The 112046-nt window shown below is 64.8% G+C and carries 105 protein-coding genes, 1 tRNA gene and 1 pseudogene (2 of these 107 cut by a window edge); 41 read left to right on the plus strand and 66 right to left on the minus strand.

Annotated features, from left to right (window positions below; genetic code table 11):
• A protein-coding gene (locus FJW05_RS05815) for a sulfate transporter family protein (RefSeq protein WP_140629070.1) crosses the window boundary here: on the plus strand, nucleotides 1-168 show its 3' end. It extends 528 nt beyond the left edge of the window; only the last 168 of its 696 coding nucleotides appear in the window; its start codon lies off the left edge, out of view; its stop codon occupies nucleotides 166-168.
• 2 nt (nucleotides 169-170) lie between these two features.
• Here the strand turns inward: FJW05_RS05815 and FJW05_RS05820 are convergent, their stop codons facing one another.
• The 4 genes from FJW05_RS05820 to FJW05_RS05835 all read right to left on the minus strand — a co-directional run bounded on the left by FJW05_RS05820 (nucleotide 171) and on the right by FJW05_RS05835 (nucleotide 3215).
• Nucleotides 171-977 carry an oxaloacetate decarboxylase gene (locus FJW05_RS05820; protein WP_140629089.1) on the minus strand — a complete coding sequence of 269 codons (807 nt, stop codon included), beginning with the start codon at nucleotides 975-977 and terminating at the stop codon, nucleotides 171-173.
• Nucleotides 978-1270: 293 nt separating this feature from the next.
• On the minus strand, nucleotides 1271-1930 hold the full coding sequence (locus tag FJW05_RS05825) for an HAD family phosphatase (RefSeq protein WP_140629092.1): 660 nt from the start codon (nucleotides 1928-1930) through the stop codon (nucleotides 1271-1273).
• A complete protein-coding gene (dut, locus tag FJW05_RS05830; RefSeq protein WP_140629095.1) occupies nucleotides 1931-2416 on the minus strand; it encodes a dUTP diphosphatase in 486 nt (161 codons plus the stop codon).
• Between the two features lie 328 nt (nucleotides 2417-2744).
• On the minus strand, nucleotides 2745-3215 hold the full coding sequence (locus FJW05_RS05835) for an Lrp/AsnC family transcriptional regulator (RefSeq protein ID WP_140629098.1): 471 nt from the start codon (nucleotides 3213-3215) through the stop codon (nucleotides 2745-2747).
• 115 nt (nucleotides 3216-3330) lie between these two features.
• Here FJW05_RS05835 and FJW05_RS05840 point away from each other — a divergent pair, with 115 nt between their 5' ends.
• Both FJW05_RS05840 and FJW05_RS05845 read left to right on the plus strand, forming a co-directional pair.
• A complete protein-coding gene (locus FJW05_RS05840; protein WP_140629101.1) occupies nucleotides 3331-3585 on the plus strand; it encodes a DUF6356 family protein in 255 nt (84 codons plus the stop codon).
• Nucleotides 3586-3601: 16 nt separating this feature from the next.
• A complete protein-coding gene (locus FJW05_RS05845) occupies nucleotides 3602-4402 on the plus strand; it encodes a class II glutamine amidotransferase (RefSeq protein WP_140629104.1) in 801 nt (266 codons plus the stop codon).
• Nucleotides 4403-4451: 49 nt separating this feature from the next.
• Here the strand turns inward: FJW05_RS05845 and FJW05_RS05850 are convergent, their stop codons facing one another.
• On the minus strand, nucleotides 4452-5531 hold the full coding sequence (locus FJW05_RS05850) for an FAD-binding oxidoreductase (protein ID WP_140629106.1): 1080 nt from the start codon (nucleotides 5529-5531) through the stop codon (nucleotides 4452-4454).
• A 100-nt stretch (nucleotides 5532-5631) separates the two neighbouring features.
• Here FJW05_RS05850 and FJW05_RS05855 point away from each other — a divergent pair, with 100 nt between their 5' ends.
• The 3 genes from FJW05_RS05855 to FJW05_RS05865 all read left to right on the plus strand — a co-directional run bounded on the left by FJW05_RS05855 (nucleotide 5632) and on the right by FJW05_RS05865 (nucleotide 8826).
• Complete coding sequence (locus FJW05_RS05855) at nucleotides 5632-6225, plus strand: TetR/AcrR family transcriptional regulator (protein WP_140629109.1); 594 nt, start codon at nucleotides 5632-5634, stop codon at nucleotides 6223-6225.
• Nucleotides 6225-7145, plus strand: coding sequence for a haloalkane dehalogenase (locus FJW05_RS05860; protein WP_140629112.1), 921 nt, complete (start codon nucleotides 6225-6227; stop codon nucleotides 7143-7145). Before FJW05_RS05855 ends, FJW05_RS05860 begins: the two co-directional genes overlap by 1 nt.
• A gap of 88 nt (nucleotides 7146-7233) precedes the next feature.
• The gene (locus FJW05_RS05865) at nucleotides 7234-8826 is read left to right on the plus strand and encodes a peptide chain release factor 3 (protein ID WP_140629115.1); all 1593 of its coding nucleotides are present in this window, start codon (nucleotides 7234-7236) and stop codon (nucleotides 8824-8826) included.
• A gap of 168 nt (nucleotides 8827-8994) precedes the next feature.
• On the opposite strand, the gene FJW05_RS05870 is transcribed toward FJW05_RS05865, so the two are convergent.
• The 4 genes from FJW05_RS05870 to FJW05_RS05880 form a co-directional block, all read right to left on the minus strand.
• Nucleotides 8995-9465: a VOC family protein gene (locus tag FJW05_RS05870; protein WP_140629117.1), complete on the minus strand. Its 471-nt coding sequence runs from the start codon at nucleotides 9463-9465 to the stop codon at nucleotides 8995-8997.
• A 32-nt stretch (nucleotides 9466-9497) separates the two neighbouring features.
• Nucleotides 9498-9827, minus strand: coding sequence for an SRPBCC domain-containing protein (locus tag FJW05_RS27640; protein WP_246673253.1), 330 nt, complete (start codon nucleotides 9825-9827; stop codon nucleotides 9498-9500).
• A complete protein-coding gene (locus FJW05_RS27960; RefSeq protein WP_348639806.1) occupies nucleotides 9721-10029 on the minus strand; it encodes an SRPBCC domain-containing protein in 309 nt (102 codons plus the stop codon). The genes FJW05_RS27640 and FJW05_RS27960 overlap by 107 nt, the downstream gene beginning before the upstream one ends.
• 114 nt (nucleotides 10030-10143) lie before the next feature.
• A complete protein-coding gene (locus tag FJW05_RS05880) occupies nucleotides 10144-10488 on the minus strand; it encodes a metalloregulator ArsR/SmtB family transcription factor (RefSeq protein WP_181164857.1) in 345 nt (114 codons plus the stop codon).
• Nucleotides 10489-10671: 183 nt separating this feature from the next.
• Here FJW05_RS05880 and ilvD point away from each other — a divergent pair, with 183 nt between their 5' ends.
• Nucleotides 10672-12516, plus strand: a complete 1845-nt coding sequence (gene ilvD / locus FJW05_RS05885) for a dihydroxy-acid dehydratase (protein ID WP_140629123.1) — start codon at nucleotides 10672-10674, stop codon at nucleotides 12514-12516.
• 205 nt (nucleotides 12517-12721) lie between these two features.
• Here the strand turns inward: ilvD and FJW05_RS05890 are convergent, their stop codons facing one another.
• Entirely contained in the window at nucleotides 12722-14476 is a 1755-nt protein-coding gene (locus tag FJW05_RS05890; RefSeq protein ID WP_140629125.1) for an ABC transporter ATP-binding protein, read from the minus strand.
• A gap of 174 nt (nucleotides 14477-14650) precedes the next feature.
• Here FJW05_RS05890 and FJW05_RS05895 point away from each other — a divergent pair, with 174 nt between their 5' ends.
• A complete protein-coding gene (locus FJW05_RS05895) occupies nucleotides 14651-15931 on the plus strand; it encodes an amidohydrolase family protein (RefSeq protein WP_140629129.1) in 1281 nt (426 codons plus the stop codon).
• A gap of 370 nt (nucleotides 15932-16301) precedes the next feature.
• Entirely contained in the window at nucleotides 16302-17222 is a 921-nt protein-coding gene (locus FJW05_RS05900; RefSeq protein WP_140629131.1) for a DMT family transporter, read from the plus strand.
• Nucleotides 17223-17298: 76 nt separating this feature from the next.
• On the opposite strand, the gene FJW05_RS05905 is transcribed toward FJW05_RS05900, so the two are convergent.
• The gene (locus tag FJW05_RS05905; protein ID WP_140629135.1) at nucleotides 17299-18201 is read right to left on the minus strand and encodes a phosphotransferase family protein; all 903 of its coding nucleotides are present in this window, start codon (nucleotides 18199-18201) and stop codon (nucleotides 17299-17301) included.
• 96 nt (nucleotides 18202-18297) lie between these two features.
• Between FJW05_RS05905 and FJW05_RS05910 the strand changes: the two genes are divergently transcribed.
• Nucleotides 18298-18930: a class I SAM-dependent methyltransferase gene (locus FJW05_RS05910; protein WP_140629137.1), complete on the plus strand. Its 633-nt coding sequence runs from the start codon at nucleotides 18298-18300 to the stop codon at nucleotides 18928-18930.
• 4 nt (nucleotides 18931-18934) lie between these two features.
• Here FJW05_RS05910 and FJW05_RS05915 read toward each other — a convergent pair whose 3' ends face one another.
• Both FJW05_RS05915 and FJW05_RS05920 read right to left on the minus strand, forming a co-directional pair.
• Nucleotides 18935-21388, minus strand: coding sequence for an FAD-dependent oxidoreductase (locus FJW05_RS05915; RefSeq protein ID WP_140629140.1), 2454 nt, complete (start codon nucleotides 21386-21388; stop codon nucleotides 18935-18937).
• On the minus strand, nucleotides 21385-22269 hold the full coding sequence (locus FJW05_RS05920; protein WP_140629142.1) for a phosphotransferase family protein: 885 nt from the start codon (nucleotides 22267-22269) through the stop codon (nucleotides 21385-21387). Before FJW05_RS05920 ends, FJW05_RS05915 begins: the two co-directional genes overlap by 4 nt.
• 388 nt (nucleotides 22270-22657) lie before the next feature.
• On the opposite strand from FJW05_RS05920, the gene FJW05_RS05925 reads away from it, so the two are divergent.
• Nucleotides 22658-23422, plus strand: coding sequence for a DeoR/GlpR family DNA-binding transcription regulator (locus FJW05_RS05925; RefSeq protein ID WP_140629145.1), 765 nt, complete (start codon nucleotides 22658-22660; stop codon nucleotides 23420-23422).
• Nucleotides 23423-23443: 21 nt separating this feature from the next.
• Here the strand turns inward: FJW05_RS05925 and FJW05_RS05930 are convergent, their stop codons facing one another.
• The 4 genes from FJW05_RS05930 to FJW05_RS05945 all read right to left on the minus strand — a co-directional run bounded on the left by FJW05_RS05930 (nucleotide 23444) and on the right by FJW05_RS05945 (nucleotide 26873).
• Nucleotides 23444-24340, minus strand: coding sequence for an NAD(P)/FAD-dependent oxidoreductase (locus tag FJW05_RS05930; RefSeq protein WP_140629148.1), 897 nt, complete (start codon nucleotides 24338-24340; stop codon nucleotides 23444-23446).
• Nucleotides 24330-24779 (minus strand): Rrf2 family transcriptional regulator, encoded by a 450-nt coding sequence (locus FJW05_RS05935; protein ID WP_140629150.1) that lies wholly within the window; start codon nucleotides 24777-24779, stop codon nucleotides 24330-24332. Before FJW05_RS05935 ends, FJW05_RS05930 begins: the two co-directional genes overlap by 11 nt.
• A 70-nt stretch (nucleotides 24780-24849) precedes the next feature.
• Complete coding sequence (locus FJW05_RS05940; protein ID WP_140629153.1) at nucleotides 24850-26202, minus strand: HAMP domain-containing sensor histidine kinase; 1353 nt, start codon at nucleotides 26200-26202, stop codon at nucleotides 24850-24852.
• Nucleotides 26199-26873: a response regulator transcription factor gene (locus FJW05_RS05945; protein WP_140629157.1), complete on the minus strand. Its 675-nt coding sequence runs from the start codon at nucleotides 26871-26873 to the stop codon at nucleotides 26199-26201. The genes FJW05_RS05940 and FJW05_RS05945 overlap by 4 nt, the downstream gene beginning before the upstream one ends.
• Nucleotides 26874-27071: 198 nt before the next feature.
• Here FJW05_RS05945 and FJW05_RS05950 point away from each other — a divergent pair, with 198 nt between their 5' ends.
• The 8 genes from FJW05_RS05950 (at nucleotide 27072) to FJW05_RS05990 (ending at nucleotide 34857) form a co-directional block, all read left to right on the plus strand.
• Entirely contained in the window at nucleotides 27072-27671 is a 600-nt protein-coding gene (locus FJW05_RS05950) for a methyltransferase domain-containing protein (RefSeq protein WP_140546015.1), read from the plus strand.
• Nucleotides 27668-27883: a hypothetical protein gene (locus FJW05_RS05955; RefSeq protein WP_246673231.1), complete on the plus strand. Its 216-nt coding sequence runs from the start codon at nucleotides 27668-27670 to the stop codon at nucleotides 27881-27883. Before FJW05_RS05950 ends, FJW05_RS05955 begins: the two co-directional genes overlap by 4 nt.
• A 7-nt stretch (nucleotides 27884-27890) precedes the next feature.
• Nucleotides 27891-28802, plus strand: a complete 912-nt coding sequence (locus FJW05_RS05960) for a LysR substrate-binding domain-containing protein (protein ID WP_140629159.1) — start codon at nucleotides 27891-27893, stop codon at nucleotides 28800-28802.
• A 208-nt stretch (nucleotides 28803-29010) separates the two neighbouring features.
• The gene (locus FJW05_RS05965; protein ID WP_140629162.1) at nucleotides 29011-30165 is read left to right on the plus strand and encodes an ABC transporter substrate-binding protein; all 1155 of its coding nucleotides are present in this window, start codon (nucleotides 29011-29013) and stop codon (nucleotides 30163-30165) included.
• 179 nt (nucleotides 30166-30344) lie between these two features.
• Nucleotides 30345-31343 carry an ABC transporter ATP-binding protein gene (locus tag FJW05_RS05970; RefSeq protein WP_140629165.1) on the plus strand — a complete coding sequence of 333 codons (999 nt, stop codon included), beginning with the start codon at nucleotides 30345-30347 and terminating at the stop codon, nucleotides 31341-31343.
• A 271-nt stretch (nucleotides 31344-31614) separates the two neighbouring features.
• Nucleotides 31615-32520 (plus strand): ABC transporter permease, encoded by a 906-nt coding sequence (locus FJW05_RS05980; protein WP_181164872.1) that lies wholly within the window; start codon nucleotides 31615-31617, stop codon nucleotides 32518-32520.
• Nucleotides 32510-33325 carry an ABC transporter permease gene (locus tag FJW05_RS05985; RefSeq protein WP_140629170.1) on the plus strand — a complete coding sequence of 272 codons (816 nt, stop codon included), beginning with the start codon at nucleotides 32510-32512 and terminating at the stop codon, nucleotides 33323-33325. The genes FJW05_RS05980 and FJW05_RS05985 overlap by 11 nt, the downstream gene beginning before the upstream one ends.
• Nucleotides 33326-33429: 104 nt before the next feature.
• Nucleotides 33430-34857 carry a gamma-aminobutyraldehyde dehydrogenase gene (locus tag FJW05_RS05990; protein WP_140629172.1) on the plus strand — a complete coding sequence of 476 codons (1428 nt, stop codon included), beginning with the start codon at nucleotides 33430-33432 and terminating at the stop codon, nucleotides 34855-34857.
• Between the two features lie 184 nt (nucleotides 34858-35041).
• On the opposite strand, the gene FJW05_RS05995 is transcribed toward FJW05_RS05990, so the two are convergent.
• The 11 genes from FJW05_RS05995 to FJW05_RS06050 all read right to left on the minus strand — a co-directional run bounded on the left by FJW05_RS05995 (nucleotide 35042) and on the right by FJW05_RS06050 (nucleotide 47156).
• On the minus strand, nucleotides 35042-36448 hold the full coding sequence (locus FJW05_RS05995; RefSeq protein ID WP_140629175.1) for an FAD-binding oxidoreductase: 1407 nt from the start codon (nucleotides 36446-36448) through the stop codon (nucleotides 35042-35044).
• Between the two features lie 335 nt (nucleotides 36449-36783).
• Nucleotides 36784-37098, minus strand: coding sequence for a hypothetical protein (locus FJW05_RS06000; RefSeq protein ID WP_140629177.1), 315 nt, complete (start codon nucleotides 37096-37098; stop codon nucleotides 36784-36786).
• 41 nt (nucleotides 37099-37139) lie between these two features.
• Nucleotides 37140-37502 (minus strand): nuclear transport factor 2 family protein, encoded by a 363-nt coding sequence (locus FJW05_RS06005; protein WP_140543087.1) that lies wholly within the window; start codon nucleotides 37500-37502, stop codon nucleotides 37140-37142.
• 80 nt (nucleotides 37503-37582) lie between these two features.
• Complete coding sequence (locus FJW05_RS06010; RefSeq protein WP_140543088.1) at nucleotides 37583-38056, minus strand: carboxymuconolactone decarboxylase family protein; 474 nt, start codon at nucleotides 38054-38056, stop codon at nucleotides 37583-37585.
• 109 nt (nucleotides 38057-38165) lie between these two features.
• The gene (locus tag FJW05_RS06015) at nucleotides 38166-39719 is read right to left on the minus strand and encodes an alpha/beta fold hydrolase (RefSeq protein ID WP_140629180.1); all 1554 of its coding nucleotides are present in this window, start codon (nucleotides 39717-39719) and stop codon (nucleotides 38166-38168) included.
• 112 nt (nucleotides 39720-39831) lie between these two features.
• Nucleotides 39832-40143: a formate dehydrogenase subunit delta gene (locus FJW05_RS06020; protein ID WP_140629183.1), complete on the minus strand. Its 312-nt coding sequence runs from the start codon at nucleotides 40141-40143 to the stop codon at nucleotides 39832-39834.
• Nucleotides 40133-40963, minus strand: coding sequence for a formate dehydrogenase accessory sulfurtransferase FdhD (fdhD, locus tag FJW05_RS06025; RefSeq protein WP_140629185.1), 831 nt, complete (start codon nucleotides 40961-40963; stop codon nucleotides 40133-40135). Before fdhD ends, FJW05_RS06020 begins: the two co-directional genes overlap by 11 nt.
• Before the next feature lie 144 nt (nucleotides 40964-41107).
• Entirely contained in the window at nucleotides 41108-44020 is a 2913-nt protein-coding gene (fdhF, locus tag FJW05_RS06035) for a formate dehydrogenase subunit alpha (protein WP_140629187.1), read from the minus strand.
• Nucleotides 44021-44030: 10 nt separating this feature from the next.
• Nucleotides 44031-45587: an NADH-quinone oxidoreductase subunit NuoF gene (locus tag FJW05_RS06040; protein ID WP_140629190.1), complete on the minus strand. Its 1557-nt coding sequence runs from the start codon at nucleotides 45585-45587 to the stop codon at nucleotides 44031-44033.
• On the minus strand, nucleotides 45584-46063 hold the full coding sequence (locus FJW05_RS06045; RefSeq protein WP_140543094.1) for a formate dehydrogenase subunit gamma: 480 nt from the start codon (nucleotides 46061-46063) through the stop codon (nucleotides 45584-45586). Before FJW05_RS06045 ends, FJW05_RS06040 begins: the two co-directional genes overlap by 4 nt.
• Nucleotides 46064-46256: 193 nt before the next feature.
• Nucleotides 46257-47156 carry a LysR family transcriptional regulator gene (locus FJW05_RS06050; RefSeq protein WP_140543095.1) on the minus strand — a complete coding sequence of 300 codons (900 nt, stop codon included), beginning with the start codon at nucleotides 47154-47156 and terminating at the stop codon, nucleotides 46257-46259.
• Between the two features lie 150 nt (nucleotides 47157-47306).
• On the opposite strand from FJW05_RS06050, the pseudogene FJW05_RS06055 reads away from it, so the two are divergent.
• Nucleotides 47307-47453, plus strand: a pseudogene (locus FJW05_RS06055) (nuclease PIN); the annotation flags it as partial.
• Between the two features lie 59 nt (nucleotides 47454-47512).
• Here the strand turns inward: FJW05_RS06055 and FJW05_RS06060 are convergent.
• Nucleotides 47513-47890: a VOC family protein gene (locus FJW05_RS06060; protein WP_140629193.1), complete on the minus strand. Its 378-nt coding sequence runs from the start codon at nucleotides 47888-47890 to the stop codon at nucleotides 47513-47515.
• A 210-nt stretch (nucleotides 47891-48100) separates the two neighbouring features.
• Here FJW05_RS06060 and FJW05_RS06065 point away from each other — a divergent pair, with 210 nt between their 5' ends.
• Entirely contained in the window at nucleotides 48101-49276 is a 1176-nt protein-coding gene (locus FJW05_RS06065; RefSeq protein ID WP_140629195.1) for an Mrp/NBP35 family ATP-binding protein, read from the plus strand.
• 19 nt (nucleotides 49277-49295) lie between these two features.
• On the opposite strand, the gene FJW05_RS06070 is transcribed toward FJW05_RS06065, so the two are convergent.
• Complete coding sequence (locus FJW05_RS06070) at nucleotides 49296-49745, minus strand: carbon monoxide dehydrogenase subunit G (RefSeq protein WP_140629198.1); 450 nt, start codon at nucleotides 49743-49745, stop codon at nucleotides 49296-49298.
• Between the two features lie 150 nt (nucleotides 49746-49895).
• On the opposite strand from FJW05_RS06070, the gene FJW05_RS06075 reads away from it, so the two are divergent.
• Both FJW05_RS06075 and FJW05_RS06080 read left to right on the plus strand, forming a co-directional pair.
• A complete protein-coding gene (locus tag FJW05_RS06075) occupies nucleotides 49896-51701 on the plus strand; it encodes an IlvD/Edd family dehydratase (RefSeq protein ID WP_140629200.1) in 1806 nt (601 codons plus the stop codon).
• A 130-nt stretch (nucleotides 51702-51831) separates the two neighbouring features.
• The gene (locus FJW05_RS06080) at nucleotides 51832-52230 is read left to right on the plus strand and encodes a hypothetical protein (RefSeq protein ID WP_140629203.1); all 399 of its coding nucleotides are present in this window, start codon (nucleotides 51832-51834) and stop codon (nucleotides 52228-52230) included.
• 142 nt (nucleotides 52231-52372) lie between these two features.
• Here the strand turns inward: FJW05_RS06080 and FJW05_RS06085 are convergent, their stop codons facing one another.
• Both FJW05_RS06085 and FJW05_RS06090 read right to left on the minus strand, forming a co-directional pair.
• Nucleotides 52373-53962, minus strand: a complete 1590-nt coding sequence (locus FJW05_RS06085) for a trimethylamine methyltransferase family protein (RefSeq protein WP_140543101.1) — start codon at nucleotides 53960-53962, stop codon at nucleotides 52373-52375.
• 224 nt (nucleotides 53963-54186) lie between these two features.
• Nucleotides 54187-55680, minus strand: coding sequence for a PLP-dependent aminotransferase family protein (locus tag FJW05_RS06090; RefSeq protein WP_140629206.1), 1494 nt, complete (start codon nucleotides 55678-55680; stop codon nucleotides 54187-54189).
• 447 nt (nucleotides 55681-56127) lie between these two features.
• Here FJW05_RS06090 and pgi point away from each other — a divergent pair, with 447 nt between their 5' ends.
• Together pgi and FJW05_RS06100 are read left to right on the plus strand one after the other, a co-directional pair.
• A complete protein-coding gene (gene pgi / locus FJW05_RS06095; RefSeq protein WP_140629208.1) occupies nucleotides 56128-57771 on the plus strand; it encodes a glucose-6-phosphate isomerase in 1644 nt (547 codons plus the stop codon).
• Between the two features lie 6 nt (nucleotides 57772-57777).
• Nucleotides 57778-58503, plus strand: coding sequence for an HAD family hydrolase (locus FJW05_RS06100; protein ID WP_140543104.1), 726 nt, complete (start codon nucleotides 57778-57780; stop codon nucleotides 58501-58503).
• Here FJW05_RS06100 and FJW05_RS06105 read toward each other — a convergent pair.
• Together FJW05_RS06105 and FJW05_RS06110 are read right to left on the minus strand one after the other, a co-directional pair.
• Nucleotides 58500-59210, minus strand: coding sequence for a 50S ribosomal protein L11 methyltransferase (locus FJW05_RS06105; protein WP_246673233.1), 711 nt, complete (start codon nucleotides 59208-59210; stop codon nucleotides 58500-58502). The genes FJW05_RS06100 and FJW05_RS06105 overlap by 4 nt on opposite strands.
• Nucleotides 59207-61177, minus strand: coding sequence for a long-chain fatty acid--CoA ligase (locus FJW05_RS06110; RefSeq protein ID WP_140629211.1), 1971 nt, complete (start codon nucleotides 61175-61177; stop codon nucleotides 59207-59209). The genes FJW05_RS06105 and FJW05_RS06110 overlap by 4 nt, the downstream gene beginning before the upstream one ends.
• A 459-nt stretch (nucleotides 61178-61636) precedes the next feature.
• On the opposite strand from FJW05_RS06110, the gene FJW05_RS06115 reads away from it, so the two are divergent.
• From FJW05_RS06115 to FJW05_RS06135, 5 genes are read left to right on the plus strand one after another with little or no spacing between them, the layout of a single operon-like run.
• Entirely contained in the window at nucleotides 61637-63235 is a 1599-nt protein-coding gene (locus FJW05_RS06115) for an ABC transporter substrate-binding protein (RefSeq protein WP_140629213.1), read from the plus strand.
• Nucleotides 63236-63286: 51 nt separating this feature from the next.
• Nucleotides 63287-64294, plus strand: a complete 1008-nt coding sequence (locus tag FJW05_RS06120; protein ID WP_140629740.1) for an ABC transporter permease subunit — start codon at nucleotides 63287-63289, stop codon at nucleotides 64292-64294.
• Entirely contained in the window at nucleotides 64295-65203 is a 909-nt protein-coding gene (locus tag FJW05_RS06125) for an ABC transporter permease subunit (RefSeq protein WP_140629215.1), read from the plus strand. It begins immediately after the preceding gene.
• Nucleotides 65203-66054, plus strand: coding sequence for an ABC transporter ATP-binding protein (locus FJW05_RS06130; RefSeq protein WP_140629238.1), 852 nt, complete (start codon nucleotides 65203-65205; stop codon nucleotides 66052-66054). Before FJW05_RS06125 ends, FJW05_RS06130 begins: the two co-directional genes overlap by 1 nt.
• Nucleotides 66051-66881 (plus strand): dipeptide ABC transporter ATP-binding protein, encoded by an 831-nt coding sequence (locus FJW05_RS06135; protein ID WP_140629241.1) that lies wholly within the window; start codon nucleotides 66051-66053, stop codon nucleotides 66879-66881. The genes FJW05_RS06130 and FJW05_RS06135 overlap by 4 nt, the downstream gene beginning before the upstream one ends.
• A 224-nt stretch (nucleotides 66882-67105) precedes the next feature.
• Here the strand turns inward: FJW05_RS06135 and FJW05_RS06140 are convergent, their stop codons facing one another.
• The 5 genes from FJW05_RS06140 to FJW05_RS06160 form a co-directional block, all read right to left on the minus strand.
• Entirely contained in the window at nucleotides 67106-68389 is a 1284-nt protein-coding gene (locus FJW05_RS06140; RefSeq protein ID WP_140629244.1) for a cysteine desulfurase-like protein, read from the minus strand.
• Nucleotides 68390-68429: 40 nt separating this feature from the next.
• On the minus strand, nucleotides 68430-69104 hold the full coding sequence (locus tag FJW05_RS06145) for an amino acid ABC transporter permease (RefSeq protein ID WP_140629246.1): 675 nt from the start codon (nucleotides 69102-69104) through the stop codon (nucleotides 68430-68432).
• A 215-nt stretch (nucleotides 69105-69319) separates the two neighbouring features.
• On the minus strand, nucleotides 69320-70117 hold the full coding sequence (locus tag FJW05_RS06150) for an ABC transporter substrate-binding protein (protein ID WP_140629249.1): 798 nt from the start codon (nucleotides 70115-70117) through the stop codon (nucleotides 69320-69322).
• A 73-nt stretch (nucleotides 70118-70190) separates the two neighbouring features.
• Nucleotides 70191-71390, minus strand: a complete 1200-nt coding sequence (locus FJW05_RS06155) for a pyridoxal phosphate-dependent aminotransferase (RefSeq protein ID WP_140629252.1) — start codon at nucleotides 71388-71390, stop codon at nucleotides 70191-70193.
• 141 nt (nucleotides 71391-71531) lie between these two features.
• Nucleotides 71532-72305: an HpcH/HpaI aldolase/citrate lyase family protein gene (locus FJW05_RS06160; protein WP_140629254.1), complete on the minus strand. Its 774-nt coding sequence runs from the start codon at nucleotides 72303-72305 to the stop codon at nucleotides 71532-71534.
• 119 nt (nucleotides 72306-72424) lie between these two features.
• On the opposite strand from FJW05_RS06160, the gene FJW05_RS06165 reads away from it, so the two are divergent.
• Nucleotides 72425-73516 (plus strand): LLM class flavin-dependent oxidoreductase, encoded by a 1092-nt coding sequence (locus tag FJW05_RS06165; protein ID WP_140629257.1) that lies wholly within the window; start codon nucleotides 72425-72427, stop codon nucleotides 73514-73516.
• Between the two features lie 236 nt (nucleotides 73517-73752).
• Here FJW05_RS06165 and FJW05_RS06170 read toward each other — a convergent pair whose 3' ends face one another.
• From FJW05_RS06170 to FJW05_RS06230, 12 genes are all read right to left on the minus strand, one after another.
• A complete protein-coding gene (locus FJW05_RS06170) occupies nucleotides 73753-74148 on the minus strand; it encodes a RidA family protein (RefSeq protein ID WP_140629259.1) in 396 nt (131 codons plus the stop codon).
• A 29-nt stretch (nucleotides 74149-74177) separates the two neighbouring features.
• Nucleotides 74178-75326 carry an acyl-CoA dehydrogenase family protein gene (locus FJW05_RS06175; RefSeq protein WP_140629743.1) on the minus strand — a complete coding sequence of 383 codons (1149 nt, stop codon included), beginning with the start codon at nucleotides 75324-75326 and terminating at the stop codon, nucleotides 74178-74180.
• Nucleotides 75327-75557: 231 nt separating this feature from the next.
• Nucleotides 75558-76370 carry an enoyl-CoA hydratase family protein gene (locus FJW05_RS06185; RefSeq protein ID WP_140629262.1) on the minus strand — a complete coding sequence of 271 codons (813 nt, stop codon included), beginning with the start codon at nucleotides 76368-76370 and terminating at the stop codon, nucleotides 75558-75560.
• Nucleotides 76367-76831 carry a MarR family transcriptional regulator gene (locus tag FJW05_RS06190; protein ID WP_140629264.1) on the minus strand — a complete coding sequence of 155 codons (465 nt, stop codon included), beginning with the start codon at nucleotides 76829-76831 and terminating at the stop codon, nucleotides 76367-76369. The genes FJW05_RS06185 and FJW05_RS06190 overlap by 4 nt, the downstream gene beginning before the upstream one ends.
• Nucleotides 76825-77598, minus strand: a complete 774-nt coding sequence (locus FJW05_RS06195) for an SDR family NAD(P)-dependent oxidoreductase (RefSeq protein WP_140629267.1) — start codon at nucleotides 77596-77598, stop codon at nucleotides 76825-76827. The genes FJW05_RS06190 and FJW05_RS06195 overlap by 7 nt, the downstream gene beginning before the upstream one ends.
• A complete protein-coding gene (locus FJW05_RS06200; protein ID WP_140629269.1) occupies nucleotides 77595-79889 on the minus strand; it encodes a bifunctional salicylyl-CoA 5-hydroxylase/oxidoreductase in 2295 nt (764 codons plus the stop codon). Before FJW05_RS06200 ends, FJW05_RS06195 begins: the two co-directional genes overlap by 4 nt.
• A 204-nt stretch (nucleotides 79890-80093) precedes the next feature.
• The gene (locus tag FJW05_RS06205; RefSeq protein ID WP_140629272.1) at nucleotides 80094-80918 is read right to left on the minus strand and encodes an ATP-binding cassette domain-containing protein; all 825 of its coding nucleotides are present in this window, start codon (nucleotides 80916-80918) and stop codon (nucleotides 80094-80096) included.
• Nucleotides 80911-81789, minus strand: a complete 879-nt coding sequence (locus FJW05_RS06210) for an ABC transporter ATP-binding protein (RefSeq protein ID WP_140629274.1) — start codon at nucleotides 81787-81789, stop codon at nucleotides 80911-80913. Before FJW05_RS06210 ends, FJW05_RS06205 begins: the two co-directional genes overlap by 8 nt.
• Nucleotides 81786-82634: an ABC transporter permease gene (locus FJW05_RS06215; RefSeq protein WP_140629276.1), complete on the minus strand. Its 849-nt coding sequence runs from the start codon at nucleotides 82632-82634 to the stop codon at nucleotides 81786-81788. The genes FJW05_RS06210 and FJW05_RS06215 overlap by 4 nt, the downstream gene beginning before the upstream one ends.
• Nucleotides 82627-83634, minus strand: coding sequence for an ABC transporter permease (locus FJW05_RS06220; protein ID WP_140629279.1), 1008 nt, complete (start codon nucleotides 83632-83634; stop codon nucleotides 82627-82629). Before FJW05_RS06220 ends, FJW05_RS06215 begins: the two co-directional genes overlap by 8 nt.
• Nucleotides 83635-83819: 185 nt before the next feature.
• A complete protein-coding gene (locus FJW05_RS06225; protein WP_140629282.1) occupies nucleotides 83820-85346 on the minus strand; it encodes an ABC transporter substrate-binding protein in 1527 nt (508 codons plus the stop codon).
• A gap of 112 nt (nucleotides 85347-85458) precedes the next feature.
• On the minus strand, nucleotides 85459-87033 hold the full coding sequence (locus FJW05_RS06230) for an NAD(P)/FAD-dependent oxidoreductase (protein WP_140629285.1): 1575 nt from the start codon (nucleotides 87031-87033) through the stop codon (nucleotides 85459-85461).
• A 120-nt stretch (nucleotides 87034-87153) separates the two neighbouring features.
• Here FJW05_RS06230 and FJW05_RS06235 point away from each other — a divergent pair, with 120 nt between their 5' ends.
• The 5 genes from FJW05_RS06235 to FJW05_RS06260 all read left to right on the plus strand — a co-directional run bounded on the left by FJW05_RS06235 (nucleotide 87154) and on the right by FJW05_RS06260 (nucleotide 94062).
• A complete protein-coding gene (locus tag FJW05_RS06235; RefSeq protein ID WP_140629288.1) occupies nucleotides 87154-87945 on the plus strand; it encodes a cyclase family protein in 792 nt (263 codons plus the stop codon).
• A 300-nt stretch (nucleotides 87946-88245) separates the two neighbouring features.
• Nucleotides 88246-89817, plus strand: a complete 1572-nt coding sequence (locus FJW05_RS06245) for an NAD(P)/FAD-dependent oxidoreductase (protein WP_140629291.1) — start codon at nucleotides 88246-88248, stop codon at nucleotides 89815-89817.
• A complete protein-coding gene (locus FJW05_RS06250; RefSeq protein ID WP_140546994.1) occupies nucleotides 89817-90299 on the plus strand; it encodes a MarR family transcriptional regulator in 483 nt (160 codons plus the stop codon). Before FJW05_RS06245 ends, FJW05_RS06250 begins: the two co-directional genes overlap by 1 nt.
• A gap of 45 nt (nucleotides 90300-90344) precedes the next feature.
• Entirely contained in the window at nucleotides 90345-92498 is a 2154-nt protein-coding gene (locus tag FJW05_RS06255; protein ID WP_140629295.1) for an indolepyruvate ferredoxin oxidoreductase subunit alpha, read from the plus strand.
• Nucleotides 92491-94062 (plus strand): indolepyruvate oxidoreductase subunit beta family protein, encoded by a 1572-nt coding sequence (locus FJW05_RS06260; RefSeq protein ID WP_140629297.1) that lies wholly within the window; start codon nucleotides 92491-92493, stop codon nucleotides 94060-94062. The genes FJW05_RS06255 and FJW05_RS06260 overlap by 8 nt, the downstream gene beginning before the upstream one ends.
• A 24-nt stretch (nucleotides 94063-94086) precedes the next feature.
• Here FJW05_RS06260 and FJW05_RS06265 read toward each other — a convergent pair whose 3' ends face one another.
• Nucleotides 94087-94533: a pyridoxamine 5'-phosphate oxidase family protein gene (locus tag FJW05_RS06265; protein ID WP_140629747.1), complete on the minus strand. Its 447-nt coding sequence runs from the start codon at nucleotides 94531-94533 to the stop codon at nucleotides 94087-94089.
• A gap of 266 nt (nucleotides 94534-94799) precedes the next feature.
• On the opposite strand from FJW05_RS06265, the gene FJW05_RS06270 reads away from it, so the two are divergent.
• Entirely contained in the window at nucleotides 94800-95063 is a 264-nt protein-coding gene (locus FJW05_RS06270) for a hypothetical protein (RefSeq protein ID WP_140629299.1), read from the plus strand.
• Nucleotides 95064-95415: 352 nt separating this feature from the next.
• Here the strand turns inward: FJW05_RS06270 and FJW05_RS06275 are convergent, their stop codons facing one another.
• The 9 genes from FJW05_RS06275 to FJW05_RS06315 all read right to left on the minus strand — a co-directional run bounded on the left by FJW05_RS06275 (nucleotide 95416) and on the right by FJW05_RS06315 (nucleotide 101818).
• A complete protein-coding gene (locus FJW05_RS06275) occupies nucleotides 95416-96654 on the minus strand; it encodes a DUF1501 domain-containing protein (protein ID WP_140629302.1) in 1239 nt (412 codons plus the stop codon).
• Nucleotides 96655-96688: 34 nt separating this feature from the next.
• A complete protein-coding gene (locus FJW05_RS06280; protein WP_246673234.1) occupies nucleotides 96689-98146 on the minus strand; it encodes a DUF1800 family protein in 1458 nt (485 codons plus the stop codon).
• Between the two features lie 97 nt (nucleotides 98147-98243).
• Nucleotides 98244-98531: a hypothetical protein gene (locus tag FJW05_RS06285; RefSeq protein WP_140629306.1), complete on the minus strand. Its 288-nt coding sequence runs from the start codon at nucleotides 98529-98531 to the stop codon at nucleotides 98244-98246.
• Between the two features lie 107 nt (nucleotides 98532-98638).
• Nucleotides 98639-99079, minus strand: a complete 441-nt coding sequence (locus FJW05_RS06290; protein ID WP_140629309.1) for a periplasmic heavy metal sensor — start codon at nucleotides 99077-99079, stop codon at nucleotides 98639-98641.
• On the minus strand, nucleotides 99076-99525 hold the full coding sequence (locus tag FJW05_RS06295; RefSeq protein WP_140629312.1) for a hypothetical protein: 450 nt from the start codon (nucleotides 99523-99525) through the stop codon (nucleotides 99076-99078). The genes FJW05_RS06290 and FJW05_RS06295 overlap by 4 nt, the downstream gene beginning before the upstream one ends.
• Before the next feature lie 74 nt (nucleotides 99526-99599).
• Nucleotides 99600-100142, minus strand: a complete 543-nt coding sequence (locus FJW05_RS06300) for an RNA polymerase sigma factor (protein ID WP_140629750.1) — start codon at nucleotides 100140-100142, stop codon at nucleotides 99600-99602.
• Nucleotides 100143-100187: 45 nt separating this feature from the next.
• Nucleotides 100188-100625: an acid-shock protein gene (locus FJW05_RS06305; protein ID WP_140629315.1), complete on the minus strand. Its 438-nt coding sequence runs from the start codon at nucleotides 100623-100625 to the stop codon at nucleotides 100188-100190.
• A 156-nt stretch (nucleotides 100626-100781) separates the two neighbouring features.
• A complete protein-coding gene (locus FJW05_RS06310; RefSeq protein WP_095766010.1) occupies nucleotides 100782-100970 on the minus strand; it encodes a DUF2158 domain-containing protein in 189 nt (62 codons plus the stop codon).
• 772 nt (nucleotides 100971-101742) lie between these two features.
• Nucleotides 101743-101818, minus strand: a tRNA-Thr gene (locus tag FJW05_RS06315).
• Between the two features lie 336 nt (nucleotides 101819-102154).
• On the opposite strand from FJW05_RS06315, the gene FJW05_RS06320 reads away from it, so the two are divergent.
• Nucleotides 102155-103351 carry a hypothetical protein gene (locus FJW05_RS06320; RefSeq protein ID WP_140629317.1) on the plus strand — a complete coding sequence of 399 codons (1197 nt, stop codon included), beginning with the start codon at nucleotides 102155-102157 and terminating at the stop codon, nucleotides 103349-103351.
• Between the two features lie 438 nt (nucleotides 103352-103789).
• Here the strand turns inward: FJW05_RS06320 and FJW05_RS06325 are convergent, their stop codons facing one another.
• A complete protein-coding gene (locus FJW05_RS06325) occupies nucleotides 103790-105391 on the minus strand; it encodes a cisplatin damage response ATP-dependent DNA ligase (RefSeq protein ID WP_140629753.1) in 1602 nt (533 codons plus the stop codon).
• A 238-nt stretch (nucleotides 105392-105629) separates the two neighbouring features.
• Complete coding sequence (locus FJW05_RS06335) at nucleotides 105630-106640, minus strand: ligase-associated DNA damage response exonuclease (protein ID WP_140629756.1); 1011 nt, start codon at nucleotides 106638-106640, stop codon at nucleotides 105630-105632.
• A 110-nt stretch (nucleotides 106641-106750) separates the two neighbouring features.
• On the opposite strand from FJW05_RS06335, the gene FJW05_RS06340 reads away from it, so the two are divergent.
• From FJW05_RS06340 to FJW05_RS06350, 3 genes are all read left to right on the plus strand, one after another.
• Nucleotides 106751-107695 carry a methyltransferase domain-containing protein gene (locus tag FJW05_RS06340; RefSeq protein ID WP_140629319.1) on the plus strand — a complete coding sequence of 315 codons (945 nt, stop codon included), beginning with the start codon at nucleotides 106751-106753 and terminating at the stop codon, nucleotides 107693-107695.
• 135 nt (nucleotides 107696-107830) lie between these two features.
• Nucleotides 107831-108205, plus strand: a complete 375-nt coding sequence (locus FJW05_RS06345) for a hypothetical protein (RefSeq protein ID WP_140629322.1) — start codon at nucleotides 107831-107833, stop codon at nucleotides 108203-108205.
• Between the two features lie 68 nt (nucleotides 108206-108273).
• Complete coding sequence (locus FJW05_RS06350; protein ID WP_140629324.1) at nucleotides 108274-108804, plus strand: AAA family ATPase; 531 nt, start codon at nucleotides 108274-108276, stop codon at nucleotides 108802-108804.
• Here FJW05_RS06350 and FJW05_RS06355 read toward each other — a convergent pair.
• The 3 genes in view from FJW05_RS06355 to FJW05_RS06365 are tightly spaced (at most 40 nt apart) and all read right to left on the minus strand, a layout consistent with a single transcriptional unit that may run on beyond the window.
• Nucleotides 108801-109742 (minus strand): glyoxylate/hydroxypyruvate reductase A, encoded by a 942-nt coding sequence (locus tag FJW05_RS06355; protein ID WP_140629326.1) that lies wholly within the window; start codon nucleotides 109740-109742, stop codon nucleotides 108801-108803. The genes FJW05_RS06350 and FJW05_RS06355 overlap by 4 nt on opposite strands.
• 40 nt (nucleotides 109743-109782) lie before the next feature.
• Nucleotides 109783-111411, minus strand: coding sequence for an ABC transporter ATP-binding protein (locus FJW05_RS06360; RefSeq protein WP_140629329.1), 1629 nt, complete (start codon nucleotides 111409-111411; stop codon nucleotides 109783-109785).
• Nucleotides 111408-112046 carry the 3' portion of an ABC transporter permease gene (locus FJW05_RS06365; protein WP_140629331.1) on the minus strand. The gene runs 501 nt beyond the window's last position, so the window shows 639 of its 1140 coding nt (coding positions 502-1140); the start codon falls outside the window, past its right edge — the gene reads right to left on this strand; its stop codon occupies nucleotides 111408-111410. Before FJW05_RS06365 ends, FJW05_RS06360 begins: the two co-directional genes overlap by 4 nt.

Consider the following 112046-nt stretch of genomic DNA (forward strand, 5'->3'; position numbering starts at 1 on the left):
CCCGAGGCCAAGGCGTTGCGCCGCAAATATGCCGGCACGGTGTTCCTGGCCGGACTGGTCATCGCCATGTTCCTTGCCGTGCCGCTGCTCAACCTTCTGACGCCGCTTTTTGCCGCCGCCATGATGGTGCATCTGCACAAGGCGGTTGCGGCGCGGGAGCCGGTTTAGCCTTATTCAGTCGCCCCACTACGGAACAACGCCTGCAGCTTACCGAACGGCATCGCCGCCCGGGCGAAGCCGAAGGTGCCGTCCTGCTGGATTTCGCGCGCCGCCGTCTCCAGCATGCCATAGGCGAAATTAGTCAGCCACGGTCCGAGCGAGATGCGCTTGGCTCCGGCCATAGCAAGGTCGGCGATGGTGAAGCCGGGTCGGGCCATCACATTGACCGGCCGGGTTAGCGACGAGCAGATCGTGCGCACCATTTCGACGTCGCCGATGCCCGGCGCATAAAGCACGTCGGCGCCGGCTTTCTCGAAGGCCTGCAGCCGCTTGATCGTGTCGTCGAGGTCGGTCTTGCCCCACAGGAAATTCTCGGCCCGCGCTGTGAAGACGAAATCGTGCTTGAGCGCCCGGGCTGCCTCGACAGCGGCAGCGACGCGCTCGGTCGCCAGCGAGAAATCGTAGATCGGATTACCGGGGTCGCCGGTGTGGTCCTCGATCGAGCAGCCGGCAAGACCGGCGGCTTCGGCCGCGAAGATGGTTTCGGCCGCCTGTTCTGGGCTGTCGCCCTTGCCGCGCTCCAGATCGGCCGAAACCGGCAGCTCTGTCGCCGCAGTCACCTCTCGGCAATGATGGATCATGGCGTCGAAGGTCACGGCGCCATCCGGCAGGCCGCGCGAGAAGGCGAAGCCGGCGCTGGTCGTCGCCAGCGCCTTGAAGCCGAAGGAAGAAAGAAGCTTTGTCGTGCCTATGTCCCAGGGATTGGGCATGACGAAGGTTGAGGCGTGCAGATCGCGAAATATCTTGCCCTTGTCCATGGCAGGTCCTCAATCATGAGTGGAGTGGTGCGGGGAATTTATCGCGGCCGCTTGAACCGGGCAAACGAATGCTTCCGGCTCAGAAACGTTTGACGTTTTCTGCTGACAATTTCTCGAAGGCGTAGGAACTCCTTGCGTAATGCGATCTGGCTTTATTCCAGCGATAGGTGACGGAAATGTCGTACGAGGCGGCCTTGGGCACCGGCTCCTCAACGGCATAGAGTGGAAAATCATGGGGCCTCTCGGATGCGCTCACGCTAGCACGGCGCGTTGCGGTGCGCAGCCGGGTGCGATCAGCGGATCGGCACGAGCCCAGCAAGTTCGCGCATGTCGTCGAACAATATGCCGCCGGCCGCCGCCAGGCCGTCGCGATCGGAGAGCGGATCGGCGTAATAGGAGAACACCCGTATGCCTGCGGCTATGCCGGCTTGGGTGCCGGCGACGCTGTCCTCGATCACGATGCAGTCGGCCGGCGCGAAGCCCATCGTCGTTGCCGCATGCAGAAAGAGATCCGGGAACGGCTTGCCTCGGCTGACCATGGTGGATGAGAACATCGCATGCTCGAACAGCGGCAACAGCCCGGTCTGGCCCAGCGTGATGTGCATCTTCGCGACCCGCGCCGAGGAAGCGACGCAATAGGCGATGCCCGCGGCCCGCACCTTATCGATGAAGTCGCGCACATAGGGGATTGCTTCGACCCCGTGCGAAAAAAGGTCCGGCAGGCCGGCATTCCAGCGCTCGACGAAGTCGGCGCCGAGCCGCACCTCGGTTGTCTCTTCGATCTCCTTCTGCACCGAGGCCATGCTGCGGCCGGAGAAGTTCTTGCGACAATATTCGAATGTGGTCGTAAACCCGGCGATGGTCAGCCATTCGGCGAGGCGCCTGTTGGCAAGGTTCTCGGTGTCGACCAAGACACCGTCGCAGTCGAAGATAACCAGCTTAGGGATTGCCATTCAAGCGGTGCCGGTCGACCCGAAGCCGCCTGCGCCGCGCGCCGTGCCGCCGGCCAGCCCTCTTTCCTCGACCGCAACCTGGGTCACGGCCGCGAAAACGATCTGGGCAATGCGCATGCCGCGCGTCACCGAGAAATCCTCGTCGCCGAGATTGACCAGCAGCACCTTCACCTCGCCGCGATAGTCGCTGTCGACGGTGCCGGGCGTGTTGAGGACGGTGAGCCCATGCTTGAAGGCAAGGCCCGAACGTGGCCGCACCTGGCCCTCCATGCCTTCGGGGATTTCCAGGACGAGCCCGGTTGGCACCAGGGCACGCTTTCCCGGCAGGATGAGCAGCGGCCGGTCTTCCGGCACCGCGGCGCGCAAATCCATGCCAGCGGCGCCCGCGCTTTCATAGGCCGGCAGCGGCAGGCCATCGCCATGCGGAAGCCTGACGAAACCGACGGTGGGGCCGATGACGGAGGAAGAATGGACAGCCGTGCGCATGAAATCGATCCTATCGGCGCGTGCGGCGATTCGGTCAACTCGCCCGCCATACTATCAACGGCTTTCTTTCTGGCGTGACTATGACCTCGCCGTCTACTTTGGCGATTGGCGAAAACACTCATCGCTTCGTCATCCACGGGCGGAGCAAGGAGCGAAGGGACGCGGAGAACCCGAGGATCCATTCCGTGACTTCAACGTGTTGCAACCGTGCAGAATTCTTCCCCGCTGCGCTCTAGGGTCGAGGTAACGGAATGGATCCTCGGGTCTCCGCGTCCGCTTCGCTCCCGCTCCGCCCGTGGATGACGAAGTCGCGGGGGCCTCGGTCAATCTAGCGCAGTTCCACTGGCACGACGGTCGTCTCCTTGATCTCCTCCATGACGAAGGAGGCCGAGACGTCCGACAGCGCCACCTTGGCGATCAGCCGCTGGTAGAGCCGGTCATAGGCCTTCACGTCAGCGACGCGGGCCCTCAGCACATAGTCGAGGTCGCCCGACATGCGGTAGACGCCGGTGATCTCGGCAAAGCCGGTGACCGCTGCGCGGAATTTCCGCAACCAGTCCGGGTCATGGTTGGAGGTGCGGACCAGGATAAAGACGGACAGCCCAAGCCCGAGCTTGTCGGCGTCGACCAGCGCGACGCGACCGGTGATGACGCCATCTTCCTCCAGGCGCTTGACACGCCGCCAACAGGCATTGCGCGAAAGCGCCACCCGCTCCGACAGTTGATCGACCGACAGCGTGCCGTCGCGTTGCAGCTCGGCCAGCAATCTTCGATCGATTTCATCAATTTCCACAGACATGTTGGGATGAATGTCCCATGAATAGGACGAAAGCAAGGACAATTTGGGACCGGTGAACCAAACCCATGTGGCAGGATACTCAGCATCGGGGCTCATCCCGGCAGGAGGGATCACCATGACGACACGGCTTGCGGCGCTCTTCACCTCTCACCCGGAGAAGGTCGGCGAGACCTATTTCGGCCATATGGCCTTCGCCGCCTGGTTCTGTTCGCGCCTGTCGATGGCCGCGGGCGCCGCGCTCGTTCACGCTTTCTTGCCATTTCTGTTCGAAACTACGGCGAGCCGAATCGTTCGCGAGCTCTATGAGCGCACGCACAACAGAGGTTCGCATGCGGTGAAGGAGCCCAAGGCTCTCCTGGACCGCGCCTGACAGATGGTGGAAAGCGATGTGCCGGTGGGCGGCCTATCTTGGTGAAGCGGTCTTCCTCGAAGACATCATCACCGCGCCCTGCCATTCGCTGATCGCCCAGAGCCACTGCGCCCAGGAAGCCAAGTCGCCGACAAATGGCGACGGTTTTGGCCTCGCCTGGTATGGCGACCGGCCTGAGCCCGGCCTCTATCGCGATATCCTGCCGGCCTGGTCCGACCCCAATCTGAAGAGCCTCTGCCGGCAGATCAAGTCGGGCCTGTTCCTCGCCCATGTGCGCGCTTCGACCGGCGGCGCCACCAGCCGCATGAACTGCCATCCCTTCGTCTCCGGCCGCTGGTCGTTCATGCATAACGGCCAGATCGGCGGTTTCGAAAAGATCCGCCGCGCGCTGGAGAACTCGCTCTCCGACGCGGTCTTCGACCAGCGCGAGGGCACCACCGATTCCGAGCTCTTTTTCCTCTTGATGATCGACCAGGGACTGGCGACCGACCCGCAGGGCGCGGTCTCGCGGGCAACCGGTCGCGTCATCGAAGCCTCCCGCCGGGCCGGCATCGAACCTGCGTTGAAACTGACCGCGGCCTTCTCCGATGGCGAGGCGCTCTATGCCGTGCGCTACGCCACCGACGGCCATGCGCCGACGCTCTATACCGGCGCCTTCGCGAAGCGCGCCGGCCATTGCATCGTCTCGGAACCCTTCGACCGCGACGGCGGCGAGTGGCAGGCGATACCTCCGGCGAGCTTCGTCACCATGACGAGGGAAGGCACCGGCATCCGTCCGTTCGCGCCGGCGGCGGCCCCGCTGGCGCTGGCGGGCTGAACCGCAATTTCGATCAAGCCTCGCCATCCTCTTTCCGCCGGCCGCCGGGTTACTGATCGAACCGCGACAGGGCGTAGGGCTCGATCAATGCATGGCGCTCACCGTTGAGGATTTCGCCGGCCGCAAACAGGCCGACGGCCGGCGCCAGCGTGATGCCGGAATGGGTGACGGCGACATAAAGGCCGCCGACGCCTTCCGCGCGGCTGACGATCGGGAAACCGTCGACCGGCGTTGGACGGTAGCCGATCGTGTGGAAGTCGATTTCCAGCCCGTTGGCGTCGCGCAGCATCGCTTTCGTCGCGGCGAACAGCGCGTGTGCGGCGGCCTCCGGATTCTCACCCGGATCGCCGCCACCGAAATCTGAGCCGGCGATGATACGGCCGTCGGCGGTTTGGCGCATATGCAGTCTGTCAGCCAGCACCAGCCCGTTGAGCAGCTTTGGGTGCGGTCGCGAATGCACGATCAGGCCGGGCGGGGTCTCGATCGGCAGCTTGATGCCTGCCGTCGCGGCGATCGCCGGTGCGCCGGCGCCCGACGCTATCACCACCTCGTCGGCGGCGATGATCTCGCCCGAAGCGACCACGCCCGTGACCTTGCCGTTGACCAGCGCCAGCCTGTCGACGGTTCCCGTGACGAGCCGTGCCCCGCGCCGTTCGGCATCCGCCAGCAGCGCCTTCGTGGTCGCCACAGGCTCGGCCACGCCTTCCTGCGCGACATAAAGTGCAAATTCGGGAAGCTCCGCCAAATTGGGTTCGATGCGCGCCGCCTGTTCGCGCCCGACCCGCTCGATGCCATAGCCCCATGACGAGTGTTCGGCCGCATAGGCCTCGAGCCTGTCCGGCGGCAGGTCGAAGCACAGGCCGCCGCACCAGGCGACCGGCAGGCCGGGCACGTCCTTCGCCAGCCTTTTCCATTCGGCTATGGCGCGGATACGCAGCCGGAAATAGGTTTCCGGATTGCCCCAGCTGGCATTGATCCAGGCGAAGGAATTGGACGTGGCGACACCGCCGGCGCGGCTTTCCGAAACCACCGCCACCCGCGCGCCGGCTTTCGTCAGATGCCAGGCGATCGAAGCGCCGATGATGCCGGCGCCGATGACGATGACTTCTTTCGTCACGCTGCTCTCCATCGCGGTTCTCTGTGATGTCCTTCAACTGCCATTTGCGCAGGCATTTGCCAATGCAAACTTGAGTGCTTGACTTCAATACGTACGTACGTATTATATCGTCATGGCTAGACAATCACTCCGCGAAAACCTTCTCGAAGCCGGCTTCCAGACCATCTGGAATGCGGGCTACACCGCAGCCGGCGTGCGCGACATCGTCGCGGCGGCCGGCGCCAGGCCGGGTTCCTTCACCAACCATTTCGCCTCGAAGGAAGACTTCGCCGGCGAGGTGCTGGAACGCTACTTCGCCTATGTCAGCGGTTTGGTGGAAAAAGCGCTGGCGCGGGACGGTACGCCGCCCATCGGCAGGCTGCGCCGCTATCTCGACGTCATCACCTCGAAGCTCGAGGCGCATGACTGGGCGCGCGGCTGCATGATCGGCAATCTCAGCCTGGAAACGGCTGTTCACAGCGAACCGCTGCGGCTCAGGCTGGTCGACATTTTCGAGCGCTGGCGCCGGCCGTTCGCGGCCTGCATCGCGGAGGGTCAGGCGGCGGGCGAAATATCCAAGACATTCGATGCCGAGGACCTTGCCGATTTCCTGCTGTCCTCCTGGCAGGGCGCCATGCTGCGCATGAAGGTCGAGCGCAGCCCGGAACCGCTCGAGCGGTTCAAGAACATCATCTTCAGCACTGTATTTGGGAAGGAGAAAGCGTGATGAACACAACGACCGACGGACAGCAGGCCACCTTGTGGCGTTCACAGGTGGCGGTGCTGGATTCTACCATGTCCTATCTGGAGGCCGGATCGGCTGGCCCGACCGTGCTGTTCCTGCACGGCAACCCGACGTCTTCCTACATATGGCGCAACATCATCCCGCATGTCGCGCCGTTCGGCCGCTGCATCGCGCCCGATCTGATCGGCTATGGCCAATCGGGCAAGCCGGATATCGACTATCGCTTCTTCGATCAGGTTCGTTATCTCGACGCCTTTATCGACGCACTCGATCTCCAGGACTTGGTGATCGTCGCTCAGGACTGGGGCACCGCGCTGGCGTTCCATTTCGCGGCGCGACGGCCGCGGCGGGTTCTGGGCCTGGCTTTCATGGAATTCATCCGGCCCTTCGAGCGCTGGGAGGATTTCCACCAGCGCCCGCAGGCGCGCGAGCTCTTCAAGGCGTTGCGCACGCCGGGCGCCGGCGGGAAGCTGGTATTGGAGGACAATGTCTTCGTCGAAAAAATCCTGCCCGCCTCGGTCCTGCGGCCGATGAGCGAGGAGGAAATGGCCGCTTACCGCGCGCCGTTCCCGACGCCGCTGTCGCGCAAGCCGGCGCTGCGCTTGCCGAGGGAGCTGCCGATCGAAGGCCTGCCGGCCGATGTCGCCGCAATCAGCGCGCACGACCATCGGGCGCTGCGGCTCTCCTCCTATCCGAAACTGCTGTTCGCCGGCGATCCAGGCGCTCTGATTTCAGCGCAGGCGGCAAAGGAATTCGCGGCGCGGCTGAAGAACTGTCGCTTCATCGATCTGGGGCCGGGCGCCCATTATCTGCAGGAAGACCATCCCGACACGATCGGCAAGGCCATTGCCGGATGGCTGCCGCAGATCGCCCGGGCCGAAAGCGCGGCCGAACCGGCCTGACGCGGAGCGGCGGGCGCCCGCCGCATGTCGACAGGCCGGCGCCACGCTGGTAGAAGCGCCGCCTGTCACACGGAACGCCTTAAAAGAAATGCCCGAAACAATACCCGAAGAGGTTGCGCGCCGCCGCACCTTCGCGATCATCGCGCACCCCGACGCCGGCAAGACCACGCTCACCGAAAAGCTGCTGCTGTTCGGCGGCGCCATCCAGCTCGCCGGCGAGGTCAAGGCCAAGAAGGACCGCATCCAGACGCGGTCCGACTGGATGAAGATCGAGCGCGAGCGCGGCATCTCGGTCGTCACCTCGGTGATGACCTTCGAATATGACGACAATGTCTTCAACCTGCTCGACACGCCCGGCCACGAGGATTTCGCCGACGACACTTATCGCACGCTGTCGGCGGTGGATTCGGCGGTCATGGTCATCGACGCCGCCAAGGGCATCGAGCCGCGCACGCTGAAATTGTTCGAGGTCTGCCGGCTGCGCGACATTCCGATCATCACCTTCGTCAACAAGATGGACCGCGAGAGCCGCGATCCATTCGAGATCCTCGACGAGATCGAGCAGAAGCTGGCGCTGGACACCGCGCCCGTCACCTGGCCGATCGGCCGCGGCAGGACCTTTTCCGGCACCTACCATCTGGCGCTGAACGCGGTGCGCAAGGGCGACGCGGAAAAGGAGCGCACGCCGGTCAACGGGCCCGATTCCAACCGCGTCGCCGGCCTTTTGCCCGAAAACGAACGCGAGGCCTTCATCGAGGAACTGGAACTCGCGCGGGAGGCTTGTCGTCCGCTCGACGTGGAGGCCTTTCGCGAAGGCCACCTGACGCCGGTCTATTTCGGCTCGGCGTTGCGCAATTACGGCGTGCGCGACCTGATCGAGGCGCTCGGCGCCTACGGCCCGCCGCCGCGCGCCCAGGAAGCCGACGAGCGAACGGTCGAGGCAACGGAGGCGAAGATGACCTCCTTCGTCTTCAAGATCCAGGCCAACATGGATCCGAACCACCGCGACCGCATCGCCTTCGTGCGTGTCTGCTCGGGCAAGCTTGAGCGCGGCATGAAGGCCAAGCTGGTACGCACCGGCAAGCCGATGAGCCTGTCGGCGCCGCAGTTCTTCTTCGCCCGCACCCGCGTCACCGCCGACGAGGCCTTCGCCGGCGACGTCGTCGGCATCCCCAACCACGGCACGCTGCGCATCGGCGACACGCTGACCGAAGGCGAGGAGATACTGTTCCGCGGCGTGCCGAATTTCGCGCCCGAAATCCTGCGCCGCGTGCGTCTCGGCGACGCCATGAAGGCTAAGAAGCTGAAGGAAGCGCTGCACCAGATGGCCGAGGAAGGCGTCGTTCAGCTGTTCTCGCCCGAGGACGGCTCGCCGGCCATCGTCGGCGTCGTCGGCGCGCTGCAGCTCGACGTTCTGAAGGAACGGCTGAACATCGAATACACGCTGCCGGTTGATTTCGAGATGTCGCGTTTCTCGATCTGCCGCTGGATCTCGGCCGACGACAAGGCGGAAGTCCAGCGTTTCATCGAGGCGCATCGCGGCGACATCGCCCGCGACCTCGACAATGATCCGGTCTTCCTCGCCCAGCACGCTTTCTCGCTGAACTACGAAGCCGAGCGCTGGAAAGCGATCCGCTTCGCCGCGGTCAAGGATTACCAGGTCCGCGACAAGGCGGCGTAGCGCTGTTTTCCCTTCCCCCCTTGTGGGGGAAGGTGGCCTCGCGAAGCGAGGTCGGATGAGGGTTGTTCCAGGGAACGCAGACGCCTCACTCCGCTGGAACACCCCTCATCCGTCTCGGCGCTTGCGCGCCGATCCACCTTCTCCCACAAGGGGAGAAGGAAAAAGTGATCACCCCTTCGCCGCTTCCTCAAGCCTGTCGATTTCGATCTTGCCCATCTGCATCATCGCGTCCATGACGCGGCCAGCCTTGGCCCGGTCTGGATCCTGAAGCAGCCGCGGCAACTGCTTCGGCACCACCTGCCAGGAAACACCGAACTTGTCCTTCAGCCAGCCGCAAGGGCCGGGCTGGCCGCCGCCTTCGGTCAGCCTGGTCCAGAAATGATCGACCTCAGCTTGCGTCTTGCAGTCGATCGACAGCGAGATCGCTTCGGTGAAGTTGTACTGCGGCCCGCCGTTCAGCGCCTGGAAAACTACCCCGTCGAGCTCGAACGAGGCGACCAGCACCTGGCCTTGCTGAGGATGCCCCTCGGGCCAGCGCGTCACACTCAGCACCTTCGAATTCTCGAAGATGGAGATGTAGTGGTTCATCGCCTGTTCGGCCTGGGTGTCGAACCACAGGAAGGTGGTGATCTTCTGCATCGTCTTTTCCTTTGCGCTTTTCATATGAAAGGTCAGGCGGCGCCCTTGGCGGCGGTGTCGTGAAGGGAACCGAGATAGGCATCGAGCTGTGCGTAACTGCCGGCCATGCCTGACGTCATGCCGGTGCCGAGCGCGCCGTCGCGCGCGGCTTGCGACACGTAGAGGATCGTTTGCGTCAGCAGCGTCTTGCCCTCGGCCTCGGTGAAGGCCACGGTTCCAAGCGTCTCACCGCCGGTCCAGTCCTCGTCGAAAAGCTCACTGGCCACGATCAGGCTCGGCCGGATGATCTCGCGATAGGTGGCGCTCATGCCCATCGGCTGGCCGTCGCGATGCCGCCACACATAGCGCGCCGACCCGCCCACCCCTGAGGTCGACCTCGCAAGTCTCCAGCCGCCAGCCATCCGGGCCATGCAGCCAGCCCTTGAGCAGTTCCGGGACGGTCCAGCAATCGAACACCATCGGACGCGGCGCGTCGAAGACGCGGGTTATGCGGACCTCGCGATCGCTGGGGGTTGTAACGGTCAGCGTCGCGACGGTGGAGCGTGGCAATCTCGTGGTGCTCATGGAATGTCCTCTCTGTGTTCGCTTGTCCCAAGGACGTCCGGCCGCGCGCTGGTCCGACACGACTGCTATTTTTCTGATTGGGCCGTGCCATAGGTCGGGTACGTGCGGCTTCGGCTATTGTTCCGCCTCGCCGGGGCTCTTGCTGGCCTGCAGCGCACCCAGCAACGCATCGAGCCGCTGGAAATTACCTTCCCAAATCTTGCGATAACGCTCCAACCACTCCGTGGCTTCGGCCAGTGGCTTCACTTCGAGCCGGCATGGCCTGCGCTGGGCGTCACGGCTGCGCGAGATCAGGCCTGCGCTCTCAAGCACTTTGAGATGCTTCGAGATCGACGGCTGGCTCATGGCGAAGGGCTCGGCAAGCTCCATCACCGAGGCCTCTCCATCGATGAGCCGGGCCAGAATGGCGCGCCGCGTCGGGTCGGAAAGTGCTGCAAACGTAGCGTCGAGTTGATTCACGTTGGATAGCCAATCAGTTATATTCCTAAGTGGCTATATACAAATCGACGTCGATGGTCAACCAGCTTTCTGGCGCAGTGCAAAATGGTGGTCATGCCGGGCCGTGATCGCTATAACCGCTGCCGACTAAATTCGAGCGCCGCCCGCCGCGCATCGGTGTGGCCAGCCAGCAAGGACAATCGAATGCCCGCCTATCGTTCCCGCACCACCACCCATGGCCGCAACATGGCCGGCGCTCGCGGCCTCTGGCGCGCCACCGGCATGAAGGATTCGGATTTCGGCAAGCCGATCATCGCGGTGGTGAATTCCTTCACCCAGTTCGTGCCGGGCCATGTCCATCTGAAGGATCTCGGCCAGCTCGTTGCGCGCGAGATCGAGAAGGCCGGGGGCGTCGCCAAGGAATTCAACACCATCGCGGTCGACGACGGCATCGCGATGGGTCACGACGGCATGCTCTATTCGCTGCCGTCGCGCGAGCTGATCGCGGATTCCGTCGAATACATGGTCAACGCGCATTGCGCCGACGCCATGGTCTGCATCTCCAACTGCGACAAGATCACCCCCGGCATGCTGATGGCTTCGCTGCGCCTCAATATCCCGACCGTCTTCGTCTCGGGCGGCCCGATGGAGGCCGGCAAGGTGGTGCTGGCCGGCAAGGCGCAGGCGCTCGATCTGGTCGACGCCATGGTCGCGGCCGCCGACGACAAGATCTCCGACGAGGACGTTAAGGTCATCGAGCGCTCGGCCTGCCCGACCTGCGGCTCCTGCTCCGGCATGTTCACCGCCAATTCGATGAACTGCCTGACCGAGGCGCTGGGTCTGTCGCTGCCGGGCAACGGCTCCACGTTGGCCACCCATGCCGACCGCAAGCGCCTGTTCGTCGAGGCCGGCCATCTCGTCGTCGATCTCGCCCAGCGCTATTACGAGCAGGACGACGAAACGGCACTGCCGCGCAGCATCGCCTCCAAGGGCGCCTTCGAGAACGCGATGGCGCTCGACATCGCCATGGGCGGCTCGACCAACACGGTGCTGCACATCCTTGCCGCAGCCCATGAGGGCGAGGTCGGCTTCACCATGGAGGACATCGATCGTCTGTCGCGCCGGGTGCCGGTGCTCTGCAAGGTGGCGCCGGCCAAGTCCGATGTCCACATGGAAGACGTCCACCGCGCCGGCGGCATCATGGCCATTCTCGGCCAGCTCGACCAGGCCGGCCTGATCAATCGCGACCTGCCGACCGTGCATACGGCGACCCTCGGCGAGGCCCTCGACCACTGGGATATTTCGCGCACCTCTGCCGAAAACGTCCGCGACTTCTTCCTCGCCGCTCCCGGCGGCGTGCCGACCCAGGTCGCTTTCAGCCAGGACCGCCGCTGGGACGAGCTCGACACCAACCGCGAGACGGGCGTCATCCGCTCGGCAAAGACGCCTTTCTCGAAGGATGGCGGTCTTGCCGTGCTGAAGGGCAATCTGGCGCTCGACGGCTGCATCGTGAAGACGGCGGGCGTCGATGAATCCATCCTGAAATTCACCGGTCCGGCTCGCGTCTTCGAAAGCCAGGATGCCTCCGTCAAGGCGATCCTCGGCAATGAGATCAAGTCCGGTGACATCGTCGTCATCCGCTACGAGGGACCGCGCGGCGGCCCCGGCATGCAGGAAATGCTCTACCCGACCAGCTACCTGAAGTCGAAGGGCCTCGGCAAAGCCTGCGCGCTGATCACCGACGGCCGCTTCTCCGGCGGCACGTCGGGCCTGTCCATCGGCCATGTTTCGCCGGAAGCCGCCGAAGGCGGCGCGATCGGCCTGGTCCAGGAAGGCGACACGATCGAGATCGACATCCCCAATCGCAAGATCAATCTCGCCGTCAGCGAGGCCGAGCTCGATGCTCGCCGCAGGGCGATGGCGGCGAAGGGCGCCGACGCCTGGAAACCGGCCGAGAAGCGCAAGCGCAAGGTGACGACGGCATTGCGTGCCTATGCGGCTTTCGCCACCAGCGCCGACAAGGGCGCGGTCAGGAAAGTGCCGGAGTAAGGAGCGCTTCCCCTTCTCCCCTTGTGGGAGAAGGTGGATCGGCGCGCAGCGCCGAGACGGATGAGGGGTGCTCCAGCGGAGTGAGACGTCGAAGATTGAAGGAATCCGCGCGCTTAATTCTGCTGCGTCGCGATCCTTCCAACACCCCTCATCCGTCGCCTTCGGCGACACCTTCTCCCGCAAGGGGAGAAGGAGAGGCGCTGCGTCACGGCATCAGCTGATATTCATAAAGCTTCTGGTAGAGCCCGCCCTGCTTGAGCAGCGTCTTGTGCGGGCCGCTTTCCACCACCTTGCCCTTTTCCAGCACCACGATCGTGTCGGCCTGGTGCACGGTCGACAGCCGGTGCGCGATCACGATCGTCGTGCGCCCGACGGTAAGCTGCTGCAGGGCGTCGCGGAACAGCGCTTCCGATTCGGCATCGAGCGCGCTGGTCGCCTCGTCGAGCAACAGGATCTCGGCGTTGCGCAGCATGGCGCGCGCGATCGAAATGCGCTGGCGCTGGCCCCCGGACAATAGCGAGCCGTTCTCGCCGACCTCCGTGTCGTAACCCTTGGTCATGGCGCTGATGAAGTCGTGCGCGTTGGCGGCCTTGGCGGCGGCGATCACCTCTTCGTTGGTCGCGTCCTCGCGGCCGAGGCGGATGTTGTGCATGACCGTGCCGGCAAACAGGAACGTGTCCTGGCTGACATAGGCGATCTTGCGCCTGAGCGAATCGAGCGTCGCGAACGAGATGTCCTGGCCGTCGAACATCACCTTGCCGGTCTGCGGATCATACATGCGCATGATCAAGTTCAGGATCGTCGACTTGCCGCTGCCCGACGGTCCGACCAGCGCCGTCATCTTGCCGGCGTCAAGCGTCAGGTTGAATCCTTCGAACACCGGCGGGCTTTCCGGATAGGCGAAGCCGACATTGTCGAAGCGGATTTCCCCCGGACCGGGTTGCAGCGGCGTTGCGCCGGGTTTCTCGGCCAGCGTCAGCGGCCGGTCGGCGAGCTGGAACATCATGCGCACGCCGACAATGCCCGTCTCCAGCGAGATGCGGACGCGGGCCAGGCGCTTTGCCGGCTCATAGGCCAGCAGCAGCGCGGCGATGAAGGCCATGATGTTGCCTGGCATCTGGCCGCCCTGCAGCACCAGCAGGCCGCTGACCAGCACGGCGCCGGCAATCGCCAGCCCGGCCAGCGTTTCCATCACCGGGCTGGTGGCGGCTTCCAGCGTGGCGATGTTGTTCGCACGGGTTTCGACGTCCGACACCGCCTTGTGCATGCGCCTGCGCATCGCGGCTTCGAGATTGAAGGATTTGACGACCCGCACGCCGATCGCCGTTTCCTGCATCACATGCACGATCTGGCCGAGCGAGATGAATTCCATCGCCGCGATCTTGCGGACGCGTCTCAGGATGCGGTTGACGCCATAGATCGCCACCGGTCCGACGACGAAGCAGATCAGCGACAGCGCCGGCTGCTGCCAGACCATGACCATCACCAGCACAACCAACGTCACCAGGTCCCGCACATAGGACGTGACGACGAGGTCGAGCACGCTGCGCGCCGCCTGCGCGTTGTTGGTCATGCGGGTGATCAGGTCGGAAGACGAGGTCGAATGGTAGAATTCGATGCCTTGCGCCAGGATACGGTCGTAGATCTTGCGCTGCCGGTCGGCAATGATGGCATTGCCGACGCGGCTCATGAAATAGGTCTGGACGAAAGTCGCGATGCCCTTGAGAACAAAGATCGCCGCCACACCCCCGGCAATCAGGTTGACGCGGTCTATCCGCTTATAGACCACGAACTCGTTGGTGATTTCGCGCAGGATCCAGGCGCTTGCCCCCGTCATGAGGGCGACCACCAGCATCGACAATATGGCCGCGCCATAGCCGAACTTATGGTCATGGAAGGATTCTCTTACCAGCCTCGCGATGAGGCGTTGGTTTTCCGTCGAGCGGAAGAAGCGAAACAACGGCCGATCCTATGGCTGGCTGCGAGAAATTCGGATTCGCCACAATGGCGCGTGGCGGCTTATAGAGCGAGTTGAGACCGGATGGAACCTTTCGCCATCGAGGGAAAGAAAAGGCTGCGGCAGGCTGTCTTTTCGGTCACGATGTTGCCGATTCCTGGAAAAGGGTGACGACAGATGGATTTCGACTTGATCATGCGCGGCGGCACGCTGCCGGATGGCAGGATTGCCGATATCGGCATTGCCGGCGAGACCATCGTCGCGATCGAACCAAAGCTCGAGGGTTCGGCGCCGGCCGAAATCGACGCGAGCGGCAATCTCGTCTCGCCGCCCTTCGTCGACCCGCATTTCCATATGGATGCAACGCTGTCCTACGGCATTCCGCGCATCAATGCGTCAGGCACGCTGCTCGAAGGCATCGCGCTATGGGGCGAGCTGAAGCCGCTGCTGACGCATGAGGCCGTGCGCGAGCGCGCGCTCGCCTATTGCGACTGGGCCGTGTCGATGGGCTTGCTCGCCATCCGCAGCCATGTCGATGTCTGCGACGACCGGCTGCTCGCGGTGGAAGCCCTGCTCGATGTCAAGAAAACCGTCGCGCCCTATATCGACCTGCAACTGGTCGCCTTTCCGCAGGATGGCCTCTACCGCTCGCCCAATGCTCGTGAAAACACCATCCGCGCGCTCGACATGGGCGTCGACATCGTCGGCGGCATCCCGCATTTCGAGCGCACCATGGCCGAGGGCGCCCGCTCGGTGACGGAGCTTTGCGAGATCGCGGCCAAACGCGGCCTGATGGTCGACATGCATTGCGACGAGACCGACGATCCGCTGTCGCGCCATATCGAGCAACTGGCCTATGAAACGCAGCGCCTTGGATTGCAGGGCAGGGTGGCCGGGTCGCACCTCACATCGATGCATTCGATGGACAATTATTACGTCTCGAAGCTTTTGCCGCTCATCGCCGAGGCCGGTGTATCGGCAATCCCCAATCCGCTGATCAACATCATGTTGCAGGGGCGCCACGACACCTTCCCGAAGCGGCGCGGCCTGACCCGGGTCAAGGAGATGCAGGCGCTCGGCATCAGCGTCGGCTGGGGCCAGGATTGCGTGCTCGATCCCTGGTATTCGCTGGGCACCGCCGACATGCTCGACGTCGCCTTCATGGGCCTGCATGTCGCGCAGATGTCGAGCCCTGCCGACATGGCGCGCTGCTTCGACATGGTGACCAACGTCAACGCCGCCATCATGGGGCTCGATCATCTGGGCCTGGCGGTCGGCAAGCGGGCGAGCCTCGTCGTGCTCGATGCCGGCAATGCGATCGAGGCCGTTCGCCTGCGTCCCGAGCGCCTCTGCGTCATCGCCAGGGGCAAGGTGGTGGCCGAACGCACTAGCCAGGAGACACGGCTGTCGATCGCGGGACGGCCGGCGCAAGTGAACCGGCGGCATAAAACAGCGTAGGTTCTCTGCCTCCCGGGTTGACCACTCGCATTGGCGGCGCTTTCGCCGGAGCTTCGTCATCCACGGGCGGAGCGGGAGCGAAGCGGACGCGCAGACCCGAGGATCCATGCCGTGGCCTCGCGCGAAGGGCGGAGGCGGCGCAGGACAAAGGTCGTTCTGCATCGCTGCGACGCCTAGAGGTAACGGCATGGATTCTATGGTCTGCGCCGCGTCGCTTCGCTCCTTGCTTCGCCATAGAATGACGAAGTCACGAGCGTTCATGCCAATCGCGAACCGTTCATGATACTTTGCGCTTCGGTCAACCTCGATTCCCGGCGCTGGTCTTACGAATTTCCCTCGTCAAACCCCTGGCTTGCGGCTAGGGAGCGGCATGGCCTCCCTCGCCCGCAATTTCACGATCAGGAACGTGTTGCTCGCCGGCATCCTGTTGATGCTGGCCGGCGACTTCATGTTCGCGCTGAACGACGCGATGGGCAAATGGCTGGTCGCTTCCTTCTCAGTCGGACAGGTGGTGCTGATCCGCTCGATCGGCGCCTTCTTCGTGCTCGGCCCGATGATAGCCAACCAGGGCACGACCAGGCTGTTTCACATGGACCGGCCGGTTTTGCAGTTCCTGCGTGTCGTGGCCACCACCGCCGATACCGGGCTTTTCTACGCCGCGGTCGTCTATCTGCCGCTGGCCGACGTGATGAGCTTCTACATGGCCGGGCCGATCTACGTCGCGGCGCTGTCGCACTTGCTGCTCGGCGAAAAGGTCGGCTGGCGGCGCTGGCTGGCGATCCTGGTCGGCTTCTGCGGCGTGCTGATCATCCTCAAGCCGTCCTCGGCGGCCTTCTCGCTGTCGTCGGCCTTCGCGCTGGTCGGCAGCATCGCCTTCGGCTTCGCCATCATCCTCGGCCGCCTCCTGCGCGGCACCAGCGACACGACTTTGGTCACCTGGCAGACGATCGGCACACTGATTGTCGGCGGCCTGCTCACCATCGGCGCTTGGCGCACGCCCTCGGCGCTCGATTTCGGCGCTATGCTTCTGCTCGGCGTCGTCTCTTGCGCCGCGCATCTGATGATCACCAGGGCATTGAAGCTGGCGCCGGCCTCGACGCTGGCGCCGCTGCACTACAGCCTGCTCCTGTGGGCGGTGGTCTTCGGACTGGTCTTCTTCGGCGACGTGCCCAGCCCGCGCATCCTCGTCGGCGCGGCCATCGTCGTGCTTGCCGGCATGTTCATCTTCCATCGCCAGAAGGTGGTGGAGACCGGGGTGCCGCCGGAGAACGTGCCGAAGGGCGTGAATTAATGCATGTCGCGCAAAAGTGTGCAGCGGTTTTGCGAAACGACATGCATGAAAACAAATGCTTTAAGGCTTGGCTTTCCTAACCCCCGCGCACGGCGGCGAGGTGCCGCGAAAATTCAGCGGTCTCCATCAGCGCATTGCAGCGGGCGAAGCGACCGTCGGCATAGGCGCGGAAATCGTCGGCCGGATTGTCGTTGGCGAGCTGGATCAGTCCCCAGAGCGTCCAGAGCAGGTCGCACATCGCTTTGTAGATGACGATACGTCCGCGCGCCGCCGGCCTCGCCTCGCCGCCGAAATAGGCGCGCATCAGTTCCTCGTCCTGGTCCGCATCGAACCTGCCCTCGACCGAGAGGTCGCCGAGGTCCCACAGCGGATCGTTCATGCCGGAATATTCCCAGTCGACGATCCACATCCGCTCGCCCGTATCGAGGAAATTCTCGCACAGCGGGTCGCAATGGCAGGCGGCGAGCGCGATGGGGTGCGCGGCAAGCGCCGCGCGCACCGCGCCTGCCTCGCGCACCACGTCGTGATAGCCGGCGGGCAGCGCCACGTCCTTCGTCGACAAGACCTTGAGATAGTCGTCGATCATCGCGAACAATTCGAAGCGGAAGGGAAACACCGCGCCCGATGAATGCAGCTTGCGGAAGGCTTGGCCCGCTCGCGCGGGGCTGCCCGACCGCGCCTTGAATTTCTCCGGCGACATCGTCTCGGCGCCGGCGATGAAGCGCGTCGCCATCAGGCCGGACGCCGGATCGGCATAAAGCACTTCGGGACTGACGCCGGCCTTGGCCGCCTCGCGCGCCGCCACCGCCTCGTTGGCGCGGTTGATATATTCTTGCGTGCCCTTGCCGGGAATGCGCAGACACGCTTCGCCGGCCCGGTAAACCTTGTTGGTCAGGCCGCCCAAACGCTCCAGCGGTCCGTCATAGCCTGCCAGCGCCGGAATGGCGGCCAACGCGGCGCGCGCCTCGTCCATCGTCACCCCCTTCACCATCCCACGATATTTTATAGCGGAACGGTTCCACAGTTTTTGCCGCTTGGCTACCATTGCGGGTACGAATCGGCGGCGGGAGCAGAAATGGCGGACGGCAAGCACAGCGGCTCGCTAAACGCGGCCTACGCCGCGAAGCGGCCTGAGGAAGTGGCGGCGATCTATGACAGCTGGTCCGAGACCTATGATGCCGACATGTCGGCCGCCGGCTATCGCCACCCGACGATCTGCCTGGCGCTGCTTGCCAGGCACCTGCCGCGCGGCGCCGAACCCTTGCTCGATGCCGGCGCCGGCACTGGCCTGATCGGCGAATGGCTGGCCATCACCGGCTATCCGAAGGTCGAGGCGCTCGACATCTCGCAAGGCATGCTGGACAAGGCCGGCGCCAAGGGCGTCTACAGTGCGCTGCATCGCCTGGCGATGGGCGACGCTTTGCCCTTCGCCGACGGCGTCTATGCCGGCATTGTTTCGGCGGGCGTCTTCACCTCGGGCCATGTCGGGGTCGAGGGACTGGACGAGTTGATCCGCATCTGCCGTCCAGGCGGGATCATCGTGCTGACCGTCAAGAACACGCTGTGGCAATCAGGCTTCGCCGAGCGCATTGCCGGACTTGAGGCTCAGGGCAGGTTGAAGCGCGTCGAGGAAACGGCGCCTTACGCCTCGATGCCGGGCGAGTCCGATACCGTGCCAAGCAGGGGACTTGTGCTGCGCGTCAGCTGACCATTCAGGCCTTTATCCTTGCCCCGGCCGGATCGTACATCGCCTCGAGATGGATTTTTGCCGGCGTGCGTTCCATCGCCACGACAAGCTCATAGTCGCCTGAGGCGAGGAACCCATCGCTGACGCCGTCGGCATTGCGCACATAGCCGTAGCCGATATTCTTTCCCACCGTGTAGCCGTAGCCGCCGCTGGTGAGATAGCCGACCGGCTCGCCATTGCGCAGGATCGTCTCGCGTCCGACCAGCACGATCCCCGGGTCGTCCACCGTGAAGCCGGCAAAGCTTTTCGTCGGCGGCTTGCCGGCCGTCTTCTCCAGCGCCCGGCGTCCGACGAAGTCGGTATTCTTGCGAAGCTTCACGGCCCAGCCGAGACCCGCTTCCAGCGGCGTGTCGTTCGGCGTGATGTCGGAACCCCAGGCGCGATAGCCCTTCTCCAGTCGCAGCGATTCCAGCGCCCGGTAGCCGACCGGGCGAATGCCATGCGCCTTGCCCGCCGCCATCAGCGCATCGAAAATCTCGCCGGTGGCGGCGATCGGCACATGCAGCTCCCAGCCCAGTTCCCCGACATAAGTGACGCGCAGCGCCTTCACGCTATGGCCGGCGATTGCGATCTCGCGGGCATGGCCGAAGGGGAAGGCGGCGTTCGAGACATCGGCGTCCGTCACCGCCGACAGCACGTTGCGGGCGCGTGGCCCCATCAGCGACAGCGTGCCGAAATCCTCCGTGACGTCGGTCAGCCTGGCGTCGAGGCCGGAGCCGATATGGTCGGCGATCCAGGACAGGTCATGCGTGCGGAAGCCGGTGCCGGTGACGATGTAGAAGCGGTCCTCGCCGAGCCGCGACACGGTGAGGTCGGCCTCGATGCCGCCGCGCGTGTTGAGAAGCTGCGTGTAGGTCAACCGTCCGACCGGCTTGTCGACGTCGTTGGCGCAGATCCAGTCGAGCGCCTTCAGCGCGTCAGTGCCGGTCAGCTCATATTTGGCGAAGGACGACTGGTCGAAGATGCCGACCTTCTCGCGCACGTGAAGGTGCTCGTCGCCGACCGGGCCGAACCAGTTCTGGCGGCCCATCGAATAGACGTCCTCGGCGATCGCGCCATCCGGCGCGAACCAGTTCGGCCGTTCCCAGCCAAGCTTGGAGCCGAACACGGCGCGATGCATCTTCAGCCGCTCATAGAGCGGCGAGACGATGCCCGGCCGTCCGGACAGATATTCCTCGTGCGGGAAGCCGATCGTGTAATGCTTGCCATAGGCTTCCAGCGTGCGGTCGCGGACCCAGTCGCGATCGCGGTGCAGGCCGGAGAAGCGACGGATGTCGACCACCCAGAGATCGAGCGGCGCCTCGCCGTCGGCCACCCATTGCGCCAGCACCCAGCCGGCGCCGCCGCCAGACGCGATGCCGAAGGCGTTGAAGCCGGCGCCGACGAACATGTTGGCGCATTCGGGCGCTGCGCCGAGGATGAAGTTGCCGTCCGGCGTGAAACTCTCCGACCCGTTGATCATCTGCTTGACGCCGGCGGTTTGCAGCGCCGGAACACGCGCGATCGCCTGGGTCATGTGCTGCTCGAAATGATCGTAGTCGTCGTCGAAGAGACGGAACTCCCAGTCGTTCGGGACATCGCCGCCGGGAAGTCCGGTCGCCCAGGCCTGCGGGTTGGGCTCATAGCCGCCCATCACCAGCCCGCCGACCTCTTCCTTGAAATAGGTGCGGCGGTCGGGGTCGCGGATTGTCGGCGCGTCGGTCGCCAGGCCCGCGATCTTCTCGGTGATGATGTACTGGTGCTTGACCGGCTGCAGCGGCACGTTGATGCCGGCCATCGCGCCGACCTGCCGCGCCCATTGTCCAGCGCAGTTCACCACCTTGTCGCAGGCGATCTCGCCTTGTGAAGTCTTCACCGCCGTGATGCGGCCGTCCTTCATCGTGAAGCCGGTGACGCGCACGCCCTCGAACAGTTTCGCGCCATGCATGCGCGCGCCCTTGGCGAGCGACTGGGCGATGTCTGAGGGGCTTGCCTGCCCGTCGCTCGGCAGCCAGGAAGCGCCGACAAGGTCGCCTGTTTCCATCAGCGGCCACATGCGCTTCACTTCCGCCGGCGACAGCAACTGCATATCCATGCCGAAGCTTTTGGCCGTCGTCGCCAGCCGCTTGAACTCGGTCCAGCGGTCGGCGTTCGTCGCCAGCCGCAGGCAGCCGGTCATCTTCCAGCCGGTCGCCAGGCCCGTCTCGGCCTCCAGCCCCTTGTAGAGCTCGACCGAATATTTGAGCACGCGCGTGATCGAGGCCGAGGAGCGCAGCTGCCCGACCAGGCCGGCGGCGTGCCAGGTCGAGCCCGAGGTCAGCCTGCCCTGCTCGAGCAGCACCACGTCCGCCCCATGGTCGCGCGCCAGGTGGTAGGCAGTGGAACAGCCGATGATGCCGCCGCCGATGACGACGATTTCGGCATGGCTGGGCAAGATCATGATCTGGTTCCGTATTTCGTCCGGTAGTTGTCCAGTGCCGCGTCGAGCCGGACGAGGTTTTCCTCGCTATAGGCGACGTAGTCGATGCCGGGCGCGTCGAGATAAAGCTCGGACACCATGCTCCACATCGCTTCGCGCAGCAGCGAGGCGCATTGCATGGCGGCATGCGAGCGGCGGATTTCGCCGTCCGGTTCCTTCATGAAATAGGCGGTCATGAAGGCGAAGGATTCGTCATCGCTCAGGCCGGCGTTGGAGGCGGCGCCGGCGAGGTCGAACATTGCCGTGTTGAAGCCGGCATATTCGAAATCGATCAGCCACAGCCGCTTGCCGTCATCGAGGATGTTGGCCGGCAAAAGATCGTTGTGGCCGAAGACGATCGGCAGCAGTTTTTGCGCCCGCTCGAGCTCGTCCGCCAGGGCCAGATAACGTGGCAGCTCGCTCTTCTTGCGGCTGCCGCCCTCGTCCAGCGTGCGTGCATAGTCGCGGATGACGTGGAACACCCAGAACATGAAGCCGGCGCCGGAGACATGTTTGGGCATCTCGCGGTGAAAGCCGCGCAGCAGCGCCGCCACGCGGCCGAGATTGGCCCGCACATCCTCTCCCAGGAAGGTCTTGGCGCCGAGAAATTCCGTCACCAGGATGCCGGGCTCGGCATAATGCACGGCCGGCGCGAAGCCCGCCGCATGAGCCGCCCGCGCGGTCATCACCTCACGCTCGCGAAAGACATGGTGGAACGGGAAGTCCTGGCCGAAGCGCACGACATGCCGCCCGGCAGCGTCCGTCACGACAAAATTGGCGTTGCTGAGGCCGCCCGGCAGCGGCTCGATCTCGATGCCGCCGTTCCAGCACGGCAAGGCGCGGATGCGGTCTTCGGCGCTCACGGCTTCGCTCCGGCCCCAACCGGTCCCGCGGAAAACAAGGCTGGGAGAACATGAAAAAGCCTCGTCGGTGCGAGACGCCAGGATCGGTATCCCGCACCGCACCGACAAGCCCCTTGGCCAGGCATGATATCCCGGCATCCGCCCCCGCGGATTCGATAAAAGCTCGCGCCTGGCTGGTTCCAGGCGATCTGGTCACTAGGTTGCGGCTCTGCCATCACCCTCCCGCGGCAGTTCCGAGCCTGTCACAAGGTCAATGTCACGCCAGCGTGGCAGCGCTGTCAATCCAAAAGCTGCGACCTTTTTTGGGTGTTTTGCCCGAAAGTATAAGCAATTTCTTTCAAAGCGCTGCCAAAGCCTTAAATTCGGTCAGAATTCCCGGACACACCCGATGATCCATTCGAAACGGCACGGCGAAATCCTGCGGCTCCTCAGCGAGGAGGGCACGATCACCATAGCCAGCCTCGCCGAGCGGCTTGGCGTTTCGCTGGAAACAGTGCGGCGCGATATCAAGCCGCTCGCCGATGACGGGTCGGTGCTGAAGATGCACGGCGCCGTGGGTCTTGCCTCGATGCTGGGCGAGGCGCCGTTCGAACGGCGCATGCGCGAGAATGCCGAAGCCAAGCGCCTGATCGCCAGGATGGTCGCGGCCACGATCCGCGATGGCGAGGCGATCATGCTCGATACCGGCACGACCACGTCCTTCCTCGCGCGCGAGCTGCTCGGCCATCGCCGGCTGACGGTGGTCACCAATTCCTCCGACATTGCCCGCACGCTGGCGACTGTGAACGGCAACAAGGTCTACATGGCGGGCGGCGAGCTGCGCAGCGATTCAGGCGCGGCTTTCGGCATTTCGGCGATCGAGTTCGTCAGCCGCTTTTCGGTCGATCATGCGGTGATCTCGATCGGAGCCGTCGATGCGGCCGCCGGCCTGACCGACTACGATCTGGACGAGGCGGAGTTCGCCCGCATGGTGCTCTCGCGCGGCCAGCGCTCGCTGGTCGTCACCGACCATTCCAAGTTCGGCCGCCAGGGACTTGTCCGGGTTTGCGGCTTCGACGGCTTTTCCGAGCTCGCCACCGACCAGCCGCCGCCACGCGATATAGCCGCCGCGCTGAGCCAGGCCGGCGCCCGGCTCAGTATCGCCGCGGCCTGACGGCGCCCAAGGAATAAGAGGCTAGCCGAACACCAGCGACTGGTGCGCCGCAACCCCGGCCATCGCGCCGCCCGACACCGCGAAGGCGATGTTGTGCATCAGGCGCGCGGCGTCTCCTGCCGCGAAGACGCCAGGCACCGATGTCTGCTGCTTGTCGTCCACGACGATCGCCTTGCCGAGCGGGCCTTCGTTGAAGGCGCAGCCCAGCTGCTCGGCGAGCGGGCTTGCCATCACGTTGCGCGGCGCGGTGAACAGCGCCCGCACGCTCGCGCTGCGATTGCCGTCGAGCCTGACGACCAGGCCGCCGGACCCGTCGTTCTGCACTTCGCTCACCTTGCCCGGCTCGAACCGGATGTTGCGCTTCTCCAACGCCCGCGCCTGGTCAGCGTCCGGTTCGAACAAACCGTCGGCGAACAGCGTGACGTCGCCCCAGTCGGAGATCAGCTCGGCCTGGTGCAGCGACATCGGTCCGGTCGCCAGCACGCCGAGCGGCCCGCCGGCCACCTCGTAGCCATAGCAATAAGGACAATGCAGCACCGTCTTGCCCCACTGCGCGGCCAGTCCGGGAACGTCCGGCAGGATGTCCCGGACACCGGTGGCGAGCACCAGCCGCGTCGCGCCGAAACCCTCGCCATCGTCTATCCGGACCTCGAAGCCGCTGCCGGCAATGGCGGCCCGCTCGGCGCGGCCGTCGATCACGCTGACGGCAGGATAGGCAAGCAGCTGTCGCCTGGCCTCGTCGAGAATGTCCGCCGGCGCCCGTCCGTCCTGGCCGAAGAAGCCGTGCGAATGTTCGGCGAAGCGGTTCCGCGGCTGCCCGGCATCGATCACCAGCACCTTGCGCCGCCCGCGCGCCGCATACATGGCGGCGGACAGGCCGGCAAAGCTGCCGCCGACGACGATCACATCATACTGCATGGCTGGATACTCCAATGAGGTCATAACGGCGGCGGAAATCGGCCGTCAGGTCGGCCAGCGTGATATTGCTGAGCCGCTCAGTGAGCAGCCTTTCCGCCTCCAGGCGAAAATCGTCGAGCACGGCGATCACCGCCTGCTCGACGAGGCATCCGGGACTTTCCGGTTCGGTGCTGAACGGCAACAGCGTCTCGCCGAGCGCGCCGCTGATCTCGGCCAGCGAGATCTTGTCCGGCGCGCGGCCGAGCTGCCAGCCGCCGCCATGGCCGCGCGACGAGGTGACGATGCCGGCCTCGCGCAGCCCGGCGATGGTGCGTCGCACCACCACCGGATTGGTGTGGATGAAGCCGGCAAGCTCTTCGGAGGTCAGCGCACGGTCGGGGGCCTCGGCCATATGGACCAGGATATGCAGGGTCGAGGACAGGCGGCTGTTGCGTTTCATGTAACTTAGCTAGTTACGAATCGCCCCAATGTCAAACTCGGCTGGACTGCCGCCAACGCACGGTTGTGCGTCAGGTCGGAAAGATCATCCGAAAACAGACGCCGCCCTGCTTGCCGTCGAGCACCTCGACTTTGCCGCCATGCAGCTGCATCAGGTCGCGAACAAGGTTGAGGCCGAGGCCGGCGCCATGGTCCTGCGGATGCAGGCGATAGAAGGGCTCGAAGATCCGCTCTCGTTCGGATGCCGGCACGCCGTCGCCTTCGTCCAGCACATCGATCATCGCGGGCAGGCTTACGCTGATGGTGATCCGGCCGGCCTTGCCGCCATGGTCGATCGCGTTCTGGACGAGATTGGTCACGGCGCGTTCGATGGCCGTGCGGTCTCCGCGCGCGATGAGCTTTTCCTTTGCCGGCTCGAACGACATCTCGTAGCCGGCGGCAAAAGCCATCGGCGCCAGGTCGATCACGACGTTGCGGGCAAGAAGGACCAGGTCAACCGGCCCGAAATGCTCGGCCTGGCGATCGAGCCGCTGCAGGTCGAGCAACTGGTCGGCCAGCGTCGACAGCCGCGCGGCATCCTGCAACAGCCTGGCGCGCTCCGGTGTTGCCGGCAGCGCGGCGAGCCGGGTGTTGAGAATGGCGACCGGCGTTCTGAGCTCATGCGCGGCATCGGTCAGGAAACGCTTGTGCTGTGCATAACCGGCATCGAGCCGCGACAAGGCGGCATTGACCGCATCGACCAGCGGCGTGACCTCCTTCGGCACCCCATCCAGCGGCAACTGCGCGCCGCGCTTGTCGATCTCGATCTGCTCCGCCGCGCGCGCCGCGTTGCCGAGGCCGGAAAGCGCACCGCGCACCACCCAGGGTGTCGCAAACAGCGTGGCGAGCGCCATCAGCCCGGCCAGCGGCAATATTCCCCACAGGAAAAGATTTGGCGCCTGTCCGAGCACCCGAAACAAAGCAAGCTTCCCCTTGGTGCCGCTCATGATCTGGACCTTGCCGGCCGCCGTGTCCGACCACCGGATCTTTCCGCCCGGCGGCGATGCTTCGCCGACGGCGGGGTCGATGCGGGCATCGCTGATATTATCCAGCAGGCCGACAAAAGGCTGGAATTTCGCCGGCACGGTTCCTTCCTGAAGCCGATGTCCTTGCTGGTCGCGGATGATGAACCAGAGGTCCGGGACATCCGAACGCAGCCTGGTCAGATCGGAATTTTCCTTCAGCGCCAACGCCCCGTCGGCGTCGCGCGTCACCGCATCCGCCAGCACATCCATCGTGCCGTCCTCGTAATCGTGCGATATGATCCCGGTGGCGAGCATTGCGCCGATAATGCCGGCGATGATCAGCGTCAGCATCACGCATTGCAGGACGGCAATGCGCAGCACCAGGCTCCATTTCAGCGAACGCGGCCGGCGCAAGCTCATGTGATCTCGCGCAGCAGGTAGCCGACGCCGCGAATGCCGTTGATGACGACCCCGCCATCGGCTTCGCTGAGCTTGCGGCGCAGCCGCGAGACATGGGTATCGAGCGCGTTGGATTGGATCTCGTCGTCCAGCCCGAACACGGCTTCCATCAGGGCCTCGCGCTGCACCATGCGCCCCGTTCGCCGCATTAGCGCTTCCAGCACCAACAGTTCGCGGCGCGGCAAGGCGAGCGGTTCGCCGCGGATCGAGGCTTCGCGGTGGCCGACGTCGAGCGAAACATGGCCGGCGCGGATGGTCTGGGCCTCGATCGCCGCCGGACGTCTCAGCAATGCTCGAAGCCTCGCCAGCAATTCCTCGAAGGCGAAAGGCTTGGCCAGATAGTCGTCGGCGCCCATGTCGAGCCCGTCGACCTTGTCGGCGGTGTCGCCTCTGGCCGTCAGCATCAGCACCGGCGTCGTGTTCCTTGCTGCGCGAAGCTTCGGCACCAGCGTCAGCCCGTCGCCGTCCGGCAACTGCCGGTCGAGCAGGATCGCGTCATAGCCGTCTACCGCCACGAACCCTTCCGCTTCCAGCAGCGAGCCGGCATGGTCGACCACCATGTCATGCCGCCTCAGCGCGGCCCGCAATGCCGAAACCATTTCCGGCTCATCCTCGACCAGCAGGATACGCATTCAACATCCCTTGCAATCCCTCGCCGGCCGATTATCGCGCCAAGATTGCGCAAACATGGCGCCGGATATCGCCTTCGGCGCGAGCCTTTCTTTCGTGCCACCACCCGATGCGCAATGTCCATGCAATCCGCGACCCGCAAACAGCGCCTCGTCGAATGCCGGGCAGCCCGAATCGCCCGCGCTAGCAATGAGGTCAACATGCCTGCAAGCGATGCTCTATCCTTCCTGATGGCCTGGACGCTGGCGCCGTTCCGGGTGGGTTCGGTCACGCCCTCGAGCCCGAGCCTGGCGGCGCTGATGACGCGCGAGATCGGTCCCGAGACCGGTCCGGTGCTGGAGCTCGGGCCGGGAACCGGTCCTTTCACCCGCGCCCTGCTGCAGCGCGGCATCCGCGAAAGCGATCTAACGCTGGTCGAGTCCGACCCGGATTTCGCCTCGCTGCTCGCGCGCCGCTTCCCGGCGGCGCGTATCGTCGAGATGGATGCGGTCGGCCTGCGCCATCTGCCGCTGTTCGATGGCCCGGTCGTCGGCGCGGCAGTCAGCGGACTGCCCTTTCGCCTGATATCGCCGCGCAAGTCATCCGCGATCCTGGAAGGCGTCTTTGCCAGTCTTCGGCCGGGCGCAGCGCTCTACCAGTTCACTTATGGCCGCCGGTGTCCTTTCGACCAGACGGTGCTCGACAGGCTCGACCTCGAGGCGGTCCGTATCGGCGGCACCTTTCGCAACTTTCCGCCGGCGTCGGTCTATCGTGTCTCCAGGATCAAGAGCCTCGGCACCTACGACTGGCGCTTCGCATGACCGATCTCCTGTCGGCGGCACTCGGGCTTGGCCTGATCGGCGCCGCCTGTCTCGCTTTCACCGAAAAGATCCTGCCTGTGCCGCCGTCGCACGTGCTGCTGCTCTTTCTCGGCATGACCAGGGCGTCTGACTTGGCGGCACTCGGCGTCCTGCTGGCGGTGACGACCTTGGCTTCGACGCCCGCTTCCTTTCCCGTGCGCGCCGGTGTTTAGTCCGGCCATGGCTTTCACCATCCGCCAATTGCAGTTCTTCGTCGCCGTCGCCGAGCAGGGCACCGTCTCGGGCGCCGCGCAGAACCTGTCGATTTCCCAGTCCTCTGTCACCGAGGCGATCAAGGAGCTGGAGAGCGATCTCGGCGTCGAGCTCTTCGAGCGCCATCCGCGCGGCCTCAACATCACCCACAAGGGTCACCAGTTCCTGCGCCACGCGACCAAGATCCTGGCCGACGTTTCCGATGCGCGCCGCTCTTTCTCCAGCGAGCAGGCCGCCGCCGGCGGCCGTCTGCAGCTCGGCGTCACCTCGCTGGTCGCCGGCTATGTGCTGTCCGACCTGCTCGCCCGCTACCGGCGCGCCTATCCCGGCGTCGAGGTCTCGGCAATCGAGGACAATGGCGATTATCTCGAGCACCTTCTGGTCGGCGGCAAGCTCGACATCGCCGTCATGGTGACGTCCAACCTGCGCGACCGCACGGCGCTGCAGTCCGAAATCCTGGAAGTTTCGGCCTACCGACTGTGGATTCCGCTCAGCCACAGGCTCGCCAGCGCCGACATCATCGGGGTCAATGACATCGTCTCCGAGCCGCTGATCATGCTCACCGTCGACGAGATCGAGGAGAACACCGGCAAGCTGCTGTCGGCGATCGGCGCCAGGCCGCATGTCGCCTTCCGCACCCGCTCGGTCGAGGCGGTGCGCAGCCTGGTCGCCACCGGCGCCGGCGTGGCGCTGCTGCCCGACCTCGTCTACAGGCCCTGGTCGCTGGAAGGCGATCGCATCGAATCGCGCGACGTTTCCGGCTCGCTGCCGGTGGTCCAGGTCGGCACGGTCTGGCGTCGCGGCTCCGCCCTGCCGCAGGCCGCGCGCGATTTCATCGGCCTCGCGCAGTCGCAGCGCATGGTGCGCCAGCGGCCGTGATCAAGGGCAGTTCCAGGAAAAGCGCGAAACGCTTGGGTTCGGCGACTTCGCCGTAGCCTTCTGTCCGGAATCGCGTCAAAGATATCGGTAAAACCGATATCGGCTTTCTGATAAATGGATTTGCGAAACCGGATTTTTCACCGCACCTTCGCTCAGGGAACAAAGCTGCGCCCCGAGAGCGCCGCCCCCTAGCAATGGGAGATCGATGATGAATGCATTCCTGAAGTCGTGCACGGCGCTGACCGTCGCGCTGACTTTTTCCGCTCAGGCCATGGCCCAGGTCAAGGAACTCGGCAAGGGCGAGGGCGAGGTCAACATCGTTGCCTGGCCCGGCTATATCGAGCGCGGCGAGACCGACAAGAATTACGATTGGGTGACGGCTTTCGAGAAGGAAAGCGGTTGCAAGGTCAACGTCAAGACCGCCAACACCTCGGACGAGATGGTCTCGCTGATGAACGAAGGCGGCTTCGACCTGGTCACCGCATCGGGCGATGCTTCACTGCGCCTGGTTGCCGGCAAGCGTGTGCAGCCGATCAACACTGATCTCATCCCAAGCTGGAAGACCGTCGACGACCGGCTGAAGGACGCGCCCTGGTTCACCGTCGACAAGGTGCATTACGGCGTTCCCTACCAGTGGGGTCCGAACATCCTGATGTACAACACCGAAGTCTTCAAGGAAGCGCCCAAGAGCTGGAACGTCGTCTTTGAGGAAATGAAGCTGCCCGACGGCAAGTCGAACAAGGGCCGCGTCCAGGCCTATGACGGCCCGATCCATATCGCCGACGCCGCCAACTATTTGATGTTCCACAAGCCGGAGCTCGGCATCAAGGACCCCTACGAGCTCAATGAGGACCAGTACAAGGCGGCGCTCGAGCTCTTGCGCACGCAGCGCACGCTGGTCGGCCGCTATTGGCACGATGCCGCGATCCAGGTCGATGACTTCCAGAACGAGGGTGTGGTCGCTTCCGGCTCCTGGCCCTATCAGGTCAACACGCTGGTCGCCGCCAAGAAGCCGGTCGCCTCGACCGTGCCGGAAGAGGGCGTCACCGGCTGGGCCGACACCACCATGATGGAAGCCGACGCCGCCCATCCGAACTGCGCCTATATGTGGCTCGAGCATTCCTTGTCGCCGAAGGTCCAGGGCGACGTTTCGGCCTGGTTCGGCTCGCTGCCCGTCGTGCCCGCCGCCTGCAAGGGCAACGAGCTTTTGACCGACGAGGGTTGCAAGACCAACGGCTACGACAATTTCGACAAGATCAAGTTCTGGAAGACGCCGGTGTCGAAATGCGCCAGCCAGAACGACCAGTGCGTGCCTTATTACCGCTGGGTGTCGGATTATATCGGCGTCATCGGCGGCCGGTGAGTTCCCTTACGCTCCTCCTTGTGGGGAGGGTCGACGCGTAGCATCGGGGTGGGGGGCAGCATGGACGTTGGCGCCAACCACCCCCACCCGCGGCTTTGCCGCGACCTCCCCCTCGAGGGGGAGGTAGGGTGTCGTGCGAACTCACCTTCGTTTAACCGGCAACTGAACTGACTGGGCCCATGACCTCTGCCGTTTCCTTCAAACAAGTCTCGCGCCATTTCGGCAGCGTGCGCGCCGTCGACGCTGTCGATCTCGACATCGTGGCCGGCGAGTTCTTCGCCATGCTCGGGCCGTCCGGGTCCGGCAAGACGACCTGCCTGCGTCTCATCGCCGGCTTCGAGCAGCCGACGGCAGGCTCGATCTCCATCTTCGGTGAGCGCGCCGAAGGCGTTCCGCCCTATCGCCGCAACGTCAACACCGTCTTCCAGGACTACGCGCTGTTTCCGCATTTGAACGTGCTCGACAACGTCGCCTACGGCCTGATGGTCAAGGGTGTCGGCAAGGCCGAGCGGCTCAAGGCGGCCGAGGAAGCGCTCTCGCTGGTGCGCCTGCCGGGCTACGGCGCGCGCCGCCCCGGCCAGCTCTCCGGCGGCCAGCGCCAGCGCGTGGCGCTCGCCCGCGCTCTGGTCAACCAGCCCAAGGTGCTTTTGCTCGACGAGCCGCTCGGCGCGCTCGACCTCAAGCTGCGCGAGAACATGCAGGAGGAACTGAAGTCGCTGCAGAAAGTGCTCGGCATCACCTTCGTCTTCGTCACCCACGACCAGGGCGAGGCGCTGTCCATGGCCGATCGCGTCGCCGTCTTCAACGACGGCAAGATCATGCAGGTCGGCACGCCGGAGGATATCTACCAGCGGCCGAACACGCGCTTCGTCGCAGATTTCGTCGGCTCGTCCAATGTGCTGCCGCCGGATTTCGTCCAGCGCTATTCCGGCCAGCACCGCTGGGGCAGCCTGCGCCCGGAGTCCATCCGCGTTTCAAGCGCGGCAAGCGGCGACGGTGTCGCCGCCCGCCTGGTCGGGACCAATTATCTCGGCGCGACGACCAGGCTGGCGCTCGATGCCGATGGGCTGAGGCTGCATGCGGTGCTGCCGGCGGGAATGGCGCTGCCGGCCGAGGGCGAGGCGGTGATGCTGACCTTCAACCGCGACAGCCTGCATCTGATGGACGAGCCGGCATGATGAAGGTTTGCGCGAGGCCCCCCTCTCTGTCCTGCCGGACATCTCCCCCTCAAGGGGGGGAATTGGCTGTCCTGTCGGGTTTCGCCAATCTCCAACGTGGCAGGATGGGCGAGGCCGAGAAACTGCTGATCTCCTCCCCTGAGGGGGAGATGTCCGGCAGGACAGAGAGGGGGGCGAAGGATCGCGACCTCGGTTCGTGCACGGTGGCGCCATGACCGTCGCCGCGCTCAATTCCAACCCCACCCCCGCCATCCTGCCCGGCAGCGGCGGCATGCGTGGCGCGCTCTCCGACCTCTTCTGGCGCCGGCCAAAGCTGCTCCTCCTCCTGATGCTCGCCCCGCCGCTTCTGTGGCTGGGCATCGTCTATATCGGCTCGCTCTTTGCCCTGCTGGCACAGAGCTTCTTCTCGATCGACGAGTTTTCCGGCCTCATCAACCGCGAGTTCACGCTGAAGACCTATGGCGACCTGTTGCAGGCCGCCAATCTCGACATCATCCTGCGCACGGTGACGATGGCGGCGCTGGTCACGCTTGCTTCGGCTATCATTGCTTTCCCCATTGCCTATTACGCGGCGCGCTATGCGCGCGGCCGCTGGAAGGCGCTGTTCTATCTCGGCGTCATGCTGCCGCTGTGGTCGAGCTACCTGGTCAAGATCTACGCCTGGAAGCTGATCCTCGCCAAGGAAGGCATCCTCACCTGGCTGCTCGCCAAGCTGAACCTTCTGTGGCTGCTCGACGCGTGGCTGGCGCTGCCGATCGTCGGCGGCAACTCGCTGTCGGTCTCCTTCACCGGCACCTTCATCGTCTTCGTCTATGTCTGGCTGCCCTTCATGATCCTCCCCGTTCAGGCCGCGCTCGAGCGCGTGCCCGGCAATCTCGTCGAGGCCTCTTCCGATCTCGGCGCCTCACCCGGCCAGACCTTCCGCAATGTGCTGTTCCCGCTGGCGCTGCCCGGCATCGTCGCCGGGTCGATCTTCACCTTCTCGCTGACGCTCGGCGACTACATCATCCCGCAGATCATCGGCACCTCGCGGCTGTTCATCGGCCAAGCCGTCTATTCGCAGCAGGGCACCGCCGGCAACATCCCTTTGGCCGCCGCCTTCACCGTGGTGCCCATCGTCATCATGGGCTTCTATCTCTGGGGGGCCAAGCGCATGGGGGCTTTCGATGCGCTCTGACCGTGGCCAATCCGCTCCGCTCGGCCTGAAGATCGCCGCCGCCTGCGGCCTGCTCTTCCTGCATTTGCCGATCCTGCTGATCTTCGTCTATGCCTTCACGACGGAGGAAAAGAGTTTCGTCTGGCCCCCGCCGGGGCTCACCACGCAATGGTTCGCCGTCACCTGGAACCGGCCCGACGTATGGGAGGCACTGTCGCTGTCGGTCCGCGTCGCCGCCATATCGACGGCGATCGCGCTGGTGCTCGGCACGCTCTGCGCCGCGGCCGTCTCGCAGACGCGCTTCTTCGGCCGCGAGGCCATCTCTCTGCTTGTCATCCTCCCGATCGCGCTGCCCGGCATCATCACCGGCATCGCCCTGCGCTCAGCTTTCGCGCTCGCCGATATCCCGTTCTCGTTCTGGACGATCGTGCTCGGCCACGCCACCTTCTGCGTGGTCGTCGTCTACAACAACGCCGTCGCCCGCTTCCGCCGCACCTCGGGCTCGATGATCGAGGCTTCGATGGATCTCGGCGCCGACGGTTTTCAGACCTTCCGGCATGTCGTGCTGCCGAACATCGCAACCGCATTGCTCGCCGGCGGCATGCTCGCCTTCGCGCTGTCCTTCGACGAGGTCATCGTCACCACCTTCACCGCCGGCCAGCAGCAGACCGTGCCGATCTGGATGCTGGAGGAGCTGATCCGTCCGCGCCAGCGCCCGGTCACCAATGTCGTGGCCATGGTCGTGGTGTTGGTGACGCTGCTGCCGATCCTCTTTGCCTATTACCTGACCCGCGACGGCGATCAGATTGCGGGCAGTGGAAAATGAAAAACAGCGAATAGGGAGTAGCGAATAGCGAATAGGGAAATCGATGGCCCAACCCTACTCGCTATTCGCTACTCCCTATTCGCTCCTGTTAAGGGAGAAATCCAATGGACACCCAAATGCTGATCGGCTCGAAATTCGAGAAGGGCACCGAGGCCGAGGAGCCGATCCTCAATCCGAAGACCGGGGCGACCATCCTCAACCTGCCGGAGGCGAGTCCGGCGCAGATCGAGGCTGCCGTTAGTGCCGCCGAACAGGCGTTCGTCACTTGGTCGCGCACCACGCCGGCGCAGCGCTCTGGCTACCTGCTCAAGATCGCCGACCACATCGAAGCCGAAGCGAAGGAGTTCGCCGCTCTCGAGGCGCTGAACTGCGGCAAGCCGATCAATGCCGTGCTCAATGACGAGATTCCGGCGATCGTCGACTGCTACCGCTTCTTCGCCGGCGCGGTGCGCTCGATGCCGGGCCAGGTGGCCGGCGAGTATATTCCGGGCCACACCTCAATGGTGCGGCGCGACCCGATCGGCATCGTCGCTTCCATCGCGCCCTGGAATTATCCACTGATGATGATGGCCTGGAAGCTGGCCCCGGCGATCGGCGGCGGCAACACGGTGGTCTTCAAGCCGTCGGAGCAGACGCCGCTGACGGCGCTGAAGCTGGCGAAGATCCTCGCCGAGGTGCTGCCGGAGGGCGTCGTCAATGTGGTGCTCGGCCGCGGCGACAGCGTCGGCAACACGCTGATCAACCACCCCAAGGTCAACATGATCTCCATCACCGGCGACGTCGCCACCGGCAAGAAAGTGCTGCAGGCGGCCGCCAAGTCGGTCAAGCGCACGCATCTGGAGCTCGGCGGCAAGGCGCCCGTCATCGTCTTCGACGACGCCGACCTCGGCGCCGTGGTCAACGGTCTGCGCGCCTTCGGCTACTACAATGCCGGTCAGGACTGCACCGCCGCCTGCCGCATCTATGCCGGCAAGAAGATCTACGACAAGCTCGTCGCCGACCTCTCCTCGGCCGTCTCGACCATCAAGTACAACCAGCCGGACGATACCGACAATGAGATCGGGCCGCTGATCTCGCGCCGCCAGCGCGACCGTGTGTCGAGCTTCGTCGAGCGCGCTTCGGAACTGAAGCACATCGAGATCACCACCGGCGGCAAGCCGGGCGAAGGCTCCGGCTTCTATTACCAGCCGACGGTCGTCGCCGGCGCGCTCCAGGAGGACGAGATCGTGCGCCGCGAGGTGTTCGGTCCGGTCGTTTCGGTCACCCGCTTCACGGATGTCGATGAGGCGGTGAGCTGGGCGAACGACAGCGACTACGGCCTTGCCTCGTCGGTATGGACCAAGGACGTCTCGCGCGCCATGGCGACCGCTGCCCGCCTGCAATATGGCTGCACCTGGATCAACACCCACTTCATGCTGACCAACGAGATGCCGCATGGTGGCTTGAAGCAGTCCGGCTACGGCAAGGACATGTCGCTCTACGCGCTGGAGGATTACACCGCCGTCCGCCACGTCATGGTGGCGCACGGGTAGTGCAGCTTTCTCTTTTCCCCCTGTGGGAGAAGGTGGATCGGCGCGCAGCGCCGAGACGGACAAGGGGTGTTCCAGCTTGGCGCCGAGTCACCCCTCACCCGGATTGCCGGCCGGATTGCGAAGAGCAATTCGGAGGCAATCCGACCTCGGCGACGGTCCCTGTGCCGGCAGAGGCAGCGTAAAACTAAGCAGCCGTCCTGCCCATCTCCGATGTCGCGGGCTTGATGTTCTGGTTGACCCGGAAGACGTTGAGGGGGTCATAGGTGCGCTTCACCTGGCTCAGCCGCTCGTAGTTTGCGCCATAGCTCGCCCGCACGCGTGCTTCACCTTCGTCGTCCATCATGAAATTCACGTATCCGCCTTCGCCGTTGTGGGGATGGATGCTCGCCCAGTAATTCTTGGCCCATTTGGTGAGGTCGGCGGCCTTGCCTGGATCGGGATCGATGCCGGCGATGACCATCGACCAGGTTGCGTCGCGCGCGTTCCATGCCGTCTCGTTCTTGCCGATGCGGCGAACGGCGCCGTCGATCGGATAAAGATGCATGAGCGACAATTCGCTCGGCGCCTCGGCGGCCTGCGCGATATGGGTCGCGATGGCTTCGTCGGGAAGCGACTTGACGAAATCGCCCTTCCAATACCATTGCAGGCCTTTCGGAAGCAGCGGGTCGAACAATGCCTGCAAGGCCGGGAACGGCATCACGCCCATCCAGTTGAAGATCGGCGGCGGCAGAGTGTCGAGCAGTGGCGCCATGGCCTTGCGGCCATCCTCCTCGGTGCCGTTGTAGCAGGAGATGATGGCGCAGGCGCGCTTGCCCCAAAATTCGCGCGGGAAGGGATCGGCGGAGGGAACGGTTTTCAGGCCGACAAAAGCGCCAAGATCTTCCGGCGCCTCCGACAGGTAGTCGCGATAGGTCTGCATGACGGCCAGCGCATCCTTGGCCTCCCAGAACACCGGGCCGCCGAAGATCATGTTCACAGGATGGGCCTGGAACAGGAAGCTGGTCACGACGCCGAAATTCCCGCCGCCGCCCCGCAGCGCCCAGAACAGGTCGGGGTTCTCCGCTTTGCTGGCTGTCACCACGCTGCCGTCGGCCAGCACCAGATCGGCTTCGACCAGATTGTCGATGGTGAGGCCGTATCTGCGTGTGAGATAGCCCGTCCCGCCGCCGAGCGTTAGGCCGGCAACGCCTGTGGTCGAGACGATCCCGGCCGGAACGGCCAACCCGAAAGGATGGGTGGCATGGTCCACGTCGCCCGATGTGCAGCCGGGCGCGACCCTCACGGTGCACGTTTTCGCATCGACATGGATCCCCTTCATTATCGACAGGTCGATGACGAGCCCGTTGTCGCAAATCCCCAAACCGGCGCCGTTGTGCCCGCCGCCGCGCACAGCGATCAGCAGGTCGTTGTCGCGCGCGTATTTCACAGCGGTGATCACGTCGGCGACATCGGCGCAACGCGCAATCAGCAGCGGGCGCTTTTCGATCATGCCGTTATAGACCTTGCGGGCCTCGTCATACCCGGCATCGTCACGCGCGATCACGTCTCCGCGCAGGCTTTCACGCAGTTTTGCATGGGTTTCGTCGGTCATCGATTTGCTCCCTTGATTGCGCCCATCGCCATGCGGCGTCGGCGCGACGCATTTGTTGCTTCGTTATGCCGCCTCGACGGACGGGTGCGTTGGATGGTGCAGGAACAGCACATTGCACCAATCCGGTGCGCGCCGCTTCGCCCGAAAGGACCAGCGGAGCATGGCCCAGGTGAGCCATGATATGGCGGCCAGGAGTGCCGCCGGGGTTGCCCATGCTGGGGTGCTCGGCCCCTGGCCTTGTCGATCTGGTGATAACGAGCGGCCGCTCGCGTCGCAGCCGCTCGCGCCTTCGTGCTCGCCGGCGGCCTCTCAGCTCCGGCTCTTCGACGGTGCAGCTATTCCACGATCCGGAAGATCGTCCATTGGCTGGTGCCCGACACCACATAGGGCTCCAGCTCCTTGCCCCATTTGGCATGCGCGTCGATCTTGGCGATCTTGGCGAAGAATTCCTCCAACTTGGCCAGGCTTTCGACCTGGTGGTGCGCCTCGATCGTCGCTTCGCGCGCGCCCACGGAACCGGTCATGAGCTGGAACTTCATGTCGGCGAGCCCGACCTGCGAGCCGATCTCGCGCTCCCATTTGCGCATCAGCTCGAGCGCGGTCTGCTTGTGACCGAACTTGGCGTCGATCTGCCATCTGGCACTGAACATTTTGGTTCTCCTCCCTGATTTGCGGTTGAGCCCGCTGTTAACTATTCGTCCCAGGCCTGCACCACGGTCTGCCGCGCGATCCGCCCGTTCTTCAGCTCCACCATCGCCGCGCAGTACACTTTCGTGCCGTCCGGATAGGCGCAGGCTTGCATAAAGGCGAGGTTGTCCCCCTCGGTAATGGTGGTATCCACCTTGTGGGTCATCGCCCGGCTGCAGATGTCGTCCCAGAAGGTGCTGATCGCCGCCCGGCCGCGGATCTCGCGCGGTTTGCTCGGCGGATTGTTGCGGTCGATCACCCGCACCAGCGCGTCGTCATTGTAGAAGCTCGATAGGAGCTTGCCGTCACGGCCTTCGATCGCCTTCTTGATCGCCGCGCCGTCCACTGTCTGTGTCTTGGTCAGCATGTCGTCCTCCATGTGCCCATCGTCTGGGCGGTTGATATGCGAAAGTGCCGCCCGGCGCTTGGTGCCGGGCAGGGATTTTTTCATTGCGACTTGGTTTTGACTGCCGCGAACAGGTCGTCGGTCTGCTTCTTGAAGGTCGCAAGGTCGACCTGGCTGCCGTTGAGCATCGTCGACCAGTGGCGGACGATCGCCGCCATCGCGATGGCCTCCTTGATCTCCTCGTCACTCGCGCCGTTCGCCTTGGCCGCTAGCGTGTGGAAATAGATGCAGTACTGGCAGGGGATCTGCGAGGCGACCGCGAGACCCATCAGCTCCTTGGTCTTGCCGTTGAGGGCGGTGTTCGGATTGAGCTGCACGCCCTTGATTTCGGCCCATGCGCCGGCGACCGCCACATCGGGCAAAATCTTGAACATGTCCGGCACCGTGCCGAGCGTGGCCTGGATGTCCTTGTAGGCGGCGGTAGCCGAAGCGTCTTCGGCCATCGCGGGGGTGATGGCCAGCAATGCGCCCGCGGCAAATGCCAGCAATCCGATCTTGCGACTGAGTTTCAGCATTTCATCCTCCATTTGGCGGGGCCTTTTCGGCGACATCGCCCAGCCCGCATGGGGAGAATTGATACCTCCTAGGGCGCCTCGACCGCTTCGCCCGAAAGCGCCATGGCTCTCATGGCCCGTCCGGGCCAGCATGTCTGGCCGAGAACGCTGCCGCCGCCGCCCGCGACGGCAGGTCGAGCTTGAGCAGTATGTTGGCGACATGGCGCTTGACCGTGTGCTCGCTGAGGCTGAGCTCGGCGGCGATCGCGGCATTGCTCTTGCCGTCGGCGATCAGGCTCACCACCTCGCTCTCGCGCGCCGTCAGCGCCGTCGGCTCGGCCGGCTTGGGCTTGGGACGGCAGGCCGGCTCCAGATGCTGTTCCGACGTCGCAAGAACCGCCGGCATGGGCTCGTCCAGCTCGTCGAAGGTGACGCGGCCGGCATCGACGAAGTGCAGGCCGGAACCTGTCGCAAGATCGGCGACCAGCCGCGAGGCGAGGATGTCGCCGCGCCCGGCATGCGCGGCGAGTTGCATTGTCACCCGCGCCGTCAGCCCGACCGGCTGGCCGCGCATTTCGGTCTCGCCGACATGCACGCCTTGCGCGCTCGCCACGCCGATCTGTTGCGCCGCCTCGCGCAATGCCGCGGCGCAGCGCACGGCGCGCGCCGGCCCATCGAAGCGCGACATCATCAATTCGCCATGCGTGCCGGCCGTCCGGCCGCCATGGCGGCCGACCAGAAGCCGCCAGGTTTCCTGGAAGCGCTGGCTGCGCTCGCTCCACATACGATCGCCGAGCCTGGCCGTGTCGTAGATGCGCGTCACCAGCAGCGCCGCCAGCACGCGCTCGGTGTCGGCCACCGCCGGCTCGCCGGTAAGGCATTCCTCGATCAGGTCGGCAACCCGATCGACATCGCCGGTCCAGATCGGATGATCGCGCCCGGCTATCTCGACCAGCCGGGCATGCGGGATCTTCTTCGCGAGGAAGCGGCTGGCGTCAGGGTCGACACGGACGTCGTTGCGGCGATGGATGAGCAGCGTCGGCGCGCTGATCATCGCCAGGATGCCGCGCACGTCGATATCGGCGTTCATGCGGGCAAGGGCTGCCGCGGCGGTCGGGCTGGCCGACAGCCGCTCGAACCGGGCCCACCACTGGGCGAAATGCGCATCGTCCACCCGGCCGGGCGCGAAATTGGGCAAGGTGGCGCCGGTGCCCCACGCCGTCTCCGCCGTCTCGATAAAGGCCTCCAGGCGCTCCGGCGGCATCACCCATTTGTGGAAATGCGCATAGCCGCCATAAAGCACCAGCGCGCGCGTCCGCTCCGGATAGGTGGCGGCGAACAGCATCGCCATCGGCGCGCCTTCCGAGGCGCCGAGGATCGCCGCGCGGCCGCTGCCGGCGGCGTCCATCACGGCGCGCACGTCGTCCATGCGGGTCTCTAAGTTCGGCAGATGAAGGGTATCGACACGGTCGGAGAGTCCGGTGCCGCGCTTGTCGAACAGGATCAGCCGCGAGAAAGCCGAAAGCCGTTTCAACAGGCGGCTGTAGCCTTCGTCTTCCCAGTGCAGATCGAGATTGGAGATGAAGCCCGGCACGAACACAAGATCGAACGCGCCCTGGCCGACCACCTGATAGGCGATCCGCACGGCCCCGCTGCGGGCATATCGCGTCTCGATCGGCCTCACGAGTTCTTCCGCCCGGCCCGACGATTTCCGATCGTTAAACATAGCAGAGCCGCGCCGATAGCGGCAGCTTAAATTTTAGCAGAAAGAAATATAAGGCCGCCCGGTCGCTACGCTATTTTTGCGAAGCGGCGATATCAGCCGGGAAGGCCGTAAGCCCAAGCTTCATGTCGGCCTCCGCGGGGCTGATCGGCCGCTTGATCCTGGCCGAGGCAGCGACCACGAGCTCGTCGAAATTCTCGGTGCCGGCGTCGAGCATCTCGAAGAACTGGCGCCGCATCCGCGGCTCCCAGAACTTGTTGATGTGCTCGGCAACTCCGGCAATACCTTCTTCGCGCGGTTTCGAATGGAAGAAGGCGGCGATCTGGTTGGCCATGCGCACCAGCTTTTCCCTGGTGCTGGCGATGTGGTCTTCGTCATGCGACATGCTTGGCAACTCCGGAAGCCACCCGTTCAGGGTGGGTGAAAATATCGAAATCGTCGCCGCGAACCAGCGCCACCAGTGTCATGCCGGCGGCGTCGGCCGTGCGGATGGCAAGCGCCGTCGGCGCCGAAACCGCCATGATGATCGAAGCACCAATGGCGGCCGACTTCTGCACCATCTCCACCGAGACGCGCGACGTCACCACGACGGCGCCGCTCGCACCGTCGATGCCGGCCTTGGCCAGCGCGCCGGCCAGCTTGTCCAGCGCGTTGTGGCGGCCGACATCCTCGCGCGCCATGACGATGCCCTTGCCGGGAACGTAAAAGCCGGCGGCATGCACCGCGCCGGTCTCTTTGTGCAGCGGCTGCTGCTTCGACAGCAGGCGGACGGCGCTTGTTATATCTTCCGATTGAAGCGTAAGTCGCGACGCACCAACGGCATCGACCGAGCGCATCGCTTCCTCGATGGATTCGATGCCGCACAGCCCGCAGCCGACCGGCCCGGCCAGCCTGCGCCGCCGAGCCTGGAAACGCGTGTTGGCCTTGTCCTTCAGCTTGATCTGGATGTCGATGCCCGCGCCGAGATCCTCGACCTCGATCGCCTCGATCTCTGCCGGGTCGGCAATGATGCCTTCGGTCAGCGAGAAGCCGAGCGCGAAATCCTCGAAATCGGCGGGGCTCGCCATCATCACCGCATGCGTGGTGCCGGCATAGGAGAACGCCACCGGCGTCTCTTCCGGCACCATGCGGTTCGCGGCCGCGGTGCTGCCGGCGCGATGCGCGAGGCGAGAGATCTGGGAAATGGCGGGACGTTCGTTCGTCACGAGGCGCGCCTCCCTGTACTGCCCATCCTTCGCAGCAACTCGCGCCTTTCCTCTCCCCCGTCGATCGGGGGAGAGGTGTCGAGCGAAGCTCGACGGAGTGGGGGTCGATCAGCCGTCAAGATTGAAGCTCTTGCCCCGACACACCTACTCCGCCGCTTCCAGCGGGGCGATGCGCCGGCTCTGCTTGGCCTGCTCGTTATAATCCTTCTGCCAGTCGGTCGGACCGTTGGACGGCGCCACCTGCACGGCGGTAACCTTGTATTCCGGACAATTGGTCGCCCAGTCCGAGAAGTCGGTCGTGATGACGTTGGCCTGCGTCTCGGGGTGGTGGAAGGTCGTGTAGACGACACCGGGCGAGACGCGGTCGGTGATCAGCGCGCGCAGCGTCGTTTCACCCGAACGGCTTGCCAGTCGCACCCAGTCGCCTTCGTGCACGCCGCGGACTTCGGCGTCGTGCGGATGGATCTCCAGCCGGTCCTCGGCATGCCATGCGACGTTTTCGGTGCGCCTTGTCTGCGCGCCGACATTGTATTGCGACAGGATACGGCCGGTGGTCAGCAGCAGCGGATAGCGCGGACCGGTCCGCTCGTCCGTCGCCACATATTCGGTGCGGATGAACTTGCCCTTGCCGCGCACGAAGCCGTCGACATGCATGATCGGCGTGCCGAGCGGCGCCTTCTCGTTGCACGGCCACTGCACCGAGCCGACGCGGTCGAGCAGCTCGAAGGAAACACCGGCGAAGCTCGGCGTCGTCTGGGCGATCTCGTCCATGATCTGCGAGGGATGGGTATAGTTCCAGTCGAGCCCGATGGCGCGGGCAAGCTCCTGCGTCGCTTCCCAGTCGGCATAGCGCGCCTTCGGCTCAATGACCTTGCGCACCATGTTGATGCGGCGCTCGGCATTGGTGAAGGTGCCGTCCTTCTCGAGGAAGGTCGAGCCCGGCAGGAAGACATGCGCGTAGTTCGCCGTCTCGTTGAGGAAGAGGTCGTGCACGACCACGCATTCCATCGCGGCGAGGCCGCCGGCGACATGCTTGGTGTCCGGATCGGACTGCAGGATGTCCTCGCCCTGGATGTAGATGCCCTTGAACGAACCGTCGACGGCGGCGTCCAGCATGTTGGGGATGCGCAGGCCCGGCTCGTCGTCCAGCTTGACGCCCCACAGGCTCTCATAGATGTCGCGCACCGCTTCGCCCGAGATGTGGCGGTAGCCCGGCAATTCATGCGGGAACGAGCCCATGTCGCAGGAGCCCTGCACGTTGTTCTGGCCGCGCAGCGGGTTCACACCGACACCCGGACGGCCGATATTACCCGTAGCCATGGCGAGGTTGGCGATGGCGATCACCGTGGTGGAGCCCTGGCTGTGCTCCGTCACGCCGAGGCCGTAGTAGATCGCGCCGTTGCCGCCCTTGGCGTACATGCGCGCGGCACCCCGGATAAGTTCCGGATCGACGCCCGAGAGCTTGCCGACCACCTCAGGGCTGTTTTCCGGCAGGGCGACGAAGGACGCCCAGTCCTGGAACTCGGCCCAGTCGCAGCGCTCGCGGATGAAGGCCTCGTCGAACAGGCCTTCGGTGACGATGACATGCGCCAGCGCCGTCAGCACCGCCACGTTGGTGCCGGGCTTCAAGGGCAGGTGGTAGTCGGCTTCGATATGCGCCGACTTGACCATCTCGGTGCGGCGCGGATCGAGCACGATCAGCTTGGCGCCCTGGCGCAGCCGCTTCTTCAGCCGCGAGGCGAACACCGGATGGGCCGAAGCCGGATTGGCGCCGATGATGACGGCGACATCGGTGAACTCGACCGAATCGAAATCCTGCGTGCCGGCCGAGGTGCCGTAGGTCTGGCCGAGCCCGTAGCCGGTCGGCGAGTGGCAGACGCGCGCGCAGGTGTCGACATTGTTGTTGCGGAAGCCCTGCCGCACCAGCTTCTGGACGAGATAGGTTTCCTCATTCGTGCAGCGCGAGGACGTGATGCCGCCGATCGCCGTGCGTTCATACTGATACTGGATGCGGCGGAATTCCTTCGCCGTATGGGCGATCGCCTCTTCCCAGCTCACTTCGCGCCACGGATCGGAAATCTTCTCGCGGACCATCGGCGACAGGATGCGGTCCTTGTGCGTGGCATAGCCATAGGCGAAACGGCCCTTGACGCAGCTATGGCCGTGGTTCGCCTTGCCGTCCTTGTAGGGCATCATGCGGATGACCTCGTCACCCTTGACCTCGGCCTTGAACGAGCAGCCGACGCCGCAATAGGCGCAGGTGGTGACGGCCGAGCGCTCCGGCATGCCCTTCTCGAGCACGGTCTTCTCGCGCAGCGCGTCGGTCGGGCAGGCCTGCACGCAGGCGCCGCAGGACACGCATTCGGAAGCGATGAAGTCCTCATGCATGCCGGCGACCATGCGCGATTCGAAGCCGCGGCCCTCGATGGTCAGCGCGAAGGTGCCCTGCACCTCCTCGCAGGCGCGCACGCAGCGCGAGCAGACGATGCACTGTGCCGGATCATAGGTGAAATAGGGATTGGATTCGTCGCGGGCGATGTAGTCGACGGCCAATGAGCCGTGGCCGGGCGCGACGCCGTTCTCTTGCTTGACGTGGTTGCGGCCCTCGACGCCGTAGCGGTTCTCGGTGAGACCCACCGACTTCGCCACTGCGTCGAACTCGCTGGCGCCGGTTCCGGCCTTCTCGTTCCAGCCGGTCGGATGGTCGGAGACATAGAGTTCCATGACGCCGCGACGGATGGCGTCGAGCCGGTCCGACTGCGTGCGCACCACCATGCCTTCGCCGACCGGCGTCGTGCAGGAGGCCGGCGTGCCGCCGCGTCCTTCGATCTCGACCAGGCAGACGCGGCAGGAACCGAAGGAGTCCAGCATATCGGTGGCGCAGAGTTTCGGGATCTCGACCCCGCCCTCCATCGCCGCGCGCATGATCGACGTGCCTTCCGGCACGGTGATGCTTTGCCCGTCGACGGTCAGGGTCACCTGCTTCGTCGCGTTCGACTCCGGCGTGCCGTAGTCGATCTCTTGGATGAGTGTCGGGAAGTCGGCCTTGATGTTCATCTGCCAGCTCCTATTCAGCAGCCACGCGCGCCGGCGCGGGCTTGAAATCCTCGGGGAAATGCGTGATCGAGCTCATCACCGGGTAGGGCGTGAAGCCGCCCAGCGCACAAAGCGATCCGAACTTCATCGTGTTGCAGAGGTCGGTGACCAGAGCGAGGTTCTTCTCCGCCTCGATACCGGCGGCAACCTTGTCGAGAACCTCGACGCCGCGGGTCGAGCCGATGCGGCAGGGCGTGCACTTGCCGCAGCTTTCGATGGCGCAGAACTCCATGGCGAAGCGCGCCTGCTTCAGCATGTCGGCCGTGTCGTCGAACACGGTGATGCCGGCATGGCCGATCAGCCCGTCGCGCTTGGCGAATTCCTCGTAGTCGAAGGGCGTGTCGAACAAAGCGCGCGGGAAATAGGCGCCGAGCGGACCGCCGACCTGCACCGCCTTCACCGGACGCCCAGTGGACGTGCCGCCGCCGATGTCGTCGACGATCTCGCCCAGCGTCAGGCCGAAGGCAGTCTCGAACAGGCCGCCATGCTTGACGTTGCCGGCGATCTGGATCGGGATCGTGCCGCGCGAGCGGCCCATGCCGAAATCCTTGTAGTAGGCAGCGCCCTTGTCCATGATTACAGGCACCGAGGCCAGGCTGATCACGTTGTTGATCACCGTCGGCTTGCCGAATAAGCCTTGGATGGCGGGCAGCGGCGGCTTGGCGCGCACCACGCCACGCTTGCCCTCGAGGCTGTTGAGCAGCGAGGTTTCCTCGCCGCAGACATAGGCGCCGGCGCCGACGCGGATTTCCATGTCGAAGGCGTTGGGCGAGCCCAGCACATTGACGCCCAGCACGCCCGCCTTGCGGGCGATAGCGACCGCCTTGTTCATCGTCGCCACCGCATGCGGATATTCCGAGCGGATATAGACGAAGCCCTTGGTTGCGCCGGTGGCGATGCCGGCGATCGCCATGCCTTCGATCAGCACGAATGGATCGCCTTCCATGATCATGCGGTCGGCGAAAGTGGCGCTGTCGCCTTCGTCGGCGTTGCAGACGATGTATTTCTGCTCGCCCGCCGTATCCAGCACCGTCTTCCACTTGATGCCGGTCGGGAAGCCGGCGCCGCCGCGGCCGCGCAGGCCGGATTCGGTCACCTGTTTCACGATGTCCGCGGGCGCCATCGCCACTGCATTCTGCAGGCCGTTCAGGCCGCCATGCGATTTGTAGCTGTCGAGTGACAGCGGATCGATGATACCGCAGCGCGCGAAGGTCAGCCGCGTCTGCTTGGCGAAGAAGGGGATCTTGTCGGGCGAGCCCAGCCAGCGCTTGTGATGGCCGCCCTTGAGGAAGCCGCTGTCGAACAGGCTCTTGATGTCGGACGGCTTGACCGGCCCGTAGGCGACGCGGCCCTCAGCCGTGGCCACCTCGACCATCGGCTCCAGGAAATAGGCGCCGCGCGAGCCGTTGCGCACGATCTTGGCTTCGACGCCGCGCTCCTTGAGCTCCTTCTCGATCGCTTTGGCGACCTTTTCTGCGCCGAGCGCCAGCGCGCCGGAATCTGCCGGGACATAGATGCGCGGGATCATGAACGTACCTCCGCGACGATCTCTTCGATCTTCTCGTCATCGAGCCGGCCGATAACTTCGCCGTCGAGCATCGCCGACGGCGAGCAGGCGCAAAGCCCGAGGCAGTAGACCGGCTCCAGTGTAACCGATCCGTCGCGGGCGGTCTCGTGGAAATCGATGCCGAGCAACTGCTTGACCTTGGCCGCGACGGCCTCCGAGCCCATCGACTGGCAGGCTTCCGCCTGGCAGAGCTTCAGCACGTGCCGGCCGGCAGGCTTGGCGCGGAAATCGTGATAGAAGCTGACCACGCCGTGCACCTCGGCCCGCGACAGGTTCAGCCCATCGGCGATCACCGGCAGCGCGTCCTTCGGAACGTGGCCGAACTCTTCCTGTATGCTGTGCAGGATCGGCAGCAACGGGCCTTCAAGGCCCTTCATCTCGTCAATGATCGCCGCCGTGCGCGACGCGATCTCGGTACTTGCGGCCTGCATGGTCACGCAGCGCCCTCCCTGGTCGTGGCGGCCAATGTATGTCACCCGGAATATTAGAGCGGTTTCGGGGCAACGACATGCATAGGGCGCAATATCGCTAAGTCCTTACGAAATCAGAGGAAACCTCCGAAATCAATAAAGCGCTCCCGTCGCTTGATAGAAATTCTCTATCGAAATCAGGCAGCTCGCATTGTCTAGCCTAGCGGTGGGCGCGGAAATCGTCCGCCAGCGCCATCGCCTCGTCCAGCAGCGCCTGCACCAGCGGCGTGTGCGGCTCGCGCGGCGCCGCCACCAGCCCGACCGTGTGGCTGGCATCCGGCTCGACGATGGGGATGGCGCGGATGGGTTCGGAAAAACCGAACGTTTCCGCAAGGTTGAGCGGCATGATCGACGACCATTTGCCTGTCCGGATATGCGAGAACAGCACGATCATCGAATTCGATTCCAGCGTCGGCCGCACCTGCACGCCGGCTTCCGCCAGGTGCTGGTCGATGATGCGCCGGTTCTGCATGTCCGGCGTCAGCAGACAGAGCGGCAGCTGGCTGATCTCGGCCCACGACACTTTGTCGCGGTCGGAATAGGGGTTCCCGACCGCCGTGATCAGCTGATAGCGCTCGTCATAGAGCGGCACGCTGGTCACGCGCCCGAGCGGCTCGTTGTCGAGATAGGTGATGCCGGCATCGACGTCGAAATTGCCGAGCAGCGACAAGACTTCGATCGATGTGCGCGACAGCACCGAGAAGGTGACGCCCGGATGCTTTTCGCGGAATGGCGTCGTCAGCCGCGCCACCATGGCGAGCGCCGTCGGGATCGCGGCGATGCGGATGCGCCCGGACAGCCCGTGGCGCGCCGCGCGCATCTCCTCGCGCATCGTGCGTGAGTCGCCGACGATGCGGCGCGCCCAGCCCAGCACCTGCTTGCCTTCCGGTGTCAGGCCCTGGAAGCGCGAACCGCGCAGCACCAGCATGACGCCCAACTGGCCCTCGAGTTGCTTGATGCCGGCCGATAAGGTCGGTTGGGTGACGCCGCACACCTCCGCGGCCCGGCCGAAATGCTCCTCCTTGGCCAATGCGATGAAGAATTCCAGCTTGTCGATCATGCCATCCGATCCGCAGCGTTCGGCCCAAGGTCGGGGAAATCGCCTCGCTTCGCAAGACACACGCGCAATCGGGTCTCGTCCACATTTTGAACCGGCTATCTGTTTTTCGCGCCGCGCATGGCGCTATGTGGGGTAGGGCGGAGCAAGGAGATGCTGAGCTGGTTTCGCAAGCTGTTGCCGCGCGAGGATCGCTTCTTCGATATGTTCGAGCGGCATTCGCGCACCGTGGTCGGCGGCGCCGAAGCCCTCGAGCAGTTTCTCCAGGGCAAGGACATCGACCGCTGGTGCCAAAAGTTGACTTTTTTCGCCACAAGGCTGGCCGGATGACGGGTTCCGGCTCCGCCTGAGAGTGGGCGCTATTTGCCCACCAGGTTCAGGATGTTGCCGTCGGGATCCTTGAACCAGGCCACCTTCATGCCCGAGCCGACATGGATGTCGCCTTCGAGCGACAGGCCGGGCATATCATAGTGCTCGAAGGTGACGCCCTTCGACCGCAGCGATTTGACGATCGGCTCGATCCGGTCGCCGACCGCCCAGGTTGCGGCCGTCGCCTTGTTGGTGCCGGCGAATTGCGAGTGATAGACATTGATGAGGGTGTCGCCGCTTTTGTAGACGATCAGTTCGCCATCCATGTCGTCCACTTGGCTGAGGCCCAGCGTGCCCTCGTAGAACGCCCTTGCCTTGGCGATGTCCTTCACCGCGAGATTGGCTGTCACATTGCTGTTTTCAAGCATGACCGTCTTCCTTCTCCGGTTGTCGTGATGGCGATGGAGATAGCGCGGGCGCGCCGTTTGGCTATGACCGGGCCCGAACCTGCGCCGCGGCCCTGGCCAAATCCGACACCATCCGTCGCTTTCCGGGGCACGCCGGGCGAGCCGTTGCGCCACGGCTTGGTTCTGCCGGGAAACTGCACTATCTGGAACGCCAAACGCCGAGGAAAGATCATGACCGTTACCAAGGAATCCGTCATCGAGCGCCTGAAGACGGTGAACGGACCGGACTTCACCGGCAACATCGTCGATCTCGGCATGGTCTCCGAGATTTTCATCGCCGATTCCAAGGTCTTCTTCTCGATCACCGTGCCCGCCGCCCGCGCCCAGGAACTGGAGCCGTTGCGTGCCGCGGCCGAGCGCGCGGTGAAGGCTATCCCCGGCGTCGCCAGCGCGGTCGTCGCGCTGACGGCGGAGAAGAAAGGCGGCGGCATGGAAGCGCCGGTGCCGACGCGCCCGTCTGCCCCGCGGCCCGCCGCTCCGCAGCCGGCGCCGCAGCGCCCCGCGCCGCACGCGCCCGCATCACAGAGCCATGGCAGGCGCGGCGTGCCCGGCATCGACGCCATCATCGCCGTCGCCTCCGGCAAGGGCGGCGTCGGCAAGTCGACGACCGCGGTCAACCTGGCGCTCGGTCTTGCCGCCAACGGGCTGAAGGTGGGCGTGCTCGATGCCGACATCTACGGCCCGTCCATGCCCCGGCTGCTCAACATCCACGGCCGGCCGCAGACCGTCGACGGCAAGGTGCTGAAGCCGATGCAGAATTACGGCCTCAAGGTGATGTCGATGGGCTTCCTCGTCGATGAGGAGACGCCGATGATCTGGCGCGGCCCGATGGTGATGTCGGCGCTGACGCAAATGCTGCGCGAGGTCGAATGGGGTCCGCTCGATGTGCTGGTGGTCGACATGCCGCCCGGCACCGGCGATGCCCAGCTCACCATGGCCCAGCAGGTGCCGCTCGCCGGCGCGGTCATCGTCTCGACGCCGCAGGATCTGGCGCTGATCGACGCCCGCAAGGGCCTCAACATGTTCAAGAAGGTCGACGTGCCGCTGCTCGGCATCGTCGAGAACATGAGCTACTTCCTCGCTCCCGACACCGGCAAGCGCTATGACATTTTCGGCCATGGCGGCGCGCGCCGCGAGGCCGAGCGCCTGGGCGTCACCTTCCTCGGCGAGGTGCCGCTGGAAATGGGCATCCGCGAAAGCTCGGATGCCGGCACCCCGGTCGTCGCCTCCAAGCCGGAGGGCGCGGAGGCAAAGATCTACCGCGATATCGCCAGCAAGGTCTGGGAACGGGTCCAGGAAGAGCGCGGCGCCGCTGAAGCCGCCGTGCCAAGCATCGTGTTCGAATAACTCACCTTTCCTTTGAGGGTCAGGCGCCGACCTTCTCGCCGAACGTCGAGAAGAACTGCCCTGCCAATTTCTTCGATGTCGATTCGATCAGCCGGCTGCCGAGTTGCGCGATCTTGCCGCCGACCTCGGCCTTGGCGGCGTATTTGAGCACTGTCGAGTCCGCCCCGTCGGCGGTCAGCGTCACGTCGGCGCCGCCCTTGGCGAAACCGGCAACGCCGCCCTTGCCTTCGCCCTGGATGGTGTAGGAATGCGGTGGCTTGAGGTTCTTCAGCGTGACTTCGCCGTTGAAGGTCGCCTTGATCGGGCCGATCTTGAGCACCACGGTCGCCGCCATGGCGGTGTCCGAATTCTTCTCGAGGCTCTGGCAGCCGGGAATCGCCTCCTTCAGGATCTTCGGGTCGTTAAGGGCTTCCCATACTTTCGCGATGGGTGCGGCGATCCGCTCCTCGCCTTCGATCACCAAAGCCATCAAGACCTCCCGCATTGCTGATGCCGGTTGGTCGTAGCGCGCGGCCCGAAACAAGTCTATCGCACCAAAGTCCGGGTTCCGGCTGCGGCTGCCTCTTGCCTGCATGGACGCATTGTCCTATCGATTTGTCATACAAATACGGAGACCACCATGGCAGGCGCCCCCACCAAGAAGAAGAAATTTCGCTCGCAGGAGTGGTTCGACAATCCCGACAATCCGGGCATGACGGCGCTCTATCTCGAGCGCTACCTCAATTACGGCCTGACCCGCGCCGAGCTGATGTCGGGCAAGCCGCTGATCGGCATCGCGCAGACCGGTTCCGATCTTTCGCCCTGCAACCGGCATCACCTCGAGCTCGCCAAGCGCGTGCGCGAGGGCATCGTCTCGATGGGCGGCATCCCATTCGAGTTCCCCTGCCATCCGATCCAGGAGACCGGCAAGCGCCCGACGGCCGCGCTCGACCGCAACCTTGCCTATCTCAGCCTGGTCGAAGTGCTCTACGGCTATCCGCTCGACGGCGTCGTGCTGACCATCGGCTGCGACAAGACGACGCCCGCCTTGCTGATGGCGGCGGCCACCGTCAACATTCCGGCGATCGCGCTGTCGGTCGGCCCGATGTTGAATGGCTGGCACAAGGGCAAGCGCACCGGTTCGGGCACCATCGTCTGGGAATCGCGCCAGCGGCTGTCGGCCGGCGAGATCGACTATGACGAGTTTATGGACATCGTCGCCTCCTCGGCGCCGTCGACCGGTTATTGCAACACCATGGGCACGGCGACCACGATGAATTCGCTGGCCGAGGCGCTCGGCATGCAATTGCCTGGCTCGGCCGCCATCCCGGCCCCGTATCGCGAGCGCGGCCAGATCTCCTATGAGACGGGCAAGCGCATCGTCGAGATGGTGCATGAGGATCTGAAGCCGTCCGACATCATGACCCGCGAGGCGTTCGAGAACGCCATCGTCGTCAACTCGGCCATCGGCGGCTCGACCAACGCGCCGATCCACCTCAACGCCATCGCACGCCATCTCGGCGTGCCGCTCGACAATGACGACTGGCAGCAGATCGGCCTCGATATCCCGCTGCTGGTCAACCTGCAGCCGACGGGCGAGTATCTCGGCGAGGACTATCACCATGCCGGCGGCGTGCCGGCAGTCGTCGCCGAACTGATGAAGGGCGGCCTGCTGCCGCATCCCGATGCCGTCACCGCCAACGGCAGGTCGATGGGCGACAATTGCCGGGATGCCGTCAACGAGAATCACGACGTCATCCGCAGCGCCGACAAGCCGCTCAAGGCCAATGCCGGCTTCATCAACCTTAAGGGCAACCTTTTCGATTCCGCCATCATGAAGACCAGCGGCATCTCGCCCGAATTCCGTGAACGCTATCTCTCCAACCCGAACGATCCGGAAGCCTTCGAGGGCAACGCCATGGTCTTCGACGGGCCGGAGGATTATCACGCCCGCATCGACGATCCGGCGCAGGGCATCGACGAGCACACGATCCTGTTCATGCGCGGCGCCGGTCCGGTCGGCTATCCCGGCGGCGCCGAGGTGGTCAACATGCAGCCGCCGGCCTACCTGATCAAGAAGGGCATCCACGCCCTTGCCTGCATCGGTGACGGCCGGCAGTCCGGCACGTCGGGTTCCCCGTCGATCCTCAACGCCTCGCCTGAAGCCGCGATCGGCGGCGGGCTGGCGCTGCTCAAGAGCGGCGACCGCGTCCGCATCGACCTGAGGAAGGGCACGGCCAATATCCTCGTCAGCGACGAGGAGATCGCCAAGCGGCGCGCCGCGCTGCAGGCCAATGGCGGCTATCACTATCCTCAGCACCAGACGCCATGGCAGGAGATCCAGCGCGGCATGGTCGACCAGTTCTCGGCCGGCATGGTGCTGAAACCGGCGGTGAAATACCAGGACGTCGCCCATACCAGCGGCGTGCCGCGCGACAATCACTAAGCCTGTATGTTCGGCCGATCAAAAGGGCGGCTTGCCGACGGCGGGCCGCCCTTTTCTGTTGCCCTTGTTTCATCTCCAAGGAACCCACAGATAAGCTCGACCTCGGCAGCTCACGAAGGGACAGATCATCGTGGCGAAACGGCGCTCTTCCCTCGGCTTTCTCGGCATGTTCGGCCGCTCCGGCGATCTGCGCCAGCTCGACGACGCGTTGCGTGCGGCCGACCTGCATCCGGCGCTGGTACCAGAGGGCGTGAAACTCACCATCGTCAACCTGATGAACGACCGCTGGCCTGATGAGCCGCCGGCGGACGCCTATGCATCCGTGGCACAGCTCTGCGGCTATTGCGTCGCCGGGCCGCAGGTGTTCGAGCAGGCCAACGGCCGCGAGCCGACATTGCAGGTCGAGCGCCGCATCGAGGCGGCGCTGGAGGCCGGCGACAGTTTCGATGCGAAGATCGTGCTGATGACGCTGCACGCCAAGCTGATCAACGCCGAAGTCGTCGAGCGCTACGGACTGAGTGTGGAATGAACCGCTGGATTGTATGCATTGATATTCAGGTCAGGCCGAGTCGAAAACGGTGTCTTCCGAGAACCGGAGCGGAGCGTACTTAAAGTACGTGAGCACCAGAAGCGCAGGAAGGCATCGTTTGCAGGCCGGCCTCACCTGAATATCAGCCGCCCATCTTGTTGCGGGGCAACTTGATCATCTCGCCGAAGCGGGCGCGCAATTTGTCGTCCAGCAGGCGCGACACGTGGCGCGGGAAGCGCTCTGCAAGCACGCGCTTCTTCTCCGCGATCGCCCGCGACAGGATGTCGGGCCGGCCCTTTTCGTTCCATTCCTTGGGCGAGAAACGGTCGCCGACGGCGGGATAGAAATATTCCGTCTGCATCAGCTTCAGCGTCTGATCGTTGCCAAGATAGTGCCCAGGGCCCTTGAGGCAGACATCGGCGATGGTGTCGATCGACAGCGCGTCGTCGGTCACCTCGATGCCGCGCACGCAGCGCAGGCAATGTCCGAGCATGTCGTTGTCGATGATCAGGCTTTCGAGGCAGAAGCCGAGCAGCGAGGCATGCATGCCGGCCGATTCATAGACCAGGTTCAGGCCGGACAAGCCCGCCATGACATTGGTGATGCCCTTCTCGTAGCCCGCCTGGATGTCGGGCAGCTTCGAGTCCGACATGCCGGCGGCCGAGCCGCCGGGCAGGTCGTAATATTGCGCCATCTGGGCGCAGGCCGCGGTCAGCACTGCTTGCTCCGCCGAGCCGCCCGACATGGCGCCGGTCCTGAGATCGGAGACGAACGGCCAGGTGCCGAAGATCGCCGGATGTCCAGGCTTGACGGCATTGACATAGACTAGGCCCATCAGCACTTCCGCCACCGCTTGCACGACGGCGCCGGCAATGGCGGCAGGTGCCGTGGCGCCGGCCTGGCCGGCCGACAGAAGCAGGATCGGAATGCCGCCTTCGACGCAGGCCTCCAGCACCCCGCAGGCGTCCTCGGCGAACTTCATCGGCGGCACGACGAAGCAGTTCGAGTTCGACACGAACGGCCGCGCCCGGAAATTCTCTTCTCCGCCGGCAATCGCATAAAGCATTTCCAGCGCCGGCTTGACGTTCTCGCGCACGGTGAACGAGGTGCCGACATGCTTGGACGTCCCCATCACGCAGGCATAGAGCGTGTTGAAATCCATATCGAGTGGGTCGGGAATGTCGCGCGGCACCATGGTGCGCTGGAAGAAGTGGATGTTGTCCAGCCCGTCGACGAGACGGGCGGCGTCGTAGAGGTCCTGCAGCAGCGATTCGCGATATTCGCGCTTCTCGACATCGACCAGATGCACCGCAGCGCCCGCCGTGCCGTAATGCACGCGTTTGCCCTGGATCAGCATGTCGTGCTTCGGATCCTGGCCATGGAGGGTGAAGTTGCGCGCGGCTTGTCTGATTGTGTCCAGCACCAAGGCGCGCGGCAGCCGGACGCGGCCGTCGTCGCCATAGGTGGCGCCGACCCGGGTCAGCGCCTCGATGCAGGACGGGATGGCATTGGCGAAGCCGACCGTCTCCAGCAGCGTCAGCACCGCTTCGTGGATGCGTTCGCGGTCGTTCTGGCTCAATGGGCCATAGCTGCCGCCTTCAAGCCCCGGCCGCACCGGACGGATGTCGTCGGCCAAGGGCGCTGCCCGCATCGCGCGGCGCGCTTCGCGCCCGCCGGACCGCCGCGAACGCTGGTCCGACGACGATTCCTGCTTCTCGAGAGCCACTGACATGGAAGCACTCCACCTTTTGTCTTTATCTGCGAGATGGGCGCGGCGGTTGGTCCACCGTCGGCCTGCCTCGTCCCCTTCTGGCTCCGACTATGCCGCCGGCATTGGCACAGCCTATGGGCCAAGCAATCCCGTCGAATATGCCAGAATGCTAAAGCGGCAAACATACGCCCAAACAAAAAGAGCCGGCGCAGCGCCGGCTCTTTTTTCAGGGAGGTCTGTGGCGATCAGGCGGCCGCGGGCCTGCGGCCGGCGGCGGTGGCAAGTTCGCGGATGCCCGGCTCGATATGCTGCAGCGAGATCGAGGAGATGCCCAAGCGCATGAAACGAGAGGGCTTTTCGCTTCGATCGAAGAACCGGTCGCCGGGTTCGATGATGACGCTGCGCGACGCGGCGGCTTCGGCCAGGCCGCGTGAATCGGTACCGCGCGGCCCTTCCAGCCACAGCGATGTGCCGCCCGCCGAGTCGGTCGAGCGCCACTCTGGCAGGAAAGCGGAAATCGCATGGACCAGGCGCTTGCGCCGTTCGTCGAAGGCGGTGGAAAGCCTGCGCACCAGCGCCTCGTGATGGCCGAGCGACAGGAACAGCGCAACGGCGCGCTGGTTATTCGCCGGCGGGTGCCTGAGCATGAAGCGGCGCAGCGCGCGAAGCTCGGCGATCAGTCCGGCCGAGGCGACGATGTAGCCAAGCCTGAGACCCGGAGCCAGCGTCTTCGACATCGAGCCGACATAGATCACGCGGCCGGAACGATCGAGGCTCTTCAGCGCCTGCTGCGGCGCCTCGTCGAGCAGCTGGCTGTCATAGCCGTCCTCGATGATGATCTGGTTGTTGCGGTTGGCGCGCGCCAGGAGATCCTGCCGCCGCTCAGCCGACAACGGCACCATGGTCGGGCAGTGGTGACTCGGCGTGACGAAGACGAAGCCGGAATCGCTGGGGATCGACGAGGTCACGATGCCCGACTGGTCGACCGGAACGGGCTGGATATCGGCGCCGGCCAGCCGGAAGATCGAGCGGGCGTCGGGATAGCCCGGGTCTTCCATGGCCACCTTCGAGCCCTTGGTCATCAGCAGCGTGGCCAGCATATAGAGCGCGTTCTGCGCGCCCAGCGTCACGATGATCTCGTCCGGATTGGCGAAGATGCCGCGCCGCGGCAGAAGCCGGGCCTGGACCTGCTCGATCAGCAGCGGATCGTCGCGATCCACCATGTCGGACGCCCAATTGCGGATCTCGAGCACCGCCAGCGCCATGCGGTTGCACTCGCGCCATTCGGCGGTCGGAAACAGCGCCGGATCGAACTGGCCGTAGACGAACGGATAGGAGGACTTGATCCAGTTGTCATGCTTGGCCGGCGGCGGCATGTCGCTCGCGGCGATCTGCCGGCGTGCCTTCCAGTCGATCTCGTTCTGCTGGTCGGGCGCTTTCTGGTGCGGCTTGGCGGGAGTGGCCAGCACGTCCGGATTGACGAAATGGCCGCGCCGTTCGCGCGCCACCAGGAAGCCCTGGTCGACCAGCTGCTGGAAGGCGAGCACCACCGTGCCGCGGGCAACCCCGAGTTTTTCCGCGAGAATTCGGCACGACGGCAACGGCATCGACGCGGCGATCTGTCGGTCGAGAATGGCCGCGACGATCGCCTGGCGGATCTGCGCCTGGAGGGTTTGGCCGGATTCAGCCGAAATCCGGAACAGGCCGGACCATATGGCCGTGTCATTGCGCTGTGGCATGGGAAATCTTCCTCGGACGGCCAGCTGTTTTCACTTGGCTGGACCAGTGGAGTGTATGGGTGGCATAAGGGGTTGCGCCAATCAATTTTTCTGATCGCTGGGATTTATGCCAGTGATCTATCAAGCGCGACGCGAAGCGTCGTCGCCGCGCAAGCGCGATGCGAAGCATCCAAGCGCGACGCGAAGCGTCGTCGCGGCACTGCCCAAGCGCGACGCGCAGCGACGTCGCCACGCGATGCGCAGCATCGTCGCCCACACCGCACGGCCTCCTCGCGGTGAAATCCCCCCTCCTCACCATCCAACACCGCCCCTCATCAAAGCGTGAATGCGGTGCGGCAAAGCCACGCTTGAACGAAATGGAAATCGGCTCGATAGAATGACGCGCCGACACGCGCCGGAAACATCCGGCCTGTTAAAATGGTCTAAAAACCCGCCAGGAGCCCGCCAGTGGATCAGTCAGCCTTCGACAAGCAGGTCACCGCTCTGCGTGAGCAGCGCGCGGCGGCCAAGGGCACAATGCGCGAGGCCTTCGCCGCCGATCCCAAGCGCTTCGAGACATTCTCCGCCACCGATGGCGACCTTCTGCTCGACTGGTCGAAATGCGCGGTCGACGCAAACACGATGGCGATGCTGGAGAAGCTCGCCGCCGCCGCCGATCTCGGGGGGCGCCGCGCCGCCATGTTCGACGGCAAGAAGATCAACATCACCGAGAACCGCGCCGTGCTGCACACCGCCCTGCGCAACCTGACCGGCAAGAGCGTGATCGTCGACGGCCAGGACACCAAGGCCGATGTGATCGCCGTGCTCGACGCCATGGGCGCCTTCGCCGACGCAATCCGCTCGGGCAAGGCGGCCGGCGCCACGGGCAAGAAGATCACCGACATCGTCAATATCGGCATCGGCGGCTCGGACCTCGGCCCGGCAATGGTGACGCTGGCGCTCGCGCCTTACCATGACGGGCCGCGCGCGCATTACGTCTCCAATGTCGACGGCGCTCATATCCATGACACGCTGAAGGGTCTGTCTGCCGAGACGACCCTGTTCATCATTGCTTCCAAGACCTTCACCACGGTCGAGACGATGACCAATGCGCAGACGGCGCGCGACTGGGTTCAGAAGGCGCTTGGCAAGGAAGCGGTCGGCAAGCATTTCGCCGCCGTCTCGACCGCGCTCGACCTGGTCGCGAAGTTCGGCATCGAGCAGGACCGCGTCTTCGGCTTCTGGGACTGGGTCGGCGGCCGCTATTCGGTCTGGAGCGCCATCGGGCTGCCGGTGATGATTTCCGTCGGCCCGCGCAACTTCCGCGCCTTCCTCGACGGCGCGCATGAGATGGACGAGCATTTCCGCTCGGCGCCGATGCAAAAGAACCTGCCGGTGCTTCTGGGGCTGATCGGCTGGTGGCATCGCGTCGTCTGCAAATATCCGGCCCGCGCCGTCATCCCTTACGACCAGCGCCTGTCGCGCCTGCCGGCCTATCTGCAGCAGCTCGACATGGAATCGAACGGCAAGAGCGTCACGCTGGACGGCACGGCAGTCGCCACGCCGACCGGCCCGCTGGTCTGGGGCGAGCCAGGCACCAACGGCCAGCATGCCTTCTTCCAGCTCCTGCATCAGGGCACCGACTTCATTCCCGTCGAGTTCCTCGCCGCCGCCGTCGGTCACGAGCCCGAATTGAAACACCAGCACGATCTCTTGCTCGCCAACTGCCTGGCGCAGTCGGAGGCCTTCATGAAGGGGCGCACGCTGGAAGAGGCGCGCGCGCAGATGCTGGCCAAGGGCATGAATCCGGCCGACGTTGACCGGATCGCGCCGCACCGCGTCTTCTCGGGCAATCGCCCCTCGCTGACCATTCTCTACAGAAAGCTCGACCCGCGCACGCTCGGCCGGCTCATCGCGCTTTACGAGCACCGCGTCTTCGTCGAAGGCACGCTGTTCAACATCAATTCCTTCGACCAATGGGGCGTCGAGCTCGGCAAGGAACTGGCGACGGGCCTGCTGCCTGTCGTGGAAGGCAAGGAGACTGCCGCAAAACGCGACGCCTCGACTGCCGGGCTGGTGGGACATATCCACCAATTGCGCGGCGCGGAGTAAACCGGATTGGCGGATATCAAGGGAATATTGTTCGACAAGGACGGCACGCTTGTCGACTTCAACGCAACCTGGCTCGGCGTCGCCGACTTCATGGCGATGGATGCCGCCGAAGGCGACCGCTGGAAAGCGGATCGGTTGCTCGCCGCCGCCGGCTTCGACTTCGTCACAAAGCGCTTCAAGCCGGATTCGATCTTCGCCTCCGGCTCGAACATGGACGTCGTCGAGCTATGGTTCCCGCGTCTGTCCGAGGAAGACCAGATGCACGCCGTTTCCCGCTTCAACGAGATCACTTCGGCGCAAGGTTCGGCCATGGCGGTCGCGCTGCCGGGCGTCGTCGATTCGTTGCGGGCCTTGCACAAACGATCCTATCGCATGGGCGTCGCCACCAACGATTCGACCAGCGGCGCCGAAAAGACGCTGGCCACGCTCGGTATCGCGCAGCTCTTCGATGCCGCCTTCGGCTATGACGCCGTTGCCAACTCCAAGCCGGCGCCCGACACGGTTGTCGCTTTCTGCGACCTGACCGGGTTGAAGCCCGGCGAGATCGCCATGGTCGGCGACAACCGCCACGATCTGGAAATGGCGCGCGCCGGCGGCTGCGGCCTGGCGGTGGGCGTGCTCTCCGGCACCGGCACGCGCGACTCGCTGGCGCCGATGGCGGACGTCGTTCTGGACTCGGTCGCCGACCTGCCGGATTTTCTGACTGCGCGGATGAGTGTGCCGGCGGGTTAACCGGATTTCGCAACGAAAGCGAACACCGCGCTGGGCCCGGGTTCGCTGCCGCCGTTTCCGCCGACATCCGGCACGTGATACTCGCCGAGCAGGCAGAGCCGCGGTCTGGGCAGCCAGGCGCGGCCGGGATCGCCGACCAGCACATCGATGCCGGCAGCAAGGCAGCGGTCGAGGAACGGGATCATCCGCTGCCCGACATCCTGCGCGTAAAAGACGTCGCCGGCGAGAACCAGGTCGACCGCCGGCGGCGGACCGCCGGTGACGTCCTCGTCGCCTATCTGGATGGCGACGCCATTGGCTTGCGCGTTGAGGCGGAGCGCCACGACGCCGTTGCGGTCGATCTCCGCTGCGATCACTGCGCGCGCGCCAGCTTTTGCCGCGGCGATGCCGACCAGCCCCGAGCCGGCGCCGAGGTCGAGCACGCGTTTGCCGGCTACGATCGACGGACGGTCGAGGACATAGCGTGCCAGCACGGTGCCGCCGGCCCAGGCATAGGCCCAGTAGGGCGGCTGTGGGTCAGGCCGGCTTCCGTCGCTCTCGTCTTCCGGTTCGAGCAGCCGCCGCAAGCCGCTGCCGGGATGCGCCTGATAGAGCCGGACCTCCGGCACTGACGGTGCCGGCGCCAGCCGCATGTTCGCCTTGATGAAATCCGCCGGATCGAGCCGCTTGCCTCGCTCCCGTGCCTTGCCTGCGGAACAATCGCTCAAACCTGGTCCCGCAGCGCCCGCCGCAGGATCTTGCCGACCGGCGTCTTCGGCAGTTCGGTGCGGAATTCGATGAATCTCGGCCGCTTGTAGCCGGTCAGGTTCTCGCGGCAGTAAGCCATCAACGTCTCGACGGTGAGCGCCTGGTCCTTCTTGACCACGAACAATTTAGGCACCTCGCCGGAATGCTCATCCGGCACGCCGATGGCCGCCACTTCGAGCACGCCGGGGTGATGCGCCACCACCTCTTCCAGTTCGTTGGGATAAACGTTGAAGCCGGAGACCAGGATCATGTCCTTCTTGCGGTCGACGATCTTGGTGTAGCCGCGCTCGTCCATGAAGCCCATGTCACCGGATTTGAAGAAGCCGTCCTTGGTCATCGCCTTGGCGGTCTCGTCGGGCCGGTTCCAGTAGCCGGCCATCACCTGCGGGCCGCGGATGCAGATCTCGCCCACTTCGCCGAGCGGCACGTTGTTGCCGTCGTCGTCGCGGATGGCTATCTCGGTCGAAGGCAGCGGCAGCCCGATCGTGCCGGTGAAATCGGCCGAGCTGAACTTGTTGGCGGTCGCCACCGGCGAGGTTTCGGAGAGCCCGTAGCCTTCGCTCACCGGACAGCCGGTCAGCGCCTTCCAGCGTTCGGCGACGCCCCTCTGCACCGCCATGCCGCCGCCCAGCGTCAGGATCAGCGGCTTGAAGTCGAGCTTGCGGAACTCCTCATTGTTGAGCAGCGCGTTGAACAGCGTATTGAGGCCGGGAAAGATGTGCATCGGGTATTTCGCAAGTTCCTTGACGAAGCCCGGAATGTCGCGCGGGTTGGGGATCAGCACATTCTGCGCGCCCTGCTGCATGCCCATCAGCGCATTCACCGTCAGCGCGAAGATGTGATAGAGCGGCAGCGCGCAGATGAAGTTGAGATGCGCCGGCTTCGGCTTGACCGTATAGGCGTCCTCCACCCACAGCGAATTCTGCGCGACGTTCGAAAGCACGTTGCGATGCAGTAGCACAGCACCCTTCGAGACGCCGGTGGTGCCGCCCGTATATTGCAGGAAGGCGATGTCGTCGCCGGAGATCGTCGGCGGCTTGAAGGCGATGCTCGCGCCGGTCTTGAGCACGGCGTTGAACTTCACATGGCCGGGCAGCGACCATGCCGGAACCATCTTCTTAACCCGCCGCACCACGAGGTTGACGATGGCGCCCTTGAGTCCGCCCAGCATGTCGCCCATGGCGGCGACCATGACGTGCTTCACCGGCGTCCTGGCGATCACCGCCTGCAGCGTGCCGGCGAAGTTTTCGAGGATGACGATCGCCTGCGCGCCGGAATCCTTCAGCTGGTGTTCCAGTTCGCGCGGCGTGTAGAGCGGGTTGACGTTCACCACCGTATAGCCGGCGCGCAGTATGCCCATCATCGCCACCGGATATTGCAGCACGTTCGGCATCATCAGCGCCACGCGCGCGCCCTTCTCCAGGCCTCTCGCCTGCAGATAGGCGCCGAACGCGGCCGACAGCCGTTCGACCTCGGCATAGGTGATCGACTTGCCCATGCATACGAAAGCCGGCCGCCCGGCGAATTGCTTGCAGGCGCCGACAAGGAAGTCGCCGATGGACCTGTAGGGCAGGGCGCCGATCTCGGCCGGCATGTTCGTCGGATAGCTTTTCAGCCACGGCTTTTCCGGCAGGCCGACGGTGAGCTCGGTGATCGCCTTCGGCAAGCCCTTCGAGACAGGCTTCGCGTTACTCGTAGCTGGCGCCGTCTTCGCGGCGGGCGCGGCGGCGGGCGACTTCGCGGCCGCTTTTCCGGCTTTTGCCGCTGCGGGCTTGGCAGCGGCCGGCTTAGGGGCTGACTTTGCGGGCTTTGCGGTCGTCTTCGCCTTCGGTGCGGCTGCGGCCTTGGCAGTCTTGGGCGCATCGCTTGCGGCGGTGCCCTTGGCCTTTGCGTTCACCGGGGCTGTCGTCTTGGCTGCTTTTGCCACCTGTCTCTCCCTGTCGCCTTCAATCTCGGCGCCCGCTTCCAGGGAAGCGTCCTCCACGCCGTCGCGGATTTTCCGGAAAATCCCGCCCACAGTCTATGTATTGCCTCTATCGGCGACGGTGCAAGCCTTGCCCCAGCGGCAGGGCGGGGAAAGATTTGCCGTCGAAATCCGATGATCCGGACACCTTCCGCAGCATGTCCGGCGGCGGGCAGATCTCCAGCAGCCGGGCCCTGTCGGCTCATTTTAACAGGTGAGCGATCAATAAAAAAATGCCGTCGTTAATAATGTCGTGAGCAGAAAAAACTACTCATTTTTTCTGCGGTTTGAGCAAAAGATAGATTCTTTTCCTGCTTCCCATGGGGTACGCAAACGAGGTGTTCCAAAGGCGAAGAAACGGTGCTTATATGCGCCCTTCGCGAGCCTGATAGAGGGGCTTGAGAGAACATCAGGGAGTGGTCAATGAAAAAGACAATGACTTTTGCAGCCGCGTTGCTGGCTGCAAGCGTCCTCAGCGGCATGGCCAGTGCTAAGACGCTCGTTTATTGCTCGGAAGCGTCGCCGGCCAATTTCGATCCGGGTACGACAACCGGCGGCAACGACTTCGACGCGTCTTCGCGCACCGTCTATTCCCGACTGGTCGAATTCAAGCATGGTGGCACCGAGATCGAGCCCGGCCTGGCTGACAAGTGGGAAATTTCCGACGATGGCCTGGTCTATACTTTCCATCTGCATCCGGGTGTGAAGTTCCAGACCACCGACTATTTCAAGCCGACGCGCGACCTCAACGCCGACGACGTCGTCTTCTCCTTCGATCGCCAGTTCAACAAGGAGAATCCGTGGAACGGCGACAAGTATCTGCCGAACCTCACCTGGGACTATTACACCGGCATGGACATGCCGAAATACGTCGCCAAGTGGGAGAAGGTCGATGACCTCACCGTCAAGCTGACGCTGACCGAGCCGAACGCGCCGATGCTGGCCAATCTCGGCATGGATTTCGCCTCGATCGTGTCGAAGGAATATGCCGACCAGCTCCAGAAGGACGGCAAGATGGCCGACTTCTCGACCAAGCCGGTCGGCACCGGTCCGTTCCAGTTCGTCGACTATCAGCTGGATTCGGTCATCCGTTACGCGGCCAATCCCGACTACTTCAAGGGCAAGGAAAAGATCGACGATCTCGTCTTCGCCATCACGCCTGACGCGACCGCCCGCATCCAGAAGGTGCTCGCCGGCGAATGCGACGTCGCGCCCTATCCGAACCCGGCCGACATCGCCACCATCAAGGCCAACAAGGACGTGACGCTGATGGATCAGGCGGGCCTGAACATCGGCTATATGAGCTACAACACCACCATCCCGCCGCTCGATAAGCCGGAAGTGCGCCATGCGCTCAATCAGGCGATCGACCGGGAAGCCCTGATCAAGTCGCTGTTCCAGGATGCCGGCGCGACGCCCGCCGAGAACCTCATCCCGCCGACCATGTGGTCGTGGGACAAGGACGTGAAGACCGACACCTACAATCCGGAAGCGGCCAAGAAGGTTCTCGCCGATGCCGGCCTGAAGGAAATCCAGCTCTGGGCTGCCGACCGCGTTCGTCCCTACAATCCGAACTTCCAGCGCGCGGCTGAGCTGATCCAGGCCGACTGGGCCAAGGTCGGCGTCAAGGCGAACATCGTCAACTACGAGTGGACGAAGTATCGCGAGGAAGGCAAGAAGAAGGACCGTCCCGGCGCCTTCCAGATCGGCTGGACCGGCGACAACGGCGATCCGGACAATTTCTTCGCCACTCTCTTCGCTTGCTCGGCGATCGGCGTCTCGAACTACTCCAGCTGGTGCGACAAGGACTTCGAGGACCTGATCCAGAAGGCCAAGAAGACCAGCGACCAGGCCGAGCGCACCAAGCTCTATGAGCAGGCGCAGGTGATCTTCGCCAAGCAAGCGCCCGCTTTCCTGCTGGCTCACAGCCAGGTTTACGCGGTCGTTCGCAATAATGTCACCGGCTTCAAGATGGACCCGCTCGGCATTCACCGTTTCGACGGCGTTGACAAGTCCGAGTAATATTGCGAACGGGGCGGCGCAACTTCCAGCGCCGCCCCGTTTCATTTGATGATGCTCCGATACCTTCTCAACAAAATCGCCCTCCTGATTCCGACCCTGGTCGGCATCACCATCTGCGCCTTCGCCTTTGTCCGACTGCTGCCGGGCGATCCGATCCTCGCCATGGCCGGCGAGCATGGCGTCGCCCCCGCTCGCTACGAAGAGCTCAAGCAACAGTTCGGCTACAATCTGCCGATCTGGGAGCAGTATGCGCGCTATGTGGGTGAGGTCGCCACCGGCGATTTCGGCGTTTCCATCTCGTCCAAGCGGCCGGTCCTCGAGGAATTCAAGACGCTCTTCCCGGCGACGCTGGAACTGTCCTTCTTCGCCATGATCTTCGCCATGGTGATCGGCATTCCCGCCGGCATTTTTGCCGCCGTCAAGCGCGGCTCATGGTTCGACCAGTCGCTGATGGGCACGGCCCTTGTCGGTTACTCCATGCCGATCTTCTGGTGGGGCCTGCTGCTCATCATCTTCTTCTCGGGCTATCTCGGCTGGACGCCGGTCTCGGGCCGCATCGGCTTGCAGTTCTTTTTCAAGCCGATCACCGGCTTCATGACTGTCGACAGCCTCCTCTATGGCAAGTGGGACGCATTCCGCTCCGCGCTCAGCCATCTCGTCCTGCCGGCGATCGTGCTCGGGACCATTCCGCTGGCGGTGATCGCGCGCCAGACGCGCTCGGCCATGCTCGAGGTGCTGGGCGAGGACTATGTCCGCACCGCGCGCGCCAAGGGCCTTTCGGCAGCGCGCGTCATCGGCGTCCACGCGCTTCGCAACGCGCTTATCCCGGTCGTCACCACCATCGGCCTGCAGGTCGGCACGCTGCTTGCGGGCGCCATCCTCACCGAGACCATCTTCGCCTGGCCCGGCATCGGCAAGTGGATGGTCGATTCCATCTTCAAGCGCGACTATGTCGTCGTGCAGTCGGGTCTGCTTTTGATCGCGCTCATCGTCATGGCGGTGAACCTCATCGTCGATGTGCTCTATGCCGTCATCAACCCACGCATCAGGGCGGCATAAATGACCCAGACCGAAATCGCCCCGATGGCCGCCGGCAGCCCGGATCGGCTCACAGGCCTCAAGACCTTCTGGCACTATTTCTCCGTCAACCGCGGCGCCGTCATCGGCCTGTTCGTCTTCCTCCTTTTGGTGCTCGCCGCGCTGTTCGCGCCGCTGCTCGCGCCTTATGCGCCCGACGTCCAGGACAAGACCGCGTTTCTGCGGCCCCCCGCCTGGCAGGCCGGCGGCTCGACGCAATATCTGCTCGGCACCGACCCGGTCGGCCGCGACATCCTCTCGCGCCTGCTCTACGGCGCGCGCTTCTCGCTGCTGATCGGCGCGGTGGTGGTCACGCTGGCGCTCACCGGCGGCATCACGCTCGGCCTGCTGGCGGGCTATTTCCGCGGCTGGGTCGACGTTGCGATCATGCGCGTCATGGACCTGATCCTGGCCTTTCCGTCACTGCTCCTGGCGCTGGTGCTTGTCACCATCCTCGGCCCGGGCCTGTTCAACGCCATGCTGGCGATCGCATTGGTCCTGCAGCCGCATTTCGCCCGCCTGGTGCGTGCCGCCGTGATGGCCGAGAAGAGCCGCGAATATGTCGTGGCGGCGAAGGTCGCCGGCGCGGGCCATGTCAGGCTGATGCTTGCCACCATCCTGCCCAACTGCCTGGCGCCCTTGATCGTCCAGGGCACGCTGTCCTTCTCCAACGCTATCCTGGAAGCCGCCGCGCTCGGCTTCCTTGGCCTCGGCGCCCAGCCGCCGACGCCGGAGTGGGGTACCATGCTTGCCACGGCGCGCGAATTCATCCTGCGCGCCTGGTGGGTGGTGACCTTCCCGGGTCTCGCCATCCTCATCACCGTGCTTGCCATCAACCTCGTCGGCGACGGCCTGCGCGATGCCCTCGATCCCAAGCTCAGGAGGTCGTGATGGCGCTGCTCGACATCCAGAACCTCGTCGTCGAATTCCAGACCGCGTCCGGTCCGTTCCGCGCCGTCGACGGCGTCTCGCTCCATGTCGACGAGCGCGAGGTGCTCGCCATCGTTGGCGAATCCGGCTCCGGCAAGTCGGTGTCGATGCTGGCCGTGATGGGCCTGCTTCCATGGACAGCGACCGTCACCGCCGACCGCATGGCCTTCAACGGCCGCGATCTGTTGAAGATCGACCCGGCCGACCGTCGCAAGATCATCGGCAAGGACATTGCCATGATCTTCCAGGAGCCGGTCGCCAGCCTCAATCCCTGCTTCACCGTCGGCTTCCAGATCGAGGAAGTGCTGCGCTTCCACATGGGCATGGACAAGGCCCAGCGCCGGGCGCGCGCCATCGAGCTTTTCAAGCAGGTCGGCATTCCGGAACCGGAGGAGCGGCTGAATTCCTTCCCGCACCAGATGTCGGGCGGCCAGTGCCAGCGCGTCATGATCGCCATGGCGATCGCCTGCAATCCGAAGCTGTTGATCGCCGACGAGCCGACCACCGCGCTCGACGTCACCATCCAGAAGCAGATCCTCGACCTGCTGGTCTCGCTGCAGGCCAAATACGGCATGGGCCTGATCATGATCACCCACAATATGGGCGTGGTTGCCGAAACCGCCGACCGCGTTATCGTCCAGTACAAGGGCCGCAAGATGGAAGAGGCCGACGTGCTGTCGCTCTTTGAAGCGCCGAAGAGCAACTACACGCGCGCGCTGCTCTCGGCGCTGCCGGAGAACGCCGTCGGCGACCGGCTGCCGACCGTGTCCGACATGCTGTTCGAGCCGGCACCTTCAGGAGCCGGCGCATGACCAAGGTCGTCGAAGGCAAGGACATCAAGCGCGACTATCATGTCGGCGGCGGCCTGTTCCGCGGCGCGCGCACCGTCCATGCGGTGAAGGGCGTGTCCTTCAGCGTAGAGAAGGGCAAGACGCTTGCCATCGTCGGCGAGAGCGGCTGCGGCAAGTCCACGCTTGCCCGCATCATCACGCTGATCGATCCGGCCACTTCCGGCGAGCTCTTCATCGACGGCAACAAGGTCGACATCGCCAGGGACGGTCTCTCCAAGGAAATGCGCCGCAAGGTGCAGATCGTCTTCCAGAACCCCTATGGCTCGCTCAACCCGCGCCAGAAGATCGGCGACGTGCTCGGCGAGCCGCTCCTGATCAATACCGACAGGCCGGCCGAGGAGCGCCGCGACCTGGCGATGAAGATGCTGAAGAAGGTCGGGCTGGGACCGGAGCATTATAACCGCTATCCGCACATGTTCTCGGGCGGCCAGCGCCAGCGCATCGCCATTGCCCGGGCGCTGATGCTGAACCCGAGCCTCCTTGTGCTCGACGAGCCGGTCTCGGCGCTCGACCTCTCCGTGCAGGCGCAGGTGCTCAACCTGCTTGCCGACCTGCAGGACGAATTCCAGCTGACCTATGTCTTCATCAGCCACGACCTCTCGGTGGTCCGCTATATCGCAGACGACGTGATGGTGATGTATTTCGGCGAAGCCGTCGAATACGGCCCGCGCGACGAGGTCTTCTCCGACCCCAAGCACGCCTACACCAAGACGCTGTTCGCCGCGACGCCGCGCGCCGACATTGCCTCGATCAAGGCGCGGCTGGCCAAGAAGGCGGCCGCGGCCTAGGAGGTCGTCATCCTAGGGCGGAGCGACGCGAAGCGTGGCGCGACCCTAGGATCCATTCCGTTACCTCAGCCGAATGGTGCAGCGGAGCAGAATTCTGCACCGTTGCGACGCTCGTATGTCACGGAATGGATCCTCGGGTCTGCGCCGCGTCGCTTCGCTCCTTGCTTCGCCCGTGGATGACGAAGCGGAACTTGCTACGCACCCCCTAAGAAGGCTCGGTTGTTTCAAGACAGCTTCGTAATAATCGCCCGCAGCGCTTCCCCAAACCGGCGCACTTCCTCCACCGTGTTGTAGTGCACCAGCGAGGCGCGGATCGCGCCGCTGTCCATCGACAGGTTCAGCCGCTTCATCAGCCGCGGCGCATACATGTGGCCGTCGCGGATGCCGATCTGCATGGCGGCCATCTCCTCGACGATTTTCTGCGGCGACAGCTTGCCGATGTTGAAGCAGAAGGTCGGCACGCGCTCGGTGATGCGCGCCTCGTCGGCGACGCCGTAGATCGTGGCATTGCAGTCCTTCAGCACCTTCAGCATGGCGTGCGCCAGCATCAGCTCGTAGTCGCGGATGGCGTTCATGCCGGCGACGATGTTGTCGCGGCGCGAGCGGTTGTTTTCGGGAAGGAAGTTGCGGCCGATCGATTCCAGATAGCGCACCGCCGCGTCCATGCCGGAGACGTTCTCGTAGATGAAGGTGCCGGCCTCGACCTTGTAGGGCGGCTCGTCGGGAATGAAATCCTCGCGGAAGGTCGGCAGCCGCTTCAGCGTCTCGAAGCGGCCCCACAGGAATCCCATATGCGGCGAGAAATTCTTGTAACCGGAGCAGACGAGGTAGTCGCACTGCCAGGCCTGCACGTCGATCAGCCCATGCGGCCCGTAATGCACGCAGTCGAGGAACACTTCGGCGCCGGCGGCATGCGCGATCTTGGCAACCGAAGCGACGTCGACGATCGAGCCGATCGAATGCGCCGTCACCGTGCAGGCGACGAGGCGCGTGCGCTCCGAAACCAGCGGCTTGAGGTCGTCGACATGCAAAGTGCCGTCCTCGCGCATGCGCCACCATTTGAACTTGGCGCCGGCCGATTCCAGCGCCAGCCAGGTGGCAATGTTGGCGTCGTGATCCATGTCGGTGATGACGATCTCGTCGCGTCCGCCAACCCTGTCATTGGAAAGCATCTGGCCGATGCCGAGGCTGACCAGGCGGATGAACGAGGTGGCGTTCATGCCGAAGCAGATTTCGGACGGACTGTAGGCATTGATCAGCAGTGCCACACTTGTCCGTGCATCGGCGACCGACTGATCGACGGTGACGCTGCGACCGTAGCGGCCGCCGCGCTGCACATTGTGCGACACCAGATGATTGGTCACCGCGTCGAGCACGCTTTGCGGGATTTGCGCGCCGGCGGCATTGTCCAGGAAGATGAAGTCGCCGGCCTGTTGAAGCGCCGGAAACATGGCGCGGATCTTCTCGACCGGAAACGCGGCAGCGTTGGTATTGTCGGACTTTTTCACGGGGGTACGCTCCTGCGGGGGACTTGGACGGTTGGCGGGTTCAGCGCGTCTTCTCGGTCTGGAAGCGGCGCTCGAGCAGGCTGACGAGGCGCACCATCGGCCAGAGGAAGATGAGGTAGACAAGCGCCGCGCCGATCAACGGCGAGGGGTTGGCATAGAGCGACTGCGCATTGGTCGCTTCCTTGAGCAGTTCCGGCAGCGCTACGGTCGAGGCGAGCGAGGTATCCTTGAACATCGAGACGCAGTTGCTGGTCATCGGCGGGATGACCACGCGGATCGCCTGCGGCAGCACGACCTTGCGCAGGGTCAGCATGAACGGCAGGCCAAGCGCCTGCGCCGCCTCGAACTGGCCGCGCGGAATGCTTTCGATGCCGGAGCGGAAAACCTCGGCCGAGTAAGCCGACATGATGATGGCAAAAGCCGTCACGGCGGAGGCCCAGGACGACAGGCGTATGCCGAGGAAGGGCAGCGCGTAGTAGATCAGGATCAAAACCACCAGCACCGGCAAAGCGCGAAAGATGTCGGTGTAGCCGACTGCGAGCAGTCGCAGCGGCTTCGGCGCATAGAGCCGCACGAGGCTGATCGCCAGCCCCGCCGCAATGCCGATGACGATGCTCATCACCCCAAGCAGCAGCGTGTTGAGAAAGCCGCGCAGCAGCGCCGGCAGGCTCGATGCAATAACGCCGGGATTGAAGAAGGTGTCGATCAGCGACATGGGAGCGTTCCCGAACCGTTTTGCGTCCAGAGCAATTCCACGAAAAGTGCGACACGGCTTTCCGTCCGCAATTGCATCAAATCAAGGAGACAGACGCCAGAGCCAGGCACCGACACCGATTTTGCCGCACCGGCTTCGGCGATGGCAGGGCTCATGCGTGAAAAACGGACGTGCCGGCCTCTCGCGCCGGCACGTCCTGTTGCGTTCGTCGCCGCTCAGGCCTTGGGCAGCGGCATTTCCTTGACCGTGGAGGAATCCGCCGGAGCATCGCTGTCGAACCACTTCTTGTGGATCGCGGCCAGCGTCCCGTCCTTCTTCATCGCCGTCAGCGCGTCGTTCAGCTTGCCGAGCAGCGGGTGGTCCTTGGTCATCATCAGGCCGTATTGCTCGCCGGTCTTGATGCGTTGCTTGACGACGAGGTCCTTCATCTTCTTGAAGGAGTATTGCATGCCGGGAATGTCGCTGACGGCGGCATCGACGCGGCCGGCGCTGAGGTCGAGCAACAGGTTCTGCTGCGTGTCGTAGCCCTTCACGTCGCTGAAGCCGTCGGCCTGCTGATGGTCCTTGACCCAGGTTTCGCCGGTGGAACCTGAAAGCACGCCGACGACCTTGCCCTTGAGGTCCGCCTCGGCGCTGATCGGGCTGTCGGCCTTGGTGGCGATGCCCATGTCGGAATCATAATAGGGCTGCGTGAAGGACTGCGACTTCAGCCGCTCCTGCGTGATGGTGATCGAGGAGATGGCGACGTCGATACGCTTGGAGGTGGTGGCGGCGAACAGCGCCTGGAACCCGAGATCGGCGATGTCGGTGGTCATGCCGATGCGCTTGGCCGCCTCATTGACGATGTCGACCTCGAAACCCTCGAAGGTGCCGCTCTCGTTCTTGTATTCGAAGGGTGGATTGGTCGGGTAGGCGCCAACATTGAGCGCATCCGCGGCGTAAGCGGTGACGGGGCCGGCGGCGATGCCGATGGCGGCGGCCATGAGAAGCACGTTGCGACGAGTAAAGCTCATTTCTGTTCCCTCTGTTGTTGAACGGGCGGGTTCGCCCCGCACGGCTTTTTGCCGCCCCGCTTCCGGCAGGGCGTCAATTCATTGCGGCGGTCATGCGTTGAAGCGCCGTTTCTATCTGGTTGCTGTCGCGGCACACGCACATGCGCAGGAATGCCGCCGCCGAATTTCCGAACAGGTGACCGGGCGCAAGCCCGACCCGCGCCGTCTCCAGAATGCGGGCGCAGGCGCGTCGCGCGTCGTTTTCGCCCTCCAGGGCGAAGAACGCATACATGCCGCCGCGCGGCTTGGTCGGCAGGATGGTGCCTGGGATTTGCGCCAGCCGGTCATAGGCGAGGTCGAGGCCTATCTTGATCCGTTGCCTGATTTCCTCGACCAGCGGCTCGCCCTGACGGATCGCCGCGACGGCGCCGGCCTGGATCGGCGCGGCGGTGCCGCTGTTGACATATTGCGTCATGGCGCCGAGCTGGTCGGCAACGCCCGACGGATGCGTCAGCCAGCCGATGCGCCAGCCGGTCATCGCCCAGGCTTTCGAGAAACTGTTGGCCGACAGCACCCTGTCGCCGTCCTCGGCGATCTGCAGGATGGAAGGGGCGACGGCGCCGTCGAAATAGAGCCGGCCGTAGACCTCGTCGGAGATGATCCAGATGCCGGTGCGCCGGCTGAAGTCGAGCAGCGCCTGCATCTCCTCGCGCGTCGCGGTCCAGCCGGTCGGATTGGACGGCGTCGACAGGAAGATCGCGCGGGTGCGCGCGTCGCAGCTTGCAAACAATCGCTCGAGATCGAGCTGCCAGTCGCCCTTGAAATCGAGCGAGAACGGGCGCGGCTCGCCGCCGATCAGATGGATGGCGTTGTGGATGTTGGGCCATTGCGGCCCGACATAGACGACATTGGTGCCGGCATCGACCAGCAGTTCCAGCGCCAGATAGAGCGCCTGCATACCGCCCGGCGTCACCGTGGTTCGCGCGATCGGGATCGAGCGGCCGTGGATGCGCGTCTGGTACTCTGAAAGCGCCTCGTTCAGCGGGCCGTGCCCACGCATGTTGGGAACGTAGAAGGTCAGGCCTTCGTCGAAGGCGGCCTTCGCCGCGTCGCGGATGAAGGCTGGCGTCACCATATCGCCTTCGCCGTACCAGAGCGCGATGACATCGCCGAGTTCCCGCGCGCGAACCGCAAGGTTGGCGATGTTTTCGGTGTGCAGATCGCGAATCTGGGCACGCAGGCCATCGAAGGCATAGCGCGCGCTGGACGATGAATGGGGCAGTGTGAACGACAAGGACCGAACCCCTCTCACCCGGAACACTGCGATGGACCGGAAAAGCCCCTCCAGCCGGACAGCCGCGATCTTGATGCTATCCAAAGTACGGCGCTTTTCAAGGCGAAAGTTTTAAGCTTAAAGTTTGGCGCCCTCTTTCGCCTAGCCGGCTCCTTGCGCCAGTTCCGCGCGGGCGGCGGTGCCGTTGGCCGCGGCGCCGGCGCCGAGAAACATCGTGTCGCTGGCCAGCACGAAGAAGCTCGCGCCGATGGCTGCCCATCGGCTGACGGTCTGTGCGCTGGCGCAAAATATGCCGGCAGTCCTGCCGTTTGCGATCGTCGCGCGAATGATCGTTCCGATCGCCTCGGAGAGCCTGTCCGCGCCTGCCGGTCCGACCGCGTCGATCGACACCGAAAGATCGCCAGGGCCGACGAAGACCACGTCGACGCCCTCGACCGCCGCGATCGCTTCGATGTTGGCCAGTCCCTCCGATGTCTCGACCTGGACCGCGACGATCGTTCGGTTGTTGGCGGAGGCAAGATATTCGGGAATGCGGTAGCCATAGCCCGCGGCCCGGCCGGGACCGACACCGCGCGCGCCTTGCGGCGGATAGCGCGAAGCCTTCACCGCCATCGCGGCCTGCTCCGCTGTCGAGACGCGCGGCACGAGCACGCCTTGCGCGCCGCTGTCCAGCGCCGCCTGAATGGCTTCCGGCGCATGGCCGGGAACCCGGACCATCGCCGGCACGCGATGCACGTCGGCTGCCCGCACCATGGCCTCGATCATGTCGCGCGAGATCTGCGCGTGCTCCCAGTCGATGCAGAGGAAATCGAGGCCGGACAGTGCCATCACCTCGACGGCGACCGGATGGGGAATGGCGGCGAATGACCCGATGAGGTTCGTCTTGCCGATGCATTTCTGGCGGAACTCGCTCATGCCATCCCCTTCTGAGTTGCCCAATGCATACCCGCAAATGACGGCGAGGCGAAGCTATTTCAGGCTTGAAATATTTTCACGCCGGCCTAGCGTGTGGCATCCCGCCGCGAGTTTCCAAGATGATCAAAGCCCATCCCCTGCACGGCCCGAACAGACTGAAGCTCGGCGTCTTCTCGACCAATGCCGATGGCGGGCTTGCTATCACCGACGTGCCGGAGCGCTGGACCGCGAACTGGCAGGATAATCTGACGGCGGCGCAGATAGCTGATCGCGCCGGGCTCGAATTCATGCTGCCGATAGCGCGCTGGCGCGGTTTCGGCGGCCGCAACAAGGTCCGCGAATTCTCCTTCGAGACCTTCACCTGGGCGGCGGCGCTCGCGGCCGTGACCGAGCAGATCGGCCTGTTCATGACGGTGCATGTGCCGCTGGTGCATCCACTCTACGCCGCCAAGGCGCTGGCGACGGTCGACCACATCAGCCAGGGCCGCGCCGGGCTCAACATCGTTTGCGGCTGGAACCCGAAGGAATTCGGCATGTTCGGCACGCCGCTGGTCGAGAAAGGCTATGACCAGGCGGCGGAATGGATTGAAATACTCGAGCGGCTTTATACGTCGAGCGAGCCTCTCGACTATGAAGGCGCTTATTATCGGCTCAAGGAGGCGGTGAGCCGGCCGGCCAGTCTTCAGGTTCCGCGTCCGGTGACGATGAATGCCGCTTTCGGCGGCCCGGGCCGGGATTTCGCCGCCGCCAGATGCGACTATCTGTTCACGACCTTTTCCGAGATGAACGATGCCGGCAAGCATGTGGCCGACATCGGTGAGCGCGCCGACAAGGCAGGCCGCGATGTCGGCGTCTATACGGTTGCGCATGTCGTCTGCCGCCCGACGGTGGAAGAGGCGCAGGCCTACTACACGCGCTACGCCGTCGCGATGGCCGATCACGAAGCCGTCGATGCCCATATGGCGGGCAAGAAGGAATTCTCCCAGTCGCATGACCCGCACGCCTATGACCGCTACCGGCAGCGCTTTGCCGGCGGCGCCGGCACTTATCCGTTGATCGGAACCCCTGAAAAGATTGCCGCCGATATGGTCGCCATTGCCGGGCATGGCTACCAGGGCATCGCGTTGTCCTTCGTCAATTACACCCAGGAACTGCCCTATTTCTGCGACCATGTTCTGCCGATTTTGAGACAGGCAGGACTGCGAGGATAAGGTCCGGTCGGTACCTGCTGGCGGGGGCTTTCGCAACTTCGTCATTCCAGGGCGGAGCAGGAGCGAAGCTCCGTCGCGGAGACCCTGGAATCCATTCCGTTACCTCGGACGCAGGGCGCAGCGGAGCAGAATTCTGCACCGATGCGGCGCGTCGAAGTCACGGAATGGATCCTCGGGTCTGCGCTGCGTCGCTATCGCTCCTTGCTCCGCCCGTGGATGACGAAGCGATCGGGCGCTTATTCCGGGATAACAGCCGTCGCCTGAATCTCAACCTTGGCCCGGTCCTCGACCAGCGCCACCACTTGCATCGCCGCCATAGCCGGGAAGTGTCGGCCGATCACGTCGCGATAGGCCTCGCCGATGCCTTTGAGGTTGCCGACATATTCCGCCTTGTCGGTAAAGTACCAGGTCATCGAGGTGATGTGTCGCGGCTCGCCGCCGGCTTCGGCGAGCACGGCAACGACATTGGCGAGCGTCTGGCGCACCTGGCCGACGAAGTCGTCGGTCTCGAACCGGCATTCGGCATTCCAGCCGACCTGGCCGCCGATAAAGACAAGCCGGCCACGCGCGGCCACACCATTGGCGTAGCCGATCGGTTTGGCCCAGCCTTCCGGCTGCAGGATGGTGTGCATGTCCAGTTCCCCCTGGTTCAAACTCGTTGTCACGCCCCGCCCATCACCTGCCTGGCGATGACCACCTTCTGCACGTCCGAGGCGCCCTCATAGATGCGCAGCGCCCGGATCTCGCGATAGAGGCTCTCGATGATGTGGCCCTTGCGCACGCCGTCGCCGCCATGCAGTTGCACCGCCTTGTCGATCACCTCCTGCGCCTTGTCGGTGGCGAAGAGCTTCGCCATCGCCGCCTCCCGTGTCACCCGCGCCGCGCCCATGTCCTTGGTCCAGGCGGCGCGGTAGATGAGCAGCGCGGCCGCATCGACATCCAGCGCCATGTCGGCGAGGTGACCCTGGACCATCTGCAACTCCGCCATCGGCGCGCCGAACAGTTTTCGCTCGGCCGCGCGTTTGATGCTCTCGTCCAGCGCGCGCCGCGCAAAGCCGAGGGCGGCCGCGCCAACGGTCGAGCGGAAGACGTCGAGCACCGACATGGCGATCCGAAAACCGTCGCCGGGCTTGCCGATCAGGCCGGAAGCCGGAACGCGCACATTGTCGAAGGACAGCCGCGCCAGAGGGTGAGGGGCGATGACCTCGAGCCGCTCGGCGACGCTGAGCCCCTTCGTCTCCGCCGGCACGACGAAAGCGGAAATCCCTTTCGCGCCGGGCGCCTCGCCGGTGCGGGCGAACACGACATAGAGATCGGCGATGCCGCCATTGGAGATCCAGGTCTTTTCGCCGCAAAGCAGATAGTCGCCGCCGTCGCGGACGGCGGTCATTTCCATGTTGGCGACGTCCGATCCTGAGCGTGGTTCGGAGAGCGCAAAGGCGGAGATTGCTTGGCCGGCCCGCGTCTTCTCCAGCCAGCGCTGCTGGTCCGGCGTGCCGAACAGCGTGATCGCGCCGGTGCCCAGCCCCTGCATGGCGAAGGCGAAATCGGCGAGCCCATCGTGGCGGGCAAGCGTCTCGCGCGTGATGCAGAGCGTGCGCACATCGAGCGGCGCGGGTTTGGCCGGGTCGAGCGCCGTCGGCTTCAGCCACCCGTCGCGGCCAAGCATCGCCACGAGCTCGCGACAGGCGGCATCGGTATCGTGATGGTCGACGGGGAGGTTTTGTTGGCACCAGGCTTCGAGACGCTCGGCGAGTTGGCGGTGGCGATCTTCGAAAAAGGGCCATGAGAGGAAGGTGCGGTCAGGCATGCTTGCCTCCGCTATTCTCAAAAGTTTCCGCTCTACGGCGCCCCCCTCTGTCCTGCCGGACATCTCCCCCTCTAGGGGGGAGATTGGCAGTTTTGGCGCCCCGCTCAATCGTGCGGCGTTGGTGGTTGGCGAAAGCGGGGGCGACATCCGATCTCCCCCCTAGAGGGGGAGATGGCCGGCAGGCCAGAGGGGGGCGCTGTCCCGCCAATCTCTCCAAGAACGCACCCATCCTCAATCCCCCTCGAACACCGGCTTTTCCTTGGCCGCGAACGCCTTGTAGGCCCGCTCGAAATCGCCGGTCTGCATGCAGATCGCCTGCGCCTGCGCTTCCGCTTCGATCGCTTGCTCGAGGCCCATCGACCATTCCTGGTTGAGTTGCGTCTTGGTGATGCCGTGCGCGAAGGTCGGGCCGGAGACGATGCGCGCCGCCATGTCGAGCGCGTCGGCCTCCAGCGCCGCCGGTTCGACCAGCCGGTTGTAGAAACCCCAGCGCTCACCCTCAGTGGCGCTCATGGTGCGGCCGGTGTAGAGCAATTCGGCGGCGCGGCCCTGGCCGATGATGCGCGGCAGGATCGCGCAGGCGCCCATGTCGCAGCCGGCGAGGCCGACGCGCGTAAACAGGAAGGCGGTCTTTGCCTCCGGCGTGGCGATGCGGATATCGGAGGCCATGGCGATGATCGCGCCGGCGCCGACCGCGACGCCGTCGACGGCCGCGATGATCGGCTTGCCGCAGTTGAGCATCGCCTTGACGAAATCGCCGGTCATGCGCGTGAAGGCGAGCAGCGCCTTCATGTCCATCTTGACCAGCGGCCCGATGATGTCGTGGACATCGCCGCCTGAGCAGAAATTGCCGCCATTGGGCAGGAACACCACGGCATCGACATCGTCGGCATAGACGAGCCCACGAAACGTGTCGCGCAGCTCGGCATAGCTGTCGAAGGTCAGCGGGTTCTTGCGCTCCGGCCGGTCGAGCCGGATTGTTGCGACTCGGCCTTCGACCTGCCAGAGGAAATGCTTCGGCTTGAGCTTGGCCATGGCGCTCATTCACGTCCCTCCCAATTGCTGCGGAACGATTTCAGCATGCCGGTCAGCTGCCGCGCCTCGTCCTCGCTGACATTGCCGAGAAGCTCGCCGACCCAATTCTCATGCGCGGCGGCGATCGCGGCGAAAGATTTCGAGCCTTCCTCGGTCAGCCGCACCATGGAGGTGCGGCGGTCGCCGTTACGGCGCGCGCGCATCACCAGCCCTTCGGAAACCAGCCGGTCGACGATGCCCGTCACATTGCCGTTCGACACCAGCAGGAAGCGCGACAGGTCGCTCATCAGCATGCCTTCCGGCGAGCGGTAGAGCGCCGCCATCACGTCGAAGCGCGGCAGCGTGGTGTCGAACTCCTTCTTCAGACGCTCACGCAGCTCCGCCTCGATGGTGCGCGAGGCGCGCAGCAGGCGTATCCACAGCCGCAGCCTGTCCTTGCCCGGTCCGGCGGAAGTCGGTCCCGCTACCATGTCTCGCCTCCCGAGATCGAAATGGCCTGCCCGGTGATCGACCGCGCGGCGCCGCTGCACAGCCAAAGCACCGCCGCCGCGACTTCCTCCGGCTGGACGAAACGCCCTTGCGGGTTCGTCGCCGCAAGGCTCGCGCGCGCCTCGTCGGTGGAACGTCCGGTCTTCTCGACGATGCGCTGGACGGACTCCTCGAGCATCTCGGTTTCGACGAAGCCCGGGCACACGGCATTCACGGTGACGCCGGATTTGGCGGTCTCGGCCGCCAAGGCCCGCATCAGCCCGACAACACCGTGCTTGGCCGCGACGTAAGGGGCGACATAGGCATAACCCTTGAGGCCCGCAGTCGAGGCAATGAAAATGATCCGGCCTGTCTTTCGCGCGAGCATTCCGGCGAGCGCCGGCCTCACGGTCAGGAAGGCGCCGGTGAGATTGACGTCGAGCATGCGCTGCCAGTCGGCCAGCGCGGTCTTGTGCGCCGCCGCGCTGCCCGCCATGCCGGCATTGGCCACGACGATGTCGAAGGGTCCGCGCGCGGCTTCCGCCTTCTGGTGCACGTCCGCCATATCGGCTTCGTTCGTGACATCGGCAGTGACGGCAAAGATGCGGTCGTTTTCCTTTGCCACCTCGGCCAGCGCTGCTTCGCGCCGCCCGCATATTGTGACGGCCACACCTTCTGCCGCCAGCGCTTGCGCAATGGCTTTGCCGACGCCGGAGCCGCCGCCGGTGACCAGTGCGTGCTTGCCGGCAATTTCGCGCACGGCGCTCATACTTTGAGCCCCGCCGCCGCTTCACGCTCGGCCAGGCGGTAGATCTGGTCGCGTCCCGGCAGATAGGGATCGGGCCATTTGACGCCGCGGTCGCCGAGCGTCACCGCCGCGTGCAGCGTCCAGTAGGGATCGGCAAGATGCGGCCTTGCCAGCGCCACCAGGTCGGCGCGACCGGCCATCAGGATCGAGTTGGCGTGGTCCGGCTCATAGATGTTGCCGACCGCCATCGTCGCCATGCCGACCTCGTTGCGGATGCGGTCGGAGAACGGCGTCTGGAACATGCGGCCATAGACCGGCTTGGCGGCGATCGAGGTCTGGCCGGCCGATACGTCGCAAAGGTCGACTCCGGCTTCATGCAGCATCTTCGCGATCTCGACCGCATCCGAAGGCGTGACGCCTTCGATGCCCACCCAGTCATTGGCCGAGATGCGCATCGAGATCGGCTTTTCAGCCGGCCACACTGCGCGCACCGCATGGAAGATTTCCAGCGGATAGCGCATGCGGTTTTCCAGCGAGCCGCCATAGTCGTCGGTGCGGCGGTTGGTCAGCGGCGTGATGAAGGCGGAGAGCAGGTAGCCATGCGCGGCATGGATCTCCAGCATGTCGAAGCCGCAGCGCTCGGCCATTTGCGCCGAGGCGACGAACTGATCGCGGACCAGATCCATGTCGGCGCGGTCCATCGCCTTCGGCACCTGGTTCTTCGGCGACCATGGCACGGCCGAAGGCGCCATCACCGGCCAGTTGCCGTCCGGCAGCGGCACGTCGGTTCCTTCCCAGCCCACCCGGGTCGAGCCTTTGGCGCCGGAATGGCCGATCTGGGCGCAGATCTTTGCTTCGGTTTCGGCATGGACGAAATCGACCAGCCGCTTCCAGGCGACCTCATGCTCCGGTCTGTAGAAGCCTGGGCATCCGGGCGTGATGCGCCCTTCCGGGCTGACGCAGGTCATCTCGATGTAGAGCAGGCCGGCGCCGCCCTTGGCGCGCTCGGCATAATGCGAAAAATGCCAGTCGGTTGGGCAGCCGTCGACGGCCTTGTACTGTGCCATCGGCGAGACGACGATGCGGTTGGCTAAAGTCATGCCGCGCAGCTTGAACGGCGCGAACATCGGCGCGCGGCGTAAGCTGATGCCGCCGGCGCCGGCCTTGCGCTGGAACCATTCTTCGGCGCCCGCCAGCCATTCGGCATCGCGCAGCCGAAGGTTCTCGTGGCTGATGCGCTGCGAGCGGGTGAGCAGCGAATAGTTGAATTGAACTGGATCTAAACCGAGATATCGTTCGACTTCTTCGAACCATTCCAGCGAATTGCGCGCCGCCGATTGCAGTTTCAGCACCTCGGTGCGCCGCGCATCCTCATATTTGCGGAAAGCCGCATCGAGGTCCGGCTCGGACTCGACATAGTCGGCGAGCGCCACCGCGCTCTCCAGCGCGAGCTTGGTGCCGGAGCCGATGGAGAAATGCGCTGAAGCCGCCGCATCCCCCATAAGCGCCAGATTCTTGTACGACCAGCGCTCGCACAGCACCCGCGGGAAGTTGATCCACGCTGAACCTCGAATGTGATTGGCGTTGGTCATCAGCGGATGGCCGCCGAGATGCTTTTCGAAAATGCGTTCGCAGACCGCGATCGATTCCTGCTGCGTCATCTGGCCGAAGCCGAACGCAGCCCAGGTCGCTTCGCTGCATTCGACGATGAAGGTCGCGGTCTCGCTGTCGAACTGGTAGGCATGCGCCCACACCCAGCCATGCTCGGTCTTTTCGAAGATGAAGGTGAAGGCGTCGTCGAATTTCTGCGTGGTGCCCAGCCACACGAACTTGCATTTGCGGGTGTCGATGTCGGGCTTGAAGACATCGGCGAAGGCCGCGCGTGACTTCGAGTTCAACCCGTCGGCGGCGACCACCAGGTCATGCGTTTCCATAAAGGGTTTCGGGTCGGAAATATCGGTCTCAAACATCATCTTGATGCCGAGCTCGCGGGCGCGCCGCTGCAAGAGGATCAGGAGCCGCTTGCGGCCGATGCCGCAAAAGCCATGGCCGGAAGACACCGTGCGCACGCCGTCATGAATGACGGCGATGTCGTCCCAATAGGCGAAATGCTTCTTGATCCAGACGGCGCTGACAGGGTCGTTCCTAGTCAGGTTCTCCAGCGTCTCCGCCGACAAAACCACGCCCCATCCGAATGTGTCGTCGGCGCGGTTGCGCTCATAGACCGTCACCTCATGTGCGGCGTCGCGCAGCTTGAGCGAGATGGCAAAGTAGAGGCCGGCTGGTCCGCCGCCGAGAACCGCAACCTTCATGTCTTGCGATCTCCTCTAGAGCAATTCCGGGAAAAATGCGTAGCGGTTTTCCGTCCGGAATTGCATGAAACGCTGCATCGGGAACGCCGGCAAGACGGCGATCCCAATTGTCAGTATCGCGCCGGGTCGCAATTATTTCAAGCTTAAAGTTTTATAATTGAATGATCGCCGCCTGCCCTTCCTTCACCGGTCCAATCCGGCTCTTCACGCCCTACGCGTCGGTTGCAGCCAGTCAGGATCGATTTCCGGAAGCGGAATGGCGGCGAGCAGGTCGCGCGTGTAGGTCTCCTTCGGGTTCTCGAACAGCGCGTCGGTGGCGCTGGCCTCGACGATCCTGCCTTCGCGCATGACGATGACCTGCTGGCAGAGCCGCCGGATCACCGACAAATCGTGGCTGATGAGGGCGACCGTCAGCCCCATCTCGGCGGCAAGCTTCTCCAGCAGCGTCAGGATCTGCGCCTGCGTCGAGACGTCGAGGCCGGAGACGATCTCGTCGGCCAGCACGAATTTCGGCGACAGCGCCAGCGCCCGTGCGATGCCGACGCGCTGGCGCTGGCCGCCCGACAATTCGTGGCGGTAGCGGCTGGCGAAACTCTGCGGCAGGCCGACGCGCTGCAGCGCTTCCGCGGCGCGTTCCTTCAGCTTGTCGCCAAGGCCGTTCTGCCTCAAGGGTGCGGCGATGATGTTGAAGATCGTATGTCGCGGATTGAGCGATGACATCGGATCCTGGAAGATCATCTGCAGGTCGCGGCGCAGCGGTCGCAGCTCTGCTTCCGAAAGACGGCTGATGTCGCGCCCCTCGAAGCTGATCGAGCCGGCGCTCGGCTCGATCAGCCTGACCAGCGCGCGGCCGAGCGTCGACTTGCCGGAGCCGGATTCGCCGACGATGCCGGTGACACATCCCTTCGGCAGGTCGAAGTCCAGTCCGTTGAGAATCTCGGCCAGCGGCGCGCGGCCGATCAGCGGCTTGCGCGTCATGTCGGGCAGCGCCACCTTCAGCCCGCGCACGGAAAACAGCGGCTCAGCCATGGCCGGGCCTCCAGGCCTGGTCGGCTGCCGCGATCTCCACGGCCAACCCGGCGAGCACGCTTTCGTCCACCGGCTTCAGAGAAGCAAACGGGTCGGTGTAGCGCGGTGTCGCCGCCATCAGCGCGCGCGTATAAGGGTGCTGCGGTGCCGCAAACAGCGCCTCGGTCTCGGCTTCCTCGACCACCTTGCCGGCATAGAGCACCGACACTTTCTGGCTGATCTTGGCGACGACGCCGAGGTCGTGGGTGACAAACAGGATCGCCGTGCCGTGGTCGCGCTGCAGCTGCGCGATGAGCCGCAGGATCTGCTTCTGCACCGTCACGTCCAGCGCCGTCGTCGGCTCGTCGGCGACGATCAGCCTGGGCTCCGCCGCGAAGGCGGCCGCGATCAGCACGCGCTGACGCATGCCGCCGGAGAGTTCATGCGGATAGCTCTTCAGCACGCGCTCGGGGTCGCGGATCTGCACCTCATCCAGCAACTGCCGGATGCGCGTGTCGGCCCTCTCGCCGCTCCAGCCGAGGATGCGCACCAGCCGGTCCGTCATCTGCGCGCCGATGCGGCGCGACGGGTTGAGGGCGGTGAGCGGATCCTGCGGGATCAGCGCCGTGCGCGCGCCGATCAAGTTTCGCCGCGCCTTGACATCGAGGCGGCCGAGGTCCTCGCCCTCGATTAGCATCTCGCCTTCGACGATGCGCACGCTTTTCGGCAGCACGCCGAGCACCGCCTTGCCGATCATCGTCTTGCCGGCGCCGCTTTCGCCGACCAGCGCGCGCACTTCGCCCGGCTGCACGACAAGCGACACCGAGCGCAGCACGCGCTGGCCGTTGGGCAGCACGGCGCTCAAGCCGCGGATGTCCAGGCACGCGCTCATCGCAGCACCGGATCGAAGCGCGTCTTCAGCGCTTCGCCGAACTGGCTGAAGGAAAGCACGGTCAGGATCAGCGTGATCAGCGGGAACACCAGCACCCACCAGGCCTGGTGGATCGACAGCCGCCCTTCGGCGATGATGCTGCCCCAAGTCGGGTCGTCGGTCGAGATCGACAGATTGACGAAGGACAGGATCGCCTCGACGATGACGGCGATGCCCATTTCGAGCGACAACAGCGCCACCACCGACGGCAGCACGTTGGGCAGCACTTCGCGCAGCATGATGCCGATGCGGCCATAGCCTGCGATGCGCGCGCTCTCGACATAATCCATGCGCGCCTGGCTCATCGCCTCGGCCCGGATCACCCGGCAGAAGCGCGTCCAGTCGATGATCGCAATGGCGAGGATGACGGAGCTCAGGCCGGTGCCGAGCACGGCGACTAGCAAAATGGCGAACAGCACCGGCGGGAAGGCCATCCACACATCGACGATGCGCGAGATGATGCGGTCGGGCCAGCCGCCGAAATAGCCGGCGATCAGCCCCAGCGTGGAGCCGAGAACACAAGCGGACGTCGCCGCCGCGAAGGCGACGATGAAGGCGATGCGGCCGCCGAAGATCAGCCGAGACAACAGATCACGTCCCAGGCTGTCGGTGCCCAGCCAATAGCCGGGCTCGGCCCCGTCCAGCCAGAAGGGCGGCAGGCGCTCCAGCATCAAATCCTGCGCCAGCGGGTCCTGCGGCGCGATCAACGGCGCGAAGATGGCCGCGAGCAGCGCCAGCAGAAGCCAGCCGCCGGCCAGCCACAGCCTCGGGCTCAAACCTCGCCTGGCGACACTTGCGTCATCCATGGCGCAGCCTCGGATTGAGCAGCGCATACATCATGTCGACGGCGAGGTTGATCAGCACGAAAAGCAGCGCGAACACCAGCACGATGCCCTGGATCAGCGGCAGGTCACGGTTGATGACGGCGTCGATCGCCATGTTGCCGAGGCCTTCATAGGAGAACAGCCGCTCGACGATGACGGTGCCGCCGATGAGGAAGGTGAACTGCACGCCGACCAGCGTCAGCGTCGGCAATGCCGCGTTCTTCAGCGCCTCGCGCAGGATCACCTGCGTCTCGGAAAACCCCTTCACGCGCGCCAGCACCACATAGTCGAGGTCGAGCACTTCCTTCAGCGACTGTTTGAGCAATTGAGCGATGATCGCCGCCAGCGGCAGCGCCAATGCCACGGCCGGCATCAGCATGTGTTTCAACAGGTCCCAGGTCAGGTCGAAACGAAGCCTTAGAATGCTCTCGACCAGGTAGAACTGGGTGGCGAAGGGCAGATCGAGCTGCGGCGACACCCGGCCCGAAATGTCGAACACCGGGACCAGCACGCCGAACAGCAGGATCAGCACCAGACCCCAGAGGAAATCGGGAATGGAAAGCGTCGCGCCGCTGGCGATGTCGATGCCGGCTTCGACCGCCGTGCCGCGCGAGCGCCCGCCGAAGATCGCGGCCGTAGTGCCGATCGCGATCGCCATCAACAGCGCGACCGTCGCCAGCTCCAGCGTCGCCGGCAGCCGGTTGAACACCAGGCCGAGGACGTCTTGGCGCAATGATATCGACGTGCCGAAATCGCCATGCAGCACGCCGCCGAGCCAGATGAAGAACTGCTGCACGATGCTCTTGTCGAGCCCATAGAGCGCGCGCAGCCGCGCGATGTCGTCATTGCTGGCGCCGGGCGGCAGCATCATCGCGATCGGGTCGCCGGGCGCGACGCGGATGACGACGAAGACGACGATGGCGACGCCGAACAGCGTCACCAGCATCGTCAGCAGACGAACGAGGAATCTTTGCAGCAGCATGCGAGCCTAATCACTCTGAACGGACTCCCCCTCATCCGGCCGCTTCGCGGCCACCTTCTCCCCGGTGGGGAGAAGAGGCTGGCTCAGCCGCCGGCGACCTCTTCTCCCCTCGGGGAGAAGGTGGCCCGAAGGGCCGGATGAGGGGGCCTGCCGGGCGAAGACCCGGCAGGGGGCAAGGCCGATAATCAGGCCGGGGTCATCAGCGCCGGCAGCAGAGCGCCGGACACGTGCTGCACGACATTGACCTTCTTCGAATGCACGATCGGCTGCGCATATTGGATCAGCGGCAGCACATAGGCCTGCTCGGCGATGTATTTGTCGACAGCCTTCCAGCCGGCGATGCGCTTGGCCTCGTCCTTTTCGCCCCACAGCGGGTTGATCATGTCGATCAGGTCCTGGCTGTCCCACACCGAATGCGGGCTCGGGCCATACATGGCAAAGCCGGTCGAGGTGGTCGGGTCGCCGATCGAATTGCCCCAGTTGTAGAAGGCGGCCGGCGCCAGCTTGTCGGCGGCGCGCAGCTCGTAATGCTTGGCGATCTCGTAGACCTCGATATTGGCCTCGATGCCGACCTTGCGCCACATGCCGACGATCGCCTGGATCATCTCGTAGTCCTTGGGCTTGAAGCCCTTGGTCGTCTGGATGGTGAACTTGACCGGCTTCTTGGGCGAATAGCCGGAGGCGGCGAGCAGCTCCTTGGCCTTTTCCGGATTGTGCTCAACCTTGATCGATGGATCGAAGGCCGTGTATTCCGGCGTCTCCAGCGTCGCGATCGGCTGGCCGTAGCCGCGCAGCAGCCGCTTGACCAGAAGCTCCTTGTCGACTGCCATCACGGCCGCCTGGCGGACGTTCTTGTCCAGCATCGCCTCGATGTCGTTGAAGAAGATCATGCCGATGTCGGAAACGTTCTTGACCGAGCCGGCAAGTCCGTCCTTGGCGATCAGCCGGTCATATTCCTCATAGGGGATTTCGAGCGTCACCTGCGAGGAGCCGGATTCGATCTCGGCGACACGGCTCGCCGCGTCGGTGACGAACTTGATCGTCACATTCTCGAAAGCGGGCTTGGTGCCCCAATAATGCGGATTGGCCTTCAGCCGCAGGAACGCATTGCGCTCGAACTTGTCGACCATATAGGGACCGGTGCCGATCGGCGCCTTCTCGAAGCCTTCCGCGCCGACCTTCTCGTAATAGGCTTTGGGCAGGAAGTAGCCGGTCAGGAACGACATCCATTTGAAATAGACCGGGTCGAACTGCACGACGTCGCCGGTGATCTTGTTGCCGTCGATCTTGAAGTTGTTGACGTTCTTCCAGACGAACTGGATCGGGTTGCCGGTCTTCTCGTCACCGGCCCGCTGCAGCGACCACACCACGTCTTCGGCCGTGAAGGGCGAGCCGTCATGCCATTTCACGCCGTCGCGCACCGTCATCGTCACCTTGGTGCGGTCGTCGTTCCAGCCCCATTCGGTAAGCAGCCCGGGCGTGAAGGAAAGGTCCGGCTTCTGTCCGATGATCTGGTCGAACACCGATTGATAAAGGCCTTGAATGGTCGGGTTGACGGCCGAGGGTCCGGTCGTCGGGTCCCATGAAGGCAGGTTGACGTTGTAGGCGATGGTGAGTTCGTCCGCCGCCTTTGCCGCCTTCGGCAGGCCGAGCGTGGCGGCGCCAATCGCTGCGGCGCTATATCCGAGAAGGTCGCGTCTGTTGATGGTCATGGTCGTTCCCCTTGTTGATTGTCTTTGTCTGCGCGGTTTTATTCTTCGATCGGTAGATCGGCTTCCGGGCAACCGCGCTTTGCCCATCTTCGAACGTGCAGTCCCTGTAAGTCTAGTTCCCTCCCAGCTGTTGGGCGAGCATGAAGCCGGAGCCCGCGCCCGTGCCGGCGCCGGGCCATGCCGCCGCGCCGGTGAGAAAGAGGTTCGAGACCGGCGTGTTCCAGCGCGCGAAGCCGCGCGCCGGGCGGAACAGGAAATTCTGCGCCAGGTGGTGGCTGCCGCAGATCTGGTCGCCGCCGACGAGGTTCGGGTTTTCGCGCTCGAGGTCGAGCGGTGAGAAAATCGCGCGGCTAAGAATCTTGCTGCGCAATCCCGGCGCATAACTCTCTAGGATGTTGAGCACGCGCTCGGCATAGGCGTCCTTGACCGCATCCCAGTGCGCGGGCGCGATCTTGCCGGCCGCATCGCCAAGGATCTCCGCCGGCAGCATGCGCACCTGCACCCACAGCACATGCTTGCCTGGCGGCGCGCGCGACGGATCGACGGCCGTCGGCTGGCCGACGACCAGCACCGGCTGGTCAGGCAGCAGGCCGGCGATCGCCTGCTGATAGACGCGCGACATGGCATCGAGCGACGGCGCCAGATGCACATAGGCGAACTGGCGAAGCTCGGCGCCGGCGCTCCAGTCGGGCAGGTCGTCCAGCGCCAGATGCATCATCATCGTGCCCGGCGCGTGGCGGAATTTCCTCATCGCCGCATCGAAACCGGCGTCGCCGGAGCCGTTGGGCAGAAGCTTGCCCGGCAGCGCTTTCGGCGCGACGCCGGCAATGACGGCCTTGCGCGCGACACGGGTTTCGCCGGATGCCAGGCGCACGCCGGTCGCCTTGCCGCTGGCCACCGTGATCTCGGCGACCTCCGCTCCAGTGACAATCCTGCCTCCGGCGGCGGTCACCATGCCGGCCAGCGCGCGGATGATCGTATCGGCGCCGCCTTTGCCGAGCACCATGCCGAAACTCTGGTTGGCCATCGATTCCAGGTAAGGGAACACGGCGCCGCCGGCGATGTCGGGAGCGAAATCGAGATGCATGCCCCAGGCCGCGAGCGTCGTGCGCACATACGGCGTTTCGAAATTCTCCTCCAGCCACGCGCGCGGCGATGACAACAGCAATCGAGCCGTATCGAGCGCGCCGGCCAGGCCCTTTTTGCGCCAGATACTCCACGCGCTGCCGGCCAGCGCCCTTGCGCTCATCGGCGAGCCCAGCAGGCGGAACAGATGCTCGGCTTCACCAGGAAAGGCGCCGACCAGCCGGCGCCATGTGGCGGCGTCGGCGGCCGAGACAGCGGCCAGCCGCGACGCTGTCTTTTCGAGATCATTGCTGACGCCGAACCATGTCCCGTCCGGGAAGGCGCTGGCGAAACAATCGGCCGCGGGCGCGAATTCCAATCCGTGGCTTTTCAATTCATTTGCATATTTCCGGTGGAAGGCCGAGCCGGCGAAGAGGCTCAAATTCATCGCGCCGAAATCGTGCCGGAAACCGGGAAGCGTGTACTCGGCGGTCCGCACCGCGCCGCCGATCGCCTCGCCGCGCTCGAAAACCGCTATTTTCCAGCCTTTGAGCGCCAGATGCGCGGCGCATGCCAGACTGTTGTGGCCCGCCCCGACAAAGATGGCGTCGAACTCGCTCACGCCCCGCCCCAAAATGCTTTATGCTTAAAGATAATTGCAGATGCATATGTTTTCGTCTAGTAGGTATATTAAGGGCCGCAACGAGTCTTGAAGGTCACGAACAAGAGGGAACAAAAGACCATGGACACGCAGAAACTCCTCGGCGAGGTCGCCGGCCAGCTGCTTTCGGGCGCCATCAAGGTGGTCGACCTGACCGCGCCGCTAGGGCCGAACACGCCGCTGATCAAGCTGCCGCCGGAGCTCGCCGTCGACACGCCGAAGGTCGAGATCCACGAGATCTCCAAATATGACAAGAACGGCCCGTGGTGGGCCTGGAACTGGCTGAAGCTCGGCGAGCATTCGGGCACGCATTTCGACGCGCCGCAGCACTGGATCACCGGCAAGGACTATCCGGACGGCGCCACCGACACCATTCCGGCGCAGAATTTCATCGGCCCGGTCAACGTCATCGACTGCTCGACAGAATCCGCCGCGGACCACGACTTCCTGCTCACCGTCGACCACATCAAGGCCTGGGAAGCCAGGCACGGCGCCATCAACCCCGGCGAGTGGGTTGTGATGCGCACCGACTGGTACAAGCGCAACGGCTCGGAAGCCGAGTTCCTCAATGCCAACGAGACCGGTCCGCACACGCCGGGACCGACGGCGGAAGCCATCCAGTTCCTGATCGCCAAGGACATCAAGGGCTGGGGCTCGGAGACGATCGGCACCGATGCCGGCAAGGCCGGCGGCATGGAGCCGCCGTTCCCGGCGCACACGCTGATGCACAAGGCCAACCGTTACGGGCTCGCCAGCCTCTGCAACCTCGACCAGCTGCCGCCGAAAGGCGCGATCCTGATCGCCGCGCCGCTCAAGATCGAGCGCGGCACCGGCAGCCCGATCCGCGCCTTGGCGCTGGTGCCGGGCCAATAGGCGAGGCGAGGGTCTTCGGGAGAAGATCATGCTTGCGGGCGATGGAGTGATGGAGTCGAGGCGGCCGTTCTGCAGCGCTGGCGCTCTACGGCGCCCCCCTCTGTCCTGCCGGACATCTCCCCCTCAAGGGGGGAGATTGGCCGTCACAACGGTTTTCGCCAATCTCCAACATTGCAGAAATGAGCAGGGCGCCGGAACTGCTGATCTCCCCCCTAGAGGGGGAGATGGCCGGCAGGCCAGAGGGGGGCGCGAAGGAACGCGGCTTTGCGCGATTGGCCTCCCAACACCCGCGAGCCTCCAATGACCGTCCCCGATCACATCATCGTCGGCAGCGGCATCAACGCCCTGGTCTGCGCGGCGATGCTTGGCGCCAAGGGCGCGAGCGTGCTCGTGCTCGAGCGCAACGACCGTATCGGCGGCTGCATGCGCACCGAGGAGGCGACGGCGCCGGGCTTCGTCCACGACGTGATGGCCACGACCTTCGTGCTGTTCATCACCTCGCCGGCGTTCGCCGCGCTCGGCAAGGACCTTGCGCGGCATGGGCTGGAGTTCTGCCACACCGCCACCCCGACAGGCGTGCTCACGCCCGACGGCAGCCATGCCGTGCTCACCACCGACCGTGCCGCCAACATCGCGGCGCTGAACCGGATCGCCTCCGGCGACGGCGACCGCCATGGCGGCGATGTCGGCGGCATCGAGCGCAATGCCGGGCTGCTCTTCGGCCTGCTCGGCGGCGCGCTCTGGTCCTATCCGACGACCAAGCTCATCGCCGGCGAGGCCTGGCGGCGCGGCCCGCGCAACCTTGCCGCTTTCATGGGCGATGCGCTGGTGCCGGCACGTGGCTGGCTGGAGACGACCTACACATCCGATACCGTCCGCGCGCTCTGGGCGCCCTGGGTGTTGCATGCGGGGCTCGGGCCGGAGGACGCCTTCTCCGGCCAGATCGCCAAGGTCATCGCCTTCGCGCTGGAGGCGGCCGGCGCGCCGATCGTCAAGGGCGGTGCCAGGAACCTGCTCGCCGCCTTCGAGGCGCTGATCAGGGAACGCGGCGGCGAGATACGCGTCAATGCCGAAGTCGCCTCAATCGTCCAGACCAGCGGCCGCGCCAGCGGCGTGCGGCTCGCGTCCGGCGAGACATTGAACGCCGAGAAGAGCGTCATCTGCTCGGTCACGCCGACGCAACTTTACGGCAGCCTGCTCGGCGGGGATGCTCCAAAACGCGATGTCGAAGCGACGCGCGTTTATCGCTACGGCAAGGGCAATTTCCAGATCCACTATGCGCTGGACAAGCCGCCGGCCTGGCGCGGCGAGGGCCTCGACAAGGTGGCGCTGCTGCATCTGACGCCGGGTTTGGATGGCGTGTCGAAAGCCTGCAACGAGGCGGTGCGCGGCCTGCTGCCGGAAGTGCCGACCATCTGCGTCGGCCAGCCGCACGTGCTCGACCCGTCGCGCTGCCCCGATGGCAAGGCGATCCTGTGGCTGCAACTGCCGGAGGCGCCGCGCCACATCAAGGGCGATGCCGCCGGCAAGCTTGAAGCGCCGGCCGACGGCCGCTGGAGCGACGCGCTGCGCGAGGCCTATGCAGACCGCGTCGAGGCGATCCTCGCCAACCACATCGACGGTTTCCGCGAGACGGTCATCGCCCGCCGCGCCTATTCGCCGGCCGATCTCGAAGCCATGAACGTCAACCTTGTCGGCGGCGATCCCTATGGCGGCTCGTCGACCATCGACCAGTCCTTCCTATGGCGGCCGTTCAAGGCCAGCCGCAACCACGAGACCGGCATCAAGGGTCTCTATCATATCGGCGCGTCCACGCATCCAGGCGCCGGGCTCGGCGGCGGCTCCGGCTTTCTGCTGGCGGGGAGGCTGTGATGGAACAGAAGCTCGCCGAAAAGCGCCAGCGCATCTCGACCCTCGGCCAGATCGGCCTGCAGCAATTCGCGCCCTATCTGATGAACCGCATCATGGGCCGCTACAACGCCACGCTGCGCGACGACTTCCGCAAGCAGGGCCTGACCATCCCGCAGGTGCGCACGCTCGCCGTGCTGTCGGTCGCCGACGGCGTCACCGTCAACGATCTCTCGGTGTACACGGTCATCGAGCAGTCGACCTTGAGCCGCACGCTCGATACGCTGGAGAGCCAGGGCCTGGTGCGGCGCGAGCAGGGCGTCACCGACAGCCGCATCCGCCATGTTTTTCTTACCGATGACGGGCGAGCGCTGTTCACCCGCGCCTGGCCCGCAATGCATGACGCTTTCGAAGCCATGTTCGATGGTATCGACGATGCCGAATACGCCGCGCTGATCGCGACGCTGCAAAAAATGCTGAAGAACATCCGCAAGCACGAAATCTAGATGCACGCGCCGCCCCACGGAAGGCGGCAACGGAAGGAGGCGGAGATGGCCGAACGGTCTTTTGCCAAGGAAGTCGAAAAGCTGAGGCTTGGCGCAGGCGAGGAATTCGCCGGCGAGGGCATCCTCGCGATCACTAAGGCGCTCTTGCAATGCGGCGTCGGCTATGTCGGCGGCTACCAGGGCGCGCCGATCAGCCATCTTATGGACGTGCTGGCCGACGCGCAGGACATTCTGGGCGAGCTCGGCGTGCATTTCGAGGCGAGCGCTTCCGAAGCGACCGCCACCGCCATGCTGGCGGCCTCCGTGCATTACCCGATCCGCGGCGCCGCCACCTTCAAGTCGACGGTCGGCACCAACGTCGCTTCCGACGCGCTCGCCAATCTGGCGTCCGGCGGCGTCACCGGCGGCGCGCTGATCATCGTCGGCGAGGACTATGGCGAGGGCTCCTCGATCGTGCAGGAGCGCAGCCACGCCTTCGCCATGAAAAGCCAGGTGTGGCTGCTCGACCCGCGCCCGAACCTGCCGTCGATCGTCAAGGCGGTCGAGGACGGCTTCGAGCTGTCGGAGGTCTCGAACACGCCAGTGATGCTGCAGGTGCGAATCCGCTGCTGCCATGTGCACGGCCATTTCATCGCCAAGGACAACAAGCGCCCGCCAATGTCGGTCGCCGATGCGCTTGCCGCGCCGCGCCGCGACACCGGACGCATCGTGCTGCCGCCCGCCTCCTTCCTGCATGAGAAGGAAAAGGTCGCCAAGCGCTGGCCGGCGGCGGTCGATTTCATCAAAAACCGCAAGATCAACGAGATCTTCGGCTCGGACCATGGCTCGGTCGGCATCGTCATGCAGGGCGGCATGTACAATTCGGTCATCCGCGCGCTGCAGCGGCTCGGCCTTGCCGATACCTATGGCGACACCGACGTGCCGCTTTACGTGCTGAACGCCGTCTACCCGCTGGTCGACGATGAGTTCCTCGCCTTCTGCGAAGGCAAGCAGGCGGTGCTGGTCGTCGAGGAAGGCCAGCCCAACTATATCGAGCAGGCCTTCGCCGCGATGCTGCACAAGGCCGGGCGCGGCACCAAGCTGGTCGGCAAGGAGCATCTGCCGATGGCCGGCGAATATACCGGGCAGGTGATGCTCGACGGCATCGGTTCCTTCCTGCGGGCGCACGCCCCGCATCTGCTGCCGGGCGAGGTGCGCGCGCCGAACAAGGCGGGCGAGGGCGTCGACACGGCCGACCTCATCAATGTCGTTCCCGGCCGCCCGCCGGGCTTCTGCATCGGCTGTCCCGAACGGCCGATCTTCGCCGCGACGAAGCTGGTCGAGCAGGAGCTCGGCAAGCACCACATCGCCTCCGACATCGGCTGCCATCTGTTCTCGATCATGCCGCCTTTCGAGCTCGGCGCCACCACCATGGGCTATGGGCTGGGGCCGGCCTCGGCTTCCGCCTTCAATTCGCCGGAGGCAAAACGCCGCTCGATCTCCTTCGTCGGCGACGGCGGCTTCTGGCACAACGGCCTGACCTCCTCGATCGGCAATGCTGTCTTCAACAAGAATGACGGCGTCATCGTCATCGTCGACAATTTCTACTCCGCCGCCACCGGGGGCCAGGACATCCTGTCCTCGCGCGCCAACAACCGCACCAAGTCGACCAAGCATCCGATCGACGAAGCGGTGAAGGGCATGGGCGTCAAATGGCTGCGCCACATCGACCGCACCTATGATGTCGGCAAGATGCAAGCCGCGTTGCGCGATGCGCTGACCACCGAGGAGAAGGGGCCGAAGGTCATCGTCGCCTCGTCGGAATGCATGCTCAACCGGCAGCGCCGCGAGAAGCCGCTGGTCGACAAGGCGATCAAGGGCGGCGAGCGCGTGGTGAAGCCGAAATTTGGCGTCGACGAGGACATCTGCACCGGCGACCACGCCTGCATGCGGCTCTCCGGCTGCCCGTCATTGTCGGTGAAATCGCTCGACGATCCGCTGCGCGACGATCCTGTCGCCTCGATCGACCAGAATTGCGTCGGCTGCGGCAATTGTGGCGAGGTGGCGGACGCCGCCGTGCTCTGCCCATCCTTCTACCGCGCCGATGTCGTCCACAATCCCGGCCGCTGGGACCGTTTCCTCGAAAGCGCGCGCCGCGCCGCGATCGGTCTTCTGCAGCGTCGCCGGGAGAGCCGCCGCTTGATGTTTGCCGATGCTTGACCCCAGCGCAGCGCTGCGCCCGAAGACGGGCGCTTCAAACGACGAGCGGGTGATAAAGCTCGCCGTGCTCGCGGTCGGCGGGCAGGGCGGCGGCGTGCTCGCCGACTGGATCACCGACGTCGCCGAGCGCAACGGCTATATCGCCCAATCGACCTCCGTGGCCGGCGTCGCCCAGCGCACCGGCGCCACGATCTATTATATCGAGATGGCCCGCGACACCGGCCGGCTGCCGGTCTTCGCGCTGTCGCCGTCGCAGGGCGACGTCGATATCCTGATCGCCGCCGAGCTGATGGAAGCCGGCCGCGCCATCATCCGCGGTTTCGTCACGCCCGAGCGCACGACGCTGATCACGTCTTCGCACCGCATCGCCGCCGTCTCGGAAAAGATCGAGCCGGGCGACGGCCGCGCCTCGTCGGAAAAAGTGCACGCGACGGCGCAAGCGGCGGCCAGGCGCTTCATCGCCTTCGACATGGAAAAGATCGCCGCCGACAACGGCACCATGATCTCGGCCAGCTTGCTCGGCGCGCTGGCCGGCTCTGACGCGCTGCCCTTCACCCGCGAAAGCTATGAGCAGGCGATCGGCGCCGGCGGCCGTGGCGTCAAGCCAAGCCTCGCCGCCTTCGGCGCGGCTTACGATCGCGCGCGCGGGATCGCGGCAGCGCCGGCAAACGATACGACAGCGAAGCCTGCTGTTGCCGAACCGAAGTCGACGGCGAAGGTCAGCGGACCGGAACCTCTGCTCAAGGACTGGCAGGAGCTTGTCGCTCGCGTCGCGCTGCTGCCGGAACCGCTGCGCGACATGGCCGAGCGCGGCCTGAACAAGGTCGTCGATTACCAGGACATCGCCTATGGCGGCGAGTATCTCGACCGACTGGACAAGGCGGTGGCGCTGGACAATGCGGAGCGCGGCTACGCGCTGTCGGTCGCCGCGGCAAAGCATCTCGCCAACGCCATGTGCTATGACGACATGATCCGCGTCGCCGATTTGAAGACACGCTCGACGCGAGACAAGCGGGTGCGCAAGGAGGTTGGCGTCAAGGAAGGCTCGGTCCTGCGGGTGACCGAATATTTCCATCCGCGCATCGAGGAATTCTGCGGCACGCTGCCGGCAGGGCTCGGAAGCTACATTGAGAGCCGGCCCAAGCTCGCGGCTTTCCTCGACCGTCGCATCAATCGCGGCCGCCACATCCGCACCGACAGTTTCACCGGCTTCGCCATGCTGTGGTTCATCGGCGGCCTGCGCCGCTGGCGCCGCCGCCTGCTGCGCCACCGGGTCGAGGTCGCGCATCTGGAGCGCTGGTACGGCCTGGCGCTCGCCCACGCGCACAAGGACTACGCGCTTGCCACCGAAATCCTGAACTGCCGCCGGCTGATCAAGGGCTACAGCGACACCCATGCCCGCGCCCAGTCGAAATTCGACCGCGTGCTGTCGGCGCTGCCGATGCTCAAGGGCAGGGAGGACGCCGCCGACTGGATCCGCCGCCTGCGCGAGGCGGCGCTGAAGGACGAAAAGGGCGACATGCTGGACGGCGCGCTGAAGACCGTGGCGACGCTTGGCGGATAGCCGGCTTAATAACCGTCGAGCAGGTTATTCGACCGCTTCCCGTCCCGAGACCTGCTCGATGAGGATCCGGAAAAAGACGTGCGGCAGGCTGTCTGACACTGGAGGCGCGACGGGCTTGAGCGCGCCGGGCTCCCACCAGTCCGTGTGCTTGCTCAGCAGCGCCCACGCATGGTCGCGCTGGACCTTGTGGCCGACCCGGTCCGGCAGTTCCTCATAGCGGCCTTCAACGATCACGCTTCTCCAGCCGCGCCCCTGCGTGTGCTCTTGAACCTGCGCACACACCAGGGGATTCTCCCGCATCCAGTCGATCTTCTTGCCCAGCAGAGAGAAGGCATAGAGGTGGCTGTCGGCATAGGCGTAGTTGAAGGGCACGACGTAGGGCTGCCCATCCTTCGCGCAGGCCAGATGTCCGGTGCGGTTGGCCGCCAGAAATTTTGTGCATTCCAGGGTGGAGAGTGTGCGGATCATCATCGGCATGATCTCCCGTTTTAAGCCGGCCTTCGGCCTCGAGAATTTTGTCGATCGGTTCTTTCAACGCTAGCGCAGGACGCGTCCCGGCTCGTTGATATGGATCAATTCGTTATGGGCGAAGGCTGAGGCCGGCCGTGCCTTGCAGAGCCGCCCCGACCGAAACTGAGAGGCGAATTGATCTAACGAAGATGTGATCCAAACCGCTCCGACGGAATTCGGACCTGTCCTCCGTTTCACGGCGGTAGGGACAATTACGGAGACAACGCATGCTCGCAAAATACGTTCTGCCCATCGCCTTGGCCGCCGGCACCTTGATGCTTTCCGGCGCCGGCTCTGAGGCTATGCCGATGGCCAAGCCAGCTGCTTCGCCGCTGCCCATCGAAGCCGTCGGCTGGCGCTGCGGTCCCGGCTGGCACGTGAACCGTTGGGGCAGATGCGTGCCCAACGGCCGCCGGTTCATCCGGCCGGTGCGCCATTGGCATCCCGGCTTCTGGTATCACGGCCGCTGGCATCCCGGCTATTGGAGCTGATGATCGCCTTTTGGGACAGACGCCCGCTCCGGAAACGGAGCGGGCTTTTGTCGAGCTTCGCCATGCAGGGGTTCATTCGGTGGGCCTCCACGCCAGGCAATCGTGATTGGCCGAGCCCCTCAGCCTCGTCATCCACGGGCGGAGCAAGGAGCGAAGCGACGCAGCGCAGACCCGAGGATCCATTCCGTGACGTTGAGGCGTTGCCACGGTTCAGAATTCTGCTCCGCAGCAAGCTACGATCAAAGTCACGGAATGGATCCTCGGGTCTCCGCGTCCGCTTCGCTCCCGCTCCGCCCGTGGATGACGAACTGACTGGCGCCGCCAGCCTATCGCTGACCGGCAAACTCACGATTCACGCCACCAGATCCCGCATCGGCTTCACCGCCGCCGATTCCGGAAACACCTTGTCGCCAAGCACCGCCGGCGACAGTCCGAACTGATCGGCCAGCAGCCCCTTCAGCACCGCGCGCACATCGCTGGTCGGCGCGAGGTCGCGCTGTTCGTAGAGCTGCGCCGGCTTCAGTCCCGGCCAGTCGGCGATGACGCGGCCGCCCTTGATCGCGCCGCCGGCGAGCAGCACCACCGTGCCGGTGCCGTGATCGGTGCCGACAGTGCCGTTGATGCGGGCCGTGCGGCCGAACTCGGTGATGGCAACGACTGCGGTGTCGCGCCAACGCTCGCCAAGCCCTTTCTCGAGCTCCTCGAACGCCCCGTCGAGGCCGCCGAGCAAATTGGCGAGCCGCCCTGTGGCGCCGCCTTCGTTGACATGCGTGTCCCAGCCGTCGAAGGCGAGCGCGGCGATGCGCGGTCCGTCGTCGGCCGCCATCAGCCTCGCCGCGCCTTGCGCCGACAGCCGCATGCCGGCGGCGTTGTCGAGGCCGCTCTTAGGCTTCATCGTCTTGCCGTCGAGCTGGTCGCTCAGCGCCATGCGGTCGGCGTCGAGCCCTTTTTGAAGCACGGCCGCCAGCACCGGATCGCGATGGTTGTAGAGATCGAGCACACGCTCCGCCAGCGCATCGCCGGGCGTCGGCAGCGCCTGCGGCGCCCAGCCGAGCACGGGCGCCGCACCACGGATCACCAGCGGCGTCGACGGCCCGACCGCCAGCCCGCCGAGCCTCGCCACGCGCTCGCCCGCCGGCAGGCTGGCCAATGCCCGGTTGAGCCAGCCGGTGGTCGCGTTGCCGGGGCCCGGCAGGCCGCTTTCCAGCACGTCCTGGCCATCGAAATGCGAGCGCTCGCGGTAGCCGGTCGCGGCCGCGTGCACGACCGCCGCCCGGCCTGCCTTGAACAGGCGCGCGAACACCGGCATCGCCGGGTTGACGGCGAAGAAACCGTCAAGCGGCAATGCCGGGTTGGCGCCCGAGAGCGAAAGCGCGATATCGCCGTGCAGGCCGGCATAATCCGGATCGCCCACCGGTCCGACGGTCGACAGCCCGTCCAGCGCGCCGCGAAGCACGATGACGATCAGGCGTGGGTCGCGCTTGTCGGCCGCGCGGGCAAAGCGCGGCAGATAGGCCCAGGCAAACAGCGCGCCGCCGGTCATCAGCACCGCGCGGCGGGACAGGCTGGGGGTTTCGCAAAGCAGGCTCATGGCTGCATCTCCATTTCTGGTACCGGCGCTGGAATTAGCGGCGCTGGAATTCCGGCGCCATCAACAGCAGCGCCAGGCCTTGCTGCTTGGACTCCGCGCGCGAAATCGCCTGGCGTGTCTCGGCCGAGACGGATGTGCCGATCAGCGACGCCAGCATCTCCTCGGGATCGCCGATATCGTCAGCCTGCTTCGCCGCCTGCCAGGCAATGTCCAGCCGCGTCTTCAGGCCCTCGGCGGAAGCCCATGCATCCGTCCGGTCGGAAAAACCGTTTGGCCCCGGCGGTCGCCACAAGGGTTCGCCGAGCGCGCTCAGCCAGCGAAGCGATCGTTGCGGTTCGTTGCCGGCGGTGGCGCCGACCGCCCGGCGCAACGCGACGACAAAGTCCAAGGGCGAGCGCAGCTTCGTGAGCGGCGTCGACCAGGTTTCGGGCATGTCGATCAGCGTCAACGCGATCGCGCGCAGGTCGCCGTCGGTCTTGGTGAAGATCGTGGCCAAGCGAGCGACAGCCGCTTCGGGCGGATCGTCAGCGATGAAATGGCGGGCAAGCTTGGTGGCGATGTGCCGCGCGGTGGCCGGGCGACGGGCAATGTCGTTGAGCGCCGCCTCCGCCTGGCCCACGCCGCCGTCGGGATAGGTCTTGCCGAGCAGCACGGCCTGGCCCGGCTGATGCGCATTGGCGTTGAAGACGAAGCTTCCCGGCTCTCCCAGCCGCCCCTCCCGTCCGGCCATCGTCCAGCCGGTCAGCATGTTCGCGAAACTGGTGACGTCGGCCTGGGCATAGCCGCTGCCGACGCCCAGTGTGTGCAACTCCAGGATCTCGCGGGCGAGATTCTCGTTGAGGCCGCGTCCGCGCCGCTTGCCGGCGCGAGAATCGGGGCCGATGGACTGCCGGTTGTCGAGATAGAACAGCATGGCAGGATGGTGCTCGACGGCCAAAAGCATGTCGGCGAAGCGGCCGAGCACGAAGGGCCGGATCGCCTCGCGCTCGAAGGCGCCGGCGCATGCCCGCACGACCGGCGCCTTGGCGACGGAGACGCAGAAATGGTTCGACCAGAAGCCGACCAGGCGCTCCACGAAGCCGGGCGCTGTAGTGAGCGCTTTGTCGAACCGGGCCTGTGCCTCGTCGCGATAGATATCGGCCTCGACACGCGGCACCGCGGGTTTGGCTTGTGTCACTGCCGGGCCGGTTGGATCATCCGCCGCCATCGGCTGCATGGCGGCCGCCGCCTTCTCGGCCCGCGCCGCCCTGCGCTCCATGGCTGCCGCCATGCTGGCCTGGATCGCCGCAGTGCTGTCCAACAGCCCGGCATTCCGTGGGTCGTCGGGGGAAATGAGCGCGATGTCCTGCTGCTTGAGCTCGGCCTTGAGGTAGCCGCGCGGATCGGCGGCGATCTTGCCGAGGTCGTCGCCGGGTTTCGCGCCGAGGCCGAAGCGGTTGAGCGCCACCAGGGCGGGGTCCGGCGAGACGGAATTTGCAAATGGTGCGGCCAACAAAGCCTCCGTTGAAGCCGGCGCAGATCGCGTCGGTTTCATGGATCATCGGGGATCCTCACGATGCCGGCCGCAGCACCAGCATCGTGAAGGGTTGTTACCAGCGGCGCCAGTGGTGCCAGCGATGGTAGGGATGCCAGACCGGACCGATATAGACGCGCGGTCCGCCCCAGTAGTAATAGCCGGGATAGATCACGCGGCGATTGGGCACGCAGCGGCCCCAATGGTTGGGATGCCAGCCCGGACCGCAGCCCCAGGCGACGTGCTCGACAAGCGCCGGTGAGGGCGCTACCGGCGCGATCGGCATCGCCGAGGCGGCGCTTGCGGCGGCCGTTCCGGCGAAGGCGAGCGCAGCTGCGAGCGAATATTTTGTCAGGCTGTTCATGGGATACTCCCGAAAGTTTCGAGGTTGAAGAGAACCTGCCGCCAAAGGCGGTCACAAGCCTGTCCCTCTTCCTCTTGAACGGGGCGTGCTCGCCGTTTCCGTCGCTGCTATGGCGATTTTTTTGCGGGAAGCTGCCTGCCGGCACGCCGAAGCAGGGCGTCCGCCAGCAGCTGACGGTCTTCCGGCGAGCCCGATGCGGCGAACTCGATGATGCGTTGCTCGAGCCGGGTGCGCATGGTGACATCGGCATTGCGCGCACGCTCCAGGGCGGCGGCAAGCGCGTTGGTGTCGAGGGTCGGCTGTTGCAGAAGGTTCGCCGCCTCGCGCCTTGCGGCCTGGCCGTCGAGGACCACGTCGCGGGACTCCCGGCGAACCTCGCGCAACGCCTGGCGGAAGATCTTGCGGTCGGCGGCAGGCAGCCTGCCGCCGGCCGATTCCAGCGAATAGCCCGGATTCGATTTGCCGATCAGCCAGCCGGCGCCGCCGGCCACCGCGCCGATCAGAAAAACATTCAGCACCAGCGATGCCGCGACGAGACGGGGGTTCATAGGTCTTCCTCGTAAGGATCGGCATCGGGACCGGCATCGCCGAATGACGTCGCGTTGGCATCCATCACATAATGGTCGGGCTGCATATCCGGGTTGACGACGGTCACCAGCGCCAGGCCGGCCACGGCGCCGGCCAGGCCGACACCGGCAAGCCCGAAGCCCAGCCACCAGAACCGGCGGCGGCGGGCCTGCCTGACCTCGGTCGCTGCCCGGGCGACAATGGCGCGATGGAGCGTCGGGGCGGGTACTTCGACGCGATGCCGGTCGAGGATGGCGTCGAGCCTGCCGGCGCGCGCCAGGATGGCTCGGCCCTGCTCGGTATCGGCAAACAGCATCGCGGCCGCCTGTTCGGCCGGCGGCCAGCGGTGCAATGCGCCGCCATAGGTATCCGCCAGCGCGGCGAAGCGCCCGGCATCCATCCGCCCTTCCGTTCTCTTCTCAGCCATCCCATTCCCCCTTCCGCCATCCCGACGTGGTCCCCCACGTCCTTGCCCGCAACGCCGGCAATGCCTTTGCCGTCTCAATCATCGCCATCGTTTCCAATGAGCATGGCCTGCAAAGCGCGACGGCCTCGCGCGAGCAGGCTTTCCAGCGCATCGACGCTGACCTGCATGGCGCCGGCGGCCTCGATGTTGGATAGCTCCTGATAATACACCAGCACGATGGCCTCGCGCTGGCGCGGCGCGATGCGCTGCAGCGCTTGGTTGACCCTGCGCTCGTCGTCGCCCGGCAAGGCATCGGGAAGCGGCGCCTCGTCCGCCACCTCCGGCAGCTCGTCCGTCGTCCATTCGCGCCGGCGCCGCAGCCGGTCGTAGCAGAGGTTGAGCGCCACCCGGTGGATCCAGGTGTCGAAGCGTGCGTGCCCCTGGCGCCAGCCCGAGGCATGGCGCCAGATGCGCACGAAAGTCTCCTGGGCGACGTCCTCCGCCTCCGCCCCGTCGCCGAGCATCCGGGCGGCCAGGGCCAGGATGCGCGGCAGCTTGCGCGCCACCATCGCCTGCACGGCGGCGGGGTCGCCGGCGCCGATGCGGCGTACCAGTTCCTCGTCCGGATCGGCGCCAATCACGTCGGGCGCTCGCGGCTGTCATTGTGCGGCATAGCCTCTTGGTCATTGCTCCTGATTGGGAGCGGTTTTATGGCCCGGCCTCTCGTCGGCGCCGAGCATGCCGTCGCTATTCTTGTCGAGCCTGGCGAAGCGCTTGGCGAGGAAGGCGTCGGGCTCGGCCTTGTCGACGAAGCCGTCCTTGCTGGTGTCCATGCGCGCGAAGGATTTGGCCGGATCGCCCTTGGCCTTGCGCGCGGTCTGGAAAGCGGTCCATTCGGCGAGGCTGACCTTGCCGTCATTGTCGGTGTCGGCCCGCGTGAACGCCTTCTCCCGGCGCGCCTCGAACTTTGCCAGCGTCAGGCCGGACCTGCTGAGGTCCGACTTGGCGGCAGCCGACGTGTCCGGCGTCTGGGCGGGCGCGGGGGCAGGCGTCGTTGTCTGGGCGACCGCGAACGCGGTCTGCAAGCCAAGGGCAACGACGAATATGGTGGGGCGGATCATGCTCTCGTCTCCGGTTTGGCGCGGCCATTGGCGGCCACGCTTCAGCCATTGAACGCGAGACAGCGCAAAATCCGTCGGTCCTTTTTCGACCCGACAACAAGCCTACCGGATCCGACGCAGCCGGACCGAAGGATTGCTAAGGACGGGAGGCGACGGCTATCTCGGCTGGTCGACGGCCACCAACTGGTCCTGCTTGAAGCCAGCATGCTGCGGCGTCCAGACGTCGCCCTCGCGGTTGAACCAGTGGCACAGATACGTGCCGGAAGCCGCCCCGTCGCTGACGGTCATTTCCGGGCCTCCGGATTTCAGCCTGACGACGTCTCCGGTCTTGAAACTATTGGGCATTTCGACCTCCCATGCTGACAAAGGGAGTTTCCCACCAACAGCTGTTCCCGACAATGGCCGAGATGCGCCGATCACGTGGTGCAGCCCTGGGAAGGCGTGAAAATGATGCCGCTTGTGTGATACGCCGGGTAGCACCGTAGGCGTGGCCAGATCATGTCGAGGTTTGGAGCTGAAGCGAGCGGCCCGATCGCTCCTCGGATTTAATCGGTGTCGCGCTGTGGACCCGGCGGCTGTGCCGATTGGCTGTCTTCTGCGGCCGGGCGGACGGTCATGGACCTTTCATCGGGCCACAATGCTTGTGCCTTCGTCACCGCTGCCAAAAGATTGTCTGCTTCAACGCTTCCGATTTCAGTTAGAAGCGGTCTGCTGCTCCCTGCTCTGAAATCGACGTGATAGACGGTCCAACTCCTCATTGCATTTCCGACAAATTGCGTCCCGGCACGGGCCCGCGGATGGAAGCCCGGCTCGCTTTTTGTGGTTAGGATTTTGAGATCCGCAAGCCGGGCATGCACCGACCGATAGGGCGGGGGGCTTGGGGTTATCAGCCGGTGCGATCGCGAGACTGTCTGATTTGCCCGCCCGCCCACAATCGACCGAGGTCCATCCTGCCGAACGCATTGGTCCGAAAGGACCAAAGATATAGCCCCTTATTCCGTTGGGACAGGTTGCCGGCGCCGATGATATTTTGTCACCCGCCCCATTGCCCATGATTCACGGCAGGCCGCTCAAGCGCTCGGCCTCCGCTAATTGTTTGGTTCTCGTGGAGAATTTTTGGTGCCGCTTGCGTGACTCGAACACGCGACCCCATCATTACGAATGATGTGCTCTACCAACTGAGCTAAAGCGGCCCGGGAAGCGCTGAGCTTCCAGAATGGGCTGGGTGATAGACTCAACCGCTCGCTAATTCAAGATGGGCAGCGGTGAATTCCGGCCTTGCCGGCGGCAATTCCGATCTACGGTTACCGCGCGACGGGCGCCGGCGCGGTCCAGGCGGCGTGCGGGTAAGCGGTCCTTCGCATCCGGCTGGCCGGCGCGGCTGCAGCCGCGGTGACGAAAAATGTTGATTCTTCAACAAAAAATGCCGAAATGGCTTTGGCCGGCAAGGCAGCCGCTCGCCGTTGATCGATTGGTCGTCTGCGGCCGACGACCAGACAACCGGGAGCGAACGCGCAGAGGGAGCTCGCTTGGACCCCATCGAGAAAGCGATCCGCAATGCCTTCGAGAAAGGCAATGCCGAGGACCGGGCGTTCCGAGAGAAGGTCTATCGATCGGCCTTTGCCGCGCTCGACCGCGTCCTGCAGGCCAATCCGAACGTCACGGTCGAGGCCGCCATCAGCCGCCGCAAGGCAGTCCAGGCCAAGATCACCGAGATCGAATCGGAGTTCCTGCCGGCCGTCCCGGATGTGACGCTGCCGCCGGAAAACGTCGCGCCCGCCGGCAATGGCGCGCCGGATCCGCGCGTCGACGCACCGGCCATATCGGCCGCGCCGTCTGTCGACGCGCCGCTGCCGCCGTCGCAAACCGCGCCCTCGCCCTCGATCACCGTCGACGGCCCGGTCCAGCCCGATGCTTCGGACCGGCCGCGTGCGCGCGTGCTGCCGCGCGTGCCCGACATCATGCCGGATGAGACAGCGCTTCCCGATGCGCCCTCGCTCGATGATTCGCCGGGTGCTCCCGTCGGCAACGGCGCGCAGGTCGCGCCCGACCGCGACGAGCGGCGCATCAGGGGCCGGCGCTTGCCGCTCACCGCGATCTTCGTCGTCGCGACATTGCTCGCCGCCGCCGGCATCGGCCTCTACTTCGCCAAGCAGACCGGTGTCTTCAAGACGGCGGCCGAGCTCAACACCGGCCCGCCGGAGCCGGCGCCGACGCTGGACGACGAGGACTCCTCGCAGCCGACCGAGCCAGGCTCGCCGCAGAAACCGGGTGAGGCCGACCAGTCGAAGAACTGGATCAACGTCTTCTCGCCCGCCGACCCGACCCATGTCAGCGCGCCGTCCGACGCCGCCGCCGAGGTGATGAAGGACGACACCGGCCAGTTCCTGCGCATCCGCTCGGGCGCGTCGGGTTCGGCCATTGCCTTCGATGTCGGCCAGGGCGTGCTGGAGAAGCTTGCCGGTAAGCATGCCATGTTCGACATCGTCGCCCGTTCGGAAGAAGGCAAGGAGACGCAGGTCTCGATCGACTGCAATTTCGGCGATCTCGGCGATTGCGGCCGCAAGCGCTACGCGGTCGGCCACGAGCGCAACGAATATCTGTTCGACGTGCAGTTCCCGAACAAGCATCCGGGCGCCGCCGGCACCATCGCCGTCAATTCCGATTTCGACCAGAAGGGCAAGTCGGTGGATATTTACGAGATCCGCGTCTCGATAGCTGAGTGATCGCGCCGCTCTATCTACGTAGACGCGGCACCGCCCGGCGCTTTGGGCCGATTGGGGTCATGCTTTCTAGTGCCACTGCACAGGGAGTTCGACCGGGCGGCTCTGTTTGCGTTGGCAGGTGGCATGCGTTGGAGATTGGCCGAAACGCCCCATCGCGATCGTCATTCCAGGGCGGAGCAGGAGCGAAGCTCCGTCGCGAAGACCCTGGAATCCATGCCGTTGCCTTCGCCAAGGAATGCAACGGAGCAAAATTCTGCACCGCAGCAACCCTTCCAAGTCACAGGATTCTATGGTCTGCGCGCGTCGCTTCGCTCCTTGCTCCGCCATAGAATGACGACGTTGCGGCGGCTTCAACCAATCCCTGGCGTTTGCGCTGATTTCACGGACATCTTGCACCAAGACAAAACGGCAATCTTTCAAAATCCCTGTGTCAGGGAACTAACTATCCAGCAGCGCCTGCAGCGTCTCGATTCGGTCGGCTTCCGCCGCCGGCTTGTCCCAACGCAGCCGTGAGATGCGGGGAAAGCGCATCGCGACGCCCGATTTGTGGCGGGTCGAGCGGTTGAGGCCTTCGAACGCCACCTCCAGCACCAGGCCGTTCCTGCGGTCGGCGCGCACCGAGCGCACCGGCCCGAAACGCTCGATCGTGTTGTCGCGCACATATTTGTCGATTTCTCTCAGCTCCTCGTCGGTGAAGCCGAAATAGGCTTTGCCGACCGGCACCAGCTCTTCCGATCCCTCGGGCCCGGACCAGACGCCGAACGTATAGTCGGAATAGAAGCTGGAACGCTTGCCATGGCCGCGCTGCGCATACATCAGCACCGCGTCGATGGTGTGCGGGTCGCGCTTCCACTTGAACCATGGGCCTTTCGGCCGGCCTGCAAGATAGGGCGAATCCCAGCGCTTCAGCATCACCCCTTCGATGATCGGATGCGGCGGCGCCTGGCGCAGCCGCTCCAGCGTCTCCCAGTCGGAAAACGCGACCAGCGGCGAGAGATCGAAGCGGCTCGGGTCGAGAGTTTTGACGAAAGCCTCGAGCCGCTTGCGGCGCTCGGCGAAGGGCAGCGCGCGCAGGTCATCGCCGTCGATCTGCAGCGCGTCGTAGCAGCGCATGAAGGCCGGATATTGCTGCTGGATCTTTGGCGACACGCTCTTGCGGTTCAGCCGCTGCTGCAGGTCGGAAAAGGTTCCGGTCGCCTCGCGCGGATCCCCGACCAAAAGCTCGCCGTCGAGCGTCGCTTCGAAGTTCATCGCCGCGGCAAGGTCCGGGAAGGCGCCCGACACGTCGTCGCCGGTGCGCGAATAGAGCCGGCGCACACCGCCTTCGCACACCGCCTGCACGCGGATGCCGTCCCACTTCCATTCCGCCGCATAATCGGCCGGGTCGAGCTTTTCGAGGTCGCCGTCGTCGACGGCATTGGACAGCATCACCGGCCGGAACAGGGCGAGCGCGGCACTGGTCGGTTTCTCTGCCCGGCCCTCGAGCCAAGCGAACAGCTCGGTGTAAGGCAGCGCCAGCCCATGCCAGAGCTCCTCGATCTCGGCGACGTCGACTTGGCCGAGGTCGGCCAGCGCCTGCTTGGCAAGCCGCGCCGACACGCCGATGCGCAAGCCTCCGGTGACCAGCTTGATGATGGCGAAGCGCGCCGAGATGCTGGCGTCGTCGAGCAGCCGTGACAGAACCTTCGGCCCGTCGGAACGGCTCGCCGCCTGCAGTCTGCCGACCACCTCGGCAAGCGTCGGCGCATGATTGGGGATGTGCCCTTGTGGTTGCGGCCAGACCAGCGACACGGTCTCGGCGAGGTCGCCGACATAGTCGTAGGAATAGCCGAACAGCACCGGGTCCATGCGCTCGACCACCAGTGTGCGCAGCATTGCCGGCTTCACCGCCGCGATGTTGAGATCGCCGGTGATCGCCGCCAGCGCCAGCCCGCGATCGGGATCCTCGACGCTGCGGAAATAGTCCGTCAGCAGCGTCAGCTTGCCGTTGCGCGACGGCGTCAGCACGAGACGGTCGAGAAGCTCGGCGAAGCGGTTCATGGCTGGCTGCGCCATGCCAATTGCGAGAGCCGGCGCGAGGCGCCCCCCTCTGGCCTGCCGGCCATCTCCCCCTCCAGGGGGGAGATCAGCAGTTGCGCTGCCGGCTCTTCCCCAGGAGCGTCGGAGATTGGCGAAAGTCGACTTGACGTCTGATCTCCCCCCTTGAGGGGGAGATGTCCGGCAGGACAGAGAGGGGGGCCGTAGAGCGCTGCCATGGCGATTAGCGAACGATGTTCCATCAATCGCCCTCGTCCTCATAGCCCACGAGATGCAGCGGCCGCGCTGCGATGCCCTCCAGCTCGCACCAGCGCACCAGCGCCTCCTCGCGACCATGCGTGACCCAGATTTCCTCCGCGCCGGTTTCCTTGATCGTGATGATCAGCTCGTCCCAATCGGCGTGGTCGGAGATGATCAGCGGCAGCTCGACGCCGCCTTGCTTGGCGCGCTGGCGGATGCGCATCCAGCCCGAGGCGAAGCAGGAGATCGGGTCGGGAAAACGCCGCGCCCAGCGGTCGGCGAAGGCCGACGGCGGGCCGACGACGATCGCGCCGGCGAAATCGGCCTTGCCGCGGCTTTCCACCGTCCCCGGCTCGAGCTTGCCGAGATCGATGCCTTGGCTCTGATAATATTCGCTGAGCTTCGCCAGCGCGCCATGGATATAGATCGGCCTGTCGTAGCCGGCGTCGCGCAACAGCCGCATCACGCGCTGCGCCTTGCCGAGCGCATAGGCGCCGATCAGATGCGAGCGTTCGGGAAATTGCGCCGCCGATTTGAGTACGCGCGCGATCTCGTCCTGGTCCGGCGGATGGCGAAACACCGGCAGGCCGAAGGTCGCCTCGGTGATGAAGACATCGCATCGGATAGGCTCGAACGGCAGGCAGGTGGCGTCCTTCTGCCGCTTGTAGTCGCCGGAGGCGACGATGCGCTTGCCCCCATGCTCGACGCAGATCTGCGCCGAGCCCAGCACATGCCCCGCCGGATGGAAGGTGATGGCGACGCCGTTGATGTCGATTGTCTGGCCGAAAGCAGCCGCCTGCGTGGTTCCGGCGAAATCCTCGCCATAACGCAGCCCCATGATGTCGAGCGTCTCTTGCGTGGCCAGCACCGAGCGGTGGCCGGAGCGCGCATGGTCGGAATGGCCATGCGTGATCAGCGCCCGCCCGACGGGCCGCACCGGATCGATGAAGAAATCGCCGGGCGGGCAGTAGAGGCCCTCCGGCCGGGGCTTGAGCAGGTCGCTGGCGCGCATGGCTTTGAACATAGTGGCTAAATTTGCCTCGGGAAGCCTGTTGCAAGAGACTGCTGACTCGTCCTACAGCCCCTTGCCGGCTCCGCCTCGCCGGTGGGATTCTTCAAAAGATGAAACCGTTCCAGGCCTCGTCGGGCAATTTGAACGCCGACCGTCGCGCCGATTTCGCCGAGATGCTGCTCGCCTCTGGTGAGCCGGCGCAGGCGGCGGAACTTTTGCTCGGCGCGATGGAGCTGGCGCCGCAATGGGCGGCGGGCTGGTTTCGCCTCGGCGAGATGCAGGAGGCGGCTAACCTGCTCGACGAGGCCGCGCAGGCCTGGGCCATGGCGTTGAAGCTGGAGCCCGCGGACCGCCTCGGCGCCGCGCTCAAGCTTCAACTGATCGGCAAGGCGCCGGCCGCCGCGGCGCCGCCCAGCGCCTTCGTCGAGACGTTGTTCGATCACTATGCCGGCAGTTTCGAGGATTCGCTTGTCGGGAAGCTCGGCTACGGGCTGCCGGATTTTCTCGAGCGCGCCATCCGCAAGGCAAGGCCCGGCCGGTTCCGGCTGGCGCTCGACCTCGGCTGCGGCACCGGCCTGATGGGCGAAAGGCTGCGGCCGCTCGCCGACCGGCTGGAGGGCTACGACATCTCGGCCGGCATGCTGAACAAAGCGAAAGCCAAGGGCATCTATGACCGGCTGGCCAAGGCCGACCTCCAGCATTTCTCTTACACAGGCGACAGCGCCGACCTCGTGGTCGCGGCCGACGTGTTCATCTATCTGGGCGCGCTCGAACGCATTGTCGGCGCGGTCGCGAACATGCTTGCCGAGGATGGCCTGTTCGCCTTTTCGCTCGAGACGCTTGCCGGTGGCGGCGATTTCGCCCTTTTGCCGTCACGGCGTTATGCCCATTCAGAGGCCTATGCGCGGCGCGTGCTTTGCGCCAACGGGCTCGCGGTCGTGTCGCTGGAAAGCATGGTTATCCGGCACGACCGGCATGACCCGATCGAGGGCCTGGCCATTGTGGCTGGCGTCCCCACGGCAGCCGCCAAGGTGGGAAATCCGGCAACGGCGTGAGGTCGACCTTGCTGCGAAAAAGCCTGAATGGCATGGTCCGGGTTGCGCGGGGCGGATACCGAGTCTTTTGTTTTGCGCAATTCCGGACGGAAAACCACGACGCACTTTTCCTGGAATTGCCCTAGGGAGATATCCATGCGCTGGACCATGGTTGCGTTGGCGTCTTGCCTGACGGTCTCCGGATGTGTCGGCGGCACGTCGATGGCCGAGCGTCAGGACGAGGATGTCCAATCCTCATTGCAATATGACGATGTGCCTTGCGATCAGTTGCTGGCGCAGCGCAATCAACTGGCGCGGCAGAACAATCTGCCCGTCACCGCCAAGCCGGGCTTCTCCAATCCGGCGATGGGCTTCGGCCCGTTCATGCCGGATGTGCGCTCCAAGGCGCAGCGCGCCAGCAACAAGGCGAGCGGCCAGATCGACGCCATGAACCGCTCGATCGAACGCCGCGACTGCGGCAAGCCGAAGAAGAAGGAGACCTCCGGGCTGTCCGGCTCGAAGCCTTCCTGAGTATCCGATATTCTGTTTAACGCTCGGCTGGACCGACGAGCGTTTGATCGCGCTTGAGAGACCGCCCGATGAACCTCTCAGACCTCGGCGACCGCATCTGCATCCTGGGCCCGTCCAACAGCGGCAAGTCCACCCTTGCCGACGCGATAGCGCGCAAGCGCGGCCTGGAAGCCGTTCACCTCGATCAGCTCTTTCATATGCCCAATACGGATTGGCAGCAGCGCCCCATGGCCGAATTCATTGCCTTGCACGATGCCGCGATAGCCGGCGAGGGCTGGGTGATGGACGGGAACTATTCGGTTTGCATGCCGCAGCGCCTTCGGCGTGCGACAGGCTTGATTCTGCTGGATATCTCCACGGCCGCGAGTCTTCTGCGCTATTTCAGGCGAACACTGTTCGAAAAGGACAGGCTCGGCGCTCTGGAAGGCGGGCGCGACAGCATCAAATGGGACATGATCCACCACATCGCGGTCACCACGCCGCGAAACCGCAGGAAATACCGGGCGATGTTCGACGCGCTCGATCTGCCGAAGCTGCAGCTGTCTTCGCTGCGGGCGATCAAGCAGCGCTTCCGCGACTGGGGTTTGTCTATTGACTAATACCCGGCCTTGCGGTCGACGAGGTTCTCGAGCCTCTCGCCGCGCTCGAAGGCGGCCATCTGGCGAAGCATGATCGGCACCAGATGCGCCGGGTCCGACGTCGCCGCCGCATGCGGCGTGACAAACACTTTCGGATGGCTCCATAATGGACTGGTCTTCGGCAGCGGTTCGACCTCGAATACATCGAGGCTCGCTTCCTTCAGCGTGCCGTCGTCCAGCGCGCGCAAAATGTCGGCGTCCTTCTGCAGCCGTCCGCGCCCGGCATTGATCAGCACCGCGCCGCCAAGCCCGTTGCGCCGGCGCAATTCCTTGAGCAGTCCGTAATTGACGATGCCCTGGGTCTGCGGCGTGAGCGGCAAGAGCACGACGAGGATGTCAGTGGCATTGAGGAAGGGGATCAGCCCCGCCTCGCCGGCATAGGTCGAAACGCCCGTCATCGGCCGCTCGCTGCGCGACCATCCGTTGACGGCGAAGCCGAGAGACAACAACGCCGAAGCCGCGGCGCGGCCAAGACTGCCAAGCCCCATGATGCCGACGGAGACGTCGCCGGCCACCCGTTGCGGCGGCTCGTGCCAGATCTTCTTTTGCTGCTGGGCCCGGTAAAGCGAGGCCTGGCGATGGTGGTCGAGCACGCGCCAGACAACATATTCGACCATGTGCTGGGTAAGATTGTCGGCGACGATCTTGACGATCGGAACGTCGGGCAGGCCGGGATCGGCAAAGACATGGTCGACACCGGCGCCGATCGAGAAGATGACGCGCAGATTGGGCAGCGACTTGAGAAGGTTGGGCTTCTGCTTCCACACCACCGCATAGGTGATCGACGGATCGTCGGCGCCGTTCGGCTCCAGCACGACCTCGCGCTTGGCCGAGAGCAGCTCACGCCAGCGCTGCGGGTGGATGCCGGTGAGGGCAAGCAGGATTTTGCCTTTTTCCATTCTCGGATTTTTCTTCCCTGTTTCGCCGGTGCGGGTCCGGCTACTCGCTGACCACGCCGGTCGGCGCGGTCTCGATCTTGAAGGCCGCCGCCATCAGCGCCCGCGTATAATCGGTTTGCGGGCTGCCGAAAATCTGCTCGGAAGGTCCCGCCTCGACGATCCGGCCATTGCGCATGACGATGACGTCATTGGCAAGGGCGCGGACGACCTTGAGGTCGTGGCTGATGAAGAGATAAGCGAGATTGTGCTTGGCCTGCAGGCTGCGCAAAAGGTCGACCACCTGCGCCTGCACGCTCATGTCGAGTGCCGAGGTCGGCTCGTCGAGCATGACGAAACGCGGGTTGAGCACCATGGCGCGGGCGATGGCGACGCGCTGGCGCTGGCCCCCGGAAAACTCGTGCGGATAGCGATGGCGCGTTTCGGGATCGAGGCCGACCTCCTTCAGCACGGCGACCACCTTGTCGTCGCGCTGGTCGGCCGACAGTTTCGGCTCGTGGATCTTCAGCCCTTCCTCGATGATCTCGGAGACCGACAGGCGCGGGCTGAGCGATCCGAACGGATCCTGGAAGACGATCTGCAATTCGCGCCGCAGCGGCCGCATGGCGCCGAAGGAGAGCTGGTTGATGTCGCGTCCGTTGAAATTGATCGTGCCGGTCGAGGAGATCATCCGCGCGAGCGCCAGGCCCAGCGTCGTCTTGCCCGAGCCGGATTCGCCGACGACGCCAAGGGTCTGGCCGGCCCGCACCGTGACGTCGATGCCGTCCACGGCCTTCACATGGTCGACCGTGGTCCGGAAGAAGCCTTTCTTGATCGGGAACCAGACCTTGATGTCCTTGCCGGTCATGACGGATTTGGCGCCCGGGTCGGTTGTGGGCGGCTTGCCCTTCGGCTCGGCCGCGAGCAGATGCTTTGTATAGTCATGCCGCGGATTGGCGAAGATTTCCCTGGTCGGGCCGCTCTCCACGATCTTGCCCTTGGTCATGACGCAGACGCGGTCGGCGATCCTGCGCACGATGCCCAGATCATGCGTGATGAACAGCAGCGACATGCCTTTGCGGGCTTTGAGCTCCGCCAGCAGTTCCAGGATCTGCGCCTGCACGGTGACGTCGAGCGCGGTCGTCGGCTCGTCGGCGATCAAGAGCTCCGGCTCGTTCGCCAAAGCCATGGCGATCATGACGCGCTGGCGCTGGCCGCCGGAGAGCTGGTGCGGATAGGCGTCGAGGCGTTTCTGCGGATCGCGGATGCCGACCTCGGTGAGCAGCTCCAGAGTGCGCGCGCGGGCGGCTTGATCACGCAGGCCCTGATGCAGTTGCAGCACCTCGACGATCTGCTGCTCGATCGTGTGCAGCGGGTTGAGCGAGGTCATCGGCTCCTGGAAGATCATGGTGATCTTGTTGCCGCGCACGCCGCGCAACGCCTTCTCGTCCATGGCGAGCAGGTTGGCCCCGCTGAACAGGATCCTGCCCGACGGATGGCTGGCGGCCGGATAGGGCAGGAGCTTCAGCACCGACAGCGCCGAGACCGATTTGCCCGAGCCGGATTCGCCCACCAGGGCCAGCGTCTCGCCCTTGGCGATGTCGAATGAGATATGGTCGACGGCGATCGATTGCTTGCCGCCTTGCGCGAAGGCGACGCTCAGGTCTTGGACGGAAAGGAGGGCTTGGCTCATTTGAACGTCTTGCGCGGATCGAAGGCATCGCGCGTCGCCTCGCCGATGAAGACCAGCAGGGACAGCATCAGCGAGATCACGATGAAGCCGGAGATGCCGAGCCAGGGGGCGTTGAGGTTTCGCTGCGCCTGCTTCAGCAATTCGCCGAGCGAGGCCGAGCCCGGCGGCAGGCCGAAGCCGAGATAGTCGAGCGAGGTCAGCGTCGAGATGGAACCGGAGAGCAGGAAGGGCAGGAAGGTCAGCGTCGCCACCATGGCGTTCGGCAGCAGGTGGCGGAACATGATGGTGAGGTTTGGCACGCCCAGCGCGCGCGCCGCGTTGACATATTCGAAGTTGCGGGCTCGCAGGAATTCGGCCCGCACCACGCCGACCAGCGCCACCCATGAAAACAGCAGCATCAGGCCGAGCAGGATGAAGAAGCCGGGCGGCAGGATGGCCGAGATGATGAGCAGCAGATAGAGCACCGGGATCGCCGACCAGATCTCGATGAAACGCTGGAAGAGAAGGTCGGTCCAGCCGCCGAAATAGCCTTGCACCGCGCCGGCCGCGACGCCGATCAGCGACGAGCCGAGCGTCAGGATCAGGCCGAACAGAACCGAGATGCGGAAGCCGTAGAGCACGCGCGCCAGCACGTC

It is taken from the genome of Mesorhizobium sp. B2-9-1, assembly GCF_006439455.1.
GTDB lineage: Bacteria > Pseudomonadota > Alphaproteobacteria > Rhizobiales > Rhizobiaceae > Mesorhizobium.

What these genes read in the sequence shown, in the direction of transcription:
- FJW05_RS05820 (WP_140629089.1), bottom strand. Translation starts at nt 977, where the DNA reads ATGGACAAGGGCAAGATATTTCGCGATCTGCACGCCTCAACCTTCGTC.
- FJW05_RS05825 (WP_140629092.1), bottom strand. Translation starts at nt 1,930, where the DNA reads ATGGCAATCCCTAAGCTGGTTATCTTCGACTGCGACGGTGTCTTGGTC.
- dut (WP_140629095.1), bottom strand. Translation starts at nt 2,416, where the DNA reads ATGCGCACGGCTGTCCATTCTTCCTCCGTCATCGGCCCCACCGTCGGT.
- FJW05_RS05835 (WP_140629098.1), bottom strand. Translation starts at nt 3,215, where the DNA reads ATGTCTGTGGAAATTGATGAAATCGATCGAAGATTGCTGGCCGAGCTG.
- FJW05_RS05840 (WP_140629101.1), top strand. Translation starts at nt 3,331, where the DNA reads ATGACGACACGGCTTGCGGCGCTCTTCACCTCTCACCCGGAGAAGGTC.
- FJW05_RS05845 (WP_140629104.1), top strand. Translation starts at nt 3,602, where the DNA reads ATGTGCCGGTGGGCGGCCTATCTTGGTGAAGCGGTCTTCCTCGAAGAC.
- FJW05_RS05850 (WP_140629106.1), bottom strand. Translation starts at nt 5,531, where the DNA reads ATGGAGAGCAGCGTGACGAAAGAAGTCATCGTCATCGGCGCCGGCATC.
- FJW05_RS05855 (WP_140629109.1), top strand. Translation starts at nt 5,632, where the DNA reads ATGGCTAGACAATCACTCCGCGAAAACCTTCTCGAAGCCGGCTTCCAG.
- FJW05_RS05860 (WP_140629112.1), top strand. Translation starts at nt 6,225, where the DNA reads ATGAACACAACGACCGACGGACAGCAGGCCACCTTGTGGCGTTCACAG.
- FJW05_RS05865 (WP_140629115.1), top strand. Translation starts at nt 7,234, where the DNA reads ATGCCCGAAACAATACCCGAAGAGGTTGCGCGCCGCCGCACCTTCGCG.
- FJW05_RS05870 (WP_140629117.1), bottom strand. Translation starts at nt 9,465, where the DNA reads ATGCAGAAGATCACCACCTTCCTGTGGTTCGACACCCAGGCCGAACAG.
- FJW05_RS27960 (WP_348639806.1), bottom strand. Translation starts at nt 10,029, where the DNA reads ATGAGCACCACGAGATTGCCACGCTCCACCGTCGCGACGCTGACCGTT.
- ilvD (WP_140629123.1), top strand. Translation starts at nt 10,672, where the DNA reads ATGCCCGCCTATCGTTCCCGCACCACCACCCATGGCCGCAACATGGCC.
- FJW05_RS05895 (WP_140629129.1), top strand. Translation starts at nt 14,651, where the DNA reads ATGGATTTCGACTTGATCATGCGCGGCGGCACGCTGCCGGATGGCAGG.
- FJW05_RS05900 (WP_140629131.1), top strand. Translation starts at nt 16,302, where the DNA reads ATGGCCTCCCTCGCCCGCAATTTCACGATCAGGAACGTGTTGCTCGCC.
- FJW05_RS05910 (WP_140629137.1), top strand. Translation starts at nt 18,298, where the DNA reads ATGGCGGACGGCAAGCACAGCGGCTCGCTAAACGCGGCCTACGCCGCG.
- FJW05_RS05915 (WP_140629140.1), bottom strand. Translation starts at nt 21,388, where the DNA reads ATGATCTTGCCCAGCCATGCCGAAATCGTCGTCATCGGCGGCGGCATC.
- FJW05_RS05925 (WP_140629145.1), top strand. Translation starts at nt 22,658, where the DNA reads ATGATCCATTCGAAACGGCACGGCGAAATCCTGCGGCTCCTCAGCGAG.
- FJW05_RS05930 (WP_140629148.1), bottom strand. Translation starts at nt 24,340, where the DNA reads ATGCAGTATGATGTGATCGTCGTCGGCGGCAGCTTTGCCGGCCTGTCC.
- FJW05_RS05935 (WP_140629150.1), bottom strand. Translation starts at nt 24,779, where the DNA reads ATGAAACGCAACAGCCGCCTGTCCTCGACCCTGCATATCCTGGTCCAT.
- FJW05_RS05940 (WP_140629153.1), bottom strand. Translation starts at nt 26,202, where the DNA reads ATGAGCTTGCGCCGGCCGCGTTCGCTGAAATGGAGCCTGGTGCTGCGC.
- FJW05_RS05945 (WP_140629157.1), bottom strand. Translation starts at nt 26,873, where the DNA reads ATGCGTATCCTGCTGGTCGAGGATGAGCCGGAAATGGTTTCGGCATTG.
- FJW05_RS05950 (WP_140546015.1), top strand. Translation starts at nt 27,072, where the DNA reads ATGCCTGCAAGCGATGCTCTATCCTTCCTGATGGCCTGGACGCTGGCG.
- FJW05_RS05955 (WP_246673231.1), top strand. Translation starts at nt 27,668, where the DNA reads ATGACCGATCTCCTGTCGGCGGCACTCGGGCTTGGCCTGATCGGCGCC.
- FJW05_RS05960 (WP_140629159.1), top strand. Translation starts at nt 27,891, where the DNA reads ATGGCTTTCACCATCCGCCAATTGCAGTTCTTCGTCGCCGTCGCCGAG.
- FJW05_RS05965 (WP_140629162.1), top strand. Translation starts at nt 29,011, where the DNA reads ATGAATGCATTCCTGAAGTCGTGCACGGCGCTGACCGTCGCGCTGACT.
- FJW05_RS05970 (WP_140629165.1), top strand. Translation starts at nt 30,345, where the DNA reads ATGACCTCTGCCGTTTCCTTCAAACAAGTCTCGCGCCATTTCGGCAGC.
- FJW05_RS05980 (WP_181164872.1), top strand. Translation starts at nt 31,615, where the DNA reads ATGCGTGGCGCGCTCTCCGACCTCTTCTGGCGCCGGCCAAAGCTGCTC.
- FJW05_RS05985 (WP_140629170.1), top strand. Translation starts at nt 32,510, where the DNA reads ATGCGCTCTGACCGTGGCCAATCCGCTCCGCTCGGCCTGAAGATCGCC.
- FJW05_RS05990 (WP_140629172.1), top strand. Translation starts at nt 33,430, where the DNA reads ATGGACACCCAAATGCTGATCGGCTCGAAATTCGAGAAGGGCACCGAG.
- FJW05_RS05995 (WP_140629175.1), bottom strand. Translation starts at nt 36,448, where the DNA reads ATGACCGACGAAACCCATGCAAAACTGCGTGAAAGCCTGCGCGGAGAC.
- FJW05_RS06000 (WP_140629177.1), bottom strand. Translation starts at nt 37,098, where the DNA reads ATGTTCAGTGCCAGATGGCAGATCGACGCCAAGTTCGGTCACAAGCAG.
- FJW05_RS06005 (WP_140543087.1), bottom strand. Translation starts at nt 37,502, where the DNA reads ATGCTGACCAAGACACAGACAGTGGACGGCGCGGCGATCAAGAAGGCG.
- FJW05_RS06010 (WP_140543088.1), bottom strand. Translation starts at nt 38,056, where the DNA reads ATGCTGAAACTCAGTCGCAAGATCGGATTGCTGGCATTTGCCGCGGGC.
- FJW05_RS06020 (WP_140629183.1), bottom strand. Translation starts at nt 40,143, where the DNA reads ATGTCGCATGACGAAGACCACATCGCCAGCACCAGGGAAAAGCTGGTG.
- fdhF (WP_140629187.1), bottom strand. Translation starts at nt 44,020, where the DNA reads ATGAACATCAAGGCCGACTTCCCGACACTCATCCAAGAGATCGACTAC.
- FJW05_RS06040 (WP_140629190.1), bottom strand. Translation starts at nt 45,587, where the DNA reads ATGATCCCGCGCATCTATGTCCCGGCAGATTCCGGCGCGCTGGCGCTC.
- FJW05_RS06050 (WP_140543095.1), bottom strand. Translation starts at nt 47,156, where the DNA reads ATGATCGACAAGCTGGAATTCTTCATCGCATTGGCCAAGGAGGAGCAT.
- FJW05_RS06060 (WP_140629193.1), bottom strand. Translation starts at nt 47,890, where the DNA reads ATGCTTGAAAACAGCAATGTGACAGCCAATCTCGCGGTGAAGGACATC.
- FJW05_RS06065 (WP_140629195.1), top strand. Translation starts at nt 48,101, where the DNA reads ATGACCGTTACCAAGGAATCCGTCATCGAGCGCCTGAAGACGGTGAAC.
- FJW05_RS06070 (WP_140629198.1), bottom strand. Translation starts at nt 49,745, where the DNA reads ATGGCTTTGGTGATCGAAGGCGAGGAGCGGATCGCCGCACCCATCGCG.
- FJW05_RS06075 (WP_140629200.1), top strand. Translation starts at nt 49,896, where the DNA reads ATGGCAGGCGCCCCCACCAAGAAGAAGAAATTTCGCTCGCAGGAGTGG.
- FJW05_RS06085 (WP_140543101.1), bottom strand. Translation starts at nt 53,962, where the DNA reads ATGTCAGTGGCTCTCGAGAAGCAGGAATCGTCGTCGGACCAGCGTTCG.
- FJW05_RS06090 (WP_140629206.1), bottom strand. Translation starts at nt 55,680, where the DNA reads ATGCCACAGCGCAATGACACGGCCATATGGTCCGGCCTGTTCCGGATT.
- FJW05_RS06115 (WP_140629213.1), top strand. Translation starts at nt 61,637, where the DNA reads ATGAAAAAGACAATGACTTTTGCAGCCGCGTTGCTGGCTGCAAGCGTC.
- FJW05_RS06120 (WP_140629740.1), top strand. Translation starts at nt 63,287, where the DNA reads ATGCTCCGATACCTTCTCAACAAAATCGCCCTCCTGATTCCGACCCTG.
- FJW05_RS06125 (WP_140629215.1), top strand. Translation starts at nt 64,295, where the DNA reads ATGACCCAGACCGAAATCGCCCCGATGGCCGCCGGCAGCCCGGATCGG.
- FJW05_RS06130 (WP_140629238.1), top strand. Translation starts at nt 65,203, where the DNA reads ATGGCGCTGCTCGACATCCAGAACCTCGTCGTCGAATTCCAGACCGCG.
- FJW05_RS06135 (WP_140629241.1), top strand. Translation starts at nt 66,051, where the DNA reads ATGACCAAGGTCGTCGAAGGCAAGGACATCAAGCGCGACTATCATGTC.
- FJW05_RS06145 (WP_140629246.1), bottom strand. Translation starts at nt 69,104, where the DNA reads ATGTCGCTGATCGACACCTTCTTCAATCCCGGCGTTATTGCATCGAGC.
- FJW05_RS06150 (WP_140629249.1), bottom strand. Translation starts at nt 70,117, where the DNA reads ATGAGCTTTACTCGTCGCAACGTGCTTCTCATGGCCGCCGCCATCGGC.
- FJW05_RS06160 (WP_140629254.1), bottom strand. Translation starts at nt 72,305, where the DNA reads ATGAGCGAGTTCCGCCAGAAATGCATCGGCAAGACGAACCTCATCGGG.
- FJW05_RS06165 (WP_140629257.1), top strand. Translation starts at nt 72,425, where the DNA reads ATGATCAAAGCCCATCCCCTGCACGGCCCGAACAGACTGAAGCTCGGC.
- FJW05_RS06170 (WP_140629259.1), bottom strand. Translation starts at nt 74,148, where the DNA reads ATGCACACCATCCTGCAGCCGGAAGGCTGGGCCAAACCGATCGGCTAC.
- FJW05_RS06175 (WP_140629743.1), bottom strand. Translation starts at nt 75,326, where the DNA reads ATGCCTGACCGCACCTTCCTCTCATGGCCCTTTTTCGAAGATCGCCAC.
- FJW05_RS06185 (WP_140629262.1), bottom strand. Translation starts at nt 76,370, where the DNA reads ATGAGCGCCATGGCCAAGCTCAAGCCGAAGCATTTCCTCTGGCAGGTC.
- FJW05_RS06190 (WP_140629264.1), bottom strand. Translation starts at nt 76,831, where the DNA reads ATGGTAGCGGGACCGACTTCCGCCGGACCGGGCAAGGACAGGCTGCGG.
- FJW05_RS06195 (WP_140629267.1), bottom strand. Translation starts at nt 77,598, where the DNA reads ATGAGCGCCGTGCGCGAAATTGCCGGCAAGCACGCACTGGTCACCGGC.
- FJW05_RS06200 (WP_140629269.1), bottom strand. Translation starts at nt 79,889, where the DNA reads ATGAAGGTTGCGGTTCTCGGCGGCGGACCAGCCGGCCTCTACTTTGCC.
- FJW05_RS06205 (WP_140629272.1), bottom strand. Translation starts at nt 80,918, where the DNA reads ATGGCTGAGCCGCTGTTTTCCGTGCGCGGGCTGAAGGTGGCGCTGCCC.
- FJW05_RS06210 (WP_140629274.1), bottom strand. Translation starts at nt 81,789, where the DNA reads ATGAGCGCGTGCCTGGACATCCGCGGCTTGAGCGCCGTGCTGCCCAAC.
- FJW05_RS06215 (WP_140629276.1), bottom strand. Translation starts at nt 82,634, where the DNA reads ATGGATGACGCAAGTGTCGCCAGGCGAGGTTTGAGCCCGAGGCTGTGG.
- FJW05_RS06220 (WP_140629279.1), bottom strand. Translation starts at nt 83,634, where the DNA reads ATGCTGCTGCAAAGATTCCTCGTTCGTCTGCTGACGATGCTGGTGACG.
- FJW05_RS06225 (WP_140629282.1), bottom strand. Translation starts at nt 85,346, where the DNA reads ATGACCATCAACAGACGCGACCTTCTCGGATATAGCGCCGCAGCGATT.
- FJW05_RS06235 (WP_140629288.1), top strand. Translation starts at nt 87,154, where the DNA reads ATGGACACGCAGAAACTCCTCGGCGAGGTCGCCGGCCAGCTGCTTTCG.
- FJW05_RS06245 (WP_140629291.1), top strand. Translation starts at nt 88,246, where the DNA reads ATGACCGTCCCCGATCACATCATCGTCGGCAGCGGCATCAACGCCCTG.
- FJW05_RS06250 (WP_140546994.1), top strand. Translation starts at nt 89,817, where the DNA reads ATGGAACAGAAGCTCGCCGAAAAGCGCCAGCGCATCTCGACCCTCGGC.
- FJW05_RS06255 (WP_140629295.1), top strand. Translation starts at nt 90,345, where the DNA reads ATGGCCGAACGGTCTTTTGCCAAGGAAGTCGAAAAGCTGAGGCTTGGC.
- FJW05_RS06260 (WP_140629297.1), top strand. Translation starts at nt 92,491, where the DNA reads ATGCTTGACCCCAGCGCAGCGCTGCGCCCGAAGACGGGCGCTTCAAAC.
- FJW05_RS06265 (WP_140629747.1), bottom strand. Translation starts at nt 94,533, where the DNA reads ATGATGATCCGCACACTCTCCACCCTGGAATGCACAAAATTTCTGGCG.
- FJW05_RS06270 (WP_140629299.1), top strand. Translation starts at nt 94,800, where the DNA reads ATGCTCGCAAAATACGTTCTGCCCATCGCCTTGGCCGCCGGCACCTTG.
- FJW05_RS06275 (WP_140629302.1), bottom strand. Translation starts at nt 96,654, where the DNA reads ATGAGCCTGCTTTGCGAAACCCCCAGCCTGTCCCGCCGCGCGGTGCTG.
- FJW05_RS06285 (WP_140629306.1), bottom strand. Translation starts at nt 98,531, where the DNA reads ATGAACAGCCTGACAAAATATTCGCTCGCAGCTGCGCTCGCCTTCGCC.
- FJW05_RS06290 (WP_140629309.1), bottom strand. Translation starts at nt 99,079, where the DNA reads ATGAACCCCCGTCTCGTCGCGGCATCGCTGGTGCTGAATGTTTTTCTG.
- FJW05_RS06295 (WP_140629312.1), bottom strand. Translation starts at nt 99,525, where the DNA reads ATGGCTGAGAAGAGAACGGAAGGGCGGATGGATGCCGGGCGCTTCGCC.
- FJW05_RS06305 (WP_140629315.1), bottom strand. Translation starts at nt 100,625, where the DNA reads ATGATCCGCCCCACCATATTCGTCGTTGCCCTTGGCTTGCAGACCGCG.
- FJW05_RS06310 (WP_095766010.1), bottom strand. Translation starts at nt 100,970, where the DNA reads ATGCCCAATAGTTTCAAGACCGGAGACGTCGTCAGGCTGAAATCCGGA.
- FJW05_RS06325 (WP_140629753.1), bottom strand. Translation starts at nt 105,391, where the DNA reads ATGAACCGCTTCGCCGAGCTTCTCGACCGTCTCGTGCTGACGCCGTCG.
- FJW05_RS06335 (WP_140629756.1), bottom strand. Translation starts at nt 106,640, where the DNA reads ATGCGCGCCAGCGACCTGCTCAAGCCCCGGCCGGAGGGCCTCTACTGC.
- FJW05_RS06340 (WP_140629319.1), top strand. Translation starts at nt 106,751, where the DNA reads ATGAAACCGTTCCAGGCCTCGTCGGGCAATTTGAACGCCGACCGTCGC.
- FJW05_RS06345 (WP_140629322.1), top strand. Translation starts at nt 107,831, where the DNA reads ATGCGCTGGACCATGGTTGCGTTGGCGTCTTGCCTGACGGTCTCCGGA.
- FJW05_RS06350 (WP_140629324.1), top strand. Translation starts at nt 108,274, where the DNA reads ATGAACCTCTCAGACCTCGGCGACCGCATCTGCATCCTGGGCCCGTCC.
- FJW05_RS06355 (WP_140629326.1), bottom strand. Translation starts at nt 109,742, where the DNA reads ATGGAAAAAGGCAAAATCCTGCTTGCCCTCACCGGCATCCACCCGCAG.
- FJW05_RS06360 (WP_140629329.1), bottom strand. Translation starts at nt 111,411, where the DNA reads ATGAGCCAAGCCCTCCTTTCCGTCCAAGACCTGAGCGTCGCCTTCGCG.